At 70.4% G+C, this 108,581-nt stretch carries 93 protein-coding genes and 6 pseudogenes; 49 read left to right on the top strand and 50 right to left on the bottom strand.

The window, feature by feature from the left end:
* Positions 1-169 precede the first annotated feature (169 nt).
* From ACFVYS_RS27765 to ACFVYS_RS27790, 6 genes and pseudogenes are all read right to left on the bottom strand, one after another.
* Positions 170-328: a hypothetical protein gene (locus tag ACFVYS_RS27765; RefSeq protein ID WP_389506293.1), complete on the bottom strand. Its 159-nt coding sequence runs from the start codon at positions 326-328 to the stop codon at positions 170-172.
* A gap of 26 nt (positions 329-354) precedes the next feature.
* Complete coding sequence (locus ACFVYS_RS27770) at positions 355-2,205, bottom strand: carbamoyltransferase (protein ID WP_389506295.1); 1,851 nt, start codon at positions 2,203-2,205, stop codon at positions 355-357.
* An 18-nt stretch (positions 2,206-2,223) separates the two neighbouring features.
* Positions 2,224-4,476, bottom strand: coding sequence for an iron-containing redox enzyme family protein (locus ACFVYS_RS27775; protein WP_389506297.1), 2,253 nt, complete (start codon positions 4,474-4,476; stop codon positions 2,224-2,226).
* Positions 4,477-4,633: 157 nt separating this feature from the next.
* The gene (locus tag ACFVYS_RS27780; protein WP_389506299.1) at positions 4,634-5,641 is read right to left on the bottom strand and encodes an IopA; all 1,008 of its coding nucleotides are present in this window, start codon (positions 5,639-5,641) and stop codon (positions 4,634-4,636) included.
* Between the two features lie 105 nt (positions 5,642-5,746).
* Positions 5,747-6,994 carry a sensor histidine kinase gene (locus ACFVYS_RS27785; RefSeq protein WP_389506300.1) on the bottom strand — a complete coding sequence of 416 codons (1,248 nt, stop codon included), beginning with the start codon at positions 6,992-6,994 and terminating at the stop codon, positions 5,747-5,749.
* A gap of 254 nt (positions 6,995-7,248) precedes the next feature.
* A pseudogene (locus tag ACFVYS_RS27790) lies at positions 7,249-7,903 on the bottom strand (dihydrofolate reductase family protein).
* A gap of 246 nt (positions 7,904-8,149) precedes the next feature.
* On the opposite strand from ACFVYS_RS27790, the gene ACFVYS_RS27795 reads away from it, so the two are divergent.
* The 3 genes from ACFVYS_RS27795 to ACFVYS_RS27805 all read left to right on the top strand — a co-directional run bounded on the left by ACFVYS_RS27795 (position 8,150) and on the right by ACFVYS_RS27805 (position 9,908).
* On the top strand, positions 8,150-9,001 hold the full coding sequence (locus ACFVYS_RS27795) for an RNA polymerase sigma factor SigF (protein WP_389506302.1): 852 nt from the start codon (positions 8,150-8,152) through the stop codon (positions 8,999-9,001).
* Between the two features lie 98 nt (positions 9,002-9,099).
* A complete protein-coding gene (locus ACFVYS_RS27800; protein WP_389506304.1) occupies positions 9,100-9,522 on the top strand; it encodes a hypothetical protein in 423 nt (140 codons plus the stop codon).
* Positions 9,523-9,539: 17 nt separating this feature from the next.
* Entirely contained in the window at positions 9,540-9,908 is a 369-nt protein-coding gene (locus ACFVYS_RS27805; RefSeq protein ID WP_389506306.1) for a low affinity iron permease family protein, read from the top strand.
* Between the two features lie 31 nt (positions 9,909-9,939).
* Here the strand turns inward: ACFVYS_RS27805 and ACFVYS_RS27810 are convergent, their stop codons facing one another.
* Genes ACFVYS_RS27810 through ACFVYS_RS27820 form a run of 3 tightly spaced genes read right to left on the bottom strand, consistent with a single transcriptional unit; the run spans position 9,940 to position 13,312 of the window.
* Positions 9,940-11,298, bottom strand: a complete 1,359-nt coding sequence (locus ACFVYS_RS27810) for an MFS transporter (protein ID WP_389506308.1) — start codon at positions 11,296-11,298, stop codon at positions 9,940-9,942.
* Positions 11,299-11,357: 59 nt separating this feature from the next.
* Entirely contained in the window at positions 11,358-12,278 is a 921-nt protein-coding gene (locus ACFVYS_RS27815; RefSeq protein ID WP_389506310.1) for an amidohydrolase family protein, read from the bottom strand.
* Positions 12,279-12,283: 5 nt separating this feature from the next.
* Positions 12,284-13,312, bottom strand: coding sequence for an amidohydrolase family protein (locus ACFVYS_RS27820; RefSeq protein ID WP_389506312.1), 1,029 nt, complete (start codon positions 13,310-13,312; stop codon positions 12,284-12,286).
* A 177-nt stretch (positions 13,313-13,489) separates the two neighbouring features.
* Here ACFVYS_RS27820 and ACFVYS_RS27825 point away from each other — a divergent pair, with 177 nt between their 5' ends.
* The 3 genes from ACFVYS_RS27825 to ACFVYS_RS27835 are packed head-to-tail and all read left to right on the top strand — an operon-like array spanning position 13,490 to position 16,573.
* A complete protein-coding gene (locus ACFVYS_RS27825; RefSeq protein ID WP_389506314.1) occupies positions 13,490-14,158 on the top strand; it encodes a response regulator transcription factor in 669 nt (222 codons plus the stop codon).
* 13 nt (positions 14,159-14,171) lie between these two features.
* Complete coding sequence (locus ACFVYS_RS27830; protein WP_389506315.1) at positions 14,172-15,584, top strand: sensor histidine kinase; 1,413 nt, start codon at positions 14,172-14,174, stop codon at positions 15,582-15,584.
* Positions 15,581-16,573, top strand: coding sequence for a TAXI family TRAP transporter solute-binding subunit (locus ACFVYS_RS27835; protein ID WP_389506317.1), 993 nt, complete (start codon positions 15,581-15,583; stop codon positions 16,571-16,573). The genes ACFVYS_RS27830 and ACFVYS_RS27835 overlap by 4 nt, the downstream gene beginning before the upstream one ends.
* Before the next feature lie 235 nt (positions 16,574-16,808).
* Here ACFVYS_RS27835 and ACFVYS_RS27840 read toward each other — a convergent pair whose 3' ends face one another.
* Positions 16,809-17,690 carry an NAD(P)-dependent oxidoreductase gene (locus ACFVYS_RS27840; RefSeq protein WP_389506318.1) on the bottom strand — a complete coding sequence of 294 codons (882 nt, stop codon included), beginning with the start codon at positions 17,688-17,690 and terminating at the stop codon, positions 16,809-16,811.
* A gap of 96 nt (positions 17,691-17,786) precedes the next feature.
* Here ACFVYS_RS27840 and ACFVYS_RS27845 point away from each other — a divergent pair, with 96 nt between their 5' ends.
* The gene (locus tag ACFVYS_RS27845; RefSeq protein ID WP_389506320.1) at positions 17,787-18,137 is read left to right on the top strand and encodes a winged helix-turn-helix transcriptional regulator; all 351 of its coding nucleotides are present in this window, start codon (positions 17,787-17,789) and stop codon (positions 18,135-18,137) included.
* A 124-nt stretch (positions 18,138-18,261) separates the two neighbouring features.
* On the opposite strand, the gene ACFVYS_RS27850 is transcribed toward ACFVYS_RS27845, so the two are convergent.
* Genes ACFVYS_RS27850 through ACFVYS_RS27865 form a run of 4 tightly spaced genes read right to left on the bottom strand, consistent with a single transcriptional unit; the run spans position 18,262 to position 23,066 of the window.
* A complete protein-coding gene (locus ACFVYS_RS27850; RefSeq protein WP_389506322.1) occupies positions 18,262-19,383 on the bottom strand; it encodes an XdhC family protein in 1,122 nt (373 codons plus the stop codon).
* Positions 19,376-21,502 (bottom strand): xanthine dehydrogenase family protein molybdopterin-binding subunit, encoded by a 2,127-nt coding sequence (locus ACFVYS_RS27855; protein WP_389506324.1) that lies wholly within the window; start codon positions 21,500-21,502, stop codon positions 19,376-19,378. Before ACFVYS_RS27855 ends, ACFVYS_RS27850 begins: the two co-directional genes overlap by 8 nt.
* The gene (locus ACFVYS_RS27860) at positions 21,499-22,491 is read right to left on the bottom strand and encodes an FAD binding domain-containing protein (protein WP_389506326.1); all 993 of its coding nucleotides are present in this window, start codon (positions 22,489-22,491) and stop codon (positions 21,499-21,501) included. Before ACFVYS_RS27860 ends, ACFVYS_RS27855 begins: the two co-directional genes overlap by 4 nt.
* The gene (locus ACFVYS_RS27865) at positions 22,488-23,066 is read right to left on the bottom strand and encodes a (2Fe-2S)-binding protein (RefSeq protein ID WP_389506328.1); all 579 of its coding nucleotides are present in this window, start codon (positions 23,064-23,066) and stop codon (positions 22,488-22,490) included. Before ACFVYS_RS27865 ends, ACFVYS_RS27860 begins: the two co-directional genes overlap by 4 nt.
* A 250-nt stretch (positions 23,067-23,316) precedes the next feature.
* On the opposite strand from ACFVYS_RS27865, the gene ACFVYS_RS27870 reads away from it, so the two are divergent.
* Complete coding sequence (locus ACFVYS_RS27870; RefSeq protein ID WP_389506330.1) at positions 23,317-23,916, top strand: TetR/AcrR family transcriptional regulator; 600 nt, start codon at positions 23,317-23,319, stop codon at positions 23,914-23,916.
* A 273-nt stretch (positions 23,917-24,189) separates the two neighbouring features.
* Positions 24,190-25,407, top strand: coding sequence for a PP2C family protein-serine/threonine phosphatase (locus tag ACFVYS_RS27875; RefSeq protein WP_389506332.1), 1,218 nt, complete (start codon positions 24,190-24,192; stop codon positions 25,405-25,407).
* A gap of 250 nt (positions 25,408-25,657) precedes the next feature.
* On the opposite strand, the gene ACFVYS_RS27880 is transcribed toward ACFVYS_RS27875, so the two are convergent.
* Positions 25,658-27,376: a SpoIIE family protein phosphatase gene (locus ACFVYS_RS27880; protein WP_389506334.1), complete on the bottom strand. Its 1,719-nt coding sequence runs from the start codon at positions 27,374-27,376 to the stop codon at positions 25,658-25,660.
* Positions 27,377-27,569: 193 nt separating this feature from the next.
* On the opposite strand from ACFVYS_RS27880, the gene ACFVYS_RS27885 reads away from it, so the two are divergent.
* Positions 27,570-28,415, top strand: a complete 846-nt coding sequence (locus tag ACFVYS_RS27885; protein WP_389506336.1) for an RNA polymerase sigma factor SigF — start codon at positions 27,570-27,572, stop codon at positions 28,413-28,415.
* A 68-nt stretch (positions 28,416-28,483) separates the two neighbouring features.
* On the opposite strand, the gene ACFVYS_RS27890 is transcribed toward ACFVYS_RS27885, so the two are convergent.
* Both ACFVYS_RS27890 and ACFVYS_RS27895 read right to left on the bottom strand, forming a co-directional pair.
* The gene (locus tag ACFVYS_RS27890; protein ID WP_389506337.1) at positions 28,484-28,948 is read right to left on the bottom strand and encodes an ATP-binding protein; all 465 of its coding nucleotides are present in this window, start codon (positions 28,946-28,948) and stop codon (positions 28,484-28,486) included.
* A 402-nt stretch (positions 28,949-29,350) separates the two neighbouring features.
* Positions 29,351-29,588 (bottom strand): annotated as a pseudogene (locus tag ACFVYS_RS27895) (aminoglycoside phosphotransferase family protein); the annotation flags it as partial.
* Positions 29,589-29,936: 348 nt separating this feature from the next.
* Between ACFVYS_RS27895 and ACFVYS_RS27900 the strand changes: the two are divergent.
* Entirely contained in the window at positions 29,937-30,485 is a 549-nt protein-coding gene (locus tag ACFVYS_RS27900; protein WP_389506339.1) for a DUF1062 domain-containing protein, read from the top strand.
* 104 nt (positions 30,486-30,589) lie between these two features.
* Here ACFVYS_RS27900 and ACFVYS_RS27905 read toward each other — a convergent pair whose 3' ends face one another.
* Entirely contained in the window at positions 30,590-31,186 is a 597-nt protein-coding gene (locus ACFVYS_RS27905; protein ID WP_389506340.1) for an HDIG domain-containing metalloprotein, read from the bottom strand.
* A 181-nt stretch (positions 31,187-31,367) separates the two neighbouring features.
* The gene (locus tag ACFVYS_RS27910; RefSeq protein WP_389506342.1) at positions 31,368-32,051 is read right to left on the bottom strand and encodes a hypothetical protein; all 684 of its coding nucleotides are present in this window, start codon (positions 32,049-32,051) and stop codon (positions 31,368-31,370) included.
* A 278-nt stretch (positions 32,052-32,329) separates the two neighbouring features.
* Here ACFVYS_RS27910 and ACFVYS_RS27915 point away from each other — a divergent pair, with 278 nt between their 5' ends.
* The 3 genes from ACFVYS_RS27915 (at position 32,330) to ACFVYS_RS27925 (ending at position 34,734) form a co-directional block, all read left to right on the top strand.
* Positions 32,330-32,767: a VOC family protein gene (locus tag ACFVYS_RS27915; protein ID WP_389506344.1), complete on the top strand. Its 438-nt coding sequence runs from the start codon at positions 32,330-32,332 to the stop codon at positions 32,765-32,767.
* Positions 32,768-33,295: 528 nt separating this feature from the next.
* Complete coding sequence (locus ACFVYS_RS27920; RefSeq protein WP_389506346.1) at positions 33,296-34,435, top strand: M4 family metallopeptidase; 1,140 nt, start codon at positions 33,296-33,298, stop codon at positions 34,433-34,435.
* A 2-nt stretch (positions 34,436-34,437) separates the two neighbouring features.
* Complete coding sequence (locus tag ACFVYS_RS27925; protein ID WP_389506348.1) at positions 34,438-34,734, top strand: protealysin inhibitor emfourin; 297 nt, start codon at positions 34,438-34,440, stop codon at positions 34,732-34,734.
* A 117-nt stretch (positions 34,735-34,851) separates the two neighbouring features.
* On the opposite strand, the gene ACFVYS_RS27930 is transcribed toward ACFVYS_RS27925, so the two are convergent.
* Complete coding sequence (locus ACFVYS_RS27930; RefSeq protein ID WP_389506350.1) at positions 34,852-35,133, bottom strand: hypothetical protein; 282 nt, start codon at positions 35,131-35,133, stop codon at positions 34,852-34,854.
* Between the two features lie 24 nt (positions 35,134-35,157).
* The gene (locus tag ACFVYS_RS27935; RefSeq protein WP_389506352.1) at positions 35,158-35,505 is read right to left on the bottom strand and encodes a hypothetical protein; all 348 of its coding nucleotides are present in this window, start codon (positions 35,503-35,505) and stop codon (positions 35,158-35,160) included.
* 50 nt (positions 35,506-35,555) lie between these two features.
* Between ACFVYS_RS27935 and ACFVYS_RS27940 the strand changes: the two genes are divergently transcribed.
* Positions 35,556-35,741 carry a hypothetical protein gene (locus ACFVYS_RS27940; RefSeq protein WP_389506354.1) on the top strand — a complete coding sequence of 62 codons (186 nt, stop codon included), beginning with the start codon at positions 35,556-35,558 and terminating at the stop codon, positions 35,739-35,741.
* Positions 35,742-35,949: 208 nt separating this feature from the next.
* Here ACFVYS_RS27940 and ACFVYS_RS27945 read toward each other — a convergent pair whose 3' ends face one another.
* Positions 35,950-36,333, bottom strand: coding sequence for a hypothetical protein (locus ACFVYS_RS27945; RefSeq protein WP_389506356.1), 384 nt, complete (start codon positions 36,331-36,333; stop codon positions 35,950-35,952).
* The gene (locus ACFVYS_RS27950; protein WP_389506358.1) at positions 36,330-36,536 is read right to left on the bottom strand and encodes a hypothetical protein; all 207 of its coding nucleotides are present in this window, start codon (positions 36,534-36,536) and stop codon (positions 36,330-36,332) included. The genes ACFVYS_RS27945 and ACFVYS_RS27950 overlap by 4 nt, the downstream gene beginning before the upstream one ends.
* Positions 36,537-36,750: 214 nt before the next feature.
* On the opposite strand from ACFVYS_RS27950, the gene ACFVYS_RS27955 reads away from it, so the two are divergent.
* The 5 genes and pseudogenes from ACFVYS_RS27955 to ACFVYS_RS27975 form a co-directional block, all read left to right on the top strand.
* Positions 36,751-37,518, top strand: coding sequence for a hypothetical protein (locus tag ACFVYS_RS27955; RefSeq protein ID WP_389506360.1), 768 nt, complete (start codon positions 36,751-36,753; stop codon positions 37,516-37,518).
* Positions 37,519-38,326: 808 nt separating this feature from the next.
* Complete coding sequence (locus tag ACFVYS_RS27960) at positions 38,327-38,461, top strand: hypothetical protein (protein WP_389506362.1); 135 nt, start codon at positions 38,327-38,329, stop codon at positions 38,459-38,461.
* A 354-nt stretch (positions 38,462-38,815) separates the two neighbouring features.
* Entirely contained in the window at positions 38,816-40,336 is a 1,521-nt protein-coding gene (locus tag ACFVYS_RS27965) for a catalase (protein WP_389506364.1), read from the top strand.
* A gap of 262 nt (positions 40,337-40,598) precedes the next feature.
* The gene (locus tag ACFVYS_RS27970; RefSeq protein WP_389506366.1) at positions 40,599-40,931 is read left to right on the top strand and encodes a putative quinol monooxygenase; all 333 of its coding nucleotides are present in this window, start codon (positions 40,599-40,601) and stop codon (positions 40,929-40,931) included.
* 484 nt (positions 40,932-41,415) lie between these two features.
* Positions 41,416-41,598: pseudogene (locus ACFVYS_RS27975) on the top strand (WD40 repeat domain-containing protein); the annotation flags it as partial.
* A gap of 141 nt (positions 41,599-41,739) precedes the next feature.
* Here ACFVYS_RS27975 and ACFVYS_RS27980 read toward each other — a convergent pair.
* On the bottom strand, positions 41,740-42,465 hold the full coding sequence (locus tag ACFVYS_RS27980; protein ID WP_389506368.1) for an SDR family NAD(P)-dependent oxidoreductase: 726 nt from the start codon (positions 42,463-42,465) through the stop codon (positions 41,740-41,742).
* A gap of 92 nt (positions 42,466-42,557) precedes the next feature.
* On the opposite strand from ACFVYS_RS27980, the pseudogene ACFVYS_RS27985 reads away from it, so the two are divergent.
* Positions 42,558-43,040 (top strand): annotated as a pseudogene (locus tag ACFVYS_RS27985) (XdhC family protein); the annotation flags it as partial.
* Between the two features lie 75 nt (positions 43,041-43,115).
* Positions 43,116-43,709, top strand: coding sequence for a VOC family protein (locus ACFVYS_RS27990; RefSeq protein ID WP_389506370.1), 594 nt, complete (start codon positions 43,116-43,118; stop codon positions 43,707-43,709).
* 45 nt (positions 43,710-43,754) lie between these two features.
* Here ACFVYS_RS27990 and ACFVYS_RS27995 read toward each other — a convergent pair whose 3' ends face one another.
* Positions 43,755-43,940 (bottom strand): hypothetical protein, encoded by a 186-nt coding sequence (locus ACFVYS_RS27995; protein ID WP_389506372.1) that lies wholly within the window; start codon positions 43,938-43,940, stop codon positions 43,755-43,757.
* A 47-nt stretch (positions 43,941-43,987) separates the two neighbouring features.
* Here ACFVYS_RS27995 and ACFVYS_RS28000 point away from each other — a divergent pair, with 47 nt between their 5' ends.
* Positions 43,988-44,941, top strand: a complete 954-nt coding sequence (locus ACFVYS_RS28000) for an SDR family NAD(P)-dependent oxidoreductase (RefSeq protein WP_389506374.1) — start codon at positions 43,988-43,990, stop codon at positions 44,939-44,941.
* A 66-nt stretch (positions 44,942-45,007) separates the two neighbouring features.
* On the opposite strand, the gene ACFVYS_RS28005 is transcribed toward ACFVYS_RS28000, so the two are convergent.
* The gene (locus ACFVYS_RS28005) at positions 45,008-46,519 is read right to left on the bottom strand and encodes an alpha/beta hydrolase (protein WP_389506376.1); all 1,512 of its coding nucleotides are present in this window, start codon (positions 46,517-46,519) and stop codon (positions 45,008-45,010) included.
* Between the two features lie 117 nt (positions 46,520-46,636).
* Between ACFVYS_RS28005 and ACFVYS_RS28010 the strand changes: the two genes are divergently transcribed.
* The gene (locus tag ACFVYS_RS28010) at positions 46,637-47,581 is read left to right on the top strand and encodes a MerR family transcriptional regulator (RefSeq protein WP_389506462.1); all 945 of its coding nucleotides are present in this window, start codon (positions 46,637-46,639) and stop codon (positions 47,579-47,581) included.
* 147 nt (positions 47,582-47,728) lie between these two features.
* On the opposite strand, the gene ACFVYS_RS28015 is transcribed toward ACFVYS_RS28010, so the two are convergent.
* On the bottom strand, positions 47,729-48,058 hold the full coding sequence (locus tag ACFVYS_RS28015) for a hypothetical protein (RefSeq protein ID WP_389506378.1): 330 nt from the start codon (positions 48,056-48,058) through the stop codon (positions 47,729-47,731).
* A gap of 801 nt (positions 48,059-48,859) precedes the next feature.
* Here ACFVYS_RS28015 and ACFVYS_RS28020 point away from each other — a divergent pair.
* The 3 genes from ACFVYS_RS28020 to ACFVYS_RS28030 all read left to right on the top strand — a co-directional run bounded on the left by ACFVYS_RS28020 (position 48,860) and on the right by ACFVYS_RS28030 (position 54,384).
* Positions 48,860-49,864 carry a LacI family DNA-binding transcriptional regulator gene (locus ACFVYS_RS28020; RefSeq protein WP_389506380.1) on the top strand — a complete coding sequence of 335 codons (1,005 nt, stop codon included), beginning with the start codon at positions 48,860-48,862 and terminating at the stop codon, positions 49,862-49,864.
* Between the two features lie 253 nt (positions 49,865-50,117).
* Positions 50,118-53,087, top strand: coding sequence for a glycoside hydrolase family 2 TIM barrel-domain containing protein (locus tag ACFVYS_RS28025; RefSeq protein WP_389506382.1), 2,970 nt, complete (start codon positions 50,118-50,120; stop codon positions 53,085-53,087).
* A 307-nt stretch (positions 53,088-53,394) separates the two neighbouring features.
* Positions 53,395-54,384: an aldo/keto reductase gene (locus ACFVYS_RS28030; protein WP_389506384.1), complete on the top strand. Its 990-nt coding sequence runs from the start codon at positions 53,395-53,397 to the stop codon at positions 54,382-54,384.
* Positions 54,385-54,467: 83 nt separating this feature from the next.
* Here ACFVYS_RS28030 and ACFVYS_RS28035 read toward each other — a convergent pair whose 3' ends face one another.
* The gene (locus ACFVYS_RS28035) at positions 54,468-55,112 is read right to left on the bottom strand and encodes an MBL fold metallo-hydrolase (protein ID WP_389506386.1); all 645 of its coding nucleotides are present in this window, start codon (positions 55,110-55,112) and stop codon (positions 54,468-54,470) included.
* Positions 55,113-55,269: 157 nt separating this feature from the next.
* Here ACFVYS_RS28035 and ACFVYS_RS28040 point away from each other — a divergent pair, with 157 nt between their 5' ends.
* On the top strand, positions 55,270-55,695 hold the full coding sequence (locus tag ACFVYS_RS28040; protein ID WP_389506388.1) for a MarR family winged helix-turn-helix transcriptional regulator: 426 nt from the start codon (positions 55,270-55,272) through the stop codon (positions 55,693-55,695).
* Positions 55,696-55,780: 85 nt separating this feature from the next.
* On the opposite strand, the gene ACFVYS_RS28045 is transcribed toward ACFVYS_RS28040, so the two are convergent.
* The 3 genes from ACFVYS_RS28045 to ACFVYS_RS28055 form a co-directional block, all read right to left on the bottom strand.
* Entirely contained in the window at positions 55,781-56,323 is a 543-nt protein-coding gene (locus ACFVYS_RS28045; protein WP_389506390.1) for a hypothetical protein, read from the bottom strand.
* Positions 56,320-58,050, bottom strand: coding sequence for a PHP domain-containing protein (locus ACFVYS_RS28050; protein WP_389506391.1), 1,731 nt, complete (start codon positions 58,048-58,050; stop codon positions 56,320-56,322). Before ACFVYS_RS28050 ends, ACFVYS_RS28045 begins: the two co-directional genes overlap by 4 nt.
* A gap of 315 nt (positions 58,051-58,365) precedes the next feature.
* Complete coding sequence (locus tag ACFVYS_RS28055; protein ID WP_389506393.1) at positions 58,366-59,106, bottom strand: VOC family protein; 741 nt, start codon at positions 59,104-59,106, stop codon at positions 58,366-58,368.
* A 388-nt stretch (positions 59,107-59,494) separates the two neighbouring features.
* Here ACFVYS_RS28055 and ACFVYS_RS28060 point away from each other — a divergent pair, with 388 nt between their 5' ends.
* The 7 genes from ACFVYS_RS28060 (at position 59,495) to ACFVYS_RS28090 (ending at position 75,492) form a co-directional block, all read left to right on the top strand.
* Positions 59,495-62,047, top strand: coding sequence for a discoidin domain-containing protein (locus ACFVYS_RS28060; protein ID WP_389506395.1), 2,553 nt, complete (start codon positions 59,495-59,497; stop codon positions 62,045-62,047).
* Positions 62,048-62,210: 163 nt separating this feature from the next.
* Positions 62,211-62,981 carry a DUF4097 family beta strand repeat-containing protein gene (locus ACFVYS_RS28065; RefSeq protein ID WP_389506464.1) on the top strand — a complete coding sequence of 257 codons (771 nt, stop codon included), beginning with the start codon at positions 62,211-62,213 and terminating at the stop codon, positions 62,979-62,981.
* Positions 62,982-63,380: 399 nt separating this feature from the next.
* Positions 63,381-65,918 carry a beta-L-arabinofuranosidase domain-containing protein gene (locus ACFVYS_RS28070; RefSeq protein ID WP_389506466.1) on the top strand — a complete coding sequence of 846 codons (2,538 nt, stop codon included), beginning with the start codon at positions 63,381-63,383 and terminating at the stop codon, positions 65,916-65,918.
* Between the two features lie 121 nt (positions 65,919-66,039).
* A complete protein-coding gene (locus tag ACFVYS_RS28075) occupies positions 66,040-69,477 on the top strand; it encodes a glycosyl hydrolase (protein ID WP_389506397.1) in 3,438 nt (1,145 codons plus the stop codon).
* Positions 69,478-69,528: 51 nt separating this feature from the next.
* On the top strand, positions 69,529-72,774 hold the full coding sequence (locus ACFVYS_RS28080; protein ID WP_389506399.1) for a family 78 glycoside hydrolase catalytic domain: 3,246 nt from the start codon (positions 69,529-69,531) through the stop codon (positions 72,772-72,774).
* A gap of 711 nt (positions 72,775-73,485) precedes the next feature.
* Positions 73,486-74,052, top strand: coding sequence for a hypothetical protein (locus ACFVYS_RS28085; RefSeq protein ID WP_389506401.1), 567 nt, complete (start codon positions 73,486-73,488; stop codon positions 74,050-74,052).
* A gap of 354 nt (positions 74,053-74,406) precedes the next feature.
* A complete protein-coding gene (locus tag ACFVYS_RS28090; RefSeq protein WP_389506403.1) occupies positions 74,407-75,492 on the top strand; it encodes a DUF4037 domain-containing protein in 1,086 nt (361 codons plus the stop codon).
* A gap of 210 nt (positions 75,493-75,702) precedes the next feature.
* On the opposite strand, the gene ACFVYS_RS28095 is transcribed toward ACFVYS_RS28090, so the two are convergent.
* Positions 75,703-76,464, bottom strand: a complete 762-nt coding sequence (locus ACFVYS_RS28095; RefSeq protein WP_389506405.1) for a ZIP family metal transporter — start codon at positions 76,462-76,464, stop codon at positions 75,703-75,705.
* Positions 76,465-76,948: 484 nt separating this feature from the next.
* Positions 76,949-77,968: a zinc-binding dehydrogenase gene (locus ACFVYS_RS28100; protein ID WP_389506407.1), complete on the bottom strand. Its 1,020-nt coding sequence runs from the start codon at positions 77,966-77,968 to the stop codon at positions 76,949-76,951.
* A gap of 260 nt (positions 77,969-78,228) precedes the next feature.
* Between ACFVYS_RS28100 and ACFVYS_RS28105 the strand changes: the two genes are divergently transcribed.
* Entirely contained in the window at positions 78,229-78,570 is a 342-nt protein-coding gene (locus tag ACFVYS_RS28105; RefSeq protein WP_389506409.1) for a ribosomal protein L7/L12, read from the top strand.
* Between the two features lie 63 nt (positions 78,571-78,633).
* Here ACFVYS_RS28105 and ACFVYS_RS28110 read toward each other — a convergent pair whose 3' ends face one another.
* Positions 78,634-79,392, bottom strand: a complete 759-nt coding sequence (locus ACFVYS_RS28110; protein WP_389506411.1) for an alpha/beta fold hydrolase — start codon at positions 79,390-79,392, stop codon at positions 78,634-78,636.
* A gap of 205 nt (positions 79,393-79,597) precedes the next feature.
* On the opposite strand from ACFVYS_RS28110, the gene ACFVYS_RS28115 reads away from it, so the two are divergent.
* The 3 genes from ACFVYS_RS28115 (at position 79,598) to ACFVYS_RS28125 (ending at position 82,848) form a co-directional block, all read left to right on the top strand.
* On the top strand, positions 79,598-79,984 hold the full coding sequence (locus ACFVYS_RS28115; RefSeq protein ID WP_389506413.1) for a winged helix-turn-helix transcriptional regulator: 387 nt from the start codon (positions 79,598-79,600) through the stop codon (positions 79,982-79,984).
* A 447-nt stretch (positions 79,985-80,431) separates the two neighbouring features.
* Positions 80,432-82,084, top strand: a complete 1,653-nt coding sequence (locus ACFVYS_RS28120) for a serine/threonine-protein kinase (protein ID WP_389506415.1) — start codon at positions 80,432-80,434, stop codon at positions 82,082-82,084.
* Complete coding sequence (locus ACFVYS_RS28125) at positions 82,081-82,848, top strand: hypothetical protein (RefSeq protein ID WP_389506417.1); 768 nt, start codon at positions 82,081-82,083, stop codon at positions 82,846-82,848. The genes ACFVYS_RS28120 and ACFVYS_RS28125 overlap by 4 nt, the downstream gene beginning before the upstream one ends.
* 168 nt (positions 82,849-83,016) lie before the next feature.
* Here ACFVYS_RS28125 and ACFVYS_RS28130 read toward each other — a convergent pair whose 3' ends face one another.
* The 3 genes from ACFVYS_RS28130 to ACFVYS_RS28140 all read right to left on the bottom strand — a co-directional run bounded on the left by ACFVYS_RS28130 (position 83,017) and on the right by ACFVYS_RS28140 (position 85,448).
* Complete coding sequence (locus ACFVYS_RS28130; RefSeq protein WP_389506419.1) at positions 83,017-83,406, bottom strand: VOC family protein; 390 nt, start codon at positions 83,404-83,406, stop codon at positions 83,017-83,019.
* A gap of 340 nt (positions 83,407-83,746) precedes the next feature.
* On the bottom strand, positions 83,747-84,172 hold the full coding sequence (locus ACFVYS_RS28135; RefSeq protein ID WP_389506421.1) for an SRPBCC family protein: 426 nt from the start codon (positions 84,170-84,172) through the stop codon (positions 83,747-83,749).
* 289 nt (positions 84,173-84,461) lie between these two features.
* Positions 84,462-85,448, bottom strand: a complete 987-nt coding sequence (locus ACFVYS_RS28140; RefSeq protein ID WP_389506468.1) for an endonuclease/exonuclease/phosphatase family protein — start codon at positions 85,446-85,448, stop codon at positions 84,462-84,464.
* A 549-nt stretch (positions 85,449-85,997) separates the two neighbouring features.
* On the opposite strand from ACFVYS_RS28140, the gene ACFVYS_RS28145 reads away from it, so the two are divergent.
* Both ACFVYS_RS28145 and ACFVYS_RS28150 read left to right on the top strand, forming a co-directional pair.
* Positions 85,998-86,693: a response regulator transcription factor gene (locus ACFVYS_RS28145; protein WP_389506423.1), complete on the top strand. Its 696-nt coding sequence runs from the start codon at positions 85,998-86,000 to the stop codon at positions 86,691-86,693.
* Positions 86,686-87,798 (top strand): sensor histidine kinase, encoded by a 1,113-nt coding sequence (locus ACFVYS_RS28150; protein WP_389506425.1) that lies wholly within the window; start codon positions 86,686-86,688, stop codon positions 87,796-87,798. Before ACFVYS_RS28145 ends, ACFVYS_RS28150 begins: the two co-directional genes overlap by 8 nt.
* Positions 87,799-87,915: 117 nt before the next feature.
* Here the strand turns inward: ACFVYS_RS28150 and ACFVYS_RS28155 are convergent, their stop codons facing one another.
* Together ACFVYS_RS28155 and ACFVYS_RS28160 are read right to left on the bottom strand one after the other, a co-directional pair.
* Positions 87,916-88,854, bottom strand: a complete 939-nt coding sequence (locus ACFVYS_RS28155; protein ID WP_389506427.1) for a MerR family transcriptional regulator — start codon at positions 88,852-88,854, stop codon at positions 87,916-87,918.
* A 242-nt stretch (positions 88,855-89,096) separates the two neighbouring features.
* Positions 89,097-90,269, bottom strand: coding sequence for an epoxide hydrolase family protein (locus tag ACFVYS_RS28160; protein ID WP_389506429.1), 1,173 nt, complete (start codon positions 90,267-90,269; stop codon positions 89,097-89,099).
* A gap of 103 nt (positions 90,270-90,372) precedes the next feature.
* Here ACFVYS_RS28160 and ACFVYS_RS28165 point away from each other — a divergent pair, with 103 nt between their 5' ends.
* On the top strand, positions 90,373-90,948 hold the full coding sequence (locus tag ACFVYS_RS28165; RefSeq protein ID WP_389506431.1) for a CGNR zinc finger domain-containing protein: 576 nt from the start codon (positions 90,373-90,375) through the stop codon (positions 90,946-90,948).
* A 412-nt stretch (positions 90,949-91,360) separates the two neighbouring features.
* Here ACFVYS_RS28165 and ACFVYS_RS28170 read toward each other — a convergent pair whose 3' ends face one another.
* Positions 91,361-92,266, bottom strand: a complete 906-nt coding sequence (locus ACFVYS_RS28170; RefSeq protein WP_389506433.1) for a trypsin-like serine peptidase — start codon at positions 92,264-92,266, stop codon at positions 91,361-91,363.
* 309 nt (positions 92,267-92,575) lie between these two features.
* On the bottom strand, positions 92,576-93,136 hold the full coding sequence (locus ACFVYS_RS28175; RefSeq protein ID WP_389506435.1) for a snapalysin family zinc-dependent metalloprotease: 561 nt from the start codon (positions 93,134-93,136) through the stop codon (positions 92,576-92,578).
* A 527-nt stretch (positions 93,137-93,663) separates the two neighbouring features.
* On the opposite strand from ACFVYS_RS28175, the gene ACFVYS_RS28180 reads away from it, so the two are divergent.
* Entirely contained in the window at positions 93,664-94,497 is an 834-nt protein-coding gene (locus ACFVYS_RS28180) for a PIG-L family deacetylase (RefSeq protein ID WP_389506437.1), read from the top strand.
* Positions 94,498-94,874: 377 nt separating this feature from the next.
* Here ACFVYS_RS28180 and ACFVYS_RS28185 read toward each other — a convergent pair whose 3' ends face one another.
* Positions 94,875-95,252, bottom strand: coding sequence for a hypothetical protein (locus ACFVYS_RS28185; RefSeq protein WP_389506438.1), 378 nt, complete (start codon positions 95,250-95,252; stop codon positions 94,875-94,877).
* Between the two features lie 663 nt (positions 95,253-95,915).
* Between ACFVYS_RS28185 and ACFVYS_RS28190 the strand changes: the two genes are divergently transcribed.
* Entirely contained in the window at positions 95,916-97,085 is a 1,170-nt protein-coding gene (locus tag ACFVYS_RS28190) for an MFS transporter (RefSeq protein ID WP_389506470.1), read from the top strand.
* A 122-nt stretch (positions 97,086-97,207) separates the two neighbouring features.
* On the opposite strand, the pseudogene ACFVYS_RS28195 reads toward ACFVYS_RS28190, so the two are convergent.
* The 4 genes and pseudogenes from ACFVYS_RS28195 to ACFVYS_RS28210 all read right to left on the bottom strand — a co-directional run.
* Positions 97,208-97,369, bottom strand: a pseudogene (locus tag ACFVYS_RS28195) (sulfite exporter TauE/SafE family protein); the annotation flags it as partial.
* Between the two features lie 173 nt (positions 97,370-97,542).
* Positions 97,543-97,956 (bottom strand): arsenate reductase ArsC, encoded by a 414-nt coding sequence (locus tag ACFVYS_RS28200; protein WP_389506440.1) that lies wholly within the window; start codon positions 97,954-97,956, stop codon positions 97,543-97,545.
* Positions 97,957-97,987: 31 nt separating this feature from the next.
* Complete coding sequence (locus ACFVYS_RS28205; RefSeq protein WP_389506442.1) at positions 97,988-98,722, bottom strand: aquaporin; 735 nt, start codon at positions 98,720-98,722, stop codon at positions 97,988-97,990.
* Positions 98,719-99,093 carry an ArsR/SmtB family transcription factor gene (locus ACFVYS_RS28210; RefSeq protein ID WP_389506444.1) on the bottom strand — a complete coding sequence of 125 codons (375 nt, stop codon included), beginning with the start codon at positions 99,091-99,093 and terminating at the stop codon, positions 98,719-98,721. Before ACFVYS_RS28210 ends, ACFVYS_RS28205 begins: the two co-directional genes overlap by 4 nt.
* A gap of 105 nt (positions 99,094-99,198) precedes the next feature.
* On the opposite strand from ACFVYS_RS28210, the gene arsM reads away from it, so the two are divergent.
* The 3 genes and pseudogenes from arsM (at position 99,199) to ACFVYS_RS28225 (ending at position 101,694) form a co-directional block, all read left to right on the top strand.
* Positions 99,199-100,101 (top strand): arsenite methyltransferase, encoded by a 903-nt coding sequence (arsM, locus tag ACFVYS_RS28215; protein WP_389506446.1) that lies wholly within the window; start codon positions 99,199-99,201, stop codon positions 100,099-100,101.
* A 406-nt stretch (positions 100,102-100,507) separates the two neighbouring features.
* Positions 100,508-100,650: pseudogene (locus ACFVYS_RS28220) on the top strand (IS5/IS1182 family transposase); the annotation flags it as partial.
* Between the two features lie 303 nt (positions 100,651-100,953).
* Positions 100,954-101,694, top strand: a complete 741-nt coding sequence (locus ACFVYS_RS28225) for a class I SAM-dependent methyltransferase (RefSeq protein WP_389506448.1) — start codon at positions 100,954-100,956, stop codon at positions 101,692-101,694.
* Positions 101,695-101,837: 143 nt separating this feature from the next.
* Here ACFVYS_RS28225 and ACFVYS_RS28230 read toward each other — a convergent pair whose 3' ends face one another.
* The gene (locus tag ACFVYS_RS28230) at positions 101,838-102,527 is read right to left on the bottom strand and encodes a type 1 glutamine amidotransferase domain-containing protein (RefSeq protein ID WP_389506450.1); all 690 of its coding nucleotides are present in this window, start codon (positions 102,525-102,527) and stop codon (positions 101,838-101,840) included.
* Between the two features lie 93 nt (positions 102,528-102,620).
* Entirely contained in the window at positions 102,621-103,217 is a 597-nt protein-coding gene (locus ACFVYS_RS28235) for a TetR/AcrR family transcriptional regulator (protein ID WP_389506452.1), read from the bottom strand.
* Positions 103,218-103,637: 420 nt separating this feature from the next.
* On the opposite strand from ACFVYS_RS28235, the gene ACFVYS_RS28240 reads away from it, so the two are divergent.
* Positions 103,638-104,474: an alpha/beta fold hydrolase gene (locus ACFVYS_RS28240; protein WP_389506454.1), complete on the top strand. Its 837-nt coding sequence runs from the start codon at positions 103,638-103,640 to the stop codon at positions 104,472-104,474.
* Between the two features lie 175 nt (positions 104,475-104,649).
* Here ACFVYS_RS28240 and ACFVYS_RS28245 read toward each other — a convergent pair whose 3' ends face one another.
* Positions 104,650-105,204, bottom strand: a complete 555-nt coding sequence (locus ACFVYS_RS28245; RefSeq protein ID WP_389506456.1) for a DUF305 domain-containing protein — start codon at positions 105,202-105,204, stop codon at positions 104,650-104,652.
* A gap of 26 nt (positions 105,205-105,230) precedes the next feature.
* Positions 105,231-106,601: a DUF1996 domain-containing protein gene (locus ACFVYS_RS28250; RefSeq protein WP_389506458.1), complete on the bottom strand. Its 1,371-nt coding sequence runs from the start codon at positions 106,599-106,601 to the stop codon at positions 105,231-105,233.
* 509 nt (positions 106,602-107,110) lie between these two features.
* Here ACFVYS_RS28250 and ACFVYS_RS28255 point away from each other — a divergent pair.
* Positions 107,111-108,103 (top strand): LacI family DNA-binding transcriptional regulator, encoded by a 993-nt coding sequence (locus ACFVYS_RS28255; protein ID WP_389506460.1) that lies wholly within the window; start codon positions 107,111-107,113, stop codon positions 108,101-108,103.
* The last annotated feature ends 478 nt before the right edge of the window (positions 108,104-108,581 follow it).

A 108,581-nucleotide genomic window follows, 5' to 3' on the forward strand; every position in this document is an offset into this window, starting at 1 on the left:
CTCCGGATCGGTCATGATCGTCGCCGGGTTGGAGTTGACCAGGATGACCCGCAGCCCCTCGGCACGCAGGACACGGCACGCCTGGGTACCGGAGTGGTCGGCCAGGGCGGCCCCACCGTCGACGGCGGAGCCGGAGCCGATGACCAGGACGGACCGGAAGTCCGTGTGTTCAGGCACGAGGCCGGTTCCAGTAGGTCCGGGCTCCCGGGCGGAGCGCGCGGTCAAGGGGGTCGCGCACCAACCGCGTGACGAGGCCGACGGGGACGAGGACGAACAGATAGCTCACGGCAAGCAGCACGAAGACACAGGCGCGGCGGAGCGCATCCATGGTGAGGCCCTCTCGAAGTGGGAAGTTCAGTCCAGCGGGATCAGTTCGCGCCAGTTGTCGTCCTCCGACCACGCGGGCTGCTGGGCCTTCTCGATCAGGAAGCCGCCCATGGCCAGCGTGTCGATGTTCGTCCGCATGAAACAGCGGTAGGCGTCCTCGGGTGTCGCCACGATGGGCTCGCCCCGCACGTTGAACGACGTGTTGACGAGGACCGGGCAGCCGGTGAGCCGGTCGAACTCGGTGAGCAGCCGGTGGAAGGCGGGGTCGTGCTCCGCGCTCACGGTCTGCACGCGAGCCGAGTGGTCGACGTGGGTGACGGCGGGAATCGTGGAACGGGCGACCTTGAGCAGGTCGAGGCCGTCGACGTGCTCGGAGGCCCCCGTCGCCAGCTGCTGCTGCGCGGCGATCCGCGCCACGATCAGCATGTACGGACTCGGCTGCTCCAATCGGAAGTATTCGGCGGCCCGTTCGGCCAGCACCGCGGGGGCGAAGGGCCGGAACGACTCCCGGAACTTGATCTTCTGGTTCATCGCGGACTGCATCGCCGGATCGCGTGGGTCACCCAGGATCGACCGGGCGCCGAGCGCACGGGGGCCGAACTCCATGCGGCCCTGGAACCAGGCCACGACCCTCCCCTCCGCGAGCTGCCCCGCCACCGCGCGGCTGATCTGCTCCGGGCCGAGGCGGCGGTGGGGAATGGCAGAGGCGTCGAGGTACGTCTGGATGTCCTCGTCGTCGTATCCGGGGCCCAGCCGGGACGCGTGCATCGCGTCGCCGCCCGACCGGGTGTGGGTCCGGGCCCGGGCGGGTCCCCGCTGCGCGAGGAGAGCCGCCCCGAGAGCCCCGCCCGCGTCACCGGCGGCGGGCTGGACCCACAGCTCGTCGAAGATGCCTGCCTCGGCGATCTTTCCGTTCGCGACGCAGTTGAGCGCCACACCGCCGGCCATGCACAGGCGTCGTTCCCCGGTGAGGCGGCGTGCCGCGAGTGCCAGCTTGAGCATGATCTCCTCGGTGACGGCCTGCACCGACGCGGCGAGATCGAACTCCCGCTGGGTGAGCGGGCTCTCGGGTTCGCGGCGCGGCCCGCCGAACAGCTCCTCGAAGGCGCGGCCCGTCATCACGTGGCCGTACAGGAACGCGAACCAGCGCATGTCGAGGCGGAACGAACCGTCCTCCTTGATGTCGACGAGCCGTTCCCGGATCAGCGGAGCGTAGCGGGGCCGTCCGTAGGGAGCGAGCCCCATGAGTTTGTACTCGCCCGAGTCGACCTTGAATCCGCAGAAGTACGTGAACGCTGAGTAGAGCATCCCCAGCGAGTGCGGGAAGGACAGCTCGGCGACGGGCACGACGTTCCCGTCCACGCCGTGCCAGATCGACGTCGTCGTCCACTCGCCCACACCGTCCACGCAGAGCACGGCCGCGGATTCGTAGGGGCTGGGCAGATAGGCGGACGCTGCGTGCGACTCGTGGTGTCCGAAGGCCCTGACCTCGGGCACGGGGCCGGACGCCAGCTCCTGAAGGCGCTCGTGCACCGTGGTCAGCGCACGCCGCTTCCAGCTCAGCCAGCCGGGCATCACCTCCCGGAACGAGCTCCAGGAGCGGGGAGCGGTGCCGAGGTACGTCGCCATGACACGCCGGAACTTGAGGTCCGGGCGCTCGTAGTACGCGACGGCGTCCAGGTCGGCGATGCCGATCCCCGCCTCGTCCAGGCAGTAACGAAGGGCGAGTTCGGGGAAGGAAGGGTCGTGACGGCGCCGGCTGAAGCGTTCTTCCTGGGCGGCGGCGAGGATCCCGGCGGGGCCGACGAGAGCGGCCGCGCTGTCGTGGTAGTAGGCGGACAGACCCAGAACGGTGAAGACCGGGGCTTGGGGGGACATGGGCTCGGCTCCTCGGTTTCAGAGGGAGGCGCGCGCGAGGCGGGCGGCGGATGCGGAACGGCGCCGGGCACGCAGCGTGGCGTACAGCTCGGCGGACCGCCCCGCGGGCGGATTGAGGGAGCGATGGCCGATCCGTATGCGCTCCCACGCATCGGCCTCCCCACCGGGTCCGGACACCGCGGGCAGGTCGGCGAGGTAACCGTCGATAGCGTCGGCCGCCCACGCGGAGTGCCCGGTGGCCACGTTGTCGATGGTGTTGTGCAGATCGACGAACTGGGTACTGAAGCCGTGGTGTCGCAGGGCCACGCGCGCGTCGCGGTAACTGCCCCCCACCCCGGACAGCTCCATCGCCAGATTGAGCCCGAGGATCTCCGGCATGAACTCCTCGGGGAAGCGGGAGACGCTGAGCCAGAACACCGGCATGGCGAAGGACTCGTCCCGCAGCGTGCTCCAGGCGGTGAACTCGGGCGACGCGGTGGGCGGCAGGTCGATGTCCATCTGGCGCAGCAAGGCACGGTAGATGCGCGGATGGTTGAGGTCCCGCTCACCGTTGCCGAGTTCGTCCCAGTAGGTGCGGAAGAGGAAATGACCGACCCGGGAGGAGGCGAGGCGATAGTCGGTGAAGCCCTGCAACCAACCGCCGTCGATCATGATGAGTGGCGCCAACTGAAGGGTGGAGTCGACCAGTTCGGCGCGGCTGGGCAGAGCGACCTGGCTCTCCTCGAAGACCTCCGCGTGCTGGTCGTGCGCGCGGGCGAGCCAGCCGCGGAGCCCGTTGTCGCGGTCCCAACGGGCCGGCAGCCCGCCCTTCGACGCGCGGTTCATGGCGTACTGGGAGCGTGCCAGCCAGCGCGTCGCGTAGGCGTACGCGAAGTCCCGTACGCCGGGCGCGTCGGACCGGCTCAGCAGCGGCAGATAGGCGGCGCGTGCCGTCCGGGGCGTCAGCGAGGGCCTGCGCGCCGTGCCCGAGGGCTGCCGGTCCGGCGGCGCAGTCCCGTCGGCCGCCACCCGGGTCGCCGCGTCCCCCTGGGCGGGCCAGTCGGCCTGCACCCGGTGCAGTTCGCCGTGGGGATCGTGGCCGGCGCCGGCCACGGGGTGGAGCACGGACCCCGGTTCCGGCAGCAGCCGGATCCAGCGCCGCAGGACGGCGAGCTCCTCCTCGGTGAAGATGCGGAACATGGGGCCCTTCGGGCCGATGAGCCGCCCCAGCAGTGGGCTGTTCTCGGGCTTCCCGGGGCGTACCAGACGGCTACGGGCGAGTGCGGCCAGGAACGGTGTCGGTCCGGCGTCCACATCGGCGAACCACTCGGACAGCGGGCGCCCTTCGAGCCGGAAACCGGAATGGTAGACCGCCGCCTGGCGGGCCCGCGTGTGGATCAGCCGCCAGACCCCGTAGTCGGGGTGGAGGGAGAGCGCGGTCTCGCGGTACAGCCGCTCACTCCAGGTTCGTACTTCCTGGAGGGCCCAGCGGAATCCCGCGAGCACCCGGCCGGCCGCGTTGTCCGTCCGCGTGGAGCCCGCTCCGGCCTCGGCGGCCAGGTGCGCCCGCACGGCGGCCCACGACAGGTCGCGTCCGGTGGCCGGCGCACCGGGCCGCAGCCCGCCCAGGTCGAGAGCCTCGGTGACGTCTCGCGAGGTGTCCGTGGCGCGCAAGGCGGAAGCCAGCGGGGGCAGTACGCGGACATGGCGCAGGCACAGGTCCGCGCCGAGCAACTGGGACCGGTAGGTGTCGGGGAGGCGGCTCATCATCAGCAGCATGGCGGGCAGCCGGAAGCTGAAGCCGTCGATGTACTCACTGCCCGCGAGCCGCACACCGGGCTGTTCCTCCGCGACGCCGTGCCGCCTCAGCAACTCGCGGTAGTCGGTGCCACGGTCGGAGAGCGGCATGCCGACGCCTACGTCCGTGGCGTACAGCGTCAGGCTCCGCAGGACGGGTTCCGTCTCGGAGTTGCCGGGGCTCGACAGCCACTGAAGCCAGGCCCCCGCGCTCAGTGCCAGGGGCGCACAGTTGCGCAGGACCCGGCGGACCGCTTCCTGCCGTTCGTCCGGCGCGGGGCCGGCCACGCTCGGGAACAAGCCGGTGAAGCGGTCCGCTTCCCCCGTGCTCCACCGGGTGGCCTCCTCGGTCAGCGCCGACAGTTCCTCCTCGGCACGTTCGGGGTCGGTGTACGCGTCGACGGCGGGAAGTACCCGGACGTCCTGCGGTGTGAGCCGGGAGAGGGCGTCGGGGGAGAGAGCACGCAGATACAGCGTTCTGTAGTGGGAGGACATGACGGAGCGACACCTTCCCTCAGAACATCGGGTAGATGGAGTTGTCCTTGCGCCGTCGCCGGTTCTTGCGGAATTTGAACAGCGCGAAGAGCTTTCGGAACATGCTGGTCACCTCGCAGTGGGAGGACGGGGGCGCACCGCGCGCGGCGGGGCGTGCTCAGCGCAGGGCGAATTCGGTCCGCAGGATGTCGGTCACGACGCGGCTGCCCTCGTCCGTGTGGTGCGTCTGGTCGACGAACAGCCACGCGTCCCGGTGGGGCGAGACGTTGAGCGCCTCGTTGACGTCGAGGAACGGCACACCGATCTGTTTGCAGACGGTCTCCAGGCGCTGCGCGTAGGAAGCGTGCACCGCCGGGTCGAGGATCGGCTGGAAGAGGTTCCACATCTGCGAACGCTTGCTGTAGTTCTCCTCGATGAGGAGGCGTTCCTGCGCGGTGAGGCGCTTACGGCTCCACGACGCGGTGGCCTGGAGGGCGAAGCGCACCCGGGCCCCGGTCGGGGCGGCGAGTTCGACGAGCCGGGCGAGATCGCGTTCGGTCGCGCGGGCCGCGATGTCGATGCGGCGCTCCGGGTCGGCCAGGGCCTGCTTCTCCTGCTCCTGCCGGGCCTCACCGCTGAGGCGGCGTGCCGCCTGGGCGAGCCGTCCCTGGGCCCAGCCGGGCTGCTGGGTGTGCTGACCGAGCGTGGGAACACCCAGTTGGTGGAAGAACTCGCCGGAGAAGAAGAACTGCCCGTAGCCGCTGTCGGCGGCGGGAAGTCCGGCTACCACCAGGTCGTTGAGTCCCGAGTAGACGACGATGTCCCGTACCGCGGGCAGTTCGCCCCGGTGCATGAGGAACAGCAGCGTTTCCTGGGTGGAGTTGAACGCCGGGGCGGCGAGGTTGAGCCATGGCACGGACGACGGCCCCTGGGACAGCAGCGACGGGATGGTGTGTGCGTCGTCGGTCGCACCGAGGCCGAAGGCGGGGGAGGCCCCCAGCATCAGGCTCACCGGCCCGTCGGGGAGGTTCTCCCTGAGCGAGAAGGAACCGCGCTCCCCTACGGAGTGGCGGAAGCCACCCGCGTCCGTGTTGATCGCGGGTGAGCGGTGACCGGGCCGGTTGAAGAACATGACGTACGGCGCCCAGCAGATGTCACCGGTGGCGAACTCCTCGTAGTGTTTCATGTGCGGAGTCAGCTTCTTCTGCTGTTCCAATGGTCCCCTCCGAGCCGACGGCGAGCCATGACCGGGCGGTCGGTGACCGATGGAGCCCGGGCCGGCCGCCCTCGGTCACCGACCCTGCTGGTGACTCCTCGAGCGGTGCTCGAAAGTCGTCGGAGGCCCGGGGCAGGCGACCTGGAGCGCGGCGGGGGACTGTGTCGGGCAGCAGACCTTCAGGACGAACCAGCCGTCTGCGGCGTCGGTTTGCAGCACGCCGCCGATCTTCTCGACGCGCGCAGCCATGTGGTCGAGGCCGTTGCCGCCGTACCGGTCGTCGAACTCGGCGGTCATGCCCGGCGGTTCGGGTGAGCCGACCGCGCCATTGTTGGCCACGACCAGCTCGATCTGGTGCCCGGACCCGGGCCCGGTGGAGCAGGTTCCCAGCGTGATCCGGCACCGGCTCGCCTGGCTGTGCCGCAGAATATTGGTGACCGCTTCCCTCAGCACCACCGCGAGCACGCTGCCGATCCGCGGTTCGATGTGCCGGAAGTCGCCCTCCGTGGAAACCTCGATGTTCGCGGCGTGCAGGACGCGGTTGCCGCGTTCGACCTCGTCGAGCAGATGCAGGGACCGCTTGCCGTGCACCACCCGCCGCACATCGGCCAGGGCGGCGCGGGTGATCTGAAGGGACTCGGAGAGCTCCTTCCGGGCCTGTGCGTCGTCCCTGCCGATCAGCCTGTTGGCCAGCTCGGTCTTGAGGGTGATCGCGGAGAGGCTGTAGCTGAACAGGTCGTGCAGGTCCTGGGTGAAGCGGATGCGTTCCTGGGACACCGCCACCCAGGCGGATTCCTCCCGCCGCCGATGCAGCTCCGTCACCAGGTCGACCAGTCGGCTCAGGGCGTGGGAGATGAGACCGATGGACACGCAGGACAAGAGCATGAACGCGGCGGTGTAGAGGTCGTCCCCGGTGCCGAGCGCGATGACGAACACCGCCAGGGAGATAAGACAGAAGAGGATGTGGGACAGCCTGGGCTGGAGGACGACCGTGCAGGCCCCGGCGAGGAATCCGCACATGGCCCCCGACTCATGGCCGAGGAGGGGAACCGGCGCGAAGGAGAGCGCGGCCTGCGCGGCCAGCGTCCATCTGATGTGCCGCAGGCGGGTACGCACCTGGGGGGAACAGTGCGCAAGTTGGAGCACATAGCAACAGCCCACCACGACACAGGAGATCGAGAGGCTCTGCGGGGTGTGCGACGCCTTGATCAGGTTGGCGACGCCGATGATGGCGAACCCGGCCTGGATGACCGCCATCAGGGTCACGGCGTACCGGGGCGGCATCACCGCTGATGACCGGGTCCCGACTCCTCGGACGAACATCTTGGTGAGGGCATCGCCGCGGCCGGGGGAGTGGTCCGTATCGAGTGTTTGGACGTGGGGGGAGCTTTGAGCACGTGGGGGCCTCGCGTTTCCGTGTGGGGAGAGCGATGCTGATACGCCCGCCAGCGTACCCGTTTCGGGTCATGCCAAACGGAGTGATCCAGCCCGGTACGCGGGGTGCCGGATTCACTCAACTGTCCATGGCGGATGGGGTGTTGGAAGCATCAGCCGACCGGTGGACGAGAGGCCCGGGATCAGAGGATGTCGTACGTCAGGTGGGTCGCGGTCCAGGTCGAGGTCACGCTCCGCTGTACCAGCGTGCGCGGGACGCCGCCGGTGAACAGGGGCGTCCCGGCGCCCAGGATCGTGGGGGCGAGGTGCAGCGACAGAGTGTCGACCAGCCCGGCGGCGAGCGCCGAACCGATCGTGGCGCCGCCGCCCATGAGGACGACGTCGAGGTCGGTGCCGGTCGCCGAGGACGCCGCCTCGGCGACCGGCACGCGCGTCGGTGACGGCGTCGGGCAGACCGGTGGTGACGAACGTCCAGTCGAGGTCGGTGAGCCGGATCGACTCCGGCGGCGAGCTCGTCACGACGACGAACACGGGCTTGGCGATTTCACCGGCGCCGTAGCCGCAGTCGTCGTTCCAGCCGTTCGGCCCGTCGACCAGTTCGAAGAGCCGACGGCCGAGGACGACCGTGCCCGAGCGGGCGGTCCCCTCGCGCAGGATCCGGTGGTCGTCGGGGTCGTCGGAGAACGCCCACGTGTGGAGGGGGCGACGATCCTCGCCGCCGGTGCCCACACCGTTGTCCGGGCCGGGGTCGGGACCGGTGACGGAGCCGTCGAGGGAAACCGAGATGTCGGCGATGATGTGCGTCCTACCAGGACAGACCGTGTTCGTCGCCGGCACTCATCGCTCGTGCGTGAAGCGTAGGGCGGATGCGGATGCGGATCCGGCCCGGTCCCCCACCGAACAGAGGTTGGGTTCCTCCCTCCCCGACGTACCGGCCTACAGCGTTCCGGGCCGACGGGACAGCAAGTTCCTGCCCGTCCGCCCAGGCACTTCTGCCGGGCATGTGCATGCTCTGCGAGTGAGGGGGTAGACGCGGCGACATCGGCTCGAACGCAGGGCACCGGCAGGGTGGGGAGATCACAGATGACGACGACGATCGCGCAGGCGGCCGAGGAGCAGACGACAGCGGCACTGCCTGTGGTCCCCGAACCGGGCAAGATGGCGCCCAAGGACGCCCGCAGCCTGTCGAAGCTGTTCTTCGCGAAGCTGGCGGTGCTGGAGGAAGGCACGCCGGAGCACCAGTACGCGCGCAACACGCTGATCGAGATGAACATGTCCCTGGTCCGCTTCGCGGCCGGCCGGTTCCGCAACCGGGGCGGTGCGGACGGGATGGAGGACATCGTCCAGGTCGGCGTCATCGGGCTGATCAAGGCCATCGACCGGTTCGAGATATCCCGTGAGGTGGAGTTCACCTCCTTCGCCATCCCGTACATCGTCGGTGAGATCAAGCGCTTCTTCCGAGACACCTCCTGGTCGGTGCATGTGCCGCGCCGTCTGCAAGAGGCACGCGTGCAGCTGGCGAAGGCCACCGAGGAGCTCCAGAGCCGTATGGGCCGGACCCCCACGGTCAAGGAGCTGGCGGAGCTGATGGACCTGACCGAGGAGGAGGTCATCGAGGCCCGGGTGGCGTCCAACGGCTACAACTCCGCCTCCTTGGACGCCACCATCGGCGGCGGCCCCGACGGCGAGACGGCACTGGCGGACTTCCTCGGGTCCGACGACGCGGCCATGGAACTGGTGGAGGACTTCCACACGCTGGCGCCACTGCTCGCCCAGCTCGACGAGCGTGAACGGCACATCCTCCACTGGCGGTTCGTCGAGGAGCTGACCCAGGCGCAGATCGGCGAACGGCTCGGTTGCTCGCAGATGCACGTGTCGCGCTTGCTCTCCGGCACTCTGAAGCGCCTGCGCGCCGGCATGCTCACCACCAACTGAGACCGACACCCGACACTCGACACCCGATACCCAGAACTCGTGGCCGGGGGCGCGGACGCCCTCCCCGGGCCCCGGGCATGTACCAGAGAGGACCTGTGGTGAGCGAAAGCGGCGCCGCGCTCCCGCCGATCGACGCCCATCTGGAGATCCTGCTGCGGCTGGTCGACGCGCAGCCCGAGGCGGCCCTCAAGATCTGCCTGACCACGCCCGGTGGAATCGTCGCGGGGAACCTGGTCGGGTCCCGCACGTGGGCCGACCGCTGGGAGCACGTGGTGTCGACGGCCACCGGAGCGGAGGACGCGGCCGACCACATGGCACATCTGGCGCACACCATCCGGTCCGCCCTGAAGGAGGCCGATGCGGAGCCGGGGCCGGGGGACGGGCTGCACGGGTTCATCCATCTCGTCGACGTCACGTTCCTGTCCGTGCCCGGGACCGCGACCGCTCCGCTGTGGCGTGGCCGGCTGGGCGATGTCTCCGGCTGGGCCCTGGGGGCTCCTGCCGACCGGCCGGCTTCGTGAAGACCGCCGGTGACCTGATGGCACCACAGCACCCCGCGCACCGGGACGGCGACCGGCCGGGGCGGTTCACCCGCCTGGCCGAAAACGCCTCGAACTTCACCAGCTCTCCCGCCTTCTTCGGCGTGTGCCTCGTTCTGGTCGCCGCCGCGATCGCCGCGCACGCACTGAAGCTGCCCACGCCCTGGCTGTTGTTGGTGGGCGAGACGATGTCCGCCGTCTCGCTGCTGCTCCTGGCACTGCTCAAGAATTCCGAACGGCGAGCCGAGCACGCCATCCAACGCAAGCTCGACGCCATCGCCGCCGCTTTGCTGGAGATCCAGCGGCGGGAACCGGGAGCGGCGAGCGAGGAACTCCGCCAGGCCATCAGGATGGAGAAGCAGACCTGACCGGTGTGATCCTCCGGTGGACCGGGCGGCCTCAGGCGGGCAGGCTCACGCGTTGCCGCTCCGCCTGGGCGAGGCGGGTCGAGCGCGTACGGGTGCCGAAGGCGGCCAGGGCGATCGCGCCGAACAGCCAGGTGCCGGCGATGAAGTAGAAGACGCTCTGATAGCCGTGGCCGTTGTAGAGCGCCGCGACGATCAGCGGACCGGCGGCGTTCGACAGCCGTCCCAGGCCGTAGGAGACGCTCGTGCCCAGGGAGCGGCTTCGGGTGTCGAAGAGCTCGGGGGAGTAGGCGTAGGCGAGGGCGGTGTAGCCGCGCTCGAAGAGGTTCACCAGGAACCCGAACACGATGATGAGGACCGGGTTGAAGGTGAGCCCGTACAGCAGACCGCAGAGCGCGATCACCGTGCCGAAGGCGACCAGGCACCACTTGCGCTCGAAGCGGTCGGTGACCAGGGAGGCCAGATAGCAGCCGAGCGGTGCGCCGACCGTGGTCAGGGCCACGTAGAAGACGGACTTCTCGACGCTGAAGCCCTCCTTGGCCAGCAGGGTGGGTGCCCAGCTGGAGTAGCCGAAGAAGCCGATGGTCTGCGTCGTCCACAACACCGTGAGCAGCAGCGTCGGGAACAGGTACTTCTTCTGGAGGAGCAACCGCAGGGGCGCCTTCGTCGACGGTGTCTCGTCGACCGGGGGCGCGGGCTCGGGAAGGGGACCCTTCTCCGCCGTGACGCTCTCCTCGATCTCCCGGAGGACCGCGTCCGCCTTGGCGTGTTCTCCCCTGCTCTCCAGCCAGCGGGGTGACTCCTTGAGGTGCCGGGTGAACAGTACGAGCAGGATGCCCAGCGAGCCCCAGAGGTAGACCAGCCGCCACGACCAGTCGTTGAGCGGGACGACGGCGCTGGCAATGAGGTTGGTGACGGGCGTTCCGCAGATGCCGATGACGATGGCGTACGCCTGGTACTTGCCACGGATCGCCGACGGGTACATCTCGTTGACGTAGACGACCCCCACGACGGTCATCGCGGACAGCCCCGCCGAGGTCAGGACGCGGAACACGCCGAGGGACACGAGGTCCCAGGAGAAGACCGCGGCGAACGAGGAGACGCCGAAGAACAGCGTCGTCCACAGCAGTGCCCGTTTGCGGCCCCACCGGTCGGCGATCGACCCGGCGACGATCGCCCCGAGGAACATCCCGACGAACGAGAGCGAGGTGACGTAGGCGACCTGGTCAACCGTCAGGCCCCACAGCTTGATCAGTTTCGGCGCGGTGGTGGCGAAGCTGTTGATGTCCGCGAACTCGAAGAAGTAGGCGAAGGCGACGGCGAGCAGGGTGACTTTGTGGAACCGGGATACCGGAAGCCTGTCCAGCCGGTTCAGCGCGTTGGAGTGTTGCATGAGCGGCCCTTGTCGGAGTGGGTGGACATACACGGGGAACACAGGGGAGTTCGGGGATGTCAGACGTGCTCGCCGGGCCAGTAGAGGCCCATCGGGTTGGCGACGAGGAGCTTGTGCCGCTGCTCCGCGGTGACCGCCACCTGCGGCAGGTGGTCGACCAGGAGTCCGTCGTCGGGCATGTGGCCGGTGAGGTTGGGGTGCGGCCAGTCGGTGCCCCACAGCACCCGGTCGGGGAACTCCTCCACGGCGCGGCGGCCGAAGGGGACGACGTCGGTGTAGGCGTGCCGTTCGCCGTTCACGGCGGCGGGCCCCGTCACGCTGAGGCGCTCGGGACAACTCACCTTCACCCAGACATCGTTGGCGTCGACGAAGCGCAGGAACCGGGTGAACTGCGGCCCGTCCACGGGCTGGGTCACGTCCGGTCGCCCCATGTGGTCCACCACCAGCGGGACGGGCAACGACCCGAAGAAAGCCTCCAGTTCGGGAAGGTCGACACTCTCGAAGTAGAGGACGACGTGCCAGCCCAGCGGGGCGACCTTCCTGGCGATGGTGTGCAGGTCGTCCTCGGGCGAGGTGTCGACCAGACGCCGTACGAAGTTGAACCGCACTCCGCGCACGCCCGCTGCGTCGAGTTCGAGCAACTCGCCCTCGCTGATGTCCGGGCGGACCGTCGCGATACCGCGCGCCCTGCCGCCCGCGGCTCGGACGGCGTCGAGCATGGCGCTGTTGTCCGCGCCGTGGCAGGTGGCCTGCACGATGACGTTGCGGTCGACTCCCAGATGGTCGCGGAGCGCGAACAGATCCTCCTTGCCGCCGTCGCAGGGCGTGTACTTCCGCTCCGGCGCGAACGGAAAATCGGCCTGCGGACCGAAGACGTGACAGTGCGCGTCGACGGTCCCCGGCGGCAGCCGGAAGGCCGGTGTGGACGGGTTCCGGTACCAGTCCAGCCAGCCGGGCGTCTTGGGGGAGGGAGTGCTCATGTGCCTCACCGCCCCTGGCGCTTCAGCAGCCCGTCCAGGCGCGGGTACACGGCGCGGGCGTTGTGCTCCTGGATCGCCGCGAGGTCGTCCGCGGGCAGCTTGGCCGCCTCCGTGTAGCGGCGGGTGTCATCGAAGTGGTGGCCGGTACACGGGTCGATGTCGCGGACGGCGCCGATCATCTCCGAGGCGAAGAGGATGTTGCGGGCCGGGATGACGTCGTAGAGGAGATCCGAGCCGGGCTGGTGGTAGACGCAGGTGTCGAAGAAGACGTTGCGCAGGACGTGTTCCTCGAGCGGAGGCTTCCCGAGCGCCATGGCCAGGCCCCGGAAGCGGCCCCAGTGGTAGGGGACGGCGCCGCCGCCGTGGGGGATGACGAAGCGCAGGGCCGGGAAATCGGCGAACAGGTCACCCTGCACCAGCTGCATGAACGCCGTGGTGTCGGCATTCAGGTAATGCGCGCCGGTGGTGTGGAAGGCGGGATTGACGCTCGTGCTGACGTGGACCATCGCCGGGATGTCGTACTTCACCATCTTCTCGTAGACGGGGTACCACGAGCGGTCGGTGAGCGGCGGCGCGGTCCAGTGACCGCCCGAGGGGTCGGGGTTGAGATTCACCGCGACGGCGCCGTACTCCTCCACGCAGCGGGTGAGTTCCGGGAGGCACGTCGCCGGGTCGACGCCGGGCGACTGCGGAAGCATGGCGGCGGGCACGAAGCGCTCCGGATACAACCGGCTGACGCGGAAACAGAGTTCGTTGCAGAGGGCCGTCCAGGCGGCGGAGGTCTCGAAGTCCCCGACGTGGTGCGCCATGAACGACGCGCGGGGCGAGAAGACCGTCACGTCGATGCCGCGTTCGTCCATCAGCCGCAACTGGTTCGGCTCGATGGTCTCGCGCAGCTCGTCGTCGTCGATACGCAGGTCCGCGCGTGTCGGGGCGGCGGCCGATGGGTCGGTGAGGGAGGCGATCTGCCGGGTGCGCCATGCCCCCAGGGCCGGCGGGGCTGTCGTGTAGTGACCGTGACAGTCAATGATCATTGCGGCGTCCTTCTCGGGCTGCTGGGTGCCGTGCAGCCTGGCTCCGTCCCGCACCGGCGGACGAGAGGACCGAACACAGAACTAACCTCCCCTTAACACTCCGACGAGTGCGCGGTCGGTGTGGTCTACATTCGGCTGGAGGCAGTGGCCGGGAGTGGCCGAAAGAAGGTGGTCAGGGTGCAGATCCTGCTGGCTGAGGACGACGACGGGGTGGCCGCGGCGCTCGTGGAGGTCCTGTACGACCATGGCCATGTCACCCGGCGGGTCCGGTACGGCAGGGAGGTGCTGACCTACCACCGCAGCTCCGACCTGCTGCTTCTCGATCTGGGCCTGCCCGACACCGACGGCCTGGACGTGTTGCGCGCCCTGCGCGCGGTGAGTGACATGCCGGTGGTGGTGCTCACCGCCCGCGGAGACGAGCGCTCGGTGGTGCGCGGACTGCGGCTCGGAGCCGACGACTACCTCGTCAAGCCGGTCCGACTCGCCGAGCTGCTCGCCCGGATCGACGCGGTCACCAGGCGGAACGCGGCGAAGAGCGCCTCCTCCGTACGGACGGCCCGGGCGGGTGACGTCGAGGTGGATCTCGACGCGCGCCGGGTGCGGGTCGCCGGGGCGGAGATCGAACTGACCACCAAGGAGTTCGACATCCTCGCCGTGCTGGCCGGGCGTGCGGGGACGGCGGTCAGCCGCGAGCAGCTCCTGGACGAGGTGTGGGGCGACGCCCGCCACGCCGTGTCCCGGTCCCTCGACGTACACCTCACCCAGCTGCGCGCCAAGCTGCGCCGCCCCGAGCTGCTCACCACGATCCGGGGCTTCGGCTACCGCTTCGGGGACCTCGAGGACTGAGGGGAAACCACGCGTGCGCACCCGGGTCCAGGCCGCACTCCTGCTGTTCGTCGTGATCGCGGTGGCCGCGTTCGCCGTACCGCTGCTGCTGTTCACCGCGTCCGACCGCACCCAGCAACTGGTTCTCGCCCGCAGCGCCGACCTCGACCGCTTCGCCTCCCTCATGGACCAGGCCGCCTCGACCGGCGACACCTCGGCCGTCGCAGCCGAGGCGCGACGCTACACACAGCTGTACGGCGAACCGCTGGTCGTCACCGACACGCGCCGCAACCCCGTCGTCCAGACCGGCGGCATGCGGGCCGCCGACCCCGACGTCGCGCGGCTGCTCGACGCGGCGCTGCGCAACCAGGCCGCGCATCCCACGGGGGCGCTGCGCCCCTGGTCGCAGGGATCCCGGATGTTCGCCGAGCCCGCGGGCACCGGGACCCGGGTCTCCGGGGCCGTCGTGCTGCGGGCCTCGGTCGGGACCGCGGCGGAGGACATCACCCGGCGCTGGGCCGCCGTCCTCGCGGGCGCCGCTCTGGTCGCCGTCGCCTGCGCGGTCCTAGCCCGGGCGGCGACGAGGTGGGTGGTCAGCCCGCTGAGCCGTCTCGACCGTGCCGTCGGCCAGCTCGCCGCGGGACTCCCGCCCGAACAGACCCGAGCCGGCGGCCCGCCCGAACTGCGCCAACTCGCGATCGGCTTCAACCGCATGGCGCTTACGGTCACGGCGGCCCTGGAGCAGCAGCACAGGCTCGTCGCCGACACGTCCCACCAGATGCGCAACCCCATGGCGGCGCTGCGGCTCCGCGTCGACGCCCTGCACCCCCACCTGCCCGCGTCGGCGAGCCGCACCTACACCGGGGTCACCACCGAGCTCGACCGCCTGGAGACCCTCCTCGACGACATGCTCGCCCTCGCCGCCGCGGAACACCGGGCCGGGGAACTGACGGTGACCGACGGCTCGGACGCCCACTGCGACCTCACGGCCGTGGCGGCCGACCGGCACCGCCTCTGGGAGCCGGTCGCCCACCGCGCCGGAGCCCGCCTCACGCTCCGGGCCGCTCCGGCCCGCCTCACGGCCGCCTGCACGGAACGCGAACTCGCCCAGATCACGGACGTCCTCGTGGACAACGCCATCAAGTACGCGGGCCCGGGCGCCGAGATCTCGCTGCGCTGTACCGCCGAAGGCACGCTCGCGGTCCTCACGGTGACCGACGACGGACCCGGCCTGGGCACGGAGGAGCTCGCGCTGGCCACCACCCGGTTCTGGCGATCGGGCCGGCAACGACACGACGGCACCGCGGGTACGGGCCTGGGCCTGGCCATCGCCGAACAGCTGCTGGCGGGGCGGGGCGGCCGACTGGAGCTGGAACCCGCGCGACCGCGGGGGCTGCGGGCCAGAGCGGTCGTACCGCGCGTGCCGGGCGACGGAGGTGCCCCATGACCCGTCCCGTCGACCGCCGCGCCCTTCTCCATGCCGCCCTCGGCACGGCGGCCGTCGCCGTCCTCGGCGGCGCGCTCACGGCCGACGCCTCCCGGCAGCTGCCCGGCCCGAGCGGGGTCCTGCGCGTCGCGACCGGGGAGCCCACAGCGTTCTACGCGGCTTTCGGCCGCCTCCTGGCCACCGAGCTCGAAGCGGCGTATCCCCGTCTGGCCTGCCGGGTCCGTACCACCGCGGGCAGCGTCACCAACATCGAACTGCTCCGCGACCACCGCGCCGACCTCGCACTCGTCCTCACCGACACCGCGCTGGCGGCCCAGGGCACCGACCTCTTCCCGCACCCCGTGCCGCTGCGCGCGCTCGGCAGGGTGTACGAGACCTACCTCCAGTTCGTCGTCCGCGCCGACTCGCCCGTACGCGCGGTGTCCGACCTGGCGGGACACACCGTCTCGCTCGGCGCCACCGGCTCGGGCGCGGCCGTACTCGGCGAACGGATCCTGCACGCCGCGGGGCTTTCCCCCGGCACCGACGCGCCCGTACGCCATCTCCCGCTGGCCGACGCGGCCGACGCGGTGCGGACGGGCTCGGTCGACGCCCTGCTCGTCGCGGGCGGCGTACCGTTGCCCACCCTGTCCGACCTCGACGACCGCGTCGGCCTGCGGTTCCTTCCGCTGGCCGGTCTGCTGCCCCGGCTGGGCGGCCGCGACGGCCTGGCCGGGGCGGGCCTGGAGGAGGTGTCCTTGCCGCAGGGCGCGTACCGGTCGGCGGGCGGAGTGGGCACCATCGGAGTGTCCAACCTGCTGGTGTGCCGCCCCGATCTTCCCCGCGGCGTCGCCGACGCGCTGACCCGCCTGCTGGCCCTGCGGGCGAGCGCCCTCGTACCCGGCAACGCCGTCGGTACCCAGTTCCTCGACGTGGGCAGCCTGATCGGTACGGGCGGCATCCCCCTGCACCCCGGCGCGGTCGCGGCGTACCGCTCACTGCACGGGTGATCCACCTCGCACACCGCCCGTGACGGCCGCCCGACGTGGCTCGGGCCGGTCGGGCGTCGATCAGGCCGTCGAGCAGGTGGAGCCGCTCGACGTCGGGACCGCCCTCGACGGTGGTGCACACGATCGGCATCGGGGCGACAGTGCCCGGCAGCGGGTAGGCGTCCCGGTCGGGTGAACTCGCCCAGGAGCGCGCCGGCCCGGCGGGCGCTCGCGGCGACCGCCGGCATGCTGCCGATCAGCGCACCAGCAGGTCGATCACGCCCGTCAGGTCCTCCTCGTCGCTGCCCTCACCCAGGCGGCGGCGCATCAGCTCGAAGTAGGGGCTGAGCAGTTCCGGGCTGACGCCCTGCTGCTCGGCGGTGCTCAGCAAGGTCGGCGTGCCGGCCACCTGCATGGCGAGAGGGGAGGCGACACCTGCGGTGTAGTCGCCGCTCCGGAGATGGTCGGCGGTCTGGTGAACCGCCGGAGCCATCGCGACGAGCCAGCCGGCGAGCAGCGGGGCGAGCGACGCCGGATCGATGTCCTCCTTGCGGATCAGGGCGAAGGCGTGCGCGGACCCGGCGAACATCCCGTACATGGCGCTGAGCAGGGCCACGTCGTGCAGGGCCGCGAAGCCCGCGTCCTCGCCGACGTACGTCGTGCCGGCCGGGACTCCCAAGGTCCTCCGGTGCCGCTCGAACAGTTCCCGCGAGCCGCTGTAGAAGACGTAGCCTCCGGCTTCCTGGACACCGATCATCGGCGGGACGGCCATGATTCCGCCGTCCAGATAGCGGGCGCCGCGCCCGCGGGCCCACTCGGCGCGGGCGCGGGCCTGGGCCGGGGTGCTGGTGGTGAGGTTGACCAGGTCCCTGTCGGCCAGGTCGGCGCCGGCCAACACCTCGTCGACCGAGGCGTCGTCCAGCAGACAGACGACGACCAGGGTGCTCGCCGCGACCGCCTCGGCGGCACTGTCCGCGACCCTCGCCCCCTCGGCGGCCAGCGCGGTGGAGCGGTGCGGGGTGCGGTTCCAGACGGTGAGCGGGTGACCGGCGGCGAGCCAGGTACGGGCCAGCGCGGCACCCATCGCGCCGAGACCCAGCAGCGTGACGGCGGTCTTCTCAACAGTGTTCTGTGTCATGCCGATCAGGCTGGTCGCAGGCCCCGGCGTGAACAAGTACGTACTTGGGAGTGGGTGGTTACCCTGGGGTGAGCGAGCACGTCGGAAGGGTGGGGCATGACGACGCTGAACCGGCCGGGCGCACCGGACGGACACGCCTGCGGGATCGACACCGCGATGGAGGTGATCGGCGGCAAGTGGAAGGTGCTTCTTCTCTGGGCACTCCACGAGCATCCCTGCCGACGCTTCGGCGAGCTGCGCCGACTGCTTCCGGGGATCACCGAGAAGGTGCTGGCCTCCCACCTGCGCGAGATGGAAGCGGACGGTGTCGTGCACCGTGTCTCCTACGACGAGGTGCCGCCCCGCGTCGAGTACACGCTGACCGAGGACGGCACGCGCCTCAACGACGCACTCCAGCCGCTGGCCGCCTGGGGAAGGGAGCGGCCGACCTTCCGGCGGTCGGGGTGAGCGGTCGGTCCGACACGGCGGCGAAAGCGGCCGGGGCAGACAACACAGGGGCCCGCCCTCGGAGTTGTGTCCGGGACGGGCCGCTCTCGTGCCGCGCAGGCCGCGCAGGCCGCGCTGTCCGGCCTCAGGCGGAGTGGCGGTGGTGGATCGGTCTGTCCGAGCCGGTCAGCGGCAGGCCCGTCCCGCCCCGGCGGGCGGCGACGATCTCCGCCGTGATGGACAGGGCGGTCTCCTCCGGCGTACGCCCCCCGAGGTCCAGGCCGATGGGCGACCTCAGCCGCGCCAACTCGTGCTCCTGGAGGCCGATGTCGCGCAGCCGTCGGTCCCGGTCGGCGTGGGTGCGGTGGGAACCCATCGCACCGACGAACGACACCGGCAACCGCAGGGCGACCTCCAGCAGCGGGACGTCGAACTTGGCGTCGTGGGTGAGCACGCACACCACGGTGCGCCCGTCCGTGCGGGTGCCCCGCAGATAGCGGTGCGGCCAGTCCACGACGACCTCGTCGGCCTCGGGGAAACGCTCCGGGGTGGTGAAGACGGGCCGGGCGTCGCACACGGTGACGTGATAGCCGAGGAACTTGCCGGCCCGGACCAGGGCCGCCGCGAAATCGACGGCACCGAACACGATCATCCGGGGCGGCGGCACGCTCGTCTCGACGAGCAGGGTGAGCCCGCCGGGGCAGTGGGATCCGTCCTGAGACAGCTCGACCGTGGCGGTACGACCCGTGTCGAGCGCGGCCACGGCGTGTGCCGTGGCGGCGCGGTCGAGGTCCTCGTGCCCGCCGAGCCCGCCCTCGCGGGAGCCGTCGGCGTGCACGAGCAGCGCGGCGCCGAGAAGGGCCCCGGGACCGCGGACGACCCTGACGAGCGCGACGGGTTCACCCCGTGCGGAAGTGTCCAGGGCGGAACGCAGCAGCGCACCGACCGGACCGTCCGCCGTGACCGGGGTGACCAGGACGTCGAGGACCCCGCCACACGTGAGCCCCACGGCGAAGGCGTCCTCGTCGCTGTAGCCGAAGCGTTCGAGCACGCTGTCGCCGGTCTCCAGCGCCCGGGCGCACAGGTCGTAGACCGACGCCTCGACGCAGCCGCCGGACACCGACCCGATGACGGTGCCCTCCCCGTCGACGGCGAGGGCGGCGCCCGGACCGCGTGGGGCGCTGCCGCCGACGGACACGACGGTCGCGACGGCGGCCTTGCGGCCCTCGGCCAGCCAGTCGCCCAGCTGCGGCGCGAGGTCAAGCATCGCGACCGCCGGTCAGGACCCGGTCGGGGCGGATGGGCAGGCTGCGGTGACGTACGCCGGTCGCGTGCCACACGGCGTTGGCGACGGCCGCGGCAGCGCCGACGATGCCGATCTCACCGATGCCCTTGATGCCGACCGGGTCGTCGGGGTCGTCGTCCGCCACCCAGTGCGCCTCGACCCGCGAGACGTCGGCGTGTGTCGCCACGTGATAGCCCGCGAGATCCGCTCCGACGGGCCCGCCGGAGGCCGCGTCGCGCGCGGCTTCCTCGTGCAGGGCCATGGAGATGCCCCAGATCATGCCGCCGGTGAACTGGCCACGTGCCGTGAGGGGGTTGACGATGCGCCCCGCCGCGAACACGCCGAGCATGCGCCGTACCCGCACCTCGCCCGTGGCGGGGTCGACGGCGACCTCGGCGAACTGCGCGCCGAACGAGTGCCGTTCCTTCTGCGCGAGGGCGGCGATCGCTGCGCTGGTGTCGGAGCGCACGGTGATGCCCTCGGCCGGGATCGCCGCGCCCGGCACGAGCCGGTCGCGCAGTTCGCCCGCGGCGGCCATGACGGCCCATGACCAGGACCGGGTGCCCATGGAGCCGCCCGCGATCATCGCGAACCCGAACGCGCTGTCGCCGAGGCGCACTTGTACGCGGTCCGGCGGGACGTCCAGGGCGTCCGCGGCGACCAGGGTGAGGGCGGTCCGCGCGCCGGTGCCGATGTCCGCCGCCGCGATCCGTACGGTGAAGCGGCCGTCCGCCTCGGCGGTGATCGAGGCCGTGGACGGGGCGGCGCCGGCGCCGAAGGATGCCGCCGCGGTCCCGGTGCCGAGCAGCCAGCGCCCCTCGCGCCGCACCCCGGGCCGCGGGTCGCGCCGGTCCCAGCCGAAGCGGCGGGCGCCCTCTTCGAAGCAGGCGCGCAGATTGCGGCCGGCGAAGGGGAGACCGGAGACCGGTCCCCGGTCCGGTTCGTTGCGCAGACGGAGCTCGATCGGGTCGATGCCGCACTGCTGGGCGAGTTCGTCGAGCGCGGCCTCCAGCGCGAAGGACCCCGGCGCCTCGCCCGGGGCGCGCATCCAGGTGGGGCTCGGGACGTCGAGCGGTACGACCCGGTTCTCCGTGCGGTGGGCGTCGGCGTCGTACATCACCCGGGCCACGCCGGCGCTCGGCTCGACGAACTCGTGCACGGTGGAGGTGCGGCTGAGCGAGAGGTGGTCCAGGGCGCGCAGGCGTCCGTCGGTGTCCGCCCCGAGCCTGACCCGCTGGATCGTGGGGCTGCGGTGGCCGGCCAGCGTGAACATCTGCCGCCGGGTCAGCACGACTCGTACCGGACGCCCGATCATCCTGGACGCCATCACGGCGGCGACCTGGTGGGCGCGCACGCCCTTGCTGCCGAAGCCACCGCCGACGTGCTCCGAACGCACCCGCACCGACGCGGGGTCGAGCGAGAAGAGGTTCGCCAGTTCCGCGACGACCCAGGTGGCACCCTGGTTGGAGTCCACCACCTCGAGCCGGTCGGCCTCCCAGCGGGCGGTGGCCGCGTGGGGCTCCATGGGGTGATGGTGTTCTTCGGGCGTGGTGTACGTGGCGTCCACGACGACGGCGGACGCGGCGAGTTCGGCCGCCAGGTCGCCCTTGTCCGTCACGGCGGGCATATGGCCGTCGGACGGGTGGGCGTCGGGGTGGTCGCCGGTGAACCCGACGTCGTGCGGGGCCTGTTCGTAGTGGACGACGAGAGCCTCGGCGGCCTCGCGTGCCTGCTCGGACGTCTCGGCGACCACCAGCGCCACCGGCCAGCCCAGGTGCGGTACTCGGTCGTTCTGGAAGACCGCGCAGGTCGGGTCCGGGGCGGTGCCCAGCAGACCGATGTAGTCGGTCTTCAGCGGCGGGGCGTTGCGATGGTCCAGTACGGCGAGGACGCCTGGCATCGCGAGGACCGCGTCCGCCTCGACGTCCCGGATCCGGCCGCGGGCCACGGTGGACAACACCAGCCAGCCGTGGGTGAGTTCGGCGAAGGGGATCTCGCCCGCGTACCGGGCCGCACCGGTGACCTTGTCCCGCCCCTCCACACGGACGTGACCGGTGCCCACGGCTCGGACGCGGGCGAGGGGCGCCTCGGTCGTCGTCATCGGGCGGCCTCCTCGGCGAGTTCGCTCAGCACGGCCACGGTCAGGTTACGCATCAGGGTCACCTTGAATCCGTTGTGCGACAGGGGCCGGGCCGCCGCCAGTTCGGCGTCCGCGGCGGCCGCGAACGACTCGGCGTCGGCGGCAGCCCCGGTCAGGATCCGCTCGGCGGCGCGGGCCCGCCAGGGCCGGGAGGCGACCGCGCCGAACGCCAGGCGCACCTCGCGCACGACACCGTCGCGGACGTCGAGCGCGGCGGCGACCGAGCCGACGGCGAACGCGTAGGACGCGCGCTCGCGCACCTTCCGGTAGCGGGAACGGGCGGCGACCGGAGCCGGTGGCAGGGTGACGCCGGTGATCAGCGCGCCCGGCGGCAGGGCCGTCTCGCGGTGCGGGGTGTCGGCGACCGGGAGATAGAACCAGCCCAGCGGCAGTTCGCCCGGTCCCTGGGCGGTCTCGTAGTGCACCATGCCGTCGAGGGCGGCCAGCGCGACGGCCATGTCCGACGGGTGCACGGCCACGCAGTGCGCGGAAGCGCCGAGGACGGCGTGGTTGCGGTTCTCGCCCCTGACGGCCGGACAGCCGCTGCCGGGATCCCGCTTGTTGCAGGGTCCGGTGGTGTCGGCGAAGTAGGCGCAGCGAGTGCGCTGGAGCAGGTTGCCGCCGACGGTGGCCATGTTGCGCAGCTGGCCGGAGGCGCCGGCGAGCACCGCCTGCGCCAGCACGGGGTAGCGGGCGCGGACCAGGGGATGGGCGGCGAGGTCGCTGTTGGTGACGGTCGCGCCGATGCGCAGACCACCGGCCGGGGTCGGCTCGACGCGGTCCAGCGGCAGGCCACGCACGTCGACCAGCTGTCCCGGACGTTCGACGCCGGTCTTCATCAGGTCGACCAGATTGGTGCCGCCGGCGAGGTAGCGCGCGTCCGGATCGGAGTCGAGCAGCGCGACGGCGCCCGCCACGTCGGAGGCCTTCCGGTAGCCGAACTCCCTCATGCGGCAGGCTCCTTCGCTTCCGGTCCGGCATCGGTGCGCGCCCCGGCCCCGGATTCCGCGGCCCTGGTGACGGCCTCGACGATCGAGGGGTAGGCGGCGCAGCGGCACAGGTTGCCGCTCATGCGCTCACGGATCTCGTCCGTGGTCAGGGGTGGTGGTCCGGCCTCGGGCCGTACGTCGGCCGAGGCGGCGCTCGGCCATCCGGCGGCGTGTTCCGCGAGCACACCGATCGCCGAACAGATCTGGCCCGGCGTGCAGTAGCCGCACTGATAGCCGTCGAGATCGAGGAAGGCCTGCTGTACCGGGTGCAGTCGGTCGCCGTCCGCCACGCCCTCGATGGTGGTGACCTCACGCCCCTCGGCCGCGACCGCGAACTGGAGACAGGCGACGGTCCTGCGGCCGTCGACCAGAACGGTGCAGGCTCCGCACTGCCCCTGGTCACAGCCCTTCTTGGTGCCGGTGAGGTCGAGTCGCTCGCGGAGTGCGTCGAGCAGGGTGGTGCGGTGGTCGACGGGCAGCGTGTGCCGCTCGCCGTTGATGTGCAAGGTGATGACGCTGGACGTCGGTAAGGCCATGAGAGCTTCTTTCACGCTTCCGGAACCTGAGGCGGCGGCCGCCGGTGCCTGGCAACCGCCGAGGTACATCGTTCATGGGGCGGGGGTGAGCGCACGGGACGGCGATGACGGCGGCCGCGGACTCCCGCGCGGACCCGGCCGGGGCTATCGTTGAACCCAACCGGACAATCGTCCGCTACCGGCAAAAGTAACGGACAGGTGTCCGCTTAGCAAGGGTGGGGTTCGGCCGCGCACCCCCGAGGAGAGTCGAGTGCAGCACAAGAAGGACGCGCCCCTGCGCTCGGACGCACAGCGCAACCGTGAGCGCATTCTCGAAGTGGCCCTCGCCGAGCTGACGCTGTGCCCCGACGCCCCGCTCAGCGCGATCGCCAAGAAGGCGGGCGTCGGACAGGGCACCTTCTACCGCAACTTCCCCCACCGCGAGGCCCTCGTCCTGGAGATCTACCGCCACGAGATACACCAGGTCGCCGACAGCGCGGCCCACCTGCTCGAACAGCTGCCGCCGGAGCGGGCCCTGCGCGCCTGGATGGACCGACTGGCCGAGTTCGCCATGACCAAGGCAGGCCTCGCCGACGCGATCCGTCTCGCCACCAGCACACCGGGCGGCCCCGAGAAGCCGACGCACACCCCCGTCACCGACGCGGCCGAACTCCTCCTGCGCGCCAACGACGCGGTGGGCGCCATCCGGCCGGGCATGACCCCCGACGACCTGGTCCTCGCCATCGGCGGCCTGTGGCAGCTGTCACCCACGGACGACTGGCGCCCGCGTGCCGCCCGGCTCCTCGACCTCGTCATGGACGGGCTGCGCGCCGGGGCACCCGGGGCCGGCGGCCAGGCTCACCCGTCGTGACCCGGGCGCCGGTCGGTGACCGGTGTGTCAGGTCGAGTTCGGGCCTGCCGGACGCCCATGGCGCATCGGAAACAGACTGCTGAGTCCCACGACCCGGGCCTGGCTGGTCCGACGTGCCAAGGACGGACACCTCCTCGGGACGCTGGTGGGGGAACGGCTCGTCCAGCAAGGGGATTTCGCCCTGACCCGCCGTCCTGACCAGGCGAGATGAGGACTTTAGGTGATGTTGCGGAGACTCGGGGAAGAAGATGCGACAGCCGATAGGAGGTTGTCGTGGAGGGTGGAGATCTGGAACTGGGCGAATTGCTGTCCGCCGCGGAGGCGGCGCCGCCCGGTGAGTCAGTCGACGTCGTGGCGCACGATCTGCAGAAGCGGTTCGGCGCGGAGCGTGTGTCCTTCCTGTTCGTCGACCTCATCGGTCAGCGACTGGTACGCCTGGTCGCGGCCGGCGGTGAGGCCGCGGACGATGCCGAGCCGATCGACCTGCACGGCAGCGTGTACGACAGCGTTCTGCGCAGCCAGCGCCAGCATGTGGAACCGGACGGCCAAGGCGGACGGCGCGTCATCACGCCGGTCACCAACCGTGGCGACTGCATCGGCGTCCTGGAGGTCACCCTCCAGTCCGCCGACGACACGGTGCTGCGGCAGGTCCGAGACGCGGCACACGCGCTGGCCTACATCATCGTCACGGACCGCCGCTTCACCGACCTCTACCACCTGGGCGGGCGCACCACCGAGACCAGCCTGGCCGCGGAGATCCAGCACCAGCTGCTTCCCTCGGCGCCCTGCTGCGAGGCGGACCAGTTCACCCTCGCCGCCGGGCTGGTGCCGGCCGACGACATCGGTGGCGACACCTACGACTACACCCTGGACCGCGACACGCTGCACCTGTCCATCACCGACGCCATGGGCCACGACACGGACTCGGCCCTGCTGGCCACCCTGCTGGTCGGCGCGCTGCGCCGGGCCCGCCGCAGCGGCTGCGACGCCCTCAAGCAGGCCCGCCACGCCCACCAGGCCCTGCTCAGCCACGGCCGTGGCCTGGCCACCGGGCAGCTGCTGTGCGTCGACCTCGATACAGGTCGGTGCGAACTGGTCAACGCCGGCCACCCCAGGCCGCTGCGGCTGCGCGACGGCATCGTCGAAGAGGTCAGGCTGGCCGTCAACCTGCCCTTCGGAGTGGTGGCCCCCACCGCGTACCGCCTACAGGAACTCCAACTGCGGCCCGGAGACCGCCTGGTCCTGCTGACCGACGGAATGCAGGACCGCGATGCCGCGGCCGTCGACCTGTCCTCGGTCATCCACGACACCCGCGCGCTGCACCCGCGTGAAGCCGTCCGGAGCCTGACCGCCGCGGTGCTCGACGCCTGCCGCGGCAAGCTCAAGGACGACGCCACGGTCCTGATACTGGACTGGCACGGCAATCGCGCCGACCGGACGAGACCGGACCCGCCCCGCAGCGACGAGCCCGCAGCGACGCAGGTGAAGTGACGGGGACTCCCGATCGCCCCCGTCGACGAGACCACGGACTACCAGGGCGGCGACAACGGCTGCCTGACCGATCCGGCCCACCAGTACGCGGCCTGACCGGCTGGACCGCGAGCGGCGGACAAAGAGCCGACCCGGCACGGGCGCCGGCCAGGCCGAGTGGGCCACGCCGCATCGCGGGGTGAGCGGGTCCGCACGCAGGTCCCGACAGCTGACACCGCGGCGACCTTGAGGTGATGGGGGAGCGTGCGGGTCATGTCCGGGTGGGGGCCCGCACGGCGAGCAGGGCGACGTCGTCGTCGTTGGCGGTCGGGCGGACCCGGCGCAGCAACTGATCGGTGAAGGAGTCCAGAGGACGGTGGGCGAGAGCGGCGGCGTGCCGGCGCAGCCGGTGCAGGCCCTCGTCGAGGGTGTGGCCGGGTTCCTCGATCAGGCCGTCGGTGTACAGCAGGAGGGTCGATCCCGGCGGCAGCAGGGCGGTGCCGTCGGTGCGGGGTCCGCCGGCTCCGGTGCCCAGGAGGATGCCGTGGCCGCCGGTGAGGTATTCGGCCAGGCCGTCATGGCTGATCAGCAGGGGCGGAGGGTGGCCGGCGTTGCTCCAGGACAGCTTCCACCGGCCCTCGTCGGCCTCTTCGACCCGGGCGAGGATCATGGTGGCCATGGTGACGTCGGTGATGTGCATGACCGCCTCGTCGAGGCGTTCGACGATCCCGCTGGGGGGCTCTTGCAGGGCCCAGGCGTAGGCGCGGAGCATGTTGCGCACCTGCGCCATGCCGGCCGCGGCCTCCAGATCGTGTCCGACGACATCGCCGATGGCCAGCGCGGTGGCGCCGTCGGACAGCGAGAAGGCGTCGTACCAGTCACCCCCCACCTGCGAGGCGTCGGGCGCGGGCAGATAGCGGACCGCCATCTGCAACCCGGGCACGCGCGGCATCTGTGGCAGCAGATGGTTCTGCATGGTCTCGGCGACCTTGCGCTGGCGCTGGTAGAGGCGCGCGTTGTCCAGCGCGAGGCCGGCGCGGCGGGCGATGTCCTCGATCAGCGGAAGATCCGCGGTCCTGAAGTCCCCGGGCTGTCTGGCCCGGCCCAGGGTCAGGGCCCCGAGGACGGCGCGGGTGCTGCGGATGGGCGCGATGGCCGCCGAGTGCACTCCGGTGGCGTCGAACAGGCGGCGCTGTTCGACCGCGATGCCGGAATCCGGCGGCCCCTGGTAGGTCTGCGGGCCGGCCAGCGTGGAGGCGACTCCGCGCAGGGCCCTGGACAACGGCATCGGCGATTCCTCGGGGATCGGCGGCATCGGTCCCTGAAGCTCTTCGTGCGGCACGAGGGCCTCACCGTCCGCCTCGACGACTACGGTGCGCCACACCTCGTCACGTTCGGTGATCAGGTCGATGATGACCCAGTCCGCCAGTCGGGGCACCACCAGGGTCACCAGGCGCCGCAGTGCCTCGTCGACATCGAGGGTGGAGGTCAGCTGGGTGGTGGTCGCGGCCAGGAGCGCGAGCCGTTCGAGATCCGGCAGCAGGGTGGCCGCCGGCTCCGGCCGCGTGTCGGCCTCCTGCGGTAGCCGGCCGTGGAAGAGGACGAGCGTGCCGCGTTCGCACCCACCGAGATCGAACGGGGTGATCAGCCACGAGATGGGCCGCACGGTGCCGTCTCCGTGTGCGAAGTAGTCCTCCTCGGCCTGGTCGGTGCGCCCGGCGTGGAAGGCCTGCCGCATACGGCACTGAGTCCTCGGCAAGGGCTGGCCGTGGGCGTCCCGGTGCAGCAGGTCGTGCGCGTCATGGCCGAGGAGATCTCCGGCGGGCCGGTCCAGGAACCGTTCGGTGCGGGAGTTGACAGCGACGATGCGGCCCCGCTCGTCGACGACGTAAGCCGCGGTCCCGATGGCTTCCAGCACCTCGCCGACCCCGGTGGCAGGCGCCGACAGGAGCCGTCTCGGGTGGCTCTGCGTGTGCTCCGGTCCTGCCATGCCCTGACCTCCTCAGCCGCTGGGCAGCACGTCCGTTCGGCGCACCGCTTGTTCCGACTGCCCCGGTACCGATGAATCCCACCCTCCGGGTGACAGCCGGCATAGGTGCACAATGAGGGGGTATTCGCGCGGCGGTGCCGGTTGCGTTCAGCCGGCGGAGGCGATCGGGCTTCGATATCGGGAGGGGCAGGTCATGGAACTCATGAGGGCGACGGCTACGGACACGCAGGCGGGCGAGTTGCCGGAGGTCGCCGATCCCTCTCGCGTCGCGCCGAGGGACGCCCGCGAGCTGTCACGGCTGTTCTTCGACCGGCTCGCGGTGCTGGAGGAAGGCACGCCGGAGCACCAGTACGCGCGCAACACGCTGATCGAGATGAACATGTCCCTCGTCCGCTTCGCGGCCGGCCGGTTCCGCAGCCGGGGGCCGGAGGAGATGGAGGACATCGTCCAGGTCGGCATGATCGGACTGATCAAGGCGATCGACCGCTTCGACCTCTCCCGGGAGGCGGAGTTCACCTCCTTCGCCATCCCCTACATCGTGGGCGAGATCAAGCGGTTCTTCCGCGACACCACCTGGGCCGTGCACGTGCCCCGCCGGCTCCAGGAGGCCCGCGTCCAGCTCGCGCGCGCCACGGAGGAGCTGCGCAGCCGGCTGGGCCGCACCCCGACGGTGAAGGAGCTGTCGGAGCTGATGAGCCTTCCCGAGGAAGAGGTGTGCGAGGCCCGCCTCGCCGCGAACGGCTACAACTCGTCCTCCCTGGACGCCGCCATCAGCGGCAGCGAGGACGGCGAAGCGGCGCTCCAGGACTTCATCGGCGCCGAGGACCGGGCTCTGGAGCTGGTGGAGGACTTCCACGCCCTGGCCCCGCTGCTCGCCGAGCTCGGCGAGCGGGACCGGCAGATCATCCACCTGCGGTTCGTGGAGGAACTCACCCAGGCCCAGATCGGGGAACACCTGGGCGTCTCGCAGATGCATGTCTCCCGACTGCTGTCGCGCACCCTCGCCCGGCTGCGCGAAGGCATGCTCACCCCGCACTGACACGGCCCCCGCACTGAAACGGCGCCGCGAGCGAGGCGGGCACACCGCCCGCCCCGGCCTGCGACCGCTCAGGCAGGGAGGCTCTGGCCGACGGGCTTGCGCAGGCGGAGATGCGCGACGATCTGCTTGCCGGTCTCCAGGGCGATGGTGTGCAGCTGGTCGCACAGCCGGGTGACCAGATAGAGGCCGTGCCCGCCGACGCGGCGGGCGTCGTGCGCGCGCAGTTCGAGCGGGCGCGGGGAGCTGTCGCGCACGGTGATGCGCAGCAAGGCGGCATCGGGCGTCACCTCCAGCGCCAGGTCGCCCGGACCGGGTGCGTGGCGCAGCGCATTGGCGATCAGCTCACTGACGACGAGCTGGGCGTCCTGGCTCGGCCGGTCGTCAGGGGGAATGCCGGCCTCGGCCAGCAGGGTACGTACGGCTGCTCGGGCTTCGGAGATCGATACGTCTTCGGTGTCCCAGGCGGCGCTGTATCGCAGGGGCGCCGCGGGTTCCTGTTCATCCGATGCCCGGTTCTCAAGCGCGGTGACCATAGAACTCTTTCCGTGGGTCGTTGCTTGTCATTCATCACAGGTGGTCGTTGTCGCAAAATCCGCGTACCCACTGTCGCCTCGCTCATGGGGCATTTCTGCCCTCGGTGACCGGCGAGGGGGACGGGGCCGGCGCCCGTGAAGTACTCGGGCGGGCCGCAAAATGGGGCCTGGGACAGACCCGCAGGGTGGCCGGGCGGCCCCGCAACGCCTGTGGACGCGCAGCAGGACCTGGTCCACGTGGGTCCCTGGCCATGCCGGAAACGCAACGAGAGATCCTGCGCCAGGAGGGCCGCACGTCGCCGGAGCGTTCTCAGCCGGCCGCGTGCGCGAGCGGCCCCGCCGCCGGATGTCGAAGCCACTCCCGGCCCTCGCCACCCTGCCCGCGTCCGGTACCGTCTCGGCTCAGCCCAGCGTGTCCATCAGAGCGGTGACGTAGGCATCCAGCCGCTCTTCCACGGCCCGCGTCGTCAGCTCCGCCCTCCCGGCCTCCTGCCACGGCCGCGCCACCCACTGCAGGCCCGCCGAACGCCGGCCCGTCCAGCAGCCGCCGGTACAACCGCTCGCTCGCAGCCGCGGCCAGCACCCCGCCGGCCTCCTCGTACGCCCCAGCGAAACGCAGACCCCACGCCGGGGCAGCAAGGCCAGATCCGGGCGGCGGCCCGCGCGAAAGCCTTCGTCGGAGGCGATGACGACGGTGATGACGATGGCGACAGCGCCGGCGACGCAGCAACCGGAGCATCCGTAACGCGGACCGGCGACGGGCTCTGTCCGTGATCCGCCGGACAGGATCTGGCGGTGAGGCGCCTCTCGAAAACCGGTGGAGCAGCGCCGCTGTGCGCCATTATCGTGCTGCCGAACCAAGTCGTCTGGGCAAGGACGTGCCGTTGTACACCGTGTGAGACCTCCCGAGTGCTGATTCGTCGCGCGTCGCGCATGTGCGCCGCGCTGCTTTTTGCTGCGGACTTCTCACTGAAACCGGTGTACTTCTGTGCTCAATAGCTGGGTGGTCACGCCCACCTGCCTGCCGACCGTTCTCCGCCGTTGCCCCGCGTGCGCGTCCGACCGCTTCCGGGCAAACGGCAAATTTCGCGTCAACGCCCACCACAAGCTCCTCGATGCCTGGCTCCTCGTGCTCTGCACCGCTTGCGGGGACACGGCGAAGCTCACGGTCCTGGAACGGATGAACGTGCGCTCCGTACGACCCGAGCTGCTGGACCGGCTGCATGACAACGACCCTTCTCTGGCAGCCGAGTTGCTTCAGGACCCGGTCGTGCGGCGCCGAAACCGCGTCGCCCTCGACTGGGACAACGCCTGGCGCCTCGACACCGGCGGGTCGGATCACCTGGACCGCGAGGTGATCGACGTCTTGGTCCGCTTCGCGGCCCGGATCCCGGTCCGGCCGGTGCGACTGATCGCCGAAGGCTGCGGTCTGTCGCGTGCCGAGGTCGAGAGGCTGATCACGGAGGGGAGTGTTGTTTCGGCCGTCCGGCTGAGCGGCAAGCTCTCCGGCGACTTCACCTTCACGCTCAAGCGCTGAGCCCTCTTCGGGACCGGGGCCTGTCCGGCAAGTTCCGCCGGACAGGCCCCCGGCCCGCCGCGCGCGCGCGCGCGCGGGGTCGCCGTAGCAGGGCGCCGCCGGCCTCAAACCTGCGCGTGGCCGTATCGCCCTCTGATGGACGTCAGATCGGGTTCGCCGAACCGGGCACGCAGCAGGCCGAATGTGTGGACCTTGTCCACGCCGAACTTCTCCACGCGCCTGGCGTAGGTGTCGGCGCTGAGGAACGTAGGGGGAGTCGTCTTGCTGTGGAACTTGTCCGCGTACATCACCAGTTGCTCTTCGACGGTCTCGGCCAGATAGTCGGCCTCGGGTATGCCGAGCCCCTGATGGCGGACGTCGTGCCTGGTCAGACCCACTCCCGTGTGGCAGGAGCAGAAGCGGCGCAGGCGCTCCGGGAATCCCTCCTCGTGGAGGATCTCGTGGCCGAGGACGCCATGGCGGATGTAGTTGCGGTGATCGATGTGACCGGCCTCGTCGTACAGCCGGTAGACGCCGATGTCGTGGAGCAGGGCGCCGACACGGATGAGGTCGGCGTCGACGGGGAGGTCTGTCTGCTCCACCAACTGCTCGGCGATGACGCAGACGATCTCGCAGTGGGTGAAGACGAGTTCCAAAGCCTCGTCCGATGGCGCGTACCGCTCGTGCAGCGCGCGTACCTCATCGACCGTCGGCAGGATCACTTCGGCAGCGTACCCAACGGCACGTGAGGGAGCCCGGGTGGCCCGCTCAGGCTGCGGTCGGGGTCACGCCGCCCCCCGTGAGCAACACGACCCCGGTGGTGCGCAGGACGCCCAACTCGTGCGTCAGCCGTTCTGTGCGGGCCACACCTAGAGCCCTCGCGACAGACGTGATGAAGGCCTGTCAGGGGGTGAAGACCTCGTCGAGGCGGTCGATGGCCCCGCTGCCGTCGAGGTGGTAGGTGAAGACCAGCCCGGAGTTCGGGTGTGCCTCGAGCCAGTCCAGGAACTCCTGGACGCCGAACGGCTGGTTCTCGGTGCTCTCGACGATGGGGTTGGTCACGGTGACGTATGCGGCCTGATCCATCGGGATGTAGGTCTCCTCGCCGACTGTCTCGAACGGTGCGCCGTCCGAGTCGGGCGAGCCGCACCCCCAGTTGCCGTGCTTGACGATCAGGCTCAGAGATCCCCCTTCCGGCGTGTAGCGGTAGACCGCGACCTCGTCGGGGGAGATGGGCATCTTGTGGTCACAGTCCTCGGCATCGCTGTCGGCGCCCACCGACGCCGTCGCCGTGGGGGCCGGGGGCTTGGAGGCAACCGGAACGACACCGGGGGACTTGACCGCGCTGCCTGTGCCCGTGGAAGCCTCCGCGCCGGGCTTCTTGCCCGTCGTATCGGCGTCCGCCCCCGTCTTGGCGCCGGTGCCGATCGCCGTTGTCGCGCTCGGTTTCGCGTCACTGCCGGCGCTCGCCGTGCCGCCGTCCCCGGAGCACCCCGTGAGGCCCAGCGCGCTCGCGGCGCACAGGCCCAGTACGACCGCTCGGACGGCGCCCGGTCTGCGACGGCTCATCCTCGGTGTGCGGTTCATGTTCGTCCCCCATCTTGCTTGTTCGAGCTTGCTCGTTCGAGATCTCCGTGAGCCTCGGCGGCTCGGGAGGAAGGGACGAGTTTCAGCCGTCGACAGTTGCGCCCTGGCCAATTTGTTATGTCGCCGCACGGTCCGAGGTGCGTATCCGGGTCTGGTCGCCGGCGGGCAAACCCGCTCCGGACGCCGGACAGGTCACGGTCGGCCTCGACGGTGCCCTGGTACTCGGCTGCGTCCTTGCCGAAAGGACCCGATAGGCCCGGCTCGGTAGCATGCGAGGCATGGCCATCAAACTTGAGAACGTCGGTATCGCTGTTCGCGACCTCGAAGCTACGATCTCGTTCTTCACCGACCTCGGCCTCACGGTCATCGGCCGTGACACGGTCAGTGGTGAGTGGACCGACACCGCCGTCGGCCTTGATGGCAATCACGCCAACATCGCGATGCTCCAGACGCCGGACGGCCACGGTCGCCTTGAGCTCTTCGAGTACATCCACCCCGAAGCGATCGAGTCGAAGCCCACTCTTCCCAACGAGATCGGCATGCATCGCGTCGCCTTCTCGGTCGACGACCTCGACAAAGCCCTTGAGACAGCCGCAAAGCACGGATGCCGGCCGCTTCGCGGTGTGGCGACCTATGAGGACGTCTACAAGCTCACGTACCTCCGCGGTCCCAGCGGCATCCTCGTGATGCTCGCCGAGGAGCTGAAGAAGAGCTGACGGCTGATCGGGCGGGCCACCGGCCTGCCCGCCACCCGCTCTGGAAGGCGAAAGGGTCCACCGAGTCCGTCTTCCGGCTCCGTCTTCCGACTTTGTCCACGGACCCTCACGCAAGATCGAGGCGGGGCGTGGTAAACGCCCCTCATTTCTCGCCGTCTGTCGGCGTGTCCGGTTGCTCGAGTTGCGTTTGCCGAATACCACGGACGGCAGGAGACTGGAGATATCAGCGTGACTGCGCCGCTGGAAACGGGGATGCTCGGTGCCAACGCTTCTGCCCGCTGCTGCCACACCAGCGGGCAATGCCGGTTTGTTTTCTGCGACTGGTTATGTTGAATGTCGAAAAACTGTCCTTGCGTGGGTGGTCGAACGCGAGCGGCGACGATCTGAGAAGAGTCGATCACCCAGTCGAAACGATGAATGCTCAACCGTCGGTGATCTCACCCAGGAGGTGTCCCATGAGTAAGGCTCGACCGATCAATTGCATCATCCCCCCGTACATCCTCGACAAGCTCCTGGACAGCGACGACAGTGAGGTACGCCAGGCCGCCTTGGACACCCTGTTGGTCACCGCTCGGCTGCGGGGCGAGCGCGGGGTCCGGAGCGTCCTTCGCCGGCGCGGCCGCCCCCGGCAATGGTCGACGCACCCTCTTCGACTGCGAGCAGGAGGAATTCCTCGGCAACGCTGTCCTGGCCAGGCCGGAGGACGGCCCGGAGACCGCGGACCCCTCCGTCAATCGGGCGTTCGACGCACTCGGCCTTACACGCGATTTCTACAATGAGGTGTTCCGGCGTAATTCCATCGACGGCCGTGGAATGCGCCTGGATGGATACGTTCACTTCGGATTCCAGGTCAACAATGCGTTCTGGGACGGACGTCAGATGCTCTTCGGTGATGGGGACGGAAAGGAATTCAGTAACCTCACCGGGTCCCTCGAAGTGATCTCTCACGAGTTGACGCACGGAGTAACCGATCACACCTCGGAATTCGAGTACCACAATCAGTCCGGGGCCCTGAACGAGTCGATGTCGGACGTCTTCGGGTCGCTGGTGAAGCAGTGGTCACTGAAGCAGACCGCCGAGGAGGCGGACTGGCTGATCGGGGCCGACGTATGGACCCCGGGAATCGGTGGCGACGCCCTGCGCTCGATGAAGGACCCAGGGCACGCGTACAACAATCCGAAGTTCGGAAAGGACCCCCAGCCCGACCGGATGAGCAAGTTCCTCCACCTGCCCGACACCAAGCGAGGGGATTCGGGCGGAGTGCACTTCAATTCCGGCATTCCGAACAAGGCGTTCTTCCTGACGGCCGTACGCATCGGCGGCTTCGCATGGGAGGCTGCCGGAACCATCTGGTACGAATCGCTCAAGGCGTCCAGCGCCGATGACGAGTTCCAGGTGTTCGCGGGTACCACCTTCCAGAAGGCCGGGGAACTGTTCGGCGCCGGCAGCCCTGAGCAGTCGGCCGTGCTGTCGGCATGGCAGGAGGTGGAAGTCCCGATCGCGGGCGTCCCGACCGGAGTCGCCCGGGTGCGGAGCTTCGCGGTCAACGGGAACGGCGGCGCGACCCGGGGGGACGGCCAGGCAGCCCTCGCCAAGCAGATCGGGGCACTGAACGACAAGCTCACGGGGCTGGCCAAGGACGTGTCCGCGCTGAAGGGCACCGTGTGACGGTGACCCTGGAGACATACGGCGGGCTGGCGGCAGCGACCAACCTCCGCCGCCCGCCCAAGGTGCTGGACACAGCCGCCCTGCCCGAGACCGCCGCGGCTGAACTGGCCCAGCTGCTGGCGGCGGCCGTCTCGATGCCCCAGGAGGACCAGGCCGGCCGCGCCAGGGATGCGATGAGCTACACGATCACAGTGGAGGAGGGCGACCGGGTGACAGTCCTCGAACAGTCGGACGCCGCCATGACCCCTGCCTTCGCGGCCTTGCTCACTTGGCTCAGGAAGCACTTCGCGCAGCAGTGACGCGCAACCGCAACGCCGTGACCCAGCGGCGCAGTTGGTGTCAGCTGTGTGCCGTACAGGTCTCGGCCGCCGCCTCGCGGTTGTGGGCGGCGAGGTCGTGGCGCGGTGGCGGGTCGGTCATGCCTGCGTCCAGGTGTGGAGCAGGGTCTCCCGCGCGTGCGGCTTCGGTGTGCTCTCCTGACCGTGCTCACGGCCCCAGGCTTCGAGGGTTCGCAGGTCCGCGGTTCCCGCCACGAAGCGGGCGAGCAGGTCCTGGGAGAGCGCTGCCTCCTCTGCGCCGTAGCCTCCGGCCGCCGCCGAGTACACCCTCACCTCTTCCGGCCCGTTGTCTGTTTCCAGCCGCAGAGTCATCGCCGTCGGGCCCTGGCCGATGAAGGGGTCAAGGGCACGGACGAGCACCTCGTACGACGCCTCGGACAGGCGCTAGAGCTGGAGCAGGCGGCGGGTGATCTCCCGGTACTGCCTCAGTGCGTGCCGGAGTTCGTCGGACGGGGTTGCGGAGTCCTGGTCCTCCCAGCCGGCCCGCAGGGTACGCCGCCGTTCCGCGAGGGCGTCCACAAGTTGGGCGGCGGCTTCGTCGTAGGCGCTCTCCGCCTCCTCCAGAGCCTCGCGCGGGGTCTCGGTGAAGGTATTGAGGGCATGCCCGAGGCGCAGGGCGATCCTGTCCCGGTCGCCCAACGGGAGCAGTGGCTCCGGGCCCGGGCTGCGGCGCTCGGCGTGGCTCCCGGTCTGTCCCGCGGGCTGCTGGGCGCGTGTTTGGTCGTACATCATCAGGTGCCGCTTCCGTTCCGCCCGAAGGCGCTCTTGGTCTTCTCGACGGCTTGCTTCAGACTTCCGGCGACCAGGCCGATCCTTCCCTGCTGCGGCTGCGGCTGCGGCTGCAGCTGCGGTCGAAGTCGCTGTTCGGGGTGACCTGGCCCAGGCCTTCGACGGTCCTGTCCTTCATCGACTGCGCCGTGTCTCACGGGCCGGGCAATGGTCATGGCCGCCTCGCTGTCGTCCGGTAGGTGGGCCCGCGAGGTCTGGGTGAGGCGGGCGGGCGGAACGCATCACCTGTGTTTCGTAGTGGCCTGACCCTGTGCCGTGCTGCCAGTCAACGTCCGGCGAGGGCGGGTGTCAACGCCGTGACCATGCGATCAGGGCCGCAGCGCGTGCCCCCGGCCGTGATCCGCACCGAGGCCGAGCAGCCCTTTTGTGGCGTTCGTTTCCAGAGCCTCACGCGGTACGCCAGGACTCCAGGCGCTGCGCGATGGTGCGTAGGTCGGCCTCCTGTGCGCGGACCGCCCGAGCGAGTTCGTACAGCTCGTCGTCCTTGGCCTGGAGGGGCTGACCGGAGACGTGCATGTACTGGCTGGCGCAGGCCCAGCCGATCACCAGGTTGTAGTCCGTGAAAGGGCGCAACAGCAGCGCGGTGTGCAGGAAGGTCGCGGCCCGGGAGCCGATTTCCTCGTAGTAGAGGACGCCACGCTCCCGCTCGAACTTGTGCCGGTCGGCCATGATCGCCAGAGTGCCCCAGTCCGCGATGGGCACGTTGAGCGGGGAGATCGCCGACTGGATCTGCAGGACCCAGCCGACGTCTACGCGGATGATCGGGCTCACCGCTGTCCCTCAGGGAAGCGGGCAGTGATGCCGGGCAGGATTCGGGCGGCTTCGGCGACCGCGCCTTCGACGAAGGAGATCCGGTCGGCCTCCTCCACCGTCACATCGTGTACGTGCTGCTTCAGGCTTCGGCCCGTCAGAGCGGCCCGCTCGCGCAGCCGAGCCATCTCTTCTTCGCTGAATTCCACATTGAGTGCAGGCATGAACTCAAGGTACCGCCACTGGTACCGCATGCGGTACCCGCCCGGGGTGAGCGGGTCTGGCGGGTCAAGGTCGTACCGTCCGCGCAGACGCCCCGGCCGGCGAGGCCACACCGAACGCGCCGCACCCTGCACTGAGTACGCCTACTCATGCCTGCCCACGTCGGGGCGGCGACGATGGGCTGGTTGCGCGAAACGTACGAACCGGAGGCGGGGCATGGGCAGGTTCCTGGGGGCGGTGGTGGCCGTCGTCGCGGCGGCTGCGGCGTTGGTCTTCGCATACGTGGCAGGCGCACCGCCCGCGGTGGTGTTCGCCGTCGGGGCGGGCGTGCTGAGCCTTCCGTGGCTGATACTCCTTCTCACGCTGCCCTGGAACCTCTACTTCCGTGCGCACGCGGTGCTCGCCGAGATCGCGGTGAGCCGTGAGAAGGGCATGGAGGTTTCCCAGGCCCGCGATGCCGAGGCCGCGCGGATCGCCCGCACGATGCTCCGGACGGCGATCGCGGGTCATGTCCTGACGGTGGCGGTCGTCCTCTCCGTGACCTGGGCGACGGGTGAGTTCACGGGCTACTGGTTCGCGGCGTTCTTCCTGCTGAGCACCTTCTTCCGGCCGGCCGGCGCGTACTTCGGCCAGCTCCGTCGGCGGCTGGGCACGCTCCTGAAGGACGTCACGTACCCGCGGGACGACGTCGTCGAGGTGCGGGCCCGGGTGGACCGTGCCGAGGCCGGGACGCGGGCCCTGGAGGAGAAGGCGGAGGAACAGTACAAGGCCCTCGCCGAACTGCGCCGCACGGTGGACGCGCTGGCCATGAGCACGTACGAGCGGGCTGAGGAGGTGGACCGCAGAATCGCCGCGCTGGGGCGGGAGTTCGAGTCCACCGTGAACCGTCTCACCGACAATCAGGACATCATCGCGGGCGTGAAGGCGTTCCTGCGCCTGCTGCGCACCACCGACGTGGCCGACGGCGCCCCGACGTCCGGGTGACCGGGGCCTGATGGCCCTAGGCGCGTCGGCGCCACCCGGCGCTGGCGCGGATTCCGTGCGGCCGCGAAAGGGCTGTCCTTCGGCGTCACGGGTCCACACGGTCGCCGGGGAGGGCAGGTCGGGCCGTCGGCGCGGCGCCCACCGCTTGAGAACGCCTGCGGGCTGGCTGACAGTGGGATGCATGAGCCGCCACCGAAGTCCACCACGCAGGGCGCCGTGGATCGTGGGTGGGGCAGCCGTCCTGGTAGCGGGTGGCCTGGGGATCTGGGCGCTGACGGCGTCGGACGGCGGTACCCCTCGGCCCGCGCCGTCGGTTTCGAGCGCCCTGTCCTTGCCCACGCTCGACCCGCTGCCGTCCCTGACGGCCGAGCCGGAAACCTCCAGTACGGCGCGTCCGAGCCCCACGGCTACCCGGACCGCTCCCTCCACGGCGACGGCCGGGCACCCCACGCGCCCCAGCGCCCAGGGGACAGCCGGCCGCACCCCTTCCCCCTCGCACCCTTCTGCCGTGCCGATGACGACATCGCCGCCGGTACGGTCCGAGGAGCCTGCACGGTCACCACGGCCATCGCGCACTTCGACGCCACAGCCGCGACCAAAGACAACGCCGACGCCGACGCCGACCCCAGCCCCCACACCGACGGTGTCCGTACCGTCCGCGCCGACGGTGGCCGCGTCGGCTTCGGTGCCGAGCGTGTCCACACCGTCTTCGACCCCGGTACCCACCCAGTCACCGACGGCCGAAAGCAGCCCGGCGGCGGCGACGCATTGGTACACGTCTTCTGTGGCTCAGGCCGCTGCTCAGCGCATGGCCATCTCGGGGACGGTGGGCGACCCGGCGTGCTCGATGTCGGCCCTGGGCGAACCCGACCCGCAGCTGGTGCCGCAGGTCGGCCGTATCGGTATCGGTACGTACGGCCACTACTGGTGTCTGATCTGGTAGTGATCCCTTCACTCTCCGGGCACTCCCTGCGGACAGGCAGACGGGCAGGCGGGTGGGCGGGCCGGACCGCGCGCCGACGGCTCTGGCCCGGGCAAGTGGGTCGGCCGGATGCGATCGGCCGGGAACAGCGTCCCGGCCGCTCTCCTCGCGGCGGGGCGTTTACCGCGGCCGCTGCGGGTCACGCGGCTCACGGAGAGCGGAGAGTCGCCACCAGGATCCGCTGAGGACGACTCGAGCGTGTCCGTGCGGCCCGAGCCGGGGCGGGGAGTGCCCCGGCCACTGCGCTGGGCGGACGTCCGGGCGTCAGGGCCGGACCGGCCCGCTCGTCGCAGCCGAGAGACGAAAGGCAGACGTATGACGGAGATCCGACCCGCCACCACGACCGACTCGGGCGCCCCGGCGGAGAGTGACGAACACTCGCTCACCGTGGGGCCCGGGGGACCGATCCTGTTGCAGGACGCCTATCTGATCGAGCAGATGGCGCAGTTCAACCGGGAGCGGATCCCCGAGCGCCAGCCACACGCCAAGGGAAGCGGGGCCTTCGGCCGTTTCGAGGTGACGCACGACGTCAGCGCCTACACCAGGGCGGCCGTGTTCCAGCCGGGTACCCGTACCGAACTGGTCACCCGCTTCTCGACCGTGGCCGGCGAGCGCGGCAGCCCGGACACCTGGCGTGACCCGCGCGGCTTCGCGGTGAAGTTCTACACCAGCGAAGGCAACTACGACATGGTCGGCAACAACACGCCGGTGTTCTTCGTGAAGGACCCGATGAAGTTCCAGCACTTCATCCGCTCGCAGAAGCGCCGCGCCGACAACAACCTGCGCGACCACGACATGCAGTGGGACTTCTGGACCCTTTCCCCGGAGTCCGCCCACCAGGTCACCTGGCTGATGGGCGACCGCGGTATCCCGCGGACCTGGCGCCACATGAACGGCTACACCTCGCACACCTATATGTGGATCAACGCCGCGGGTGAGCGGTTCTGGGTGAAGTACCACTTCAAGACCGATCAGGGTGTCGAGTGCTTCACCCAGCACGAGGCCGATCAGATGGCCGCGGTGGACACGGACTACCACACGCGTGATCTGTTCGAGCACATCCGGGACGGTGACTTCCCCAGCTGGACCCTGCACGTGCAGGTGATGCCGTACGGGGACGCGGCGGGCTATCGATTCAACCCCTTCGATCTCACCAAGGTCTGGCCGCACGGCGACTATCCGCTCATCCCGGTCGGCCGTATGACGCTCGACCGCAATCCCACCGACAACCACGCCGAGATCGAGCAGGCGGCCTTCCAGCCCAACAACCTGGTCCCCGGCATCGGACCGAGCCCGGACCGGATGCTCCTGGCCCGGCTGTTCTCGTACGCGGACGCGCACCGCTACCGCATCGGTGCCAACTACCAGCAGCTTCCCGTGAACGCACCCGTCGTCGACGTCCACACGTACTCGAAGGACGGGGCGATGGCCTACCGCAAGACGACCGATCCGGTCTACGCGCCGAACTCCAAGGGCGGTCCAGAGGCCGATACCGCCCGCTACGGCAGCCCGCCGAGCTGGGAGGCGGACGGCGAGATCACCCGTAGCGCCTATGTCTCGCATCCGGAGGACGACGACTGGGGCCAGCCCGGCACCATGGTGCGCGAGGTCCTCGACGACGCAGCCCGCGACCGCCTGGTCGACAACGTCGTGGGACATCTCCTCAACGGTGTCACCGAGCCTGTTCTCCAGCGTGCCTTCGAGTACTGGTCGAACATCGACGAGTCCATCGGCAAGCGCATCGCGGACGGTGTACGAGCCAAGGCCGACGAGAAGGATCCCAAGGCCGCCGAACAGGGCAACCCCGCACGACGGGCCATGCAGCACAAGGCGTGAGGCTCGCTCGGCACCGCTGGGTTGCGCCCGAGCCCTCGGACGAGCAGGCCGCCGACGCTCGGCGGTACCCCGGCTTCGCGCCGGGAAGGCGACGCCTGCGCCGACGCGCAGTCCGCCGCCGTCGAGCGTCGTGCGCACACCGGCTCGTCGGCGAGGGCCGGGTGCACGGACGTGGCATCGTCAGTGCTTGACGAGGCCGCCGACCGCCCGGCAAGGGGGGTCGCCACCCCCGAGGGCCGTCCACGACACACCAGGAAAGCTCATGATCTTCATCACCGCCCGGTTCCGTGTCCTTCCCCAGCACGCTGACGACTGGCCCGACATCACCCGAGGCTTCACCCTGGCGACGCGCGACGAGCCCGGGTGTCTGTGGTTCGACTGGTCGCGCAGCGTCGACGATCCTGCCGAGTACGTGCTGATCGAGGCGTTCCGCGACGACGAGGCCGGCTCGGCCCACGTCTCCTCTGAGCACTTCGTCGCGGCCTGCGCCGAATTGCCGCCGTATCTCGCCGAGACCCCCAGGATCGTGAACGTGACCGTCCCGCAGAACGATTGGTCCCTGCTCGGGGAAATGGCGGTACAGGACAACCGCTGACGCAGATCACCGCCCACCGGTGTCGGGCACGGTTCGGCAAGGAACCCGGCACCACCCCGCCCCGGCACCCCTATGGTCCGGGGCGTCAGTCGTAATCCGCTTACGCAGTTCTCCATTTCATCAGTCCGGATCGGGCTTGCTCCTGCGAGCTGTAATCGACTCGGATTCAATTTCCGCCTGCGACGGTTGTCGACGGCGACCGCTGTGTCGGAATCGTCGGTCACACGCGGGTCACCCGCCGGGACGAACGTGGTGCAGTCCGTGTCGCAGCCGGGACCACCGCACGGCCGCCCGGGCGGTCATCCGTCAGGGGTTGCCCGCTCTCCTGCGACCTTGCTGCTCGCGGCCGGTTTCCCGGCTTGCCGTGAGGACGGGAAACAGGAAACCCGTCGACCTCCCGGGACCCTGCGGCCAGTCTGATGCCGAGAGACCGAGCACGCGTACGAAGGTGGTGCTGCCGGCCGGCACCGTGGGCGCCCGGGCTGTGGCCTTCGATCCCCGGGGCCGCACCCTGGCCGTCGCGGCGAGGGACGGCACGGTCCAGGTGTGGGACACGGACCGGGGGCGCCGCGTCGCGTCCTTCACCGGTCATGTGGGGCAGGTCGACGCGCTGGCGTACGCCCCGGACGGCCGGACGCTCGCGTCGGCCGGCGCCGACCGGACCGTCCGCCTGTGGGACACGGTGCGCGACCGGCCGGCGGGCGTGCTTCGGCGGTTCGCGACCCGAAGACCGTGTACGAGCGGACGCAGCCCAGCCTCCTGGCATCCTGGCCTCCTGGCACGAACGTCGATCAGCTCACGGGCCGGCTCAGAGCGTGGTGCCCGTCTCCTCGGCCAACGCCCGCAGGAGTCGGTCCTGGAATGCCTCGTCGTGGACGGCGCGATGCGGTTCGAGGCGCTCACGGTGGTACCAGTACCCGCCGGTGGTCAGGGCCTGCGGTTCGTCGCTGGAGGCGAGCCACTCCTGCGTCCGATGACCCAGCTCCAGATCGTCCGGTGCGCCCGGTCCGCCCATCTTCGTCGGCACCCAGCCCGGATCGACCGCGTTGCTCGGTACCTCTGGACGCAGACGAGCCACCGCGGCGGCGAGCGTGGTGACGAACAGCTTGCTGTCGGAGTACGAGCCCGCGCTCCTGCCCCGCCAGTCGACTCCGGCGAGCGAGGGGCGGCCACCGAAATGCGAGCCGCTGCTCAGGTACACCAGTCGGCCGGGCCCGCGGAGCAGGGCCGTGAGCAGGTACGGCGCGATGATGTTGACCGGCATGACCGCCGGTCCGCTCCAGACGCCGGCATTGTGGATGACCGCGTCGAGCGGTCCCGCGTCGTTCAGTTCCGTGGCGATGTGCCGTACGGCGTCACGCTCCGCGAAGTCGCCGACCACGAGGTGCGCGCCACGGTCGACCAGCGCGTCGAGGCCGGCCGCGCGCTGCCGGTTGCGGGCGTGCACCACCACGTCGTGTCCCGCGGACAGCAGCGAATCGGCCGCGCGCCGTCCCAGGCCGTCCGCGGAACCGGTCACCAGGATCCGACTCACGCTCTCACCTCCTCGTCTCGTCCCCTCATGGTCGCCCGTCCGAGGTGAAAGGGGAGCTGGTCGGCGATGAGGGCGGCGACGGTGATCAGGCTGCGGTCGCGTGCTGCCAGCTCGGTGGCTACCGGGTCACCGTCTGCGACGCCCGTGCGGTCTTCGCCGCGGCAGCGCGTTTCCCGCATGCGGACGAGGTCGTCGTCGACTGGCCCCACCGCTACCTGCAGCACACGGAGGTGGACACCCGAACCGCCGTGTGCGTGCTCACCCACGACGCCAAATTCGACATCCCCCTGCGGAGCCTCGCCTTCGAGCTGCCCGTGGCCTACATCGGCGCGATGGGATCCCGGCGCACCCACCACGAACGCCTGCGCCTCCTGCGCGAGGCAGGCGTGTCCGAGGAACGGCCGGCCCGACTGCGCTCCCCGATCGGCCTCGACCTCGGCGCCCGTACCCCGCAGGAGACGGCTGTCTCCATCACCGCGGAGATCATCGCCGACACCAACCTGGGCACGGGCCTGCCCCTCTCCCGCGCCACCGGTCCCATCCACCGGCCGCTCCCCGACCCGGTGCCCGGTTGAACGAAGCCGCTGTTCCGACGCCGACAGCGGCGGGGACAATGAGCCGCGACGAGTTCGACGGCTTGGGGGAGCGGGATGCTGACCGGGATCGTGATCGACGCGCTGGATGTCGGGCGTATGGACGGCTTCTGGCGGGAGGCGACGCGCGGCCGGATGGGTGGCCTGCGGCTGCGCTTCGTGCCGACCGCGATGCCGAAAGCGGCGCAGAAGAACCGACTCCATCTCGACCTGGCAGGGGGGCCGGACTGGGAGGCCGAGGTGGCGCGGCTGCTCGCACTCGGTGCGACACGGGTCGACATCGGGCAGGGGGACGTCCCGTGGGACGTGCTGGCCGATCCGGAGGGCAACGAGTTCTGCGTGCTGCGCCCCGGTCACCCCGGAGTGCTCGCCGACTCCGGCCTTGTCGCGCTCTGCCTCGACGTCGGCGAGGAGGACCGTAGCGCGCAGCGGGCCTTGTGGGAGTCCCAGGCCGACTGGCACGAGGTCGAGTCCCACCACTGGGGTGTCCGGCTGCGGCGGAGGCCTACCAGCACGGTCTCGCTGGTGATGGGGCCGCCCGCGGCGCCCAAGGCGGGGCGGAACAGACTGCGCCTGGAGGTCACCCATCGCGACGGGGAACCCGGCGAGTTCCTCGACGCCGGCGGGAACGAGTTCCACGTCACGTGCTGACGCCTGGCTGCCTCACCGGCGTCAGACGGCCCGACGCGGTCCCGCTCACGGCTGGGGACCCGACGAGGTGCGCCGGGTGTTCGATGCGGCGGTGCCGTGGCGGGCGTCGACCGGGTGTGCGCGTCGCTCTGTCCTTTCGCCCGCGTCGGCGACCATGCGGACGAGGGTGTCGACGAGTTCGTCGGCGGTGGCGTTCAGGCTGTCGGTGTCGAGGTGGCCGCTGAGCTCCATGTCCGCGATGCCGTGGGCGCCGGTGAGCAGCAGGGCGCCGTAGTGCCGTGCGTTCGGCTCCCCGACGAGGTCGGCGACGATGGCCAGGAACTCGCAAGCGGCCGGCCGAACTCCAGAAACTGTTCGTCGTAACCGGAGCCGCCACGGGCATGGGCGCGGCGGCCGCCCGCGGACTGGCCCGGCGGGGATTCCACGTCCTGGCCGGCGTGCGCGGCGACTGTGACGCCGACGCCATCCGATCGAACGGCATCGAGCCGGCCATCCTCGCCATCACGAAGCCCGAGGCGATGGAGGCGCTCGCCGCGCGGATCGCCGGGGACGCGCGGCCGCTGCACGCACTCGTCAGCAACGCGGGCATCCAGGTGAACGCCCCGGTCGAAGCGCTGCCGATGGCGGAGTGGCGGCGGGTGTTCGAGGTCAACCTGTTCGGCCACATCGCCGTCACCGAGGCGCTCCTGCCCGCGCTGCTGTGCAGCGAGGGCCGCGTGATCAACATGAGCTCGGGCGGCAAGATCGCCATGGCCACGTACGGCGCGTACGCCGGGGCGAAGTTCGCCCTGGAGGCGGTCAGCGACTCGCTCCGCCGGGGGGGCGCGCCGCAGGGCGTGCAGGTGGTCCTGGTCGAGCCCGGCGGCGTCCGCACGGAGATGGCCTCCCGCGGGATCGCGACGGCGAAACGTCTGGCCGCCCGGATGACGCCGGAGCAGGACGAGCGTTACGGCGGCCTGGTCCAGGCCAACAACAGGTTCATGGCATCGGGCACGACGTCGGACCTCACCGCCGACGCCGCGGCCCGGGTCATCGCGAAGGCCGTGACGACCCGCAGGCCGCGCACCCGCTACCCCATCGGCAGGGATGCCGCCCTGGGCGTCCGCCTGGCCGGGATGCTGTCCGACCGCACGCTCGACCGAGTCGCCGCCGCCAACCTGCGCCGCCACTACCCGAAGGACGTTCGCCCTGCCGCAGCAAGCCGGTTCCCGGCCCTTGCCCTCTGCACATAGCCTGACGGCGTAGGCGGGTCTCCCTGCTGTGGTGTACGCACGGCGCGCAGGCCGGACGGCAGTCGGTCAGTCGGTCAGGCGGGTCACCACCGAGCGCATCGCGTGGCGCAGAGCGGGGCGAACCTCCTCGGGCGGATCGAGGGTCTCGAACCCGTGGTGGCCGTTCGGGACGTCGACCAGTTCCACCGGCGCCCCGCAGTCCTTGGCCGCGGTCACGAACGCCTCCACGGAGGCGGCGATCTCGGGGGTCTCCAGCCCCGCACGGAGGAGGACGATGGGCAGGGCGCCCGCGTGCGCGACCGCCTGGTCCGGGCGGAACCGGGTGCCGGCCAGCCCCCAGTTGGGCAGCGGCGCCAGGATCGGGTAGGAGGCGGCCAGGCAGCGCAGCCAGGCCGGAGGCGCGGTCAGCCAGTCCGCGGTGAGCAGGCCGGCGCCGGAGAAGAACCACAGGGCGACCCGGTCGGCGTCCACCCGGGGATCGGCCCGCACCTGCTCCACCGCGGCGGTCACGTCCGCGGCGGCGCGCTCGTAGTCGGCGACATCGTGCAGCCGGTGGTCGAGGGTCACACCGACCATGCCCTCGGCGGCCGCCAGGCGGGCGTACCCCACCAGGGTCGGCCAGTCGCGCGGGGTCGGCCGGGCCCCGGCGGGCACCGGACCGCCGTGCACGAAGACCACGGCCGGTCGCGGGCCATCGGCGTCGGGGACGTACAGGTCGACAGACCCCCTGCGGTCCCGGGGCAGTTCGGGCACATCCAACGGGAACGGGCGCAGATGGGCGGGCGGTGCGGCGACACCGACCGGTCGCAGGCGGCGCCCCTCACCGGCCGCGGCCCGCAGCAGGACATCCGCGAGCCCGACGGGGCTGGACAACATCGGCCAGTGCCCCGTGGGCAGTTCGAAGAAGGTGACCTGAGGATCGGTCAGAGCCGCCAGCGCGGGGTCGCCGAAGTCGACGAGCCGTTGCACCAGGTCGATGCTGACGCCGTTACGCGTGCACAGCACCCCGGTGGTGGGAACCGCGGCCACCGCTCCGGTCAGCCGCAGCGGCTGAAGCAGGGTACCCAGCGGCTGCGGCGCGGCAAGGGCGGTGAGCCGGTCCAGTGCCGCGTCGGAGACACCGGCGGTATTGCCCCAGCGCTGCCACTCGTCACGGGACGGCGGCGCCAACTCACCCTCGTACTCAGCGTGTCGGGCCTGCTCGGCCAGCCGCGCGCGCAGTGCCTGGTCCGGTACGGCGGCCAGCGCCGGGACACCGTTCTGCGGCATCCCGCAGTCCAGGTACACGACCCGGGCGACGCGCTGCGACCGCCGGTCGGCGGCGCCGATCACCGGATGGATGCCGTAGTCGTGACCGACGAGCACGATCTCCCGGCCGGACACCGCGTCGATCGCCGCGATCACGTCCGCGACATGCGTCTCCAGATCGACGCGGGCCGAGGCGGCGGGGCGGCCCGCGTCGATTCCGGTGAGCGGGACCGCGTGCACCTCGTCGCCCGCCGCGGCCAGCCGCGCGGCCGTCTCCTGCCAGACATGGGTGCCGGTGAACACACCTGCCACCATGATGAACACGGTCATGGCACTCTCCTCGGTCACATGACGTCGCGCCGGTCGCGTACGCCGTGATGCGCAGGCCGGGACGTTCGCCCGGTCCGCGCGCCGGTACCGTAGGAACTCCCCCAGAGGGAGGTTCAACTGTCCACGTCGCACGAGGTGCTCTGGAGCATCGGCGAGCTCGCCGAGCGCGCGGGTGTCACCGTGAAAACCGTCCGCTTCTACTCCGACCAGGGTCTGCTGCCCGAGGCCTCCCGCAGCGGCGGCGGGCACCGCCGGTACGGCCGCGAGGCGCTGGAGCGGCTGCGACTGATCCGTTCCCTGCGCGCCCTCGACCTGCCGCTGCCCGGGGTGCGCCGGGTCATCGAGGACGAGGGCGCGGCGGGCCGTGGTCTGGAGGACGCCGTCGCGGGCCGCCTGCGCGAACTGGGTACCGAGCTGAAGACATTGCGCTGGCGGGAGGCGGCGCTGCGGCTGGTGGGGGAGTGCCCGCCGGCGGAGCGGGCCGACCGACTGCGGCTGATCGGCGCGGTGAGCAGCCCGCCGAGCACCGCACCCCTGGCCCGGTTCTGGCGTGGCTGGCTGCCGCCGCGGATGCCGGCCCGGGCGACGGCGGCGTTCCTGGAGGTGGCCGTTCCGCAGCCGCCCGACGAACCGGACCCGGCGCAGGTACTCGCCTTCGCCCGGCTGCACGCGATGACGACGGCCCCCTGCACGGGCGGCCGGCAGCCCCAGCCGGAGGTGCACCAGGTGGCCGGGGCCCGTGGGGCGGCCGTGCTGTACGCGGGTCTCGCCGAGGCGTACGAGCTCGCGGGACCGCAGCTGCGCCGGACACGGGATCCGCAGCCGGGTGAGGCGCTGGACGCCTACGTGGCGGCGTATGCGAGCGCGTACGGCGGCCGGGACACCCGGGAGTTCCGTCGTCTGCTGGCCACGCGGCTCGCGGCCGGGCCGCGGCTGGACGGGTACTGGGAGCTGACGGCCGTGGTGCTCACGCCGCCTGGCCGCAGACCGGAGCCGACCCCGGGCTCCGCGGACCACTGGCTGCGCACGGCGCTGGAACGGGACAACGCCGGAGCGGCGTAGGCCACGGGGGGAGAAGCCGACCGTCGGTATGCCGAAGGTCGGCATGGCCCGCGGCGGTGTGTGCGCCCCTCGTCGGGACGGTGCCGCACGCGGCCCCGACGACGTGGACGCGGCGATGGCCGCTGCCAGACCGACGAGCGGACACGGCTAGTCACCCATGAACCACAAGTAGCTGCCCGGCGTCGCCGCACACGCTTCGAGGAGCTCGGCAAGGTCAAGCAGGGCCGCCTTCTGCTGCTCGTCGGTGCACCGCTGTGTCAGGGTGGCAACTTCCCGTCGGGCGACCTGAGCCTCCTGCTCGTTGAAGAACGTGTCGCCGTAGGGATCCACCCAGCCGAGCTTGCCCGAGCCGTGCCGGTCGAGCCCGCTCAGCGCACCCGCCAACGCTTCACCGTGCTGGTACGAGCCGCGCAGCAACGTCCCTCGGGACGCCCCCCGCCGAGGCCGCCCCGAGTGCAGTTCCAACTCGATCCCCATGACCCCTCCTTCGGCCTCGGACACCGAAGCTTCGCAGAGACCGGACCTAGCGCTCCAGCGCGCTCAGGACGGCGCTGGCCATGCCGCGCTCGCCGCCGTCGTTGGGGTGGACGACGGCTGCCGGGCTGCCGGGCGGAGGGGCTCGATCCAGCGGGTGCCCGCCGGGGAGCAGCCGGCAGCCGGTCCGAAGGGCACCGTGTACCTGCGCTACGGGCTCGCCGGCGGCCCGCCCGCGACGGGCGACATGACCGCAGCCGATCGCGGTGTCGGTCGCGAGGACTGAAGCCGTCCGGCGCCCAGGGGTGTCCGTGTCGTCGGCGCTGAGTCCGCCAGGTCCGGCAGGTCGGCCCGGTCGGTATTCCGTCACGGCGTCGGCAGCTTCGAGGTGCCGACGCCGTGACGCAGGTGTGCCTCGCCGGAGGGGCGCCGCCGCCCCGCTCAGGAGACGGCTACCACCACGTTGGACCACGGGGTGCTGAGCGACCCCCTGAGCAGTCTCCCCCTCTGCGGGCCCGGGGTCCCGGACCGTGGTGAACAACGCATCCGGCGCCGGATCCAGGGCCGCCGTCAGCCGCCGGGTGGGTGGTGACCGATGCACGGGCGGAAGAGATCACCGATGACGGTGCGTGGGAGTAACGGCGCGCCGGCAGACGCGGGTTGATAGCGCGGGCCCTCCCGGACGCCGGTAGAGGCGGCACCCGGGCCGCGAGCGGACCCGGCTTCGTTCGGTCCTTCGGCCCGTGCATACTCGGGCTCTGCGCACGCGCCGGCGTTCGCGAGAAGAGAAGAAGGAGGTGGGCGATGGTGTCGACACCGGGGGCCGAGCCCCGGAAGATCACGATCAACGACGTCGCCAGGTCCGCCGGAGTGTCCCGACAGACCGTGTCGCGGGCGCTCAACGACAAGGGCGAGATCGACAGCGACACCAAACAGCGCGTGCTCGACGCGGCGCGCGCGCTCGGCTACCGACCGAGCCGATTCGCCCGGGGGCTGGTCCGCCAGGACACCATGACCATCGGGCTGGTCATCCCCGATCTGCTCAACCCCTTCTTCACCGAGGTCGCCGCCGGAGCCCTGGAGGCGGCCAGGTCCCGCGGCTGGCACGTGGTCGTGTACGCCACCGCGGACCGGGCGGACGAGGAACTCGGCACACTCCAGGTGATCACCTCGCAGGTGGACGCGGTCATCGGCTACTTCAGCTGCTCCGAGAGCGAGCTGGAGTCGTACACCCGGGGCATGCCGGTGGTGCTCATCGGCCGGGAGGGCCGCAGCACGCGGTTCAGCTCGATCCGGATCGACGGCGAGCAGGGCGTCCGTGCCGCGGTCGCGCACCTGGTCGCGGAGGGGCACACCCGCATCGGCATGCTGGACCACCGGAGCCGCGCCACGCCCAGCATCCGGCACGACTGGTTCACGGCGGCGGCGCGCGAGCAGGGGGTCGACGCCGGCCTGGTGGCCGATGCCGACCAGACGGCCGACGGGGGAGGGGAGGCGCTGCGGACCCTGCTCGCCGCTCATCCCGAGGTCACCGCGGTCTGCACCTTCAACGACATCATCGCCGTCGGCGCACTCCGTGAGGCACGAAGGCTGGGCCGCAGCGTCCCGCGGGATCTGGCGGTGATCGGCTTCGACGGCCTCCAGCTCGGAGCACTCGTCGAACCCCCGCTGTCCAGCGTCGCCCTCGACACGCGAAAGCTCGGAGCACTCGCCATCGAGCAGCTCGCACGACTGCTGTCGGGGCTGGGCACCTCGGAGGCCGACGACCTGGTCGTCCACGCGGAGCTGCACCTGAGCGGATCGGCCTGACGTCATGGGCGGCCGTCCGCCTCGCATGTCTTGACATGGCTCCGCGCCCGAGCGCAGACTTCCGAACATCCCACCCCACACGTCGAGAACCATCTGCAGGAAGTCTGAAAGCAGTCCCGTGAGCGCTCCCGTGAACGTTCACGGGAGCGCTCACGGAACCGGCAGAAGCCGCACGGCGAGCCACCCGCCCGCCGGTCGGTGATCTCTGCCGGCCCCCGGATGCCGTTCGTCACCCAGAAGGAGTCGTGACCTCTTGCTCTCCGAGTTCTCCCCCCATGTTTCGGACACCGCACCGGGTCGTGGTGCGCTCCGCCGGGCGCGCTCGTGGCTGCACTCGGACGCGCCCGCCCGCTCGCTGAACGGGCCCTGGCGCTTCCGGCTGTCACCCACGGCGTCCGTGGCGGAGGACTTCGCGGCCGAGGACTTCGACGACCAGAGCTGGGAAGACCTGCCTGTGCCCTCCCACTGGGTGCTCGAAGGCGACGGGGCCCACGGCCGTCCGATCTACACGAACGTCCAGTTCCCGTTCCCCATCGACCCGCCGCACGTCCCGGACGAGAACCCCACCGGCGACCACCGCCGCCACTTCGACATGCCCGCCGACTGGGCGGACGCCGAGCGTGTCGTGCTGCGGTTCGACGGTGTCGAGTCGCTCTTCCGGGTCTGGGTGAACGGGGCGGAGATCGGCAGCGCCGGCGGCAGCCGACTCGCCCACGAGTTCGACGTGACGTCCGCGGTCCGCCCGGGCGACAACGTCGTCGCCGTACGGGTGTACCAGTGGTCGGCGGCCAGTTACGTCGAGGACCAGGACCAGTGGTGGCTGCCGGGCATCTTCCGCGACGTCACCCTGATCGCCCGGCCGGCCGGCGGCCTGGAGGACGTCTGGCTGCGGACCGGCTTCGCCGACGGGCACGGCCGGGTCGACGTGGAGATCACCGCCGAGCCGACGGCCTACCCGGTCACCCTGCGCATCCCCGAACTCGGCATCGAGCGCAGCTGGTCCGACCCGGACGAGGTCACCCCCTTCGACATCGCCGACGTGGAACCCTGGTCGGCCGAGCGGCCGCGCCTGTACGACGTGACCGTGTCGACCGCCACCGAGACCGTCACCCTGCGCGCGGGCTTCCGCACGGTCGAGATCCGCGGCGACCGGTTCCTCGTCAACGGCCGTCGCGTCGTGTTCCACGGCGTGAACCGCCACGAGACCCATCCGCTGCGCGGCCGTGTCTTCGACGAGGAGCATGCCCGCGAGGATCTGGCCCGCATGAAGCGCTTCAACGTGAACGCGATCCGCACCAGCCACTACCCGCCGCACCCGCGCCTGCTCGACCTCGCCGACGAGCTCGGATTCTGGGTCGTCCTCGAATGCGACCTCGAGACGCACGGCTTCGACAAGGTGGACTGGGTCGGCAATCCCAGCGACGACCCGAACTGGCGCGCGGCGTACCTCGACCGCATCGAGCGCACCGTCGAACGCGACAAGAACCACCCCAGCATCGTGATCTGGTCGCTCGGCAACGAGGCGGGCACCGGCAGCAACCTCGCCGCCATGTCGGCGTGGGTCCACGCCCGCGACGCCGAACGCCCCGTGCACTACGAGGGTGACTACACCGGCGAGTACACCGACGTCTACTCGCGTATGTACGCCTCGGTGCCGGAGACCGAACAGATCGGCACCGACGGATCCCGCTTCCCGCTGCTCCAGTGCACCCCCGCCCAGGGCGCCCGGCAGCGCACCAAGCCGTTCCTGCTGTGCGAGTACGCCCACGCGATGGGCAACGGGCCGGGGGCGTTCGACCAGTACGAGGCGCTGGTCCACCGGTTCCCGCGGCTGCACGGCGGCTTCGTCTGGGAATGGCGCGACCACGGGATCTCGACCACCACCCCGGACGGGACGCCGTACTACGCGTACGGCGGCGACTTCGGGGAGGTCGTGCACGACGGCAACTTCGTCATGGACGGCATGCTGCTGAGCGACGACCGTCCGACGCCGAGCCTTCACGAGTTCAAGGCCGTCGTCCAGCCGATCCGCTTCACCTTCGACGGCGACAAGGTGACGATCGTCAATCTGCGGCACACCGCCGACACGTCCGACCTGCGCTTCCGCTGGCGGGTCGAGCACGACGGCACGCCCGTCGACTCCGGGTACCTGGACGTCCCGGCCGTCGGGGCGGGCGACTCGGGCCGGGTTCCGCTGCCAGGGATCCCGGTGGCGCCGGACGCCGAGACCTGGCTCACCGTCGAGGCCGTGCTGGCGGCCGGAACCGCGTGGGCAGGCGAGGGGCACGTGGTCGCGACCGCCCAGCTGGACCGCTCACCTCACCGTCCCGTGCGGGCTGTGCGCGCCCGGACCGGTTGGAAGCCCGGCGACGGAACGCTGACGCTGGGCCGCGCCGAGTTCGTCGACGGAACCCTCACGCGCCTCGGCGGCCGCGAGGTGACGGGCCCGCGGCTGGAACTGTTCCGTGCACCGACCGACAACGACGAAGGCGCGTGGGGCGACGTCGCGGAGAGCGACGCGAACATCGCCGGGGTGTCCAACGCCGAGCTGTGGCGGCGCGACGGCCTCGACCGGCTGACCACGCGCCGGGTGTCGGTGGAGCGCACCACCGGGGCCCTGCGCACGGTCGACAAGGTCTCCGCGGCGAACTCGGGATCGTGGGTGATGGTCGAGTCCGTCTGGTCGCTGGAGGGCGACGAGGTGGAACTGCGGGTGGAGATCGAGCCGTCGCGCGGTTGGCACACGGTGTGGCCGAGGATCGGGATCCGTTTCGACCTGCCCGACGGTGACGCTCCCGTCGACGGCGCCGAGTGGTTCGGCCTCGGCCCGCTCGAGTCCTACCCGGACAGCCTGCGTGCGGCACGCACGGGCCGCTTCTCCGCCACGGTCAGCGACCTGGCGGTCGACTATGCGCGTCCCCAGGAAACCGGGCACCGCTCCGCACTGCGCCGGTTGACACTGACGAGCGCCGAGACCGAAGTGCTGCGCATCGAGGCGCTCCCCGACACCCGCGGTCGCCGCCCCGGCTTCACCCTCAGCCGGCACACCCCCCAGGAGATCGCCCGAGCGGCACACCCGTACGAACTGCCGAGTTCGACGACAAGCCACCTGATCGTCGACGCCGCCCAGCACGGGCTCGGGTCGCGCGCGTGCGGCCCGGACGTGTCGCCCGAGTTCGCCCTCCGCCCGGAATCCCGCACGATCAGGCTGCGCATCACCTGATCCGCCACCAGGGCCGCGCCGCACGAGGACCACCGTGCGGCGCGGCCGCGCGGGTCGCCGTCCTGGCGCCCGCTCCATGTCCCTCGCCGCCGAATTGCCCGGGCTGCTGATCCGCCCGAGCGGTCGGCTTGCGTTGGAGTGCGCTCCAGGTCGTAGCGTCGCAGACACCACGGAGCACGAGCCCGTCCCGCCCGGGGCCTCTCACGGGATGCCGGGCGGCTGAATTCGTCGCTAGATGGATGGAGGGCTCCGTGCGATCCGAACGACGAACGACGAACGAGTGTGCAGAGAAAGGCTGGGACACGGCATGCAGAAGCGCAGTCTGCGGGACCTCCAGGTATCGGCCATCGGCCTGGGATGCATGGGGATGTCCGCCTTCTACGGATCCACCGATCAGGCGGAGGGGATCGCGACCATCCGGCACGCCCTCGACCTCGGGGTGAACTTCCTCGACACCGCGCAGATGTACGGCCCGCTCACCAACGAGTCGCTCCTCGGCGAGGCGATCCGCGGGCATCGCGATGAGTACGTGATCGCGACGAAGTTCAACTACCGGATGGACAACGCCGTACCCGGCGACATCAGCTCGGTCGGCCCGCAGGACGGCTCGGCCGAGCATGTCCGCAGCTCGGTCCACGGCTCCCTGGAGCGGCTGGGGACCGGCCACATCGACCTGTACTACCAGCACCGGGTCGACCCGAACGTCCCCATCGAGGAGACGGTCGGCGCGTTGGGCGAGCTGGTCGCCGAGGGCAAGGTGCGGTACATCGGCCTGAGCGAGGCGAGCGCGGAGACCATCCGGCGCGCCAACGCCGTGCACCCGGTCACCGCGGTGCAGAGCGAGTACTCGCTGTGGTCACGGGACGTGGAGGCCGAGGTGCTGCCCGCCTGCCGTGAGCTGGGCATCGGCTTCGTGCCGTACTCGCCGCTCGGCCGCGGTTTCCTCGCCGGGCGGTTCGCCTCGCCGGACGAGCTGGACGCGAACGACTGGCGCCGGGAGAACCCGCGCTTCCAGGACGCCAACCTCGCGGCGAACCTGCGGCTGGCGGCGAAGGTGAAGGAGATCGCCGCCGAGAAGGACGTGACCCCGGCCCAGCTGGCCATCGCCTGGGTGCTCGCCCAGGGCGAGGACCTGGTGCCGATCCCCGGCACCAAGCGCCGCACCTACCTGGAGCAGAACGTCGGCGCCGTGGACATCACGCTGACCAAGGACGAACTGGCCCGCATCGACGCGGAGCTGCCCGAGGCGTCGGGCGAACGGTACGACGAGGCAGGCATGCGAGCCGTCGATCGCTAGCCGGGGCGCCGCCGGCAGCTGACAGGTTCCACCGCCGACGTCCCAGGCGACGACCGCACGCCCGCTCCCTGGAGTCCCGGGTACTACAGCTGGACCGTGGTGCCGGGCTCGAGGCGGTTGATCGGGGTGCCGGTCAGGCCCTTCTCGCCCAGGAGGTTGGCGGTGGACTGCTGGCCGAGGTCGCTGAGCATGAGTTCGTGGATCTGGATGACGCGCTCGGGCTTCACGGCCCGGACGAAGTCGGCGGCTTCGCCGAGCTTGGTCCAGGGGCCGCTGGTAGGCAGCAGAAGGGTGTGCACGGGAGCGCCGGGCGCGAAGTAGGCGTCGCCGGGGTGGTAGACGGCTCCGTCGTCGAAGAGGTAGCCGACGTTGTCGGGGCACGGGATGTCGGCGTGGATCAGCGCGTGCCGGTGGCCGTGGACGGTGGCGGTGAGGGAGCCGACGGTGAGGGTGTCGCCCGCCGCGACGGCGTGGACGCGTCCGTCCCGGCCGCCGAGGGCGGCCGCCACGGCGGCGGTGCCGTAGACCTGTAGCTGAGGCTGGGCTTCCAGCGCGGCGGCGACGACCTTCTCGTCGAAGTGGTCGAAGTGTTCGTGAGTGATCAGTACGGCGTGAGCCTGGGCGACGGCCTCCGCCGCGTCCGGGGTGAAGGCGCCGGGGTCGATGACCAGGCGAGTGTCGTCCTTCTCCAGCGTGACGCAGGCGTGAGCGTGCTTGGTGAGCTTCACCGCGGGTCCTTCCGGTACGAACGATTTCCTGCACTCAAACTGTACACCTTGGCTGTAGATATGTGCGTTCGCTGAAACAACGAGCCGACTCGCGCTCGCGGGAAACAATGCACCCAAGGTGTACAGCTTGGTTGGCTAGGGTGAGTATGCTGGCGCCATGGACGACAACCAGCTGGCCGAAGATCTTCGCCTGACCATCGGACAGCTCGTGCGTACGGTGCGCACCGCCGACACGATGCCCCCCGGTGAGGCTGCCGTCCTGGGCTACCTGGACCGCATCGGCCCGCTGACCACCGCCGACCTCGCTCAGCAGCGGGGAGTCAGCCACCAGTCAGCCGCCAAAGCGGTCAAGGAGCTCCTCGGGCAGGGCCTTGTCCGCGCCGAGGCTCACCCCAGTGACGGCCGCAAACTCCTGCTCCTCCTCACGCCTGCGGGAAGTGAGCGACTGGCGGAGGAGCGCCGCCGCCGAGCGGACTGGCTCGGCACCGCGATCGACGACGTCCTCAACTCCGACGAGCGAGAGACACTCGCCGCGGCGCTGCCCTTGCTGTCCCGCCTGACCGCACGACTGAAGGCCAAGTAGGCGAAAGCCCTTTTGCGCCGGTGCGCCCGCGGATGAGACCGGCGTTCCGTCGCGCCGTCATGGCCAAACGGATTCGCCAAGTCTCTCAGTGGTCCGCGCAGCAGGGCGTCGGTTCGGGCACCTCGAACGGGACCAGAGTGCCCCCCACGGCGGGCATCGCGGAGAGCACCAGCTCGCCGCTCTGCCACAGCGGACGCACATGATCGCGCGTCACCAGCCTGACGGCCGGGTCAGGTTGACCGGCCGCCCCCAGCACCGCGACGCGGTCGATCGCGGACCGGGACAGCACCTCCTCGACCGACATCGTGCCGCGCAGAACGTCCGCTCCGGGGTACAGAACCGCGCGGCCCACGGCGTCCGGGACACCCTCGGCCACCTCGTACCCCAGGGCCACCAGACGCGCGCGCACGTCGTCCAGTTCCTCGCCCGACTCCAGCGTGAGGGAGACGGCGACGCGCGGCCGCTCGCCCCGCACGAGGTGGGTACAGCCGAACCCCCCGTCGCTGACGGGGAGTTCGGCCGCGAACGTGCGGAGCAGGTGGTCGGCGCCGCGCAGATCGCGCACACCGGCGTCCACCGTGAGGACGTACGGCGTGAGGTCGTACGGCGTGCGGACGGGCGGTGTCACGACGGCAGGACCCACACCGGGTTGGTGTAGAACCACAGGTCGGCCCACGGGTCGGCGTCGCCGACGACGTCGATCGCCGGGCCGGCCGGGTCGACGGCAGCCCCCATCGCGCCGACGGCGCTGCGGTTGCCGTCCGAGCCGCGCAGCCGGACATACACCGGCCGGTCCACGCGTCCGAGGTCGAAGGTGAGCCGAACCGTCCCACTCGACTTGTTGACCTCGTAGGTGCGGACGACCTTCGCGGTCGGCGCGGCGAACGTGTCCTTGTCGGAGACAGGTCCCGTGACATCGCCCTGAATGACGTCCACGCGTGCCAACGTGGGTTGGAATCCAGCCCAGTTGGCGCCTCCGGCGAGCGCCACGTCGACCGTCAGCGTCACCTTCGTGCCCTTCTTCACGTGCAGGGCACCGCCGAGGGTGGCCCAGCGGCTGCCGCCGGAGACCCGCACGTCGAGTCCGCTGAGCAGCTGGCCGTGGTCGACCCAGATGCGCCCGGCGCGGATGCCGTCCATCACGGCGGCGTACGAGAAGCCGTCCGAGCCGACGTGGGTACGGCTGTACTGGCCGGGCCAGTAGTCGCCCTGGGAGATGTCGATCTTGCCGCCGTAGACCGGGTCCTGATAGCGGCCGTCGGTGTTGAAGTCGCCGCCGGGGCCACGCACGGCGGTGTCGGCGTAGACCTGGTGGGAGTCGGAGTTGGCGGTGATCCACCAGGGCTTGCCCTCGGCGATGAGGCTGTCCCACAGGCCGCCGACGGTGGCCGTCATCCAGTCGAAGCCACCCCAGGTCCGGTAGCTCTCCGGGGGGTAACCGGCAAAGGAGTTGGCGCTCGGGCTGTTGTCGTAGATGCCGCGAGCGCGGGCCGGGCCGAGCGGGGCGGGCAGGCCGGCGGCCTGGTGGCCGGGGGCGCCCTCGAAGCCGACGGCGATCTGGTGGCTCGCGGGCGTCGCGTCGCGCCAGGCGCGGATCTCGTGCGGGGAGTCGACACCGCGCCGCGCCGGGTGGTTGGCGAGCATCAGCGCGTCCTTGACCTTCCGGCGGCGGACCTGCTCGCCGAGGAAGGCCAGACCCGCGACGGCGAGGGCCTCGTTGGCGGGCGTCGAGTCGGAGGCGTTCTTGACGCTGCCGTCGTAATCGGTTTCGAACTGCTTCAGGACGGAGACCTCGTTCTGCCCCGGGTGGACGAAGACGGTGCCGTGTTCGGCGCCCGGGATGTTCCACTCCAGGCCCTGGAAGACGAGGGTGTCCTCGTGCGCGGTCCGGGCCTCCTTGATGTCCGGGTTGACCTTCTCGACGCCGATCCTGGCGTGCGTGGTGCTGCCGTGGTCGGTGATGACCAGCCAGTCCATGCCGTGCCTGGCGCCCTGTCGGACCTGGTCGACGACGCGGTACTTGCCGTCGCTGCTGTACTGGGTGTGGATGTGGTGGTCGCCGGCCAGCCAGAGGAAGCCCTTGGAGCGGCGGCCGGAGCCTGCGGAGGCTGCCGGGGCGGCGGCGGCCGGAGTCGCTCCTGCGGTCTGGCCGAGAACGCTTCCGGCGGCCAGCCCGGCGCCGAGCAGGCCGGCGCGGCGCAGCAGTGAACGGCGGGACCGCTGCTCGGGGCTGAGGGCCTGGTCGGGCACGGAGGCATCGAAGGCCTCGGGCAGCGCGGGGGCGGCCTCGTGGTCGTGGTGGTGCTCGTGGCCGTGATGGTGATGGCCGTGCGCGTGTCCGTGCCCGTGTCCCATGATGCCCTCCCGATTGCCGCTGCCTTCTGCGGCGGCCTTGCGCGGCACGCGTGTGCCGCGTGAGGAGGATGAGGGCGAAGCATGAACCGTGCACGACCACAGGGTGAGCGGCGGCCGACCCGGACACGGCGGCTCGGCCCGGTGCCCGGAGTGGCGCGAGCGCGTTCTTGCTGATCGTGAGGTACCAACTCCGTCTCGGTGCCTCCTGTTTGGCGCCTTCGCAGACGGGGTCTTTGCGTCAGTTAAGAGCGACACATGGTTCCGGACGGCCGACGGTGGGCGCGGCCGGCGTCGGGGTGTCGTCAAGGCCTTGCGTCAGGACGGGGCGAGGACGCAGAACTCGTGGCCCTCCGGGTCGGCCAGGCACGTCCACGGGACGTCGCCCTGGCCGAGGTCGAGGTCGGTGGCGCCGAGGTCCCGCAGCCGGGCCACCTCCGCTGCCTTGTCGTCACCGGGGTACGGCAGCAGGTCGAGATGGACGCGGTCCGGCACCGTCTTCACGCCGGGCACGCGGAGGAACTCGAGATACGGGCCGGCACCCTTGGCGGAGCGCAACGTCGCATGTTCGTCGGTCACCTCGTGCAGGGTCCAGTCCATCGCCCCACCCCAGAACCTGGCCATGGCCCGCGGATCCTCGCAGTCGACCACCACCGCCGCGATGGGGCCGGTGTCCCGGTAGACGTCCCGCGGCTCCAGTACGCAGAACTCGTTGCCCTCCGGGTCGGCGAGGACCGTCCACGGCACGTTGCCCTGGCCGATGTGGACGGGTGTCGCACCGAGAGCCCGGAGGCGCGCGACCAACTCCGTCTGATGGGCCGCGGAGGTGGTGGCGAGATCGAGGTGCACACGGTTCTTTGTAGTCGTCTTGGGTTCCGGAACGGGAACGACGTCGACGCAGACGGCGACCGGGTCCGGCCAGACGAGGCCGCCGACGGGCCCGACGTAGGTGGTCACGCCAGGGCTGTAGGCACTCCAGCCGAGTGCCTCCGCCCAGAACCGGCCGACCGCCGAGCTGTCGACAGCCTTGATGTTCACCTGAACAGGTCGCAGTGCCATGCCGGTGATCCTATGCGCCCGCCCCGCGACGACCGCCGCAGGCGCAGGCGCAACCTCTGCCGCCGCGCAGCCGCGGTCGGTGACCGCCCTCGCCCACGGGCCCAAGAGGCCACGAGCCACCCGCCACGGACACCTCGACCTGGAGGGGCGGTCGGGCCGGCGCCCGAAGGTCATGCCAAGCCCCGCCTTGCGGGCATGTCGTCAACAAGTCAAGGGATACGACGAAAGTAGGTCCGGAAAGATTTCAACTTTCGAAGGCTTGCCGAGAGTCGGAACTCATCAGTTAAATCAAGACGTGAACTAAGCGTCGCGGCAGTGACCTTGGCGTACCGCCATGGCTGCTGCAGGCGACCTCGTGTCCTTTTCCGACGCACCCGCAGGGACCTTCATGAGACTCAGATCCCTGGGTGTCGCGCTCGCCGCCACGGCAGCGCTGATCACCCTGCCCACCATCCGGCCACCGGCGGCTGTGGCCGCCGACGCCAACCTGTCCCAGGGCAGAACGGCGACGGCATCCTCGAACGAGAACGCGGGCACGCCCGCCCCCTACGCGGTCGACGGCAACACCGGCACCCGATGGTCCTCGGCAGCCACCGACGACCAGTGGCTGCAGGTCGACCTCGGAACCGGCGCCACCATCAGCCAAGTCGTCGTCAACTGGGAGGCGGCCTACGGCAAGGACTACACGATCCAGTCCTCGTCCGACGGCAGCACCTGGACCGACCTGCGCACGGTCACCGGCGGTGACGGCGGCACCGACACGCTCGCCGTCTCCGGCCAAGGCCGTTACGTCCGTCTGCAGGGCGTCCATCGGGCGACGCAATGGGGCTACTCCGTCTGGGAGTTCCAGGTGTTCGGCACCACCGGCGGAACCCCTCAGCCGGGGAACTGCTCGACCGCCGACTCGGCGCAGGGCAAGACCGCTTCGGCGTCCTCGACGGAGAACGCCGGCACCCCCGCGTCCGCCGCGTTCGACGGCAACGACTCCACCCGCTGGTCCAGCCAGGCCTCGGACCCGCAGTGGCTGCGCGTCGACCTGGGCTCGTCCCAGGACATCTGCGGGATCGACCTGAACTGGGAAGCCGCGTACGGCAAGGACTTCCAGATCCAGGCCTCCGCCGACGGTCAGAACTGGAACACCCTCAAGACCGTCACCGGCGCGACCGGCGGCCGCGCCTCCTACGACGTCAGCGGCACCGGCCGCTACGTGCGCGTCCTCGGAACGGCTCGCGGGACGGCCTACGGCTACTCGATCTGGGAGTTCGCCGTCCACACCACGTCCGGCGGCACCGGAGGCCCGGTCCAGGGCGGTGGAGACCTCGGCCCGAACGTGATCGTCGTCGACCCCTCCACGCCCAACCTCCAGCAGAAATTCGACCAGGTCTTCGCCCAGCAGGAGACCGCGCAGTTCGGCTCCGGCCGTTACCAGTTCCTGCTCAAGCCGGGAACCTACAACGGCATCAACGCACAACTCGGCTTCTACACCTCGATCTCCGGCCTCGGGCTGAACCCCGACGACACCCAGATCAACGGCGACATCACCGTGGACGCGGGCTGGTTCAACGGCAACGCCACGCAGAACTTCTGGCGTTCGGCGGAGAACCTGGCGATCACGCCGGTCAACGGCACCGACCGCTGGGCCGTCGCCCAGGCCGCGCCGTTCCGCCGGATCCACGTCAAGGGCGGCCTCAACCTGGCCCCCAACGGCTACGGTTGGGCCTCCGGCGGCTACATCGCCGACTCCAAGATCGACGGAACGGTCGGCCCCTACTCCCAGCAGCAGTGGTACACCCGGGACAGCTCCGTGGGCGGCTGGACCAACGGCGTGTGGAACATGACGTTCACCGGCGTCCAGGGCGCCCCGGCGACCAACTTCGACACCGGCCCCTACACCACGCTGGACACCACCCCGATCTCCCGGGAGAAGCCGTTCCTGTACCTCGACGGCAACGACTACAAGGTCTTCGTCCCCGCCAAGCGCACTGACGCGCGCGGCGTGTCCTGGCCCGCCAACGCCGGGACCTCGCTCCCGCTCAGCCAGTTCTACGTCGTCAAACCCGGCGCGACGGCCGCCACCATCAACACCGCACTGGCCCAGGGCCTGAACCTGCTGTTCACGCCCGGCGTCTACCACCTCGACCAGACGATCAACGTCACCCGAGCCGACACCGTGGTGCTCGGGCTGGGCCTGGCGACCATCGTGCCCGACGGGGGCGTCGACGCCCTGCATGTCGCGGACGTCGACGGCGTCCGGCTGGCCGGATTCCTCATCGACGCCGGTGCCACCCGGTCCGACACCCTGCTGCAGATCGGTCCCGCCGGCGCGGCCGCGGACCACTCCGCCAACCCGACCACCATGCAGGACGTGTTCATCCGCGTCGGCGGCGCGGGGCCCGGCCTGGCAACGGACTCCGTCGTGGTCAACAGCGACGACGTCGTCATCGACCACACCTGGCTCTGGCGTGCCGACCATGGCGAAGGCGTCGGCTGGGAGACCAACCGGGCCGACTACGGACTGCGGGTCAACGGCGACGACGTGCTGGCCACCGGCCTGTTCGTGGAGCACTTCAACAAGTACGACGTCGTATGGAGCGGCGAGCGGGGGCGCACGATCTTCTTCCAGAACGAGAAGGCCTACGACGCCCCCAACGCCGCCGCCATCACGCACGACGGCATCGTCGGATGGGCGGCCTACAAGGTCGCCGACACGGTGGCCGTGCACGAGGCGTGGGGTCTGGGCAGCTACTGCAACTACACCTCCGATCCCTCGATCGTGCAGCGCCACGGCTTCCAGGTCCCGGTCAAGGCGGGCGTCAAGATGCACAACCTCCAGGTCATCTCCCTGGGAGGCAAGGGCCAGTACGCCCATGTCATCAACGACACCGGCGCCCCGACCTCGGGGACGGACACCGTGCCGTCGAAGGTGACCTCGTTCCCGTGACCCACGGGAGGGGCGGAGTGCCGCACCGTTGAAACCGCTGCCGGGGCCGTGAGTCAGTGGCCCCGGCAGTGGTCTGACGGCGGCGGGGACGTCTCGCGACCGGCTGCGAGACGTGCCTGGTGTCGCGGTCATGACCGTGCCGACTCGGGGCACCCGGACGGGCATGAAGGCGAAGTCGTCAAGGTGTGTGCTGCTTGCGACCGTTGCGCTGACGGTCCTCCCCTTCGCCGTGTCCTGCGGCGACCAGGAACACGGGGGAGCCGGTGGACCGGCCGCGGCGGGACCGGCCGCCCTCGCGCGATCCGGGACCCGCCTGGTCATCACCACCGAGAACGGGCTGGTGCTGCGCCCCGCCGACGGCCGTCGTGTCACCGTGGACGATCGCGCCGAGGGCGAATGGTCGCACGACGACGACACCTGGACCCTGGACCTGTCCTGTACGGACCGTGAGCGGGAGCGGGGCGAGGGAGCGTGCCCCCGAATGCCCTACGTGAAGGTCCCGGACGGCGTGAGTATCACGGTGGGTGCCCGCAACGCGGGCGTGGACGTGGCGGGACTCGCCGCGGCGCTGGACGTCACGACCGTCAACGGCGATGTGACGGTGACGCGTTCCGGGAAGGCCGACGCACCGGTACGGCTGGCCACCCGCAACGGCTCGGTGCGCGCGACGGCACTCGACGCCGGCCGGCTGCACGCGGCGACCACCAACGGTGACGTGCTCCTCGCGTGCGCCACCGCGCCGTCGGGTGTCACCGCCGCCACCACCAACGGCTCGGTCGCCGTCACCGTTCCGCACGACGCCCCCGCGTATCTGGTCACGGCCGGCACGGACAACGGCCGGGCCACGGTGGGCGTGCCCACGAGCGACGACCGCCAGGGTCCCGCGATGACGCTGACGACGGTCAACGGTGACGTCGACGTGCGCCGCGACTGACTCCGCGGGCTTCCGCCGACCTCCTGTCGCATGTCCCCGCACGATGCCGCTCAACCCCCGCGCGGTCTCTGGAAATTGAACGTTTCAATTGCCTCGCTCAAGATGAGGCTGCGATTCAGCGCGCCTGAGACGCCTTCCGTCATGCGTCACATTACGGCTCTGAACTGGGAGTTACCTCTCTCCCTTTGGGTCGCTTCGATCAGTCCCTGTGAGAAGTCTTGACGCTCGCCATGGTCGAGCTTAGCGTCTGCGCCTGCACAGTAGAACGATTCAATTCAGCGCAGCGCTTCGCCCGTGGTGTGAAGTGGCGGCTGCCCGTCTCGCGCTTTCGCGTCCCGCTGAAGGGAGTCCCGCACGTTGCCCGCATCACGCGACACCGCCGGCCCGTCCCGCCGTCAGATGCTGTTCACCGCCACGACCGCGGTGGCCGTCACGGCGGTCGGCCCCGCCGCAGCGGCCCGCGCCGCCGAAGCGGCCCCCCGTCCGGTCGAAGCCGCAGGAGTGGCCGGTGCCGACCCCGCCCTCGCCGCCTTCGACCTGTCCGAGGTCCGGCTCCTGGAGAGCCCCTTCCTCGCCAACATGCGTCGCACCTGCGCCTATCTGCTCTTCGTGGACGCCGACCGGCTGCTGCACACCTTCCGGCGGACTGTCGGCCTGCCCTCCACGGCCGAGCCCTGCGGCGGATGGGAGGCTCCCGACGTCCAGCTCCGCGGCCACACCACGGGCCATCTGCTCAGCGGCCTGGCCCAGGCGCACGCCGCCACCGGTGACTCCGCGTACGCGGCCAAGGGCGGGACCCTGGTCACCGCCCTCGCCGCATGTCAGCGGGCGGCCCCGGCCGCCGGCTTCACGCGCGGCTACCTCTCGGCGTTTCCCGAGTCGGTCTTCGACCAGCTGGAGGCGGGCGGGAAGCCCTGGGCGCCCTACTACACCCTGCACAAGATCATGGCGGGTCTGCTCGACCAGTACCGGCTGAGCGGCAACCGCGAAGCCCTGGAGGTGCTGCGGAGGATGGCCGCGTGGGCCGAGGCCCGCACCGCGCCCCTGCCCTACGAGCGTATGCAGAACCTGCTGAAGGTCGAGTTCGGCGGCATGAACGACGTACTGACGCGGCTGTACCAGGTGACGGGCGACCCGGCCCACCTGCGCACCGCCCGCCGCTTCGACCACGAGGAGCTGTACGCCCCGCTCGCCGCCGGCCGTGACGAGCTCGCCGGACGCCACGCCAACACCGAGATCGCCAAGATCGTCGGAACGGTCCCGTCCTACGAGGCCACGGGGGAGTCCCGCTACCTGGACATCGCGGACACCTTCTGGACGACCGTCGTGCGCCACCACTCGTACGCCATCGGCGGGAACTCCAACCAGGAACTCTTCGGGCCGCCCGACGAGATCGTCAGCCGGCTCTCCGACGTCACCTGCGAGAACTGCAACAGCTACAACATGCTGAAACTGGGGCGGCACCTCTTCCTGCACCGCCCCGACCGCGCCGAGTACATGGACCACTACGAGTGGACCCTCTACAACCAGATGCTGGCGGAGCAGGACCCCGATTCGGCGCACGGGTTCGTCACCTACTACACCGGGTTGTGGGCCGGCTCCCGGCGCGAGCCCAAGGGCGGACTCGGCTCGGCCCCGGGCAGCTACAGCGGCGACTACGACAACTTCTCCTGCGACCACGGCACCGGCCTGGAGACCCACACCAAGTTCGCCGACTCGGTCTACTTCCGTTCCCATGACCAGGGCCGGTCACCGTCGCTCTACGTCAATCTGTTCATCCCCTCCGAAGTCCGCTGGCAGCAGGGTGGAGTGACGTTACGTCAGCAGACGGGGTACCCGTCGGAGGGGCACACGCGGCTTACCGTCACCGCGGGGCGGGGGCGTTTCGCGCTGCGGATCCGGATCCCAGCCTGGGTGGCGGACACCGGACACGCCGCCGCGCTGAAGGTCAACGGCCACCCGTTCACCACGCGGGTCCGCCCCGGTTCCTACGCCACGGTGAAACGCTCCTGGCGTGCCGGGGACACGGTCGAACTGACCCTCCCGCGCCGAGCCGTCTGGACCCCGGCTCCCGACAACCCCCAGGTGACCTCGCTGTCGTACGGCCCCCTGGTGCTGGCGGGCGAGTACGGCGACACCGAACTCGCCACGGTCCCGACGATCCGCCCGCGGTCGCTGCGCCCCGTCACCGGCACCTCCACCCGCTTCACGGCGCTCGCGGACGACCGGTCCGTGGCACTACGGCCGTTCCACGAGACGCACCACCAGCGCTACAACGTCTACTGGGCGGTGACCCCGCGCCGGGGCCGCGCCCGGGACGTCGCCCACTACCCGTTCGACGAGGGGACGGGCGCCGCCGCCGACCGCACCGGCGGCTTCCCCGACGCGATCCCGTCCCCGGGCGCCGGCTGGGAGGACGACGGCACCGGGCCGGCCGTGTCCCTCAACGGCAGCGGCGGCCATGTCACCCTGCCCGCAGGCCTGTTGAGCGGACTGGACGAGGTGACGATCAGCGTCCGGGTCCGGGTCGACACCCTCGCCGCCTCGGCCCGCGTCTTCGACTTCGGTTACCACAAGGACACCTATCTCTTCCTCGCCGCGACCACCGGCGCGGGGCGCGCCCGAGCCGCGCTGAAGATCGCAGGCATGGAGCGGGAGGACTTCGTCGACGCGGCCGGCCCCCTGCCCCTGGGCTGTTGGGCGCACCTCGCGCTCACCCTGGGCGGCGGCACCGCAGTGCTCTACCTGGACGGTGCCGAGACGGGCCGCAACCCGGCCATGGTCGCGAGCCCGCTGCTGCTCGGCCGGACCACCCGCAGCTACCTCGGGCGCTCACAGAACGGCACTCACCCGTATCTGCACGGTGCCGTGCGCGATCTCCTGGTGCACAACCGGGCCCTCACTGCGTCCGAGGTGGCGCGACTGGCGACCGGCTGACCACGCCACCCCTTCGCACCCGCAGCACCCGCCCCGCACCTGCACCACCCTCGCCCCCGCCCCCGCACCTCCCTCTTCCGATCCGTCTCGGCCGCGCGCCGTACTTCGCAGGAGCTCACGCATGTCCGACATCACCACCGGTCAGAACCCCGGCCAGGTCCCCGAAGTCCCGCTGTCCAGACGCGGATTCGTCGCCGCAGCGAGCATCGGCACCGCCGCCGCCACGGGGCTGCCCGGTCTGGGCCTCGCGGTACCGGCCGCCTCCGCCGCGCCCCGGGACCCGGCGCCCGGAGCCGCCCCCGCCGCCTTCACCACCCGGCGCTTCACCGACCCGCCCAAGGACAGCCGCCCCACCGTCTACTGGTACTGGAACGGCCCCGTCACCGCGGAACTCGTCGACCGGCAGCTGGCCGACCTGCGGGACAAGGGCATGTACGAGGTGATCCTGTTCTCCTTCGACAACGATGCCATGCGGCCCGTCTTCTTCACCGAGGACTGGTTCGACATCGTGGAGCACGTGCTGCGCACCGCGGAACGCACCGGAATGCGCGTATGGCTGTTCAACGACGACCACTTCCCGAGCGGACGGGCCGGCGAGTACATCGTCAAGGGCGGCACGGTCGGCTCCCGTACCTACCAGCCCCGCCCGGACCTCCGGCTCAAGGCCCTGTGGCGTTCCACCACGGTGGTCCAGGGCCCGGTCCGCGCCGACCTGCGCCGCAGCACCGGCGTGGGTGTGGAGGCCGGACACCTGGTCGCCGACGCCGCGGTCCTCGACGGGGCCACCGTGCTGCGCGGCGGGGAGCAGTGGAGCGACCTGACCGTCACCGCGAGCGCCAAGGCGGACCACACCGCCGCCGGGCTCGTCGTGCGGGCCTCCGCGGACGCCCTGGACGGCTACGCGGTCGCCTTCGACCAGACCGGTGTCGTCACCGTGCAGCGGCTGACCCGGCACGCCGCCCCCGTGCAACTGCTGCGCAGCACCCGGACCGACGGCTTCAACAAGACCAAGTACCACACCCTCGTCGTCACCGTCCGCGGCGCCACCGTCTCGGTCACCCTCGACGGCCGCGACAAGGGCTCCGTGTCCGACGAGCGCCACCCCGTGGGGAGCGTCGGCGTCCGTGCGGTCGGCGACGAACGCGGCCTATGGGACAGCCTCGCCGTCGTCGCGGCCGACGGCAGCACGCTGTACTCGACGACGTTCGACGACGCGGCCGCCGCGGGCGACTTCCCCGAGCGGGAGCCCCTCGGCGTCACGGCCGTCGCCGCCGCGGCCCGCCCGGCCGGCTCCACCGACGGGTCCGACGTGGTCGACCTGACGGCACGGCTCGCGAAGGACGGCAACTGGCAGGTCCCCGAGGGGCGTTGGCAGATCGACCTGTTCGGCGGCGTTCCGCTGATCGACGACACCCAGGGCTACAGCCGCAGTTACGTGGACCTGCTCGACGACGAGCCCGTACAACTCTTCCTCGACATCATCCCCGGCGAGTACCACCGCCGCTTCCGCCGCTGGTTCGGCACCGTCGTCCCCGGATTCTGGGACGACGAGCCGTTCTTCGCCTCCGCCGAGGCCCACTTCAAGCGGCTGCCCTGGTCGCCGACGCTCGACAAGGCGCTGCGCGCGGTGGACGTCGAGCCCGGCGTGGCCTACGCCGCCGCCTTCGACGACCTCGGCCGCACCGGCCGGATCGCGCGCGGCCGCTACTGGCAGGCCGTCGCCAACCGGTTCGCCCAGTACTTCCGCGCCCAGGCCCGCTGGTGCGAGGAGCGGAACGTCGCCCTGATCACCAACCCGCTCTACGACGAGGCCGCCCCCACCAAGCGCATCCCCACCACCGGCGACCTGCACAAGGTCAACCAGTGGGCCCAGGTCCCCGGCGGCGACATCATCACCGCCGAGTACGTGGCCGGACAGCAGACCATGCTGCCGCGCAACCCGGTCTCGGTCGCCCATCAGATGGGCCGGGAACGCGCCCTGATGGAGATGTTCGGCAACATGGGCTGGCAGGTCACGCCCGGCTTCGTGCACGCGACCGTCGGGGCGCAGGCCGCTCGCGGGGTCAACCTCACCGTCCTGCACGCGCTGTGGACCGACGAGGCCGTCGTCTACTTCCCGCCGCCCTTCGGCCCCCGCGCCCCCTGGTGGTGGTCCATGCGTCCGCTCGCGGAGTGGATCGGCCGGGTCATGGAGGCCGGCCGCGGCACGTCCGCCGCCCGTACGGCGATCCTCCAGCCCCAGCGCGCCGCCGAACAGTGGACCGGCACCGACCGGCAGGGCCGGATCGACGGCGCCCTCGCCGACGCCGCCTACGCGCTGGAACGCGCCCAGGTCGACTTCGACCTCCTCCACGAGGGCGCCCTCACCGACGACCCGGACCTGCTGGCCCACGCCCGCGTGCGGTCCGGCCGCCTCGCCGTCGGAGACGCCCGCTACGACCTCGTCGTGCTGCCGGTCGTCCCGACCCTGGACGCGGCCACCGTCCGCGCCCTGACCGAGTTCGTCCGGGCCGGGGGCACCGTCGTCGCCGTGGGCGCGCTGCCCGCCGACGAGGCCGACGGCAACGACCGCTCCCTGACCCGCGCCCTGAACGACCTGTTCGGCGACGGCGTCCCCGGCAGCCGTACCCTCGGACGGGGACACGCGGTACGCGTCGCCGACGTGACCGCCCTGGGCGCGGCCGCACAGGACGCCGGCGCGGCGGTCGCCGTCCTGGAACCCGCCCGGGAGGCGATCCGCGCCCTGCGCGTCACCCGGGGAGACGACACCGCCTTCCTCTTCAACAACGAGAGCGCCACGACCGTCGAGACCACCGCGGTCCTGGCCGCCGAGGGCGTCCCGGAGCTGTGGGACCCGGCGACCGGTGAGACCAGGCCGGCGCCCGTCCACCGGACGAGCAGGCGCGGCCTGCACCTACCGCTGACCTTCCGGGCGTACGAGACCCGGATCGTCGTCGTGCGCCGGAACGCCACGGCACCGCCCCACCTCACGGACGCCTCCATGGACGTCCTCTCCGTCCAGCGGCACGGCCGCGAACTGCGGGCCACGGTCGAGGTGTCGGAGCCCGGTACCCATCGGCTCACCGGTACAGACTCCGGCCGCACCTACCGGGGCACGGTCCGCGTCGACGACCCGCTCACCCCGGTCCCCGTCACCGGCGACTGGACGCTCACCCTGGACCGCGACGGCGACACCCCGGTCACCGGCCCGCTCGGCAGCTGGACCGCCACCGCCCCGCTGTTCTCCGGCAGCGGCACCTACACCACGCGGATCGACGTGGAGCGCGCCGTCCTCGACGGCCGGCGCGTCCTGCTCGATCTCGGCGATGTGCGGGACGTGGCCGGGGTGACGGTCAACGGCAAGGAACTCGACCCGCTGCTGTGGGCGCCGTTCGTCACGGACGTCACCGGTCTGCTCGTCCCCGGAGCCAACCGCCTCGCCGTACGCGTCTCCAACACCCTCTCCAACGAGCGCAACAAGCCGCTGCCCTCCGGTCTGCTCGGCCCGGTGAGCCTGCGCTTCCGGCGCCGCGTGACCGCCGTGCTCGACCGCGTCTGACGCGCCCCCCCGGCCGAAGGAACCCCTCCCCGAAGGACCTCGAGGAACCTCATGCCCACATCCAGATCCCGCGTCGGACGCCGGCGTCTCGCCCTCCTGCTGCCCGCCGCGGTGACCGCCTTCGTCACCGCCGTCTCCGGCACCGTCACGGCCTCCGCCGCGACCGCCGGCACCCTCACCCCGGGGCACCTGCGCACCCAGCACCTCGACGAGGCGCTCGGCATCGACGACATCACCCCGATGCTGAGCTGGCAGACCACGGCCAGCACCGCGAGCGTCCTGCAGAGCGCCTACCGCATCCAGGCGGCCACCTCGGCCGAGCGCCTGCGGTCCGGCCGGGCCGACCTGTGGGATTCCGGCAAGATCTCCTCCGCCGTACCGGAGACGACCTACGCCGGCCGCGCGCTCGGCTCCCGCACCCGCGTGTACTGGCGCGTCATGCTCTGGTCCGGGACCGGCCGCGACTCCGGCTGGAGCGACACCGCCGTCTTCGAGACCGGGCTGACCCGGGCGTCCGACTGGGACGCCGACTGGATCACCCACCCCGACTGGCGGCTGAGTGAGCGGGAGATCGAGCCGGTCGTCGTCGAACTGCCCCGCACGACCGCCCGATACCTCCGGCTCGACGTGACCCGGCTCGGCCTGCCGCTGAAGGAGAGCGTCGACGCCCGCACCTGGCGGCTCCAACTCGGCGAGATCGACGTACGCGACTCGCAGAGCGCCACGGCGGGGCTCGCCAAGGGCGCCGCGGTCACCGCCTCCGAGACGACCACCGTCCGCAAGACCTACGAGCCCGCCCTCGCCGTCGACGGCCTGCCCAACAGCGCCCTGCAGACCGCCGCCGGCTACTCCAGCGCGGCCCACACCTCCGCCGACACCTCGACCACCCCCGTCACCCTCACCCTCGACCTCAAGTCGGCCAAGACCTTCGACCAGGTGGCGCTCTACCCGCGCGCGGACGTCCTCACCACCGACGGCCGCGTCCCGAACTTCCCCGTCGACTACGCCCTGTCCACGGCCGACACCGCGACCGGACCGTTCACCCAGGTCTCCCAGGTCACCGGACAGCAGCCACCGAAGCCGTACCTCCCGGCCGGACTGCCGCTGCTCGCCGACGACTTCACACTGCCGCACGGCGTACGAAGCGCCCGCCTGTACATCGCCGGTCTGGGCGTCTACGACGCCACCCTGAACGGTGAGCCGGTGGGCGACGCCGTCCTGGAGCCGGCCAACACCGACTACCGCGAGCGCGTCCAGTACGCCACCTACGACGTCACCGACCGGCTGCGAGCGGGCGCCAACACCCTCGGCGTGGCGCTGGGCAACGGGATGTCGAACGTCGTGAGCACCGCCGACCGCTACCGCAAGCTGTACGGCAACATCAGCGACCCCAAGACCATCGCGCAGCTGGAGATCACCCTCGCCGACGGCAGCGTCCGCACCGTGACGAGCGGCGACGACTGGCGGACCACGCTCGGCCCCACGACCTCCAGCAACTGGTACGGCGGCGAGGACCACGACGCCCGCCGCGAGCTCCCGCACTGGGACGAGCCCCGGGGCGACCACCGCTCCTGGGACCGCGCCGTCACCGTCGCCGCCCCGGGCACCACGGACGCGCCCGCCGCACTCAGCGCCCGTGAGACCGAACCGATCCGGGTCGTGCAGACCGTCACCGGCAAGGAGGTCGCCGGCGCCGCAGGCAGCCGCGTCTTCGATCTGGGCCGCAACATCGCCGGCTGGCCGGAGATCACCGTCAGCGCGCCCGCCGGCACGGAGGTCCGCGTCTACCCTGCCGAGAGCCTCAAGGACGGCCACGCCTTCCAGTCCATCAGCAACGTCGGCGGCCCCCTGTGGGACAGCTACACCAGCCGTGACACGCGCAGTGCCACCTGGCATCCGACGTTCGGCTACCACGGCTTCCGCTACCTGGAGTTGAGAGGCCTGCCCGACGGGGCGAAGGTCACCGCGCGCGGCAGGGTGCTGCGTACCGACAACGCCTCGGCCGGCACCTTCACCAGCTCAGACCCGCTGATCAACGGCATCCACGGCCTGATCCGCCGGGCCGTCGAGGGCAACATGATGAGCGTCCTCACCGACTGCCCGAGCCGGGAGAAGCTGGGCTGGCTCGAACAGGACCAACTGGTCTTCCTCGCACTGGCCGCCAACTACGACATGCAGGCCCACCTGCGCAAGATCGTCCGGGACATGGCGGACGCGCAGACCGCCGAGGGACTGATCCCGAGCACCGTGCCCGAGTACACGAGCCTGCCGGGCGCGTACCGCAACGACTCCAACTGGGGCGGCGCCTTCGTCCTGGTGCCCTGGCAGCTCTACACCACCTACGGCGACGCCGACACGCTGCGCACCTACTACCCCCGCATGCGCCGGTACGCGGCCTTCCTCCAGACGCAGGTGGCCGACGGCATCCTCGACTACGGCCTCGGCGACTGGTTCACCCCGGACCGCACCTTCCCGCGCGCGGTGGCCGGCACGTACGGCTACTGGCGCGTCGTGGACGCCCTCGCCCGGATCTCCACCGTCCTCGGCGACGACGTCGCGGCGGCGGACTACCGGACGAGGGCCGACACCGCCGCCCGAGCCCTGGCGGCGAAGTACTACGACGCGGCGACCGGCACCTTCGCGGGCGGCGGCCAGGGGGCGGAAGCCCTCGCCCTCGACATGGGCGCCTACCCGGCGGGCCAGAGGGACCGCCTGCTGGCCCACTTCACCGGAGCCGTCGAGACCGCGGGCTTCCACCTGCTGCTGGGCGAGATCTCCCTGCCCGCCGCGTTCCGTGTCCTGTCCGAGGCAGGCCGCGACGACATCGTCCAGCGCATCGCCACGCAGACCACCAGCCCCAGTTACGGCTACCAGGTGGTGGCCGGCAACACCACGCTCGGAGAGTCCTGGGACGGCGGCCCCGGCCAGTCGCAGAACCACTTCATGCTCGGAGCCATCGACTCCTGGTTCACCAGCAGGGTCGCCGGCATCGGGCAGACGCCCGGATCGGTGGGCTACGCGGAACTGCTCATCGACCCGGCCGTCGAGGGCGACCTGACCTCGGCGTCCGGCTCGTACCGCACCCCGTACGGTCTCGCCCGCACCGACTGGGCCCGCACGGAGGGCCGCTTCCGCCTCACGGTGGACGTGCCGGCGGGCAGCACGGCGGAGATCCATGTCCCCACCGGTGACGGCCATGCCACCGCTCCGAAAGGCGCGCGCCTGCTGCGCGCCACGGCCACCGAGGCCGTGTACGCGGTCGGCTCGGGGCACTGGAGCTTCGCCTCGACGCTGTAGCTCCCGACCGTCAGAGCGCATCCCTGACAGCCTCTGCCGATGCACCTCGCGAGACCGTCCGGTCGTCGCGAGTCGCACAGGAAGGTGATCGCGCATGAAACGGGTGGGGCGGGGTAGATGGGTGCGGTTGGCCGGGGAAGGGCCGTGACCTGGGGAGGTCGTGCGCGCCCTTTCCCGGCCGGTTCGCGGGGCGTGGGGTGCCGGTCCGTCGGCGGCGTCGGTGATCGGACCGGCTGAACTCCCTGTGGGAATGACGTGATCGGTCGGGGAGCCGACCGAACCAGGCTCCCGGCATGTCTGGTCCGACGTTGGTGATCGAGTTGGCGGAGCCGCTCTCCCCGGCTGCGCGGCGGGAGTTCCGCGGGGTGATGGTGGGGCTCTCCTTGACGTGGCGTCGTGGCGTGGCGTGGCGTGGCGTAGCGGCATGGTGGCGTCGAGCGCACCGGCGAGAGCCTGTTGTGCCCCTGGCCGTCCGTCGGGGAGTACGACGAACCGGGCGTTCCGCACGGAGTGCCGCACCGATTCCCCACGGACTCCCCACGGAATTCCACGCCTTCGGCGCGGACTTACGGCAGGTCCTCCACCCGGAATCCGCCCACGTAATCCCCGGTGAAAGGGATCGCCGCGCCTGCTAGTCTTCGGCGTCTTGTCGCACACTCGTGCGCACACACCACACCGCTCGTCACATCAGTCCCGTGGGGGGATCCTGTCATGGCCCAGTCAACTCCGCCGCCGTCCGACGGCAACCCGTTCGCCCAGCAGCCCGCCGTCGGCGCACCGCCCGCCCCGCAGCCCACCGGCGGCAATCCCTACGCCCAGCAGCCCGGTGCCGCCGTGCCTCCCCCGGCCCCGTTCGCGCCCGCGGCCGCGCCGGCTCGCAGCAACCTCGCCCTGGGCCTGGTCGTCGCCGTCGTCGTGGCCCTGGTCACCGCCGGCATCTACGGCGGGATCGTCGGCGCGACCGAGTACGAGATCGGCTACGCGGCCGTCGGCGTCGGCTTCCTCATCGGCTTCGCGGCGGGCAAGGTCGGCGGCAACAACCCGGTGCTGCCCGTGGTCAGCGCCCTGCTGTCGCTGGGCGCGGTCTACCTCGGCCAGCTCATCGGCATCGCGATGATCGGCGCCGACGAGATCGGCGTCTCCGCGACCTCGCTGTTCACCGAGCACTTCGACCTGCTGACCGAAGGCTGGAGCGAGACGGCCGACGCGATGACCTTCCTGTTCCTCGCCATCGGCGCGTTCGCCGCGTTCTCCGGCGCCAAGAAGGCCGCCCTGTAACCACGCGAGTGCCGCGTGAACAGGGAAGCCGCGCATGAAATGCGCAGCGTGCGAAGGGGCCCGTCCACCTCACGGTGACGGGCCCGAATGCGCGGGCAGACCGCGTCGAACGCCGAAGCGCCCAGGAGCACCGGCAGCGCTGTGCACCGCCGGGGGAGCGGACGCCGGATCGACTGACGTGGATTCCAAGCCCTGTTGTCCAGGTACTTCGACTGCCGTGCCGGGGCTCGACAGCGCGACGGAGGGCATGAGCCGCGGTGGGCGCGGTGGGCCGCACCGTAGGAGCGGAGCTTGCCTCGGGCGGCGCGTGGTGCCACCCTAAAACGGCTTGCCATGGCTCTTAGCATGCTCGGTATGCCTGGACTCCAGCTGTCGCACCGCTTCTACGATCAGGTCGTCGCCCCGTCGCTGGGTGACATCCCGCACTCCGCCGGCCTGCTGGGCGACGGCTCGGAGGTGCTCGGCTTCGATGACGAGGTCTCCACCGACCACGATTTCGGTCCACGTGTTCAGGTTTTCGTGGCAGCGGAGGGCGATGCAGCAGGCGTGCACCGCGCGCTGGAGCAACTCCCGGAGTACTTCGAGGGATTTCCGGTCGTCCACCGGAACGCGGATCGCTTCGACGGCGCGGAACACCACCAGGTGGAGGTGACGACGGCCGCGCGGTTCTTCACTGAGCGGATCGGCCGTGACCCCGCAGCAGGCATGGGGCTGGCGGACTGGCTGACCAGCCCGACCCAGCGGCTGGCGACCCTGGTGGCGGGCGATGTCTTCCACGATCCCGACGGATCTCTGGCCCTCCGCCGCGGGGCCCTGCGGTGGTATCCGGACGACGTATGGCGGTACGCGCTGGCTGCCGCCTGGTTGCGGGTCTCGCAGGAGGAGGCGTTCATCGGCAGGACCGGAGCAGTCGGAGACGACCTTGGCAGTGCGCTGGTGACGGCACGGGTCGCCCGGGATCTGGTCCGCCTCGCCTTCCTGGTGGAACGGCGCTGGGCGCCGTACGGCAAGTGGCTGGGAACCGCCTTCGCGCGTCTGCCGATCGCCGAGCGGGTCGGGCCGCATCTGCGCGCAGCCGTGAGCGCCGGCTGCTGGCGCGAGCGGGAAGCGGCCGTGTGTGCCGCGCAGCGGGAGTTGGCCGTTGCCACCAACCGGCTCGGCCTGGCCGAAGAGGTGGATCCCGAGCCCCGCCCGTTCTTCGACCGGGACATTCTCGTGCTGTTCGGCGACCGGTTCACCCACGCCTTGGCCGCCCACGTGGCCGATCCGCAAGTGCGGGCGCTGATCGACCGATTGGGTGTCCGCAGCCACGACAGGAGAGCGATGCTGCCGGGCACCATCGACCAAGTCGTCGACTCGGTGGAGGTATTGGGGCACCCGGACCGCTGCAGAAACGCGGCCGGCCTGCTCGGCCTGCAGACGGAACCCGACCGTCCGTAGCTGACAGGCCCACCGCGTCATGGCCCCGGACGTCAAAGGGTGCTGTCGGTTCCCGCCGCGAGCGCTTCCTGTTCGGGGCGATGACCATGACAGTCTCGAGGGTCGAGGGGCGCCATGTCGACCACCCTCGGTAATCCGGGTTCGTCCTCGGATGCTCCCCGCTCGTGCACCTGGCCTCGCGAGATCGGCCCCCGTGGGCCGCCCGCGACGTCAGGCGTGGGAGAGGGCGAAGGAGACGAGGAAACCGCTGACGGTGATCAGTCCGATGGCCAGGTGGGCGTCGTCGAACGCTTCGGGGATCATCGTGTCGGCGACCATGGCGAGGATCGCCCCGGCCGCGACCGCGGTCACCGCGGCGATCACGGCGGGGGAGAAGGAGCCGACCACCGTGTAGCCGAGGACGGCCGACACCGTACTGGCTGCCGCGATCGCCGCCCAGACACCGAAGACGTACCCCTTGGTGCGGCCGGCCTTCTTCATCCCCGCCGAACTGGACAGTCCTTCGGGGACATTGCTGATGAACACCGCGGCCACCGTCACCAGACTCACCGCGCCGCCGTCGAGCAGGCTGACACCGATCACCGCGGACTCCGGCACCCCGTCGAGCAGGGCGCCGAGCGCGAGTGCCGACCCGGACCCGCCCTGTTCGGCTTCTGAGGGTTGGGTGTGCGTCCGCGCGTCACCGGAGCGCTTGCGGTGGCGGGCACCCCGGCGGGCCAGCCACACGTTTCCTCCGGTGTAGGCCGCGGCGCCGATGAGGGTGCCGATGACCGCGGGAGCAAGCCCGGCCTCCTCGTACGCCTCCCCGACCAGTTCGAAGGACACCGCTGAGATCAGCACCCCGGCGCCGAAGGCCATCACGCTCGCGATCACCTTCTGTGGCACCCGTAGCCCGTACCCCAGCGCGGCACCGAGCAGCAGCGCCGAACCCGCCACCAGCCCCCACAGTCCAGCCTCCACCACTTCAACCATGCCGACCCGTCTACCCGGCATGGATGTGGATCAACAGGCGACCGCCGGATGAGTGCGGAGTTTTCTCCTAGGACGGGGACGGGGACGAGTTGGGCCGAGGAGCGCTCTGTACCGAGGGGGACTGTCTGACGCGCGTGGTGTCGGCCGAGCAGCGGAGGGGGAGGTGGAACGCCATGCGTCGGCTTCTCCGAGATCGCATGCATACCCTCCCCAGGAGCGGGCAATCGATCGACATGGCTCTGGACAGGCCCTCCCCCTGGCCTCCCGAGCATGTGTCGGCCCTACGCTCCATCCCCCCCCGGGGCAGTAGGGCCGACACACACCTCCGCGACCGCCTAACGGCCCCTTCACCGTCGTCGTCGACCTCCGGGGCTCGACCCAGCCCCCGACAAGACCGCGGACGAGCTGGCCGGCAGCCTGGAGAAGACACACGGCGTCGCACGGATCACGCGTCCGGCGCGCAGTGACTGCGACCACCCTCCGACTACCCGACGTGGTGGTCGTGGTGCCGGACACGGACGACGAGTTTGCCGGTGGCGCGGTCGTGCTCCATGTCGTCGTGGGCCCGCGGCACCTGCTCCAGGCCGTCGTAGACGCGGTCCACGGGGAAGGCCAGGCGGCCGGCCGCGACCGCGTCGAGGATCTCCTGAAAGGCTTCCTGAGGCAGGTCGGCGGCGTCGCCGAAATAACCCGCCAGGCGTACGCCCTTCGGCAGGTACTCGTTCGGGGAGAAGTCCCGCACCGTCCACTGGTTCGAGAGACTGCCGCCGAAGCAGGCCGTGCCGTGCACGCGCACCGCGCGCAGGGTGTCGGGCAGGGTCGGCGTGCCGACGAGATCGAGGGCGGCGTCGACGCCGTCCGGGTACAGCTCGCGTACGGCGGGCGCGACCTCGCCGGAGTCGAGCAGGGGGTGGTCGACCCCGTGCTCCTTCAGCAGAGCGAGCCGGTCGGGCCGCCGGGTGGTGGACAGCACCGTGGCGCCGCGCCATCCGGCCAGCGCGGCGGCTGCCAGGCCCACCGAGGAAGTGCCGCCCCGGATCAGGACGGACTGACCGGGCTTCAGGTCCAGGCCGATGGTGAGGGAGCCGTAGGCGGTCTGCACCATCTCCGGCAGCGCGCCCAGGACCTCCCAGCTCAGGTCGGTCTCGACGGGGATGACCTGGGACAGCGGCACCGACGTGTACTCGGCGTAGCCGCCGTCGTAGGTGCGCCCCATGTCCCCCATCATCGCGACGACCTTCTGCCCGGTGGCCAGTCCGCTGCCCGCCGGGGCCGCGTCGACCGTGCCCGCGGCCTCGATACCCGGCACGCGGGGAAAGCTGACGCCCACGCTCAGACCCAGCCGCAGCTTCAGCTCCGAGCGGTTGAGGCCGAACGCCTCGACGCGGATGCGCACCCAGCCCTCCCTCTCGGGCGGGAGCGGGAGCGTGGTCGGCCGCAGGTTGTCCACGGGGCCGGGGGCGGAGAGTCGGACGGCGCGCATCGTGGTCGGCGAGGACGTCATGGGGCTGCCTTCTTCCCTGGGGCAGGAGAGTGGGTCGGCCGTGGGTCAACATGCCACCGCCGCAGCTTCATTCCCGACTCGCCCTGGCTATAGGGTTGTTGAGACGATCTTCGCGCGGCCCGGGTCCCTGGCCCAGGGACCCGGGCCCGGGGATGGTCACTTCGCTGCGCTCATGCCATGGAAGCCTGACAGCGGACCAAGCATCATGACCTGATGTGGTGGGGTGGCCGTTCGTCCACCCGATGGCAGGGTTGCGTCCGATGGGGGGACTGGTGGAGGAGCCTGATTTCGACGTGCTGCTGTGCTCCAGCGGCGATCGGGGGATCGACCTTGTCCAAGCGGTGCGCTCGGTAACCGGGCTGAGCGCCTGGCGAAGCAAGCAGCTGCTCGAAGCCGCCCCGACGACGCTGATCGAGGGGACATGGTTCGAGGCCGCGACGGAAGCGGTGAGGCGTCTCCACGCGGTAGGTGCTCGGGCCGACTTGCTGTGCAGGTGGTGTGAGCGGGTGATGTCTCCCGAGGACTGCCCGGTGGACGCCGGGCCGTGCTCGTCGCCCTACCTGGCGCTCGACGGATGCCCCGCGAGCCGATCGACAGCCTGATACCCGCCCGTCCCGGCCGTCTCGCCCGTCCCGTCCGGGTCAGCGGGTCAGCGGGTCAGCGGGTCAGCCGAGCTTGAGCAGGAGGTCGGCGAGCTCGGCCGGCATGGTGATCATGCAGTCATGGCCGGTCGGCAGCTCCCACACCCGGGCAGGGGTGCCGTTGGGCTGAATCGCAGGGACCGGTCGCCGGGTTATCCCTTCCGGCGTCGCGCCCACGCAGTGAATGTGCGTGCGCGGGATCGCGTTCACGGCCGGATTGTCCAGCCGCACCGGTTGCTGGTAGCAACGCACCGACTGGTCGGAGAGCAGGGTGCGCAGCCACGCGACGTCCGCCGGGTCGGTGACCCCGAACAGGCCGAAGGGCGGCGGCATCTCGGGCAGCGGCGGAATCCGCCAGTCGGTGTCCGACTTCGCGGCGAGTTCGATCAAGTGCTGGGTCACGGGCATGACGTCGACCGCTGTCTCACCGTCCTCCGGGACCATCGCGTCGAGGTAGACCAAACCCGCGATCCTGTCCGGGACCTGGTTGGCCGTGGCCGAGATGACCAGCCCTGCGTAACTGTGCCCCACGAGGATCACGTCGCTGAGGTCCTCCTCCGTGATCAGCCTGACGAGGTCCTCGACGTGCGTGTCGAGCCCGACCTCGGGGCTGAGCAGGTGCGCCTTGTCGCCGTGGCCGGTCAACGAAGGCGCGAACACCCGGTGTCCGGCTGAGGCCAGCAGCGGGACGACCCGCTCCCAGCACTCGCCGGTGTGCCATGCACCGTGTACCAGCAGATATGTCGGCGTGGTCGTCATTGTCGTCATGGTCTGCTCGCTCATGAAGATCTCCCTTTTCGGGGTGCGGTGACAAGTGGAGGCGTGGCTAGGCGGGTTCGCGAGGGGCGCCGCCTGACAGCGATAGGCTCCAGAGCGGCGGTACCCATAAGTGCCTCGGTACTGTTTGGTGACCACGATCATGGTCGTGCTGCCACCGCACCCTGCGCAATAAGGCACTTTTCGGTGCCTCGGTTCTCTGGAGGTAACCATGACCACTGCGGGCGGCGACCCGGAGCCGCAGGCTGACGGATGCCGGCCTCGGGAAGTCCTCGACATCGTCGGGGACAAGTGGTCGCTTCTGGTCGTGCGCAACCTCCGGGAGGGACCGCGCCGCTTCACCGAACTCAAACGGGGCATCGACGGAATCAGCCAGCGCATGCTCACCGTCACCCTGCGCGGCCTGGAGCGCGACGGAATCCTGACCCGCGCCGTCCGCAGCGTCATGCCGCCCAACGTCAGCTACGAGCTCACACCGATGGGCACGAGCCTGCGCGAAGCCACCGCACCCCTGTTGGAGTGGAGCATCGCGCACCTGGCGCTGATCGACGCCGCGCGCGCCGCATACGACGCGCGCACGGATACCCCGCCTGCGTGACGGGGACGAACCCGCGCCGCACCCGCGGATGCCGAAGCGTTCAGCGCGGGCGCCGTCGACGACGGAAGTGACCTGAGCGCCCAGGCTCTCCGCCCTGTTCGGCGCTGCGGGGTGGGGTGGGGCTCCCCTCCCGTCGGCGGAACGGGGCGACGTCGAGCGCGTCACGACGGTGGCACCAACCTCGGGCGGTGGCTCCGCGCTCGCCGAGGCGTTCGAGCGGGGCGCCCGGCCGACCGTCGACCAGGCGGTGCGCCGCACCCGTACGCACCTCGGCCGGCCGGCCGGAAGACGCGCCCGGCCGAGGCGTCCGTCCCGCCGGTTGGCGGGAACGAGCCGATCCGGCCGCAACCGTGGTGGCCGAAATGGTGTCTCTCCACGCATGGCCCAGTCGTCCGGGAGCCGGGTGGGCTGCGGGGGAGTGGCGGCAGGGCAGGCTTGGGGGATGGAATGAACGCATGGGCAGTGCCCGGATACACAGAGTCGCGCGAGCTCGGGTCCGGGGCCAGCGGCCGGGTCGTCCTGGGCGTGCACGAGGAGACCGGCGTTCCGGTCGCGGTGAAGTACCTCAGCGAGTCACTGCGCACCAGGCCCGGCTTCCTGCACGGCTTCCGGGCGGAGGCGCGGCTGCTCGGCGGACTCCGGAGCCCGTACGTCACCGGCTTGTACGAGTACGTGGAGAGCCCGGACGGCGCCGCCATCGTGATGGAGCTGGTGGACGGTGTCTCGCTGCGGACTCTGCTGACCCGTCAGGGTCCGCTCGGCCCCGAGGCCGCGCTCGTCATCCTCAAGGGGTCGCTGCTGGGCCTGGCTGACGCGCACCGCGTCGGCGTCGTCCACCGCGACTACAAGCCTGAGAACGTCCTGGTCGTGCCGGACGGGTCGTCCAAGCTCGTCGACTTCGGCATCGCGGTGGACGTGGGCACCAGCGCCGGAGTGGCCGGAACCCCGTCCTACATGGCCCCGGAGCAGTGGACCGGCGCACCTGCTTCCCCCGCCGCCGACGTGTACGCGGTCACGGCCACCTTCTTCGAGTGCCTGACGGGCCACAAGCCGTACGGCGGCGAGAACCTCGCCGAACTCGCGCTCCAGCACGTCGACGCACCCGTCCCCACCGAGGAGGCACCGGAGGCGGTGCGCGAGCTGGTGCGCCGCGGTCTGGCCAAGGACCCGCGGGAACGGCCCGCACAGGCCGAGGAGTTCGTCACGGAACTGGAGGCGGCCGCCGGCGCCGCCTACGGACCCGACTGGGAGGAACGCGGTCACGGCCGGCTCGCCGCGCTGGTGGCACTGCTGCCGCTGGCACTTCCCACGTCCCACGGCGCCCCCCGGACGGCCACGGACACCGCACGCACGGTCCTGCGCCCCGATCCGGGGCGCGGCGGGGCGCGGTCGTGGCTGCCGGGCCGGACCGGGATGCTCGCGGCAGGTGCCGCCGTGCTCGTCGGTGTTCTCCTGACCTACGGAGTCCAGCACAACCCGGGAGCCGATTCGCAGCGGGCGGCGCAAGCTCTGGCCACCACCAGTGCTCGGCCCGGCGTGGAGCCTGCGTCGCCCGCCGCTCCGACCGCCTCGGCCCTCTCGACCTCTTCTGCCACGCCCTCCGCGTCGGCCGTCCCGTCGCCCTCGGGCCCGGCGACCGCTGACAGTGGTGAACCCTCGGCGTCCGCCACCGTGCCTTCGGCTCCCCCCGCGGAGACGACGACGCCAGGCGGGACGACCGGCACGGCGACGCCGACGACGGTGTCCTCGCCCTCACCCACCGTTCCCGCCGCTCCCGCCGTCAAAGACGTCGCGGTGTCGGCCTTCCGGCAGACCGGTCCCACGACCGCCACGGCAACCATCACCCTCACCACGGACGGCACCGGGCCCGTCTCCCTCACCGTCTCGTGGTTCACGGGCAACGCCCAGGGGCAACCCGACGCCCAGGACGGCGCGTCCCAGACCTTTGAGCGCAGCGGTGCCACCCGGTACACGGTCACCGTCGACCACACCTTCGCCGGCGACGGCTGCTCCTGGGCGGTTCGAGCCACGACCAGTCCGGCCGCTGCCGCCGGAGGCGCCTCGCAACAGCTTCTGACCAGGCAGTGTGACATCCGATGACCGCGCGGAACGACCGCAGCCCCGCCTCGGCCGAAGACCGCGAGCCCACCCAGGTGCTCGCTTCCGCCGTCGAGCACACCTCCACCCTCCACCTCGGCCCGACCGACGGACGCGCTCCGAGTGACCGACCGGCCTCCGCCGAGGCCGACGCCGAGTACAGCGCCACCGTGCTGGCCAGCCACTGGATCCAGAGACCCGTACCGGACGAGACCCTCGTCGAACCGGCTTCCCCGACGATCCGGCCGTCGGCGTCGCCCGATCGCGTCGAAGGCGCCGTGCTGCGCTTCGGCCCGGGCGTGACCGCCGCCTCCGGCTTCTCGCCCCCCAGCCACCGGACGCTCCCCGTCCTGCCGCCGCCTCCCGCGGCCCCGCGTCGGCGACTGCGCAGACACGCGTTGCCCGCGCTGGTGGTGCTCTGCGTCCTGGCGTTCCTCGCCTGGCAGCGGTCCGGGCCGGCCCTCGCGGTGAGGACGGTCGCGGTGACGGCCCGCCCGGCGGTTCTGGGGTGCGACGACACCGCGGACCTCGTCGGTCTCGTCGCCACGAACGGCCGTCCGGGCACTCTCTCCTACCGTTGGATCCGAAGCGACGGGACCGCCTCGGGCGTCCTGCACGAAGAGATGGTCAAGGGACAGCGATACGCACGTCTACACCTGCTGTGGACCTTCCAGGGCGAGGGCCACCACACGGCACAGGCCGAACTGCGCATTCTCTCCCCGGCCCAGCAACCGGTCACCACCCACTTCACGTACGACTGCTCCTGACGGGGGGTACGGAAGCCTGCCGAGAAGTCTTTTCGCACGCATCTGTTCGCCCTGCGCGACCGAACGGACCATGCGGGCGGCGGCCCCGCTCAGCCGTGCACCACCTGGTCTCCCTGGACGTCTGCGCCAGTGATCGCGCCGTATTCGTCCGCGTGAAGCCTGGGGCCGCTATGCCGGCCCGTCGTGGAGCACGGACAGGATGTTGCCCGCCGGGTCCTTGAACCACGCGATGGAGGGGCCGGGTCCGGCGTCTCGGGCGATGCCCTTCGCGTCCTGGCCGAAGCCGTCGTAGAACTCGAACGACACGCCGCGCGAGGTGAGGTCGTCGACGACCTGCTCGATGTCGTCGACGTGGAAGTTCAGGACCGTGAAGGTCGCGGCCTGGTGGTCGTCCTTGGGGTAGAGCATCACATCGGCTCCACCGGCGAGGTGTACGGCCAGGATGCCCATCCTGTCGTCCAGGTCGACGTTCAGCCCGAGCGTCCGGCCGTAGAACTCCTTCGCCCGCTCGATGCTGTCCACCGAGTAGCTGCTGAATCCCCTGGTGGCTCCCAGCATGGTGACCGCCTTCCGTCGAATTTTCCCTATCGTCCCATTATCGCGCCCATGCCAGGCAGTCGAATCGCGGAGCCCTATCGCTAGGAAGTGTTCGGAGGTGCCCTGGACCCACAGCCGTCAGTCGGCTGTGGCGGGCTCTTGTGCTCGGTCCGGAGGGTTGCCGCAGCCGGGTCGGACCGCGAGCATCCGCCCGTCCGAACAGCCCAGCCGGCCGCGTGCCGCTCGCGCCGCGTGGGTCACCTGGCCGGAGGCGCGAAGGCTGCGGCCCCGGATGTGCGGGTCGCAGCCTTCGCGGTGCGCCGATTACCGGCACCGTTCATCACGCCGTGTGAGCCGGAGGTCAGGACGCCGCCGCCGTCTCGGCCAGCTTCTGGAACTCGCCGAGGTCGTAGTTGGCCAGTGTCGAGTCCAGATTGGTCAGCGCGCCGATGTGCTCGACGAACCCCTTCGGGTCGTACTCGATCTGCAGCGTCACGCGGCTCGTCGTGTCGCTGAGCCGATGGAACGTCACCACACCCGCGTGGTGAACGCCCTCCACGGTGTGCCAGGCGATCCGTTCCTGCGGGACGACCTCGGTGAGTTCGGCGACGAAGTTCTTGTCGACTCCGGGCAGTTGGAGCTGCCAGGCGAAGCGGCGATCGTCCAGCCTGTCCACCAGGCGTACATGGCTCAGAAAGGACGGCCACCGGGTCACGTCCCTCCACAGTTCCCACGCGACAGCGACGGGAGCCTCGAGATCGACGGTTTCCACGAGGGACGCGGACATGCGGTACCTCTCCTCCGATTGGTCGGGCGTCGGCCCGAGGGTTGCGATGCGGAGCGGATACCCACGCCGGGACGGCACACACGACGGGGATCCGACGACGCGGCAACGGGACGAAAGCAGGATGTCGGTCCCGCCCTGTCGAATGAGGTCGTGGAGCCGGTTCGGCCGGTGGGGCCGGCGGGGCCGGCGGGGGCCGCCGTGAGGGCGACCCGTCATGCGGCTGAGGGGGTGTGCGGGCAACTGCCGGGCAGTCAGGGTGATGCCGCCGGGACCGAGCGCCACGGGTGGTTCACCAGCTGATTCCGGCCGCCACCGGCAGGTGGTCGCTGCCGGTGGCCGACAGCACCCATGAACTCTCCGGCTGCACGCCGCGGACCAGGATCTGGTCGATCCGCGCCACCGGGAACCTCGCCGGCCAGCTGAAGCCGAAGCCGTCCCCGGCCGCGTCCTGGGCCGAACGCAGCTGCGAGGTGATCCCGTCGAACGCGCGGTCGTCCGTGGTGCCGTTCAGGTCGCCGAGCAGCACCACCCGTTCGTTCCGCTCGGCGGCGATGGCTTCGCCGAGCGCCTGCGCGTTCCTGTCCCGCGAGTCCGTCCAGAAGCCCGCCCTGGGATTCACCCGCACGGACCCCAAGTGGGCGACGTACACCGCCAGCGGCCCCTGGTCCGTGGCCACCGTGGTGCGCAGGGCCCGGTTGTAGGCCATCTTGACGTCGGCCGGCTTGGCGTCCCCCAGCGGGCCGACGTCCTGTTTGATGTCGACCGGCCGGGTGTCAGACAGCGGCCGCTTGCTCCACAGCCCGACCGTGCCCTGCACCGTGTGGTACGGGTATGTCTTCGCCAGCTCCTTCTCGTATGTGCTCCTGGCCTGCTGGGCCAGCTCCTCGAGGGCCAGCACGTCCGCGCCGGAGGCGGCCAGGTCGCGGGCGGTGCCGACCGGGTCGGGGTTGTCGGCTCCGACGTTGTGGCTGACCACGATGAGGTCGCTGCCCGGGTGGGACTTGTCGCTGAGCAGCCCGCCGAAGAGGTTCAGCCACACCGTGACCGGCAGCAGCAGCGCGGCCACCGCCGAGGCGGAGCGGCGCCACAGCGCCCCGGCCAGCAGCACCGGGATGAACAGGCCGAACCATGGCAGGAGGGTCTCCACCAGGCTGCCGAGGTTCCCGATCCGGTTCGGGATGTTCGCGTGGAGCAGCATGAACAGGCCCAGCAGCAGCGCCAGCGCCGTGAGGACCGGGCCGCGCTTCCAGGGCTCCGGCCGGGAAGCGTTGCGGATCGCCCGGCGGATGCCCGCGCGCACGGCGCCGGAGCCGGTATCCGGGCGACCGGTGTGGCCCTGGCCGACCTCGGCCGTGCCCACCTGGGTCGTCGTCCGTCCTCGCTCACTGTCGGTCACTGCTGCATCCTCGGGTTCTGGGTGGGGTGGGCACGTACGCGGGCAACCATGAGCGATCACATCGGTGCGCGGTCGTAGGGCCAGGGCCCGTACCCGTAGCTCTGGCACAGCCGCACTCGGCACCATGGACGGACAGTCACGCCGTCGTATCGGCGCGTCGGAGTGCCCGATGTCGACACATCCCCCGACACACGAGGAGGCTTCGCCGCGGTGGCCACCCATCGGGCGGCTTCGTCCTCGAATCCGTCTTGGGAGAGCGCCTCGCGAAGCAACTGCTTCTCCGAGGGCTGCGGTGATCACCGGCGGCTGACCGGCCGCCGACCAGGAGCCGGGTTCGCGTCATGCAGCCAGTCAAGGCAGCGCGGTGTTGCCGGCACGTATGCGGTTTTCGATATGCCGACGATATGCGCCGGCTCGTAGCCTCGGATCATGCGCGTGTTGATTGTCGAGGACGAACCGTATCTGGCCGAAGCCATCCGAGAGGGCCTACGTCTGGAAGCGATCGCGGCCGACATCGCAGGTGACGGCGACACCGCTCTGGAACTCCTGCGCATCAACCCCTACGACATGGCCGTCCTCGACCGAGACGTCCCCGGACCGTCCGGTGACGAGATCGCCGAACGCATCGTCGCCTCCGGCAGCGGCATGCCCATCCTCATGCTCACCGCGGCCGACCGTCTCGACGACAAGGTCTCCGGGTTCGAACTCGGCGCCGACGACTACCTCACGAAGCCGTTCGAACTCCAAGAGCTCGTGCTCCGTCTCCGAGCACTCGACCGCAGGCGCGCCCACCGCAGGCCACCCGTGCGAGAGATCGCGGGTCTGCGGCTGGACGCGTTTCGCAGAGAGGTCTATCGGGACGGCCGCTACGTGGCGCTGACGAGGAAGCAGTTCGCCGTGCTCGAAGTCCTCGTCGCTGCCGAAGGCGGTGTCGTCAGCGCCGAGGACCTGCTGGAACGGGCGTGGGATGCGAACGCCGACCCGTTCACGAACGCTGTGCGCATCACCGTCTCGGCTCTGCGCAAGCGGCTCGGTGAACCCTGGATCATCGCCACCGTGCCCGGCGTCGGCTACCGCATCGACACACCACCGGAGACCGGACACAAGGGAGGCGAGCGTGGATAGGGCACCCGGGTTGAGCGTTCGCGTCAGACTCACCCTCAGCTACGCCGGGTTCCTCATGCTTGCCGGCGTCCTGTTGCTCGCGGCGGTGTGGGTGTTCCTCCTGCGTTACGTCCCCGACAGGGCGATGCTCATCAACGCCGATGACAAGCCCACGAACGGTGTGTTTCCCGTGCGGTCCACCCTCCTGGAGGTTTTCGCTCCGAGGGCGGCCGCAGTACTGGTGTTCCTGCTGCTCTTCGGTCTCCTGGGCGGGTGGATCCTCGCCGGCCGCATGCTCGCCCCCCTGACCCGCATCACCCACGCCACCCGCAGGGCCACGAACGGATCCCTCTCCCACCGGATCCGGCTACCGGGCCGCAGGGACGAGTTCCGCGAACTCGCCGACGCCTTCGACACGATGCTCGCCGGGCTCGAAGCACATGTCGCCGAACAGCAGAGGTTCGCAGCCAACGCCTCCCACGAGTTGCGTACCCCGCTGGCGATCTCGAAGGCGCTTCTCGACGTGGCCCGCACCGATCCGAACCACGACGCCGGCGAACTCATCGACCGCCTGCACGCCGTCAACACCCGGGCGATCGACCTTACGGAGGCACTGCTCCTGGTCAGCCGCGCTGAGCAGCGGTCCTTCACCCGAGAACGCGTCGACCTGTCCCTCATGGCGGAAGAAGCCACCGAAACACTCCTCCCTCTCGCGGAGAAGCGTGGCGTCACCATCGAGACCGGTGGTGACATCACCCCCACGATCGGATCGCGCGCGCTCCTGCTGCAGCTGACCACGAACCTCGTGCACAACGCGATCGTCCACAACCTGCCTGAACAGGGCACCGTGTGGGTGACTACCCGCGTCCTCCCCGAGACCGTGGTGCTCACTGTCGAGAACACCGGCGACAAGCTCACCCCGCAACTGGCCTCGACACTCACCGAACCGTTCCAGCGCGGCACCGAACGCCTCCACACCGACCACGCCGGCGTCGGCCTCGGCCTGGCCATCGTCAAAACCATCACCCACGCACACGACGGAACACTCACCCTCACCCCACGCTCCGCCGGCGGGATCCGCATCACCGTGGAACTCCCCGCGACAGCCCCGCACACCGGGAGATGACGAAGCAGGGAGCTGACGCGCCGCCGTTGGAGAAGTGTGAGAGACACCCTCGCGCCATGTCCGCAGGCCACGCCCTTGAATACGTTCGGGGATCGAGGGTGGTCTCCACCGCCGTGACTATGCCTCGCGGTCACTTCGCAGCGCCTGGATGAGCCAGGGGTACACCGGGATCAGGTCGGGTACTACCTGCCAGCCGTTGACGATCCACACCAGCCGCCAGTACCGGTCCACCCTGGGATCGTGCGCCTCTTCGAACTGCTGGGCCATCCAGTCCCGGAATTCCGTGTCAGGGGTGCGCGCGAACACCTCGGCAAAGCGGTGCACGAGGTCGTCGACGACGGGTACGACCCTGTCGCTGAGCGGGTCGATGCCCGACTCCATGGCCTCGGCCACCTTCTGACGGGTGAACTGCATCAGTTCCTCGCCGGCTTCGTTCTCGATGTCGAGCCTGTGCCCGGCGGCCTGCCACATGGACATCCGGCGCATCCGGGCCCGGAAGTCCTCGTCGCCGACCAGCTCGGCGAGTTCAACCCACGCGGCGACCTGCTCGCTGGACGGATCATCGGGGAGGTCGGGAGTGGCAGCGCGAACCATGGCTCCCGCGGCCGGGTCGGCATCCACTGTGCCGAAGGTGCCATCAATGAAATCGTCGATGAGACGTCGGCGTTCCTCGCCGGACAACTGCGTGAGCCTGTGCATGAGCTTGATCTCCTCGGGATCGGACCCGCGTCCGGCCACGACTCGCAGAACGCTCCGACGCAGTTGCAGCACCCGGATCTGGACGTCCATGGCGTCGGCGTGCGCCGCGGCGACTTCCGCCACCGAGAGCTCGCGGTCCAGGACCCGTTGAATCGTGGCCAGGTCCATGCCCAGCTCGCGCAGTGTGCGCAGGAGTTCTAGACGAAGCAGTGCGTCGAGGTCGTAGAGCCGATGACCGGCGGGACTTCGGGTGGTCGGCGCTACCACCCCCGAATCGGAGTAGAACCGGATGGTCCTCACGGACAAGCCGGTCCGCCGGGAAAGCTCCCCGATCGAGCAGAGGGTCGTAACGTCCATGCCCCAACTCTGCTGTCTCCAGTCACTGGAGACGCAAGGCTGGGCCCAGCCTGGCCGCACTGTCCCGAGCCGGCCGTCGTGGGTGCCGGGCCGGAGGCCGGTGCGGCGGTGCGCCTGCTGCGGCAGCGGTGCGAGGCAGCTGGCCGACCACGTTCTGCGTCTCGATGATCTCGGCCTGGAAGCCGTCGGGCCACGCCTTCAGCCGGACCAGGCGGTCATCAAGCGCCGGCACCCAGCAACGTTCACCGATGGGCGGCCAGCACTGCCGCGAGGCCGTCTTGCAGGTCCTTGACGAAATACGCGGGCACCTCCAGCGACGGGAAATGTCCCCCGGTCTCGGGCGAGCTCCATCGGACGATCTGTCGGTACCGTTCCTGTGCCCAGGGGCGTGGACACTTCTCGATGTCGCGGGGATACATGGTGATTGCCGACGGGACGTCGACCCGAAGTTCGGGGTCCAGCGAGTTGTGGCTTTCGTAGTAAATGCGGGCCGCAGACGCGCCGGTCCGCGTCAGCCAGTACAGGGTGACGTCGTCGAGCACGCTGTCTATGGAAATCGTCTCGAACGGGCTGTCTTCGGTATCCGTCCACTCGGCGAACTTGTCAAGGATCCAGGCAAGAAGGCCTACCGGTGAGTCGACGAGCGAGTAGCCGATGGTCTGCGGTCGGGTCGCCTGCTGCTTCGCGTACGCCGCGCGGTGGCGCCAGAAATCGCGGGTTTCCTCGGTCCATTTGCGCTCGGCCGCCGTCAGCCCGTCCGTTGTCAACCCGGGCGGCGCCTCCGCGAACGTCGTATGGATGCCGAGAACGTGCGCCGGGAACCTGCCGCCGAGAACCGTGGTGATATTGCCTCCCCAGTCGCCGCCGTGGGCTGCGAACTTGCTGTAGCCGAGCCTTCCCATCAGTTCCACCCATGCGGCCGCGATCTTTTCGGTTCCCCACCCGGTGGTGGCCGGCCTGTCGCTGTAACCAAAGCCTGGCAGCGACGGGACCACGACGTGGAACGCCGGCGCGTCAGCATCTTTCGGATCTGCCAGCTCGTCTACTACATCGACGAACTCGGCAATGCTGCCCGGCCAGCCGTGCGTCAAGATCAGAGGAGTGGCATCTGCGCGCGCGGATCGGCGGTGCAGGAAGTGGATTCCCAGATCGTCAATGGTCGTGCGGAACTGGCCGATGTCGTTGAGGCGCGCTTCGAACGCCCGCCAGTTGTAACCGGTGCGCCAGTAGTTCACGACATCGACGAGGTCGGCGAGAGGAACGCCCTGTTCCCACCGGCGAGGGTCGGGCGCGGCGCGATGGACCGTCTCGGCCTCCGGTAGTCGCGCCGCGGCGAGTCGCGCGCGCAGATCGTCGAGGTCGGCGTCAGTTGCGTGGGCTTCAAAGGCTTGCACGTCGCTGGTGAGGCGGGTCATGAGACCTCCTGGCCATCGTGGAACCGGCCGCGAAGTAGGGAGAACCGGCTAAGGCGGTTCTACCGCGTCTACCTGCCGACGCGCAACCGGCTAAGGTGGTTCCATGCTCACTGGGTTCCCTGACTTCCGCCTCGGCAACGTGCTGGCGACCAGCTTCACGGGGACTCTGTCGGAGCGTCACGGCAACGCTGTGGAGCGCATTCCCACGCCCCACCGACTCGTCGACTGGCTGGCAGTGAACGGCCTCGCCGTGGACTCCTGCACCCCTGCCCAGCTCGACCTCGCTCGGGAACTGAGGGAGTCGATTCACGCCGCCGCCACAGCGGCCGCGATCCAGGACGCTCTCCCCGCATCCGCTGTCCAAGTCATCAATGACCGCAGCGCTCAGGGTCGGGCCGCGGCGATCCTGACGCCCGAGGGCAAGCGGCGATGGCAGCTCGGCTCGGCTTCCTGCGTGGAAGATGCCCTCAGCGTGATCGCCGCCGACGCGATCAGCGTCATCGCAGGCGAACGAGACGGGAAACTGGCCTTGTGCGCGTCACCGACCTGCCGAGCCGCCTTCTTCGACACCAGCCAGAGTCGCACCCGTAAATGGTGCGACATGAACACCTGCGGGAATCGTCAGAAGAAGGCGCGCTTCCATGCCAACCAGCGCAAAAACCCCAGATCAGCGGAGTGATCGTCACCTCGGTACACCCTGACTGTCGCTTGCTGGGCACGGGCCGTGAAGATGCCGACACAGCAGCCGAAACCATGATCACAACGATCGAACCCGCCGCCCGCCACCCAGCGGTCAAACTTCGATGGCTCGCGCTCGGACTTCGCTGTCACAGGACGATGGTTGACCCGTCGCGGTGAACGCTGAGCGTTGCTCACCGAAGAGCGACTGCCGGACCAACCGGCGGGGTTGGCGACGACGACCCGCCCACCCCGCCCACCCCGCGCCCCCGTCGGCTGGTCCTGGCGCACGATGCCTGAGCCCGTCAGCCGGTGTTGGCGGAAGCCTTGCGCCACCGACTTCGTCTGCTCCGGCGCCTTCGGGCCCGGGGACGGTCCGTCGCTGTCGCTGTCGCTGTCGGAGGCGGCGGAGGTCAGCCGTGCTGGGCGGCGTCGTAGACGGCCTGTGCGGTGTTGTCGAGCATCGGCCCGTACATCGGGCTGCCGCCGTCGCCCGCGCCGTGGCTGTTGACCGAGACCACGGTGCCCTTACCGGTGGCGGAGTCGAAGTCGGCGAGCCAGGGGCCGCCGCTCGCACCGCCGCCGAGGTCGCACAGGACGCGCCATTCGCCTTCGGGGGCGCGCTGGGAGGTGCCGGCGCAGTACAGCAGTTCCTCGCCGCGCTGGGGAGTGGTCGCCGGATAGCCGAAGGCGGTGACCCGCGCACCGGCCGGACGACCGAAGGCGATGGCCTGCGCGCCCACCGCGTCGGTGAGGCGCTGCCCGTATGCCGGGGTGGCGACGACCATCGCCGCGATGTCATTGACGGTGTCCTCGGCCCAGGAGCGCGGCGTCTTGGTCGCCTTGACGGCATAGCGGCCGTACGGTGTCTTGCCCTTGGTGTAGCCGGGGACGAAGACGATGTCGCTGTAGGTGTTGACGGGCGAGGAGCCGAGGCGCGCGCAGTGGGCTGCGGTCATGATCACTGAGTGGTTTTCGCTGGTGACGGCGCTGGCCGTGCACCAGGTGTCCTGCCCTCTGGAGTCGACGAAGAAGAGGCGGCCGATGCTGGGGACGGCCTTGCCGGTCCAGGGCTTGCTGAGTGGTCCGGTGGGCCCCAGGTCGACGGCGCGGCTGACCTGCTTCATGCGCGCGGGTGTCCAGTACGAGAGGGCGGCGGTCTGCTCCGCCGTCGTGTAGGTGACCGTGCTGACCTGCCCGGTTCCGGTGGCGGCTGCCGCGGTGAGGGGCGAGGCCGCCAGGGGACCGGCCAGGGCCAGCAGAGCGGTGGCGAGACCGGAGACGGTGCGGCGCGCGCCTCGGAACGGGTTGTGCGACATGAAGGTCCTCTCGGATGATCGGGTTGCGATCGAGATCGAGATCGAGATCGAGATCGAGATCGGGTGATCATCCGAGAGGATGGGATTTCGGCGGGTGGGGTGCATTCGCCGTTTGATCTCTCGTCAGACGGGCTGTGGGACTCGGGGTTCCTGCGAGCCCGGGCCGCAGACGGCCAAGTGGTGAGGCCCAGGGACTGTGCCGCGACCGTCCCGATGAGATCGCGGTCCAGCCGGAGGACGGGCGCCCTGCGGATTGGAGGCGGCCGCTCTGCCTCGTACCGCCAGCCGACATCTGCGGCGCGGCAGGCGTCAGTCCACGATCACCTCGGCGCGCGCCGCTGGGGCCCGGCCGACGAGGGCACCGCCGAAGTTCCCTTCGACCTCTGCCTTCTCCGCGGAGTTCGGGTACGGGTTCGTGCACGTGGTGCCCGCGCTGGAACCGGACATCAGGCTCGAGCACGGGCCCGGCTTGCGGTCCGGCAGGCCCAGGATGTGACCGAGTTCGTGCGCGGAGATGCGGACCGTGTCGTAGCCCTGGTCGACGGCCTGGCGGCCGATGTACACCGTGCCGCTGCCCAGTGTGCTGGGCAGGGCGCGTGGCCAGCCGTTGTCGGCGAGGACCCGTATGTTGGCCTGCTGCCCGGCGGTGGCGGGTCGGAGTTCGACGGCGTCGACGCTCTCGTTCCAGATCGCCGCGCCCCGGACGACGGCACTCCGGAACTCTGCGGCGCCGCCGGCGTCATAGGTCAGGACACGGGCGACTGCCGGGGCGTTCGTCGCTTGGGGGGCGGCTGCGGCCTGACCGCCCGCCAGGGCCAGAGACATCAGACAGGCGGCGGCCAGACCGCCGGTCAGCGCACGGACGTGCATGATCGACCTCCTTGTGGGGGAAAGGTAGTCGTGCTCATGACATTCACAGAGTCCACTGCCCAACTGAGGCGCGGATGAATCCGTTGATGTGCCGTACCCCGAGAGCGCCGTGCCGCCGACGGTCGGGAGGACGACGATCTTCACCAGACCGGGGCAGGCGTCGCTTTGTTCGGTCCGTATCGCGCGTTGCCCTGCCCCGGGCAGACCGCTCCGCGGGCCAGGCGAAACCGGCCGCCGGATGCTGTCGGACGCGTTCTTGGCCCCCATCCTTGTCAAGATTCAGGGTGTTCCGGTGTGCGGCGGGAACAGCCGGACCGGCCGGCACTGTTGCACAGGCCAGGAGACCCCCGCCGCGGGGGCGGGAACACGGAGACCAGCAGGGCCGTCCTGACGTGATCTAGGGTTCCCGGGTCCGCGGTACGCCCGGTCATCCGGCATCCGCATCCGGCATCCAATAGTGAGGGGCGACCGCTCACTCGCCCGCCGCGGACTCGGACCGAGGCCCTTTCACACAGGAGGACTGTTACATGAACAACCGGCCCTTGACGCTCATGGCGATACACGCCCACCCCGACGATGAGGCCACGGGAACAGGAGGCGTCCTCGCGCGGTACGCGGCGGAGGGCGTGCGCACGGTCCTCGTGACGTGTACCGACGGCGGTTGCGGTGACGGCCCCGAGGGGGTCAAGCCGGGCGACCCCGGGCACGATCCGGCGGCCGTGGCCTCGATGCGGCGTCGAGAACTCGAGGCGAGTTGCGAGGTCCTGAAGATCAGTCATCTGGAGATGCTGGACTACGCCGACTCCGGGATGATGGGCTGGCCCACCAATGACGCCCCCGGATCCTTCTGGCAGACACCCGTGGAGGAGGGCGCGGCCCGACTCGCGGAACTCCTGCGGCACTACCAGCCCGATGTGGTCGTCACCTACGACGAGAATGGCTTCTATGGCCACCCGGACCACATCCAGGCCAACCGCATCACGATGGCGGCGCTGGGGATGACGGCTCTGACCCCGAAGGTGTACTGGACGACGGCGCCCCGCTCGATGATGCAGCGGTTCGGTGAGGTCATGCGCGAGTTCGGTGCGGACGGGCAGGAGCCGGATCCCGCCGAGGCCGCCGCGCTGGCCGAGATCGGACTCCCCGACGAGGAGATCACCACCTGGGTGGACACCACCGCGTTCGGCGGCCAGAAGTTCGACGCGCTGGCCGCGCACGCCAGCCAGGGCGAAAACATCTTCTTCCTCAAGATGGGCCAGGAGAGGTTCACCGAGTTGATGGGCGTCGAGACCTTCGTACGGGTCCGGGACACCACCGGCGCGGCGGTGCCCGAGAACGACCTCTTCGCCGGTCTGCGCTGATCCAGCCGCGGGTTTCACATCATGCAAAGGCGCTGATCGGTAGAGCGGGGCACCGGTTGGATCATGACGGACCGCTGCCTCGCCCGCTCCGGCGTGGAACCTCGCGGTCGCAGGGGTCGTCCTTCCCGCGGGCGACGCCTCACTCTTCTTCAACAGGTAGCGGCCCAAGAAGTTGATACGCCGGTCCTGGAGCGGGGAAGGCCGGCGGCGTCCTCCTCCTTGGCGTGGTGGCCCTCGGCGCTGAGCTCGGCAACGACGACGTCCACGCAGCAGTGACCCTGGCCTCGGCCCTGACCCGACCCTCAAGACGTTGCGGCCCTTTGGTCTCTTGAATGCCTCGACAGGCCGGGCCGGGGCAGCGCCCCAAGCGCGTGCTGTCACCGTCCGGCGCCGACCCTCTTCAGACACGTCTGGGGAACCTGCCCGCCGGGCACCACGCGCCACGTGCTGCCGTCGCGGCCGCATGCGCGGTAGGCGGGTCCGCGCTCGGTCCGCGCGATGGCGACGATGCAGGACCTCACCCTCTGGCCCCGGTGCAGGTAATGGTCGACGGGGCTGTCCGGCCTGGCGACCGGGCCGTCGTTCCAGGCCGGACGGCGCACCGCCACCTTCTTCCCCGTCACCTCCCACACCGAGGTGCAGGGGGCGGACACTCCGGCCGGCCGGACCGGTACGGCGGCCGTGGACGGCGGCGAGGACACGGCCGGACCGGCGAGAACGGCCGCGAGCACACAGGCGGGGATCAGTCGAGTCATGCCCGACCAACCCGGCATCCCGCCCGCACGGTCACGGCCCCGCCCGCCGTATCACCCTTCCGGGTTGGGGCTGGTCAGGAGACCGGGGGAGTGGAGCCACCCCCGCGCCACGACATTGCGGGTCGGTTCAGCCCGTGCCGTCGGTGTCCGCCCCCCCCTGAGCCGCACCTGTCCGGACAGGGATCCGGCCGTGGTCACGCCGGTTTCCCTGAACCGGCCGTGTCGTCGGGAATCGGTTCGCTGAAGGTGTTCACCCGACCGAGGTAGGCACTCGCTGGAACGCTCCAGCCCTTGCTGTCCGTACGCCCGGGGACGGCATGACGGAAGGCCGCGCCATCGTGGTCACGATGGCGCGCCCTCTCACCAACCGACAGGGGCAGACACCGGCGCCCCACCACTGTTCACCTCGAACGGGCGCCGCCGTTCGCCGAGCGGCACTGCCTCCATCGACTGTGCTGTAGACGACTGGTCTACTCATGGTCTAATGTCGCGGTCATGGCTACTTCAGAGACGGCGGCTCCTTCTCGTCGGCATGGCGCCGCGCACCTGCTGAGCCCCGGTGACGGCGGGCGTAACCGCTGTGCGAGGCTCCCCGCCGCCGACGGTGCCGACGGTGCTCCGGCCACGACGGAGTTCTCGGCAGGGATCACGCGGACCGCGTGGATGCGGCCCGCGGCCGCTGTCTTCACGGTCGGATGGGGAGCGAACATGTTCGCCTCCGTCCTGCAGGTCTACCGCGGGAATCTGAGCGGATTTCAGGTCAATGCCCTCTTCGGGGCCTATGCGCTGGGACTCGTTCCGGCGCTGTTGGTCATGGCCAGAGTCTCCGACCGGCTCGGTCGGCGGCGCGTTCTCCTGGCTGCCCTGCTGCTCTCCGCGCTCGGCTCCGCAGTGATCCTCTTCTCCGGCGGGGTGTTCGGGAGGATCCTGGCCGGACGGATTCTGGTCGGAGTCAGCGCCGGGTCGGCGTTCGGGCCGGGAACGGCATGGATCAAAGAACTCTCCGACACCGCGGAGGTCGTGGGGGCGGGTGCGCGGCGGTCGGCGGTCGCGCTGACCGCCGGGTTCGCCATCGGACCCTTGCTGTCCGGTGTCATCGTCCAGTGGCTGCCCTCGCCGCAGACCACGGCCTACCTGGTGCACATCGTTCTGGTGGCGCTGACCCTGCCGGTGGTGTGGCGTGCTCGGGAGACCGCTCTGCCTTTCACCGGGCGGGGCAGTCGCTCGTCGAACTCCGGTGACGGACCGATGAAGGTGCTGACCGGACGTCTCTTCCTGACCGCGGTGCTTCCGACGGCACCGTGGGTCTTCGGGGCCGCGACCGTGTCGCTCGCGGCGCTGCCCGTCCTCGTGCCTCTGGGAGGGTACGGCGCAGTCGGTGGTGGCGTGGTCGCCGCTGTCACCCTGGGCAGTGGCATCGCGGTGCAGCCAGGGGCGCGGCGTCTGGCCCGGCGCTCCGCGGCGGCACCTTTCCGGGCGGGCATGGCGTCGGTGATCGTCGGGCTGCTCGCCGCGGCGCTCACCGTCGCCACCGGTTCGTTGGTCCTCCTGCTGGCCACGGCCGTCGTCCTGGGCTCGGCCTATGGTCTTCTGCTGGTGAGCGGGCTGCAGCTCGTGGAGTCGCTCGCCGGCGCGCAGAACATCTCCACCGTGATCGCCGTGTTCTACAGCCTCACCTACGTCGGATTCGCCTTCCCCGTCCTCGTGCAGGTGCTGGGCAGGCTGTGGGACCCCGCATCTGTCCTGATCGCCGGTTCGGCGCTGGCGATGGCCGCCCTGGCGACGACCTTGATCGCCTGGCCTGCGCGACGGACATCCCGCACCGGGTCCTGACCTCGCCCAGGCACGGTCGACCCGTGCAGCAGTGCAACGACGGCCGGCAAGTGGCCCGGTGCCGTATCGCCCGCACCGAGAAGCTCCGGCTCCCTGCCCCACTCGCAGTGGAGGGAGCACCGGTTGTAGAGCAGGTTGGTGGGCGTGACGGCCGGGCTGGGCACGGCGAAGACGCTGAGCTGCACTGGGAGCAGGAACACCGCCCCGGACACTCCGACCGGCGCGGTCACCACGGCTATCGACATCCGGACCGCGAGGCCGTCCACCCCCAATTCCCACCCCATCCAATGCCCCTGCCGCCGTGGCCTGCCCTGATTACCCCTCGCGCGACAGCGTAGAGCGGCCGTTCGCCCCCCGGCTTGTGCGATCAAGGTTCGATGGCGTTCTCACCGAAGGTGGGTAGCTGTGCTGCTCTCTCACTGAAGGCTGAGCGGTCTGCCCCGAGCGGGGCGGGTCGTCAGTTGCATGCCAGTTCCGAGATCAGCGCGTGGACGCGCGTCTCGATCGCGTCGCGGATAGGGCGCACTGCTTCGACGCCCTGTCCGGCCGGGTCGTCGAGCTGCCAGTCGAGGTACCGCTTGCCGGGGAAGACGGGGCAGGTGTCGCCGCACCCCATAGTGATCACGACGTCGGACGCCTGGACGGCCTCGGCCGTGAGGATCTTCGGGGTTTCGGCGGAGATGTCGATGCCGACTTCGTTCATCGCCTCGACGACGGCCGGGTTGACGGTGTCGGCGGGGGCGGAGCCGGCGGAGCGGACCTCGATGCGGTTGCCCGCGAGGTGGGTGAGGAAGGCGGCGGCCATCTGGGAGCGGCCGGCGTTGTGGACGCAGACGAACAGTACCGACGGGCGCGAAGCAGGAGTGCTCATTGCGGGTCTCTCTCGGAGGCGGAGCGAGTGCTCAGGAGGCGAGTTCGGGTTGTGCGGATGCGACGGCGGCCTCGGGCCGCGCCGGGACGGTGCGTGTGCCGTAGACGGCGGTCACGATGCCGAGTCCGAGCGCGGTGCCGAGCAGCTGGGCGGCGATGAACGGGGCGACGGAGGCGGGCGCGATGCCGGCGAAGGTGTCGGTGAAGGCGCGGCCGATGGTCACCGCGGGGTTCGCGAAGGCGGTGGAGGAGGTGAACCAGTAGGCGGCGCCGATGTAGGAGGCCACCGCGGCCGGGGCGAGCGCGGTGCGGCCGATCCGGCCCAGGCCGAGGATCAGCAGGATCAGTCCGGCCGTGGCGACGACCTCGCCGAGCCACAGGTGACCGGAGGACCGGTCGTGCGTGGAGAACTGCACCAGCGGCTCGGCGAACATCGCGCCGGCCAGGACCGCCCCGCCGATCGCGCCCGCGACCTGGGCGGACACGTACGCGGCGACGTCCCGCAGGGGGAGGCCGTCGGGATTGCGGCGGCTGGTGACCCAGGCGGCCAGGCTGACGGCCGGGTTGAAGTGCGCGCCGGACACCGGCCCGAGCAGCAGGATGAGGACGCCCAGCCCGAAGGTGGTGGCGAAAGAGTTGGCGAGCAGCTGCACACCTGCGTCGCGCGACAGTTCGGTGGCCTGGATGCCGGAGCCGACCACCACCGCCACCAGCAGCCCTGTCCCGATTGCCTCTGCGGCGGCACGGCGGACGAGGGAGGCGTTCACGCGGTGGCCCCGGCGGGCTGCGTCGTGGTCAAGAACGCGGCGAGCCGGTCCAGGACGCCGGGCAGCACCCAGTAGTAGACCCAGGTGCCGCGGCGCTCGCAGTCGATGAGGCCGGCTTGCCGCAGCAGCTTGAGGTGGTGGGAGATCGTCGGCTGAGACAAGTTGAAGGCCGGGGTCAGCTCGCACACGCAGACCTCGCCGCTCTCGCCGCGCGAGGCGATCATCGACATCAGGCGGAGCCGGACCGGGTCGCCCAGGGCCTTGAAGACCTGCGCCAGGTCGGCCGCCTGGTCCTCGTCCAGCGGGGCGGCGGACAGGCCCGGGCAGCAGGCGGCGTCCTGGCCGATCACCTCAGGTGCTTGTTTCGACATGCCTCTATGTTGACGTTTTTCGATTCAAGGCGCAAGGTTGCATCAATGAACGTCTATACAGGCCGTTCCGGGCCCGTGCTGTGGCCCGTTACCTGGGAGTGAGTCATGAGCGAACAGTCCACCGACCTGCGCGAAACCGTCCGCCGACGGTACGCGGCGGCAGCCGTGAAGGTCACCGAGGGCAGCACCACCTGTTGCGGGCCCCAGCCGGTCGAAATCGACGAGAACTTCGGCTCCACCCTGTATGCCGCCGACGAGCGCGACGCCCTGCCCGCCGACGCCGTCGCCGCCTCCCTCGGCTGCGGCAACCCCACCGCCGTCGCCGAACTGCGCCAAGGCGAACGCGTCCTGGACCTCGGCTCCGGCGGCGGCATCGACGTCCTCCTCTCCGCCCGCCGCGTCGGCCCCGCCGGCAAGGCGTACGGGCTGGACATGACCGAGGAGATGCTCGCCCTCGCCCTCGCCAACGCGGCGAACGCCGGCGCCGCGAACGTGGACTTCCTCAAGGGCACCATCGAAGCGATCCCGCTGCCCGCGCACACGATCGACGTCGTGATCTCCAACTGCGTGATCAACCTGTCCACCGACAAGCCCGCCGTGTTCGCCGAGACCTTCCGCGTCCTCAAGCCCGGCGGCCGGATCGGCGTCTCCGACGTCGTCGCCGACGACGCCCTCACCACCGCACAGCGGGCCGAGCGCGGCGACTACGTCGGTTGCATCGCCGGCGCCCTCTCGTTCGCCGAATACCGCGCCGGCCTGGAAGCCGCCGGGTTCACCGACGTCGACATCACCCCGACCCACGCCGTCGCCGACGGCATGCACTCCGCCATCGTCCGCGCCACCAAACCCGCCGCCGGCCCGGCCGCCACCGTCTCCCGTGCTGAGAGCGACTCCTGCTGCGGTGTCACCGCCTGCTGCACCCCCGCCGAGCAGGTGACCGACCCGTCCCTCACCGTCGGCGACGCCAAGAGCGCCGCCGGATGCGGCTGCCGGAACGAAGACAGGTGACCTGGACCATTCAAGGTTCAATGAGAATCACTCGACCTTCGCTACGACAGGACATCAGCGAGCCACCCCCGGCCACGTCGGAATGCGAGTCTGACCTGCCGTGGTCGGGGCTGTGGTCGAGCTGACGCGGGCACCGAGGGATACCTCGCGTGCGGGTAGCCGCGTGGCCTCCCGTGGGGGAGCCGGGAGGCGGGGCCGTGGCGAGGACCTTGAGGTCGGTGCACCTCAGGCACATCCATGCGGTCTCGCCGTGAAGTCGGTGGATGGCCCAGCAATGGTGTAGCAGGTCGAGCACACGGTAGTCGGACACCTTCACGTAGCCGCCCGTGGGCGAAGTCGTCGACCAGGGCTAGGTCGTGTCTGATGGGTCGTGTGACGCTCCTGTTGGGAACTCGTTCCGTGGGACATGGGGCGGGGAGATCTTTCGGATGAAGAGTGGGCTCGGCTGGAGCCGCACTTGCCGAGGAACCGTGGGCGGGGTGGACGCGCTTGCTCAACGGCATCTACTTCCGCGAGCGCACCGGCGTAGTGCGACGGTGGAGCGATCTCTACGAATCTTCACCGCTGCGGGCACACTTCGGGACATAAGCTGCTCGTCAGCGAGGAGCAACGCGTCTCGCAGTTGGGATGCGCGGCCGAGGCGGATCAAGGCATGCCGTTGATCCCATGTTCGGAGTTCGTAGGTGTCCTGCCGGCGCGGCTCATCGAGCAAACGCACGTCGAGTCGTGAGATCGCACGCACTAGGTCTCGTCCGGCGGATCGTGGGCCGAGCCAGGGCCGGGCCGAGGCGAGGGTCGGCCTGTGCCCTAATCGTGTTGACCGCCCCCGGCAGGCAGTGCTGGAGTCGGCGCGTGGACAGCATCCCCGCCAACCGGCGGCTCTGGAACCAGATCAGCAGCGCCTACCAGCACGAGCACGACCCGCAAATCGGCGCCAGACCCCGGCTGTGGGGCATGTACTCCATCCCCGACGCGCACCTGCACGCCCTGGGCGACGTCACCGGCAAGCGCGTCCTCGAACTCGGCTGCGGCGCCGGCCAGTGGTCCAGGGCGCTCGCCGCCGAGGGCGCCACCGTGGTCGGGCTCGACCTGTCCGAAGCCCAACTCGCCGCAGCGGCCCGCGCGATGGGAGCGGCCCGTTACCCGCTGGTGCAAGGCGCCGCCGAGCAACTCCCCTTCGCCGCCGACAGCTTCGATCTGGTGTTCTGCGACTTCGGTGGGCTCAGTTGGGCGCCCCCGCACCTGGCCGTCCCTGAGGCCGCACGCGTCTTGGGTCGAGGCGGGCGCCTGGTGTTCAACGTCGCCAGCCCATGGTTCGAAGCGTGCTATGACGAAGCCGGCAGCCGCGTGACCACAACGCTGCAGCAGGACTACTTCGGGCTGAACGCCATCGCCGAAGACGACGGCGCGACCAGCTATCAGCTCACCTACGGCGACTGGGTCAGGGTCCTGCGCGGTGCGGGTCTCATCATCGACGACCTCATCGAGCCGCGGCCCGAACTCGGAACACCCAACGGCTACAACGAAACCGACCCACCCGACTGGGCACACCGCTGGCCGGCGGAACTGCTCTGGGTAACCCACAAACCGTAAGTTCCGCCGCGCCGAGACGTGCCTGACGTCGCCTCCAGTTGCCACGCAACACCGAAACACACGTATCCGTCCGGACCGGAGCGGCGCAGAGGCCGCCCAGGCCGAACGGATACGGGGAGGGGCAGTGCGAGGGGGGAAGCCTGTCAGGCGTTGATGGTGGTGGTCAGCTTGATGAGGGCTTCGGCCGCCGGACCCGAGGACGCCGGGTTCTGGCCGGTGATCAGGAGGTCGTCCTGCACGACGTAGGGCTGCCAGTCGCCGATCTTGGAGTAGACGCCGCCGAGGTGCTTGAGTTCGTCTTCGACGAGGAAGGGGACGATCTCGGTGAGCGCGACGCCTTCCTCCTCCGAGTTGGTGAACCCGGTGACCTTCCTGCCCTGGACCAGCGGCGTGCCGTCCTCGTTGACCGCGTGGCGCAGGACACCAGGAGCATGGCAGACCAGTGCGAGCGGCTTGCCCGAGCGCAGGGTCGTCTCGATCAGGCGGGCGGAGTCGGCGTCCTCGGCCAGGTCCCACAGCGGGCCGTGGCCGCCGGGGTAGAAGACGGTGTCGAAGTCCGCCGCCGAGACGGAGTCCAGGCGCACGGTGTTCGTGAGCGCCGAGGTCGCCTCCGGGTCGGACTCGAACCGGCGGGTCTGCTCGGTCTGGAAAGCGATCTCGTTGCTCTTGGGGTCCAACGGCGGTCGGCCGCCCTTGGGGGAGGCGAGGGTGATCTCCCAGCCGGCCTCCTTGAAGTGGTAGTAGGGCGCCGCCAGTTCCTCCAGCCAGAACCCGGTCTTGCGACCGGTGTCGCCGAGCTCGTCGTGCGAGGTGAGAACGATCAGAACCTTCATGGTGCTCTCCTATAAGTAGACCAGTCGTATATTGACCGGCGAGAAAATGCCTCCCGTCCGGCGATTCGCCGGACGGGGAAGGCGTGCCCTGTTCTACAGGTGCAGGAGTCGGCGAGTCATCGCCGTAGTGGCTTCGAGGGGTTCGAGGCTTCGATGGATCTTGGCCATGACGCTGGCGCCGAGCCACATGTCGTACAGGATCTGTGCTGTTTCGCGCGGTGCGCCGTCGACCGTGATCGATCCGTCTGTGAGGCCACTGGTGATGGTTCGCTCCAGGCGGTCGACGATCGCGCCCGTTCCCTCCTTGAGCGCCAGCCGCATCGGCTCGGACAGGTCGGAGACCTCGGCTCCGAGCTTCACGGCGAGGCACTTGCCCTGGCACTCGTCGAAGCTCTGCGTTTCCCGCCACAACTGCCAGTAGGCCGTCAGGCGCTCGGCGGCGGACTGGCCGGGGTGCGCGAGTACGCGGTCCATCTCGGCGAGATACTCGTCGAAGTAGCTCTTCAGCAGGGCTTCGCCGAAGGCGTCCTTGGAGGCGAAGTAGTGGTAGAAGGACCCCTTCGGTACGCCGGCCTCCGCAAGCACCTCGTTGAGGCCGACCGCGGAGTAGCCCTTGTGGGCCATGATCCGCTGGGCGGCATCGAGGATGTTCCGACGGGTGTCGGTGCTGCGCGTCGTGGTGGCTGGCATGTTCTGTACTGTACCCCCTAAATAGACCAGTCGTCTACTCGTCGGGGATCGCCCGATCGTTGACTCTGAGGGCTCCCGCGCATCCGACGGCGGTCGTGGGGGAACGGATCGCGAGCTTCCTGACAGATCTCTTGTGACCTCGCCCGTCCGTCCCTCCGGCCGCTGCCGCCCGCTCCGCTCCATGGGCAGCTGTCGGACGACCGACGGCGATGCGCTGCATCGCCCGGCCGTCGGAGCGAGCAGCGCGCCGCAAGCCTTCCTTCACCGGCCCGCCGAGACCGAGTCCGTCCCCTGACTCGCGCCCACGGCCGGTCCGTCTGATCCGTGTCCACGGGGGAGGCGTTGACGGTCCGAGTAGACCAGTCGTATAGTCACGGTTGTCGGAACGAACGCGGCACACACCAGGAGAGGTTGAGGGTCATGGGGCGTATCAAGGTCGGTACGGAGAACAGTGCGGACATCGAGGTGCACTACGAGGACAAGGGAGCGGGTCAGCCGGTGGTGCTGATCCACGGCTATCCGCTGGACGGGAACTCGTGGGAGGGGCAGACGTCGGCGCTGCTGGAGGCCGGTTACCGGGTCGTCACCTATGACCGGCGGGGTTTCGGCAAGTCGAGCCAGCCGTCGACGGGTTACGACTATGACACCTTTGCCGCCGACCTGAACGCGGTGCTGGAGGCGCTGGACCTGCGTGAGGCGGTGCTGGTCGGATTTTCGATGGGCACCGGTGAGGTGGCCCGCTACCTCTCCACCTACGGATCGGCCCGGGTGGCCAAGGCGGTGTTCCTGGCGTCGCTGGAGCCGTTCCTGGAGATCACCGACGACAACCCCGAGGGCGCGGCGCCTCTTTCCTTCTTCCAGGGTGTCTCCGACGCGGTGAAGAAGGACCGGTACGCGTTCTTCTCCGACTTCTACAACGACTTCTTCAACCTCGACGAGAACCTGGGTACCCGCGTCAGTGAAGAGGCGGTCCGCAACGCGTGGAATGTGGCCGCGGGCTCGGGGGCCATCGCCTCGGCCGCCGCCCCCCTCGCCTGGCCCACCGACTTCCGCGCCGATATTCCCAAGATCGATGTCCCGGCCCTGATCGTGCACGGCACCGCCGACCGCACCCTGCCCGTCGACGCCACCGGCCGGCGCTTCGCGAAGGCTCTGCCCACCGCGCAGTACATCGAGATCGACGGCGCACCCCACGGACTGCTGACCACACACACCGCCGAGGTCAACGAAGTCCTGCTGGAGTTCCTCGCCCGGTGAGTCCCGCTTGCGGGTTTGCCCCCGGCCGGGGGGCGGGGACGACCGCACCGCGACCGGTACCGCCGGCCCGCCTCGAAGGGGCGGCCTGTACAGGCCGGCCGCCCCACCCCGATACAGCCCTATGTGACCGGGCCCCATCTTTGTGACTCGCCGGAGCCGACCGGTCGGAATGGGTCTACGGAATGGTTGTCCGCGGTGTGCCGCTCGATGTCGCAGGTTCGGCCGGGCGCAGTTTGTCGAGCCAGGAGATCTGTTCGGCCGTGCTGCGAGCGATGGCCGCGGCCAGATCCTTCGCCTTGGCGGCCTGACCCTGGGTGCGCTCGCCGGCGCAGAGCATTCGGGACTGGGTGAGGTGGGCGCGCAGAGCTTCGGTGAGGATCCGGTCGAAGGCCTGACCGGTCGTGGTGCCCGCCTTTTCGAGGGTGTCAAGGCTGACCATGCCGGGCATGTCGTGCCCCTCGTGGGGGTGGGTGTCGGGGATGCCGGAGAGTTCCAGCAGATCGCGCAGACGGTCCAGGTTGTCGCGCAGTCGCAGGGCGGTCTTGGCTGCCAGCGCCGTCAAGGCCGGATCTCCCTCGCGTGAGGGAGCGAGGCCGGTCAGGAGCTGCGCACGCTCGTCCATGGGGATCATCAACTGGATCCATGCGGTGTCGGTGGCGTTGAAGGCTGTGGTCGGCGGTGTGCCGGCTGTCGGCTGCGCGGTGCAGCCGACAGCCGGCAGGACCACCATGGCCAAGGCGCATACCGACCGCAGGATCAGAAGGTACCGGCGGAGTTGCATTTGGCCTTCTGAGTGATGCAGTCCTTCACGCGCTGCCCGAGGGCTGCGTTGTCCCAGGCGTTGAAGAAGTCGCCGTGGATGGACGATGCCATGCCCGAGGCCAGCCGGAAGCCCGCGGCGCTGCCGCTGGTCGGGTAGCTGAAGACGAAGGAGACGTTGGGGATGGCGACCGGATAGGCGCCGCTGCACTTGCCGTTGTACGTGAACGCGACGTGTGACTTGTGGTCGGGACTGTCCAGGTTCTTGCCGTCCCAGCAGTCGGCGAAGACGAGTTGGTGGGTGAGATGGGCTTTCGGGGCGCAGACCGGCCAGTTGCCGTCGGCGCTGCGGCCGATCTCACCGCCCTCGCCGGAGCACCAGAACTGGCCGGTTGACCCGGCGGGGGTGGGCGCCTGCGCTTTTGCATCCCCGGCGATCATGCGGAAGCCCTGCGGGAAGGGAACGGTCGCCGAAGGATCGTCGATCCGGGAGCCGTAGTAGACGATCATGCCCTCGGGTTCGACGGCCTTGTCGCCCTCGTACAGGGTGGGGATCCAGTAGGCCGAGAGGTCCTTGGCGGGTGTGCAGCTGGTCGGTGTGTTGGCCAGCAGGGTCTCGGTTGTGGAGAACGCGTCGGTGCTCTTGTTGCCGAAGAAGCTGTGCATGTGGGACGCACCGGGAAGACCCGGCAGGACGATGGGGTCGTCCTGCTTGGAGTGACTGTAGGTGCAGGTGGCGTTGAACTCCGGGACCCGGACCACGCCGGCGGGCACGGTGGCCGGCGTCATCGCGCGGTACTGGGTCAGTTGAGCGTTCCACTTGGCCTGGTCGACGGGTACCCATCCGGCCGCTGCGCCGTCTCCCTCACCGACGAAGGAGAACCAGTTGATATTGACGAAGTCGCCCGGTTCTGTGCTGCGCAGCACGGCGAACACCGTCTGCGAACCGGTGGGATGGGCGGCGACGTCGGTGGCCCGGGTCACCCAGTTCTGCCAGCCGCCGGTCGGAGAGATCTGCACGACCGCGAGCAGCGGACCGGTCAGGCTTGCGGTGCGCAACTCCACCGTGCCCGAGCCGACTGCGGAAGCGACCCGGGCCGAGACCGTAAGGCGGCCGGCGGCGCCGAGGTCGACGTTGTCGAAGCGCATCCAGTCGCCGTTGGCGAGGTACGCCGCGTTCTGTCCGCCTCCGGCATCCGCGGTGGCCTCCAACGCGACGCCGGACTGGGCGACGTAGGACTCAGCCTGGACAGTGACCGTGGCGGCCTGCGCAGGCTGGGTCGAGACAGTCAGACTCAGGGCAGCGGCCAGCACGACCACGAGCATGCCCACTAACAGCGTGTACAGATGGACGGGATATCTGCGCATCTCACTTCCTCACGTGCGTCGGGTCCGGGGACGGCTGCTCCCGGAGAGCAGGAACTACGCGGTGGACTGGGAGAGCAGGACCTCCGCCGCCTGAGCAGACGGGCCGGGAGAGCGATGAACGTGAGCAGTGAAGCCGCCACGGCAAAAAGGTAGGCCGAAGCGGCGCAGCAGTATGCGCACGGGCGACTCCTCCGGTGAGGACGGCGGTGAGGGAGCGCTCCCTGAACGGAGGATGGGGCGGCTGCCGAGGACTGTCAATAGCGTTGTTCACCTTGAAAAAACAGCGCCGAATCAAGCAGGCAACAGTGGGGGAGCGTTTTCTGGAGACCGACGAACAGACCGGACGGCCACGGCTGCGACGTAAAGAGAGAACTCGCCGGAGCGCAGTCATGCCGCCACGGCCTGCGGATACGCTGCTTGGATCGCCACGACGCGCAGCCGGAGGTCGCCCTGATGAGAAATCGCTCCCTGAGAGCCCTCCCGAGTGGCGGCATGGGGGAGGGGCAGGGATGAAACGGCCTACCCTCGAAGTGGTCGCGGCCCGGGCAGGCGTGTCCAAATCAAGCGTCTCCCGCGTCATCAACGGCGAGACGACTGTTGCCCCGCAGATCCGGGACGTCGTCATGCGAGCCGTGCGCGAGCTGGGCTACGTGCCCAACGGGGCTGCCCGCAACCTCGTGACCCGGCGCACGGACACGCTGGCCGTCGTCGTCTCCGACCCGCCTCAGGGAGTCGTCTCCGACGACCCCCTCTTCTCCGCCGTGGTCCGCGCCGTCAGCAGGGAACTCGAGGCCGCAGGGAAACGGCTGGTGCTCATGCTCGCCGAATCGGACCAGAGCCGTACCAGAGTGGAACAGTATGTCGCCGGCGGGCATGTGGACGGCGTGATGCTCGTGGCCCTGCACGGCACGGACCCCCTGCCGGCAGCCCTGGCCAGGCAGGGCCTGCCGGTCGTCTCCTTCAACCGCACTTCCGCCCAGGACGTGCCGTACGTGGCCCTGGACAACGCCGGCGGAGCAGCCCGTGCCGTGAGTCACCTTCTGCAGCGGGGCCGACGCCGGATCGCCGCCATCACCGGACCACTTGACCTCTACGAGGCGCGTGAGCGTCTCGACGGCTACCGTCAGACCCTGCGCGACACCGGCCGTCGCTCGATCGTGGCGCTGGGCGACTTCACCAGAGTCTCCGGCGCCGAAGCCATGCGCCAGCTCCTCGAGGACGATCCCCACCTTGATGCCGTTTTCGCGTCCAACGACCTGATGGCGATCGGAGCTCTGCGCACCCTGCACCAAGCGGGACTACGCGTCCCGGACGACGTGGCCGTTGTCGGTTTCGACGACATAGAAGCTGCCTCCTACACCAGTCCCGCACTCACCTCGGTGCGCAGCCCGATGGCCGATCAGGCAACCGCCGCGGTCCACCTTCTCCTCCGCCTCATCGAAGGCGGCTCCGCAGACCCGGTGATCATGCCGAACGAACTCGTGGTCCGCGAGTCGACCTGATCTGTCGACAGCACATTTCGCGCCGTGCCGCTGACGGCCTTCTCCTTCGCATCCTCCCGCTCCACCACTTCAAACGGCTCGCCGTGCGAGGGGAAGGCCGACTCGAACTCTACGACGCCCTCGTCTCGTTGACCTGCGGGGCGGTCCGCCAGCTGCCAGTCCAGATACCGCTGGCCGGGAAAGCAGGGACAGGTGTCCCCGCGGCCCATCGCGATGACCACGTCCGAGGACAGCACTGCCTCCACCGTGAGGATCTTGAGTTCTCGGGGCAGAGCTCCCAATACGCCGCACCGATGTAGGAGGCGATCAGCAGCGGCGCGAGGTGCGCGCGGCGGGCGTTGTCGAGCCGAAGGTGAGCCAGACCAGGCCGGTGTGGCCACGACCTAGGCGCTGTTTCTCGGATCTCCTGACGCGGGTGGGGTGTTGGGGTCAGGCTGACTGTATGGGTCGCGGGGATCTGACGAACGCGGAGTGGGAT

The sequence above is a fragment of the Streptomyces sp. NPDC058295 genome, from assembly GCF_042880655.1.
Lineage (GTDB): Bacteria > Actinomycetota > Actinomycetes > Streptomycetales > Streptomycetaceae > Streptomyces > Streptomyces coriariae.

Excerpts from the sequence above, each read along its gene's own strand:
- ACFVYS_RS28170 (WP_389506433.1), bottom strand. The coding sequence starts at position 92,266 with ATGTCGCACAACCCGTTCCGAGGCGCGCGCCGCACCGTCTCCGGTCTC.
- ACFVYS_RS27785 (WP_389506300.1), bottom strand. The coding sequence starts at position 6,994 with ATGTTCGTCCGAGGAGTCGGGACCCGGTCATCAGCGGTGATGCCGCCC.
- ACFVYS_RS28185 (WP_389506438.1), bottom strand. The coding sequence starts at position 95,252 with ATGACTCGACTGATCCCCGCCTGTGTGCTCGCGGCCGTTCTCGCCGGT.
- ACFVYS_RS27965 (WP_389506364.1), top strand. The coding sequence starts at position 38,816 with ATGACGGAGATCCGACCCGCCACCACGACCGACTCGGGCGCCCCGGCG.
- ACFVYS_RS27995 (WP_389506372.1), bottom strand. The coding sequence starts at position 43,940 with ATGGAGCTCAGCGGCCACCTCGACACCGACAGCCTGAACGCCACCGCC.
- ACFVYS_RS27950 (WP_389506358.1), bottom strand. The coding sequence starts at position 36,536 with ATGCCTGCACTCAATGTGGAATTCAGCGAAGAAGAGATGGCTCGGCTG.
- ACFVYS_RS28050 (WP_389506391.1), bottom strand. The coding sequence starts at position 58,050 with ATGGGACACGGGCACGGACACGCGCACGGCCATCACCATCACGGCCAC.
- ACFVYS_RS28085 (WP_389506401.1), top strand. The coding sequence starts at position 73,486 with ATGGCCCAGTCAACTCCGCCGCCGTCCGACGGCAACCCGTTCGCCCAG.
- ACFVYS_RS28135 (WP_389506421.1), bottom strand. The coding sequence starts at position 84,172 with ATGTCCGCGTCCCTCGTGGAAACCGTCGATCTCGAGGCTCCCGTCGCT.
- ACFVYS_RS28120 (WP_389506415.1), top strand. The coding sequence starts at position 80,432 with ATGAACGCATGGGCAGTGCCCGGATACACAGAGTCGCGCGAGCTCGGG.
- ACFVYS_RS27780 (WP_389506299.1), bottom strand. The coding sequence starts at position 5,641 with ATGAAACACTACGAGGAGTTCGCCACCGGTGACATCTGCTGGGCGCCG.
- ACFVYS_RS28015 (WP_389506378.1), bottom strand. The coding sequence starts at position 48,058 with ATGGGGATCGAGTTGGAACTGCACTCGGGGCGGCCTCGGCGGGGGGCG.
- ACFVYS_RS28080 (WP_389506399.1), top strand. The coding sequence starts at position 69,529 with ATGCCCACATCCAGATCCCGCGTCGGACGCCGGCGTCTCGCCCTCCTG.
- ACFVYS_RS27805 (WP_389506306.1), top strand. The coding sequence starts at position 9,540 with ATGGCACCACAGCACCCCGCGCACCGGGACGGCGACCGGCCGGGGCGG.
- arsM (WP_389506446.1), top strand. The coding sequence starts at position 99,199 with ATGAGCGAACAGTCCACCGACCTGCGCGAAACCGTCCGCCGACGGTAC.
- ACFVYS_RS28210 (WP_389506444.1), bottom strand. The coding sequence starts at position 99,093 with ATGTCGAAACAAGCACCTGAGGTGATCGGCCAGGACGCCGCCTGCTGC.
- ACFVYS_RS27860 (WP_389506326.1), bottom strand. The coding sequence starts at position 22,491 with ATGAGGGAGTTCGGCTACCGGAAGGCCTCCGACGTGGCGGGCGCCGTC.
- ACFVYS_RS27915 (WP_389506344.1), top strand. The coding sequence starts at position 32,330 with ATGGCCATCAAACTTGAGAACGTCGGTATCGCTGTTCGCGACCTCGAA.
- ACFVYS_RS27910 (WP_389506342.1), bottom strand. The coding sequence starts at position 32,051 with ATGAACCGCACACCGAGGATGAGCCGTCGCAGACCGGGCGCCGTCCGA.
- ACFVYS_RS28235 (WP_389506452.1), bottom strand. The coding sequence starts at position 103,217 with ATGCCAGCCACCACGACGCGCAGCACCGACACCCGTCGGAACATCCTC.
- ACFVYS_RS28160 (WP_389506429.1), bottom strand. The coding sequence starts at position 90,269 with ATGACCCGCCTCACCAGCGACGTGCAAGCCTTTGAAGCCCACGCAACT.
- ACFVYS_RS28115 (WP_389506413.1), top strand. The coding sequence starts at position 79,598 with ATGACCACTGCGGGCGGCGACCCGGAGCCGCAGGCTGACGGATGCCGG.
- ACFVYS_RS28245 (WP_389506456.1), bottom strand. The coding sequence starts at position 105,204 with ATGGTGGTCCTGCCGGCTGTCGGCTGCACCGCGCAGCCGACAGCCGGC.
- ACFVYS_RS27865 (WP_389506328.1), bottom strand. The coding sequence starts at position 23,066 with ATGGCCTTACCGACGTCCAGCGTCATCACCTTGCACATCAACGGCGAG.
- ACFVYS_RS28040 (WP_389506388.1), top strand. The coding sequence starts at position 55,270 with ATGGACGACAACCAGCTGGCCGAAGATCTTCGCCTGACCATCGGACAG.
- ACFVYS_RS27850 (WP_389506322.1), bottom strand. The coding sequence starts at position 19,383 with ATGCTTGACCTCGCGCCGCAGCTGGGCGACTGGCTGGCCGAGGGCCGC.
- ACFVYS_RS28175 (WP_389506435.1), bottom strand. The coding sequence starts at position 93,136 with ATGCACGTCCGTGCGCTGACCGGCGGTCTGGCCGCCGCCTGTCTGATG.
- ACFVYS_RS27960 (WP_389506362.1), top strand. The coding sequence starts at position 38,327 with ATGGCCATCTCGGGGACGGTGGGCGACCCGGCGTGCTCGATGTCGGCC.
- ACFVYS_RS28100 (WP_389506407.1), bottom strand. The coding sequence starts at position 77,968 with ATGACGTCCTCGCCGACCACGATGCGCGCCGTCCGACTCTCCGCCCCC.
- ACFVYS_RS28090 (WP_389506403.1), top strand. The coding sequence starts at position 74,407 with ATGCCTGGACTCCAGCTGTCGCACCGCTTCTACGATCAGGTCGTCGCC.
- ACFVYS_RS28250 (WP_389506458.1), bottom strand. The coding sequence starts at position 106,601 with ATGCGCAGATATCCCGTCCATCTGTACACGCTGTTAGTGGGCATGCTC.
- ACFVYS_RS27835 (WP_389506317.1), top strand. The coding sequence starts at position 15,581 with ATGACCCGTCCCGTCGACCGCCGCGCCCTTCTCCATGCCGCCCTCGGC.
- ACFVYS_RS28165 (WP_389506431.1), top strand. The coding sequence starts at position 90,373 with ATGCTCACTGGGTTCCCTGACTTCCGCCTCGGCAACGTGCTGGCGACC.
- ACFVYS_RS28095 (WP_389506405.1), bottom strand. The coding sequence starts at position 76,464 with ATGGTTGAAGTGGTGGAGGCTGGACTGTGGGGGCTGGTGGCGGGTTCG.
- ACFVYS_RS28075 (WP_389506397.1), top strand. The coding sequence starts at position 66,040 with ATGTCCGACATCACCACCGGTCAGAACCCCGGCCAGGTCCCCGAAGTC.
- ACFVYS_RS27815 (WP_389506310.1), bottom strand. The coding sequence starts at position 12,278 with ATGAGCACTCCCTCCCCCAAGACGCCCGGCTGGCTGGACTGGTACCGG.
- ACFVYS_RS28070 (WP_389506466.1), top strand. The coding sequence starts at position 63,381 with ATGCTGTTCACCGCCACGACCGCGGTGGCCGTCACGGCGGTCGGCCCC.
- ACFVYS_RS28020 (WP_389506380.1), top strand. The coding sequence starts at position 48,860 with ATGGTGTCGACACCGGGGGCCGAGCCCCGGAAGATCACGATCAACGAC.
- ACFVYS_RS27770 (WP_389506295.1), bottom strand. The coding sequence starts at position 2,205 with ATGTCCCCCCAAGCCCCGGTCTTCACCGTTCTGGGTCTGTCCGCCTAC.
- ACFVYS_RS27820 (WP_389506312.1), bottom strand. The coding sequence starts at position 13,312 with ATGATCATTGACTGTCACGGTCACTACACGACAGCCCCGCCGGCCCTG.
- ACFVYS_RS27845 (WP_389506320.1), top strand. The coding sequence starts at position 17,787 with ATGACGACGCTGAACCGGCCGGGCGCACCGGACGGACACGCCTGCGGG.
- ACFVYS_RS27810 (WP_389506308.1), bottom strand. The coding sequence starts at position 11,298 with ATGCAACACTCCAACGCGCTGAACCGGCTGGACAGGCTTCCGGTATCC.
- ACFVYS_RS28110 (WP_389506411.1), bottom strand. The coding sequence starts at position 79,392 with ATGAGCGAGCAGACCATGACGACAATGACGACCACGCCGACATATCTG.
- ACFVYS_RS27880 (WP_389506334.1), bottom strand. The coding sequence starts at position 27,376 with ATGGCAGGACCGGAGCACACGCAGAGCCACCCGAGACGGCTCCTGTCG.
- ACFVYS_RS28255 (WP_389506460.1), top strand. The coding sequence starts at position 107,111 with ATGAAACGGCCTACCCTCGAAGTGGTCGCGGCCCGGGCAGGCGTGTCC.
- ACFVYS_RS28005 (WP_389506376.1), bottom strand. The coding sequence starts at position 46,519 with ATGACCGTGTTCATCATGGTGGCAGGTGTGTTCACCGGCACCCATGTC.
- ACFVYS_RS28155 (WP_389506427.1), bottom strand. The coding sequence starts at position 88,854 with ATGGACGTTACGACCCTCTGCTCGATCGGGGAGCTTTCCCGGCGGACC.
- ACFVYS_RS27765 (WP_389506293.1), bottom strand. The coding sequence starts at position 328 with ATGGATGCGCTCCGCCGCGCCTGTGTCTTCGTGCTGCTTGCCGTGAGC.
- ACFVYS_RS28055 (WP_389506393.1), bottom strand. The coding sequence starts at position 59,106 with ATGGCACTGCGACCTGTTCAGGTGAACATCAAGGCTGTCGACAGCTCG.
- ACFVYS_RS28030 (WP_389506384.1), top strand. The coding sequence starts at position 53,395 with ATGCAGAAGCGCAGTCTGCGGGACCTCCAGGTATCGGCCATCGGCCTG.
- ACFVYS_RS28125 (WP_389506417.1), top strand. The coding sequence starts at position 82,081 with ATGACCGCGCGGAACGACCGCAGCCCCGCCTCGGCCGAAGACCGCGAG.
- ACFVYS_RS28200 (WP_389506440.1), bottom strand. The coding sequence starts at position 97,956 with ATGAGCACTCCTGCTTCGCGCCCGTCGGTACTGTTCGTCTGCGTCCAC.
- ACFVYS_RS27890 (WP_389506337.1), bottom strand. The coding sequence starts at position 28,948 with ATGGTCACCGCGCTTGAGAACCGGGCATCGGATGAACAGGAACCCGCG.
- ACFVYS_RS28105 (WP_389506409.1), top strand. The coding sequence starts at position 78,229 with ATGGGGGGACTGGTGGAGGAGCCTGATTTCGACGTGCTGCTGTGCTCC.
- ACFVYS_RS27970 (WP_389506366.1), top strand. The coding sequence starts at position 40,599 with ATGATCTTCATCACCGCCCGGTTCCGTGTCCTTCCCCAGCACGCTGAC.
- ACFVYS_RS27955 (WP_389506360.1), top strand. The coding sequence starts at position 36,751 with ATGGGCAGGTTCCTGGGGGCGGTGGTGGCCGTCGTCGCGGCGGCTGCG.
- ACFVYS_RS28180 (WP_389506437.1), top strand. The coding sequence starts at position 93,664 with ATGAACAACCGGCCCTTGACGCTCATGGCGATACACGCCCACCCCGAC.
- ACFVYS_RS27775 (WP_389506297.1), bottom strand. The coding sequence starts at position 4,476 with ATGTCCTCCCACTACAGAACGCTGTATCTGCGTGCTCTCTCCCCCGAC.
- ACFVYS_RS28190 (WP_389506470.1), top strand. The coding sequence starts at position 95,916 with ATGCGGCCCGCGGCCGCTGTCTTCACGGTCGGATGGGGAGCGAACATG.
- ACFVYS_RS28065 (WP_389506464.1), top strand. The coding sequence starts at position 62,211 with ATGAAGGCGAAGTCGTCAAGGTGTGTGCTGCTTGCGACCGTTGCGCTG.
- ACFVYS_RS27855 (WP_389506324.1), bottom strand. The coding sequence starts at position 21,502 with ATGACGACGACCGAGGCGCCCCTCGCCCGCGTCCGAGCCGTGGGCACC.
- ACFVYS_RS28145 (WP_389506423.1), top strand. The coding sequence starts at position 85,998 with ATGCGCGTGTTGATTGTCGAGGACGAACCGTATCTGGCCGAAGCCATC.
- ACFVYS_RS27795 (WP_389506302.1), top strand. The coding sequence starts at position 8,150 with ATGACGACGACGATCGCGCAGGCGGCCGAGGAGCAGACGACAGCGGCA.
- ACFVYS_RS28240 (WP_389506454.1), top strand. The coding sequence starts at position 103,638 with ATGGGGCGTATCAAGGTCGGTACGGAGAACAGTGCGGACATCGAGGTG.
- ACFVYS_RS27990 (WP_389506370.1), top strand. The coding sequence starts at position 43,116 with ATGCTGACCGGGATCGTGATCGACGCGCTGGATGTCGGGCGTATGGAC.
- ACFVYS_RS27885 (WP_389506336.1), top strand. The coding sequence starts at position 27,570 with ATGGAACTCATGAGGGCGACGGCTACGGACACGCAGGCGGGCGAGTTG.
- ACFVYS_RS27840 (WP_389506318.1), bottom strand. The coding sequence starts at position 17,690 with ATGACACAGAACACTGTTGAGAAGACCGCCGTCACGCTGCTGGGTCTC.
- ACFVYS_RS28130 (WP_389506419.1), bottom strand. The coding sequence starts at position 83,406 with ATGCTGGGAGCCACCAGGGGATTCAGCAGCTACTCGGTGGACAGCATC.
- ACFVYS_RS28060 (WP_389506395.1), top strand. The coding sequence starts at position 59,495 with ATGAGACTCAGATCCCTGGGTGTCGCGCTCGCCGCCACGGCAGCGCTG.
- ACFVYS_RS28230 (WP_389506450.1), bottom strand. The coding sequence starts at position 102,527 with ATGAAGGTTCTGATCGTTCTCACCTCGCACGACGAGCTCGGCGACACC.
- ACFVYS_RS27935 (WP_389506352.1), bottom strand. The coding sequence starts at position 35,505 with ATGATGTACGACCAAACACGCGCCCAGCAGCCCGCGGGACAGACCGGG.